Here is a 91,943-nt window from a genome sequence, read left to right on the forward strand (position 1 = left end):
GTCTCTGGCCGACCAGTCTCAGATAGTTTACTCGATCCAGCCGCCGAAGCCTCAATGGGCCACATCGAGCTGGCGAAGTGGGCCGACCTTATCTTACTTGCCCCTGCTACTGCGGATCTGATTGCGCGTATGGCCGCCGGCATGGGCAACGACCTACTGACTACCTTAGTGTTGGCCACTGACGCCCCAGTTGCGGTCTCTCCAGCGATGAATCAACAGATGTATCGCAACGTCGCGACCCAAGAGAACATTGCGACTCTGAGCCGACGCGGTATGGAAATCTGGGGCCCAGCGGCTGGCGAACAAGCGTGTGGTGATGTGGGCCCAGGCCGTATGTTAGAGCCGATGCAATTGGTTGCGCTGTGCGAACAATTCTTCCAGCCAAAACCGTTACAAGACAAATCGATTTTGATCACTGCGGGTCCAACTCGTGAAGCCATTGACCCTGTGCGCTACATTACAAACCACAGCTCAGGCAAAATGGGTTACGCGCTGGCTCAAGCAGCGATGCAGTTGGGTGCGAATGTAACACTTATCAGCGGCCCGGTTTCTCTGCCAACCCCCGTCAATGTCAATCGTATCAACGTCGACAGTGCTCAAGAAATGTATGACGCCGTGATGGCTCAGGCCTCTGATCACGATATCTTCATCAGTTGCGCGGCTGTGGCAGATTACCGCCCAGCCACGATTGCTGAGCAAAAACTGAAGAAAACTGACGACAGTGATGAGATGACCATCACTATGGTGAAGAATCCCGATATCGTCGCGTCGGTCTCCGCCATGACAGAAAATCGTCCTTTTACGGTCGGGTTTGCGGCAGAAACCAACGACGTTGAAGTGTACGCTCGCCGTAAACTGGAAAAGAAAAAGCTCGATCTGCTCTGCGCGAACGACGTTTCCGTGGAAGGGCAAGGCTTCAACAGCAGCGACAATGCGATTACGCTTTACTGGCCACAGGGAGAGAAAGCGCTGCCACTCAACAGCAAAGCGGCATTAAGTATGGAGATCTTGAAACAGATCCAAACCTTGATAGGTCAGTAATCGACATATCGCCCTCCGTTATTGACTAGGTTATTTGTACAGCTTTTTGCTTAACAGTATCACAAAACCTGATCGATACCTGATGTCTTGAACTGGGCATGCTGATATAATCGCTGACGAAAAAACGTCTATTCAAAAGGAAGTTAATCAATGGCAGGCAGTAAAAAATCAAACCGCCGTGAAGAGATCCTCCAAGCTCTTGCTCATATGTTGGAGTCTGCGGAAGGGGCATCGCGTATTACTACCGCGAAGTTGGCACAACAAGTAGGCGTGTCAGAAGCGGCACTTTATCGCCACTTTCCAAGCAAAGCGCGTATGTTTGAAGGTTTGATTGAGTTTATTGAAGAAGCCTTGATGTCGCGTATCAACCGTATCTTAGATGAAGAGAAAGACACGCTGGAACGTATTCGTTTGGTACTGCAACTGCTGCTCGCCTTTGCTGAGCGCAACCCAGGCTTGACGCGTATTATGTCTGGCCATGCGCTGATGTTTGAAAATGAACGACTACGCGATCGCATTAACCAACTGTTTGAACGCATCGAAACTCAACTGCGTCAGATTCTACGCGAGCGCAAATTGCGTGAGGGGAAATCCTTCCCTGTCGAAGAAAAGATCCTCGCTGCCCAGTTACTAGGCCAAGTAGAAGGCAGTTTGAATCGTTTCGTCCGTTCCGACTTTAAATACCAACCAACTGAAAATTTTGAGGAATACTGGGCATTGCTCAGTGCACAGATTAAATAATTTATGACAACTGCAACAAAACCTGCGTTTTCAATTTCGCTGCTTCACCCTAAATACTGGCCAGTTTGGCTAGGCTTTGGCTTACTTGCCATCCTTGTCACCATCCTGCCGTACAAATTGCAACTTTGGTTGGGTCGTAGCCTTGGCCACTTTGCAATGCGCTTCGCCAAAAGCCGCGTGCATGTCGCGCGTCGCAACTTGGAACTAGCCTTTCCAGAAATGGGCCAGCAAGAGCGCGAGGCCATTGTGCTTGAAAACTTCAAAAACACCGGCTTAGCATTGTTTGAAACAGGCATCGCGTGGTTTTGGCCAGATTGGCGCATCAAACGTCATGTTGTTTTTGGTGACACCCGAGAACTGATGGAACTGGATGCCAATAAAAAAGGGGTGTTAGTGGTGTGTACGCACTCACTTAACCTTGAGATAACCGCGCGTGCCTTTTCATTGTTTGCGCCCGGTTATGGCGTGTATCGCCCACATGACAACCCCGCTTACGACTTTATTCAAACTTGGGGCCGCACTCGTTGTGGCAACCAAATGGTGGATCGTAAAGACGTCAAAGGCATGTTGAAAATTCTACGCGGCGGTGATCGCTTGTGGTATTTGCCTGACCATGATTATGGCAACAACCACGCAGTATTTGTTCCCTTCTTTGCCGTACCCGATGCGTGTACAACGGCAGGAACAGGTGTATTAGTGGATGCGAGTAAGTGTGCGGTGATCACCGCGTCTAGTTTCCGCAAAGGCGAAACCTATACGCTGGAAATCGACCCGGATATCAGCGACCAATTCCCACGTAAAGACGCGGTTGGCGCGGCAACGGTGATGAACCAAGCGATTGAGAAAGTGATTTTGCGTGGATTAGATCAATGGATGTGGCTGCACAAACGCTTTAAGAGCATGGCTGACCCAAGCCAACCACGCGGCATTCGTTATAAATAGTTAGGTGTTAGGTTGCTAGGGACTAGGGACTAGGGACTAGGGACTAGGGACTAGAAGCCTAGATAACTAGATAACTAGATAACTAGATTCTAGGAGCTGCTTTTCCTAGAATCTAGCCCCTGCCTTTACTTAGATCCCGTATTGGGCGCGATACGCTTTCACCGCATCAAGATGCTCGGCTGCATCGCCTTTCTCTTCCAAGAACGTGATCAAATCCGACAGGCTAACGATAGAAATCACTGCACAAGCGAAATCACGTTCAACTTCCTGAATCGCCGACAGCTCACCCTTACCTTTTTCTTGGCGGTCAATCGCCACCAATACGCCAGCCAGATCGGCACCATTGGCTTGGATGATTTCCATCGATTCGCGAATCGCTGTGCCCGCGGTGATCACATCGTCCACCAGCATAATGCGCCCTTCTAGCGCAGAGCCAACCAAGTTACCGCCTTCGCCGTGATCTTTGGCTTCTTTGCGATTGAAGCAGTAAGGCGTGTCGATATCGTGGTGATCCGCCAGCGCAACGGCCGTCGTAGTCGCGATTGGGATACCTTTGTACGCAGGGCCAAAGAGTACGTCGAACTCAATGCCAGAATCCGCTAACGCCGCCGCATAAAAACGACCAAGGCGTGCCAAGTCACGACCTGTATTGAAAAGACCAGCGTTAAAGAAATATGGGCTTTTACGGCCAGATTTCAACGTAAACTCGCCAAACTTAAGGACTTGTTTCTCTAGTGCAAACTCAATAAATTCACGCTGGTATGCTTTCATGAATACTCTCTCGATGTTTAATGGGTTAATAGGTGCTAGGTCTAGGGTCTAGGGTCTAGGGTCTAGGGTCTAGGGTCTAGGGTCTAGGGTCTAGGGTCTAGCAACAAACAAAAAAATAGCCCCCAAATGGGAGCTATCTAAATCAATTGGCTAACGCCGCCTTCTGCGCGGCGACGATCTCGCTAATGCCCTTTTTGGCCGACTCTAGCAGAGCCAGCAATTGTTCATGGCTAAACGGTTCGCCTTCTGCAGTGCCTTGGATTTCGATCATCTTGCCTTCTTCCGTCATCACTACGTTCATGTCGGTATCAGCCGCCGAATCTTCCACGTATTCCAAATCGCACAGGACATCTTCACCCAAAATGCCGACCGAAACCGCAGCCACATGGCCTTTCATTGGGTTTGCTTTTAGCTTGCCACTGTCAACAAGGTGCTGAAATGCATCCGCCATCGCCACGCTAGCACCACTGATTGACGCGGTGCGCGTACCGCCATCGGCTTGGATCACATCACAGTCAACGGTGATCATAAACTCACCCATCGCTTCCAAATCCACGACTGCGCGCAGGCTACGTGCGATCAAACGTTGAATTTCCATGGTACGACCGCCTTGCTTACCATTGGCCGCTTCACGACGAGTACGTGAATGAGTTGCGCGTGGCAGCATGCCATATTCCGCCGTCACCCAGCCTTTACCTTGGCCTTTTAGCCAACGAGGCACCGATTCTTCCACGGTCGCATTACACAGCACCTTGGTATTACCAAACTCAACCAGCACGGAGCCTTCCGCATAAGCCGTGTAGTTACGAGTAATTTTAATTGGGCGCACTTGGTCTGCCGCGCGATCATTTGGACGCATGGATGAATACCTTTTCTGGGGATCGATTTGATTGGGGGTGAAGTATAGCGGAAACCACCGCAAGGCACTAGGGAAAGGCTCACGGTTTTTAGCTCACAGTTTTAGCAACAATGCTTCACGCCTAGCCGCAACGCCATTCTGTGCTACTATTGCCAAGCGTTATTTTCAAAGATGATAAAACAGGAAAATTCGATGATTTACAGCATGACCGCATACGCGCGCAAAGAGATCAAAGCCGATTGGGGCAGCGCGGTATGGGAAATCCGCAGTGTTAACCAACGCTACCTAGAAACCTACTTCCGCATGCCAGAGCAGTTCCGCGGTCTAGAACCCGTTCTGCGCGAGCGTTTTCGCCAACGCCTTGCTCGCGGCAAAGTCGAGTGCAGCCTAAGATTTGAAGCCAATCCAGCGGCGCGCAGCGAACTGACGATCAATGAGACCTTAGCGAGCCAAGTGATTGGTGCCGCAAAGCAAATCATGCAGCTCACCGGTGAAGATAGCCGCATCAACCCATTCCAAGTGATGCAGTGGCCTGGTGTGATGGAAACGCCAGAGCAAGATATGGACGCCATTAATCAGCAATTGTTGGCCGCTTTTGACCAAGCACTTAACGAATTTATCGAAGCGCGTGGCCGTGAAGGCGACAACATGAAAGCCTTGATTGAGCAGCGCCTAGCAGCCATCACCGCGGAAGTAGTGAAAGTACGCGCCCGCATGCCAGAGATCATTGAGTGGCAGCGTGAGCGTCTGTTCTCGAAATTTGAAGAAGCCAAGGTGGAACTGGACGCTTCTCGCGTAGAGCAAGAGCTGATCATTTTGGCACAGAAATCGGATGTGGCAGAAGAGCTGGATCGCCTCGATTCTCACGTTAAAGAGACCACCAATATTTTGAAAAAAGGCGGCGCCGTTGGCCGTCGTTTGGACTTCATGATGCAAGAGTTCAACCGTGAATCCAACACGCTCGCGTCCAAATCGATCGCCACTGACATCACCGCTTCAGGTGTAGAGCTTAAGGTGTTGATTGAACAAATGCGCGAGCAGATCCAAAATATCGAATAGATTCTCTAGGGTAGAAAGCTATACGTCCTAGAATGTCATAAAAGCCCTGTATTACTTTGTGAAGAGCCTGGTAAATACAGGGCTTTTTATTTTCTCCATCCAAATCGGTTTGAAGGAATATGTCTGCTAACCGACTACCATTTGCTTGATTACAATTCGTTGATCGTGAAACGGAATGTGTCCGTTTGTAGAGGTTGAATCTGCAAAGCCAATAAATAGGTTCAAAGTGTAACATGGCCGTTTAACTCTACCGAGGTCAGAGCGTCAAAACCTTCGAACTCTGCTCAGTCCAGTTTGCGCCATCTCTTGTTCTGAGAGAAGGATACAAAAATCCTCTGCGCATCTTTTCCCTGTTGCGATATAGTTGCCAACCCGCACCATCTATTGATCACTTGTATTTATTCAACCATGTTTATTCGCAATACGCTCACATCCTTCTTTTTCCTGTTCGTGGTGGCACTAAGCAGCAAATTTCTTGCACTCATGACTTTTGCACAATTGCCTACCGAATTACTTTCAGCACAAGGTACCGAAGCGCTGTTTTTTGGGCTCCGCTTTGACGCTACGATAGCAACCATGCTGACGGTGCCGATTTTTTTACTCACTATCCCGTTTCTTTTCATTCATCGCGATAGTCAGTTTCTAATAAAAGGGCTGATGAGCTTAGGCGTACTGTGGATCGTGACGACAACATTTTCCGATGCGATTTACGCTAAAGATGCCAGTAAACATGTCACGTTTGAGCTTTTTACCGCGCAAGGCGTAGAAGGGGCATTGCTAGTCACCGCCTTTAAAAGCTACTGGGGAACCATCGCGATAGGTTCTTTCTGGCTGGTGATTTGCCAATACCTACTATGGAAAAAAATCTCCCTTGACCATTCTGCGCGTCATCCTTGGTATCTCAATGGCATTTTTGGCCTTATTTGGCTGGTGGTGAGTATCACCATCATCCGCGGAGGCTGGGGCGATGCACCGCAAACCCCAATGCGTGCTTACAACATCGGTAACAGTGAGCAAGCCTTCGTCGCTTGGAGTGCGCCTTATAGCATCACCTATTACTTAGCCAACGGCGATCGTGCCGCCATTGCTAAAATCACCAAAGATCCATCCGCAGCGCAGTTGGCTCAGTGGCAAGCGGCCCTAGCACACAGCCGCCCAGCACAACTGACATCACTCAAGCCAGCCAACGTGGTGATGATATTACTGGAAAGCTGGCCCGCATACGATATGCAAAGCTACTCTGGCGTAGTCAATACGACGCCCTTCTTTGACGAACTTCGCCAGCGTACTCTAACCACCGACTCCAGCTACGCTGATGGTTATCGCACCGTGCAAGGGATGTTTGCCACTTTCTGTTCATACCCAAACCCGACTGATGGCATCATTTCCACCAGCCAGCTGCAAAATGCTAACTATGTTTGCTTACCGCACATTTTGCGCAAGCAGGGATGGCAAACCACCTTTATCCAAGGCAGTGCCAAGGGAAAAGTCGGTTCCTTTGCTCAAACGCTGGGCTTTGCCGAATCTTTCGGTAAGCACGACTACCCCTTTGAAGCCGTGCACAATGAATGGGGGTATATGGACGGCGACATCTATCGCTATTCAATGCAACAGATAGAGCGTTTGAGCCAGTCGTCTCAGCCCTTTTTTATCACCATCAATACGGGCACGACTCACGGCTCCTATCTCCCTGAAGAACAATATGCTTTTGGACGCGACACACCGATTAATGAACGACGCAGTGTCATGAAGCATGCCGACGATGCTTTGCGACAATTTATACCTCAACTTGATGCCAAGCTGGCTCAGTTGGACAAGCCGACGCTGGTGGTACTCGTGGCCGATCACACCGCCAAAACGGTTAAAGGTGGCTTTGTTAAAAATGCGATCCCACTAGCGATGTATGCGAGTGACCACTCACTGCCCATCAAAGTCCTGCCGATCAGCGCATCACAACGCGATGTGGGTGCAACCATTTTGGATTGGCTTGGTGGCTACGCGCCTTGGTTTACGGGTCACTCATTGCTCGATGAGCAATACTCTGGCCGTGCGAGTTTTGCCTTTGGTACTGGGTTCTTTTGGCTAGCCAAAGATCATGGTATTGCCATCAATGTCAAAACCGGGGAACTGGCTCAATGCTTCGAGATTGGCGATGACCGCGTGACCAAACAAGTGATCGCATGTGAAGCAACGGCTTGGGCTGAAACACTCTACCAAGAAGCCAGCTACTACAACGCCATTTCACAACATTTACTGTTTAAAGGACGCACTACCGACTATCGCCCGCTTCCTTAATGCCAATGACAATGAGCGAATACAAAAACAGCAGCGAATCGCTGCTGTTTTTGTTTATGTCAAGTTCAGACCTTAAGCGGCCCCTTGCTGATGTTCGGCTTTGCGCTTGTGTTTGCGATACTTTGGATGAGTAATCGGAATCGCTGAAAGCAGTGTTTTGGTGTAATCGTTTTGTGGGTTGGCGTACACCTCTTTGGCACTGCCCTCTTCGACCACTTTACCGAAGTACATCACTGCCACTTTGTCGGAGACGTGTTTCACCACCGACAGATCGTGCGAAATGAAAATGATCGCCAAATTCATCTCTTGCTGAAGCTGCAGCAATAAATTGAGGATCTGTGCTTGCACAGAGACATCCAACGCAGAAACGGACTCATCACAAATCAGTAACTTGGGTTTGAGTGCAATGGCGCGTGCAATACCAATACGCTGACGCTGGCCACCAGAAAATTCGTGTGGATAGCGATTGACGGCTTCTGCGGGCAAGCCCACTTTCACCAGTAGCTCTTTCACCCACGTTTTACGCTCTTCCGGTGTACCGACCTTATGGATGATGAAAGGCTCTTCCAAAATCATACCAATGGTATGACGCTGATTGAGCGACTCCATCGGATCTTGGAAAACAATCTGCATCTCTTTGCGCAGCGGGCGCATTTCTTTAGCGGAAAGTTTGGTGATATCACGCCCTTCAAAGAAAATGCTTCCTTCCGTTGGCTCATACAGTTTGAGCAGCGTACGCCCTAAGGTGCTTTTGCCACAACCCGACTCACCAACCAAACCTAAGGTTTCCCCTTGGTTCACTGACAAACTGACGCCATCCACCGCTTTCACAGTATAACCTTTACGAAACAGACCTTTGCCTGAGACAAAATGCTGCTTGAGGTTTTCAATCCTTAATACTTCTTTACTCATCCTGAATTCCTTAGCTCGCCCGACTCGGCTCAAACATGCTGCTATCAATCGGCTTAATGTCGATCAACTGCTTCGGTTCACTATCCAAACTCGGCATCAAACCCATTAGTCTTTCTGTGTAGGGGTGTTTGGGGTGATCAAACAGCTCAAAAATTTCGGCGTATTCAACAATTCGTCCACCGTACATCACCGCGACGTCATCACACACTTCCGCTACCACACCCAGATCGTGCGTAATAAAGATCATCGCCATCCCGGTTTCTTGCTGTAACTCGTTCATCAGTTCCAAAATGGATGCCTGAACGGTCACGTCCAACGCGGTGGTTGGCTCATCACAGATCAAAATATCCGGTTTACACGCGAGTGCCATCGCAATCATCACGCGTTGGCGCATGCCACCGGAAAGGTTGTGCGGGTACTCATTGAGACGCTTCTCTGGCAGTGGAATTTTCACTTTTTTTAGCATTTCAAGAGCGTATTCGTTACGCGCACGTTTATCCAGATCAGGACGATGCAGTTCCAAGACTTCATTGATCTGGCGACCCACGGTATGGACAGGGTTGAGGGCCGTCATCGGATCTTGGAAAATAATGGAGATACGATCCCCTCTCATCGCGTACATCTGTTCCGCAGGCAAGGTCACCAGATCTGTGCCACGATACAGCACCTGACCATTGACGATTTGGCCATACGGCTTTGGCAATAACCCCATGATCGACATGGAGGTGACACTCTTGCCACTGCCAGACTCACCCACCAATCCCAAAGTACGCCCTGCTCGCACGTCAAAATTGACGCCGTGCAAAACCTTAACCGGGCCATCATCGGTCATGAAAGAGACCTCAAGGTCTCTCACACTCAGAATCACATCATCCTGCATTGCTCTTCCTTCCTTGCCGCCAACTTATAATTTATAGGTGTCATCAATAATGGTGACAGGCGCAAAGGCTTTGTTGGATTTCACCGCTTTTTCGGTTTCTTTCTTGACGTCTTTATCAATCCAGAAGGTTCCCAAACCAATCGCACCACCGCTGGTAAACAGCACTTCTGACTTCTTGGTCATCGCTGCTTTTGGGTACTTCAACCAACGCCAGTAGCCCACTCGGGTATAAGGCACCATGTAGCCAGGGACAATCACGTTTGCATCGGTGACAATCTGCTGAATTTGATGCGAGTAGTTGTACTTCTTCTCTAAATCAAACTCGTTTTTGTATGCCATGATCAGCTCATCAAGTTCAGGCGTGCTAAAGTTGGTGTGGTTGTTGGTTTGTGGGCGATTCGCATTGGCAGAATGGAAGTATTCCCAGTAAGCCGGTACATCAGAGGTGCCCATGTCTAAGAAGGCCAATTCATGTTTCTTCTCAAGAATAAACTTAAATGCCGAAGACCCATCCACCAATTTGAGTTCAAACTCAAGGCCTGCCTTCTTCGCCTGCTCTTTCAAATAAGCAATACGCGGGGTGTGATGAGCAAAACCGTAAGTAATGGCGAAACTAAGGCGCTGCCCCTTGTCGTTGACACGCACACCATCTGATCCAATTTGACTAAAACCGGCCGCTTCAAAGTAACGAATGGCCAACTCAGGATCGAACTTCGGCGCAACCGGATTCGGTAAGTCATACTTACCATGCCCCGCACCCAGCGCATGAGGTTTACGTGAGTAGTCGCCACGAGTGATCTTCTCGATCATGCCGTCGTAGTCACTGGCATGCATGATCCCTTTACGCACATTGAGATCATCTAACAAAGGAGTGGAGACATTCATCCAAAGGCCACCCGCACCTTGTGGTGTTTGGTTATAACCCCAGAATTTCTCTATATAACCTTTCTGATAAGGTTCGGTGTTCGATTTGTCGTGCCATAGGTCAGGCAGGATCAATGCAAACGTATCCAAGTCACCTTTTTCAAAGTGCTTCATCGCAATATCGTTATCACGGATCACCGTAATGCGAATCTTATCCACGTTGTAACGATGCTGGTAATACTTGTTGCTGTAACCCCACCAATCTTGGCCAACATGGTTAAAGGTGACACTTTTACCTTTCTTGATGTCATCAAGGTAGTAAGCACTGGTGGTCGGTTCTGACTTGAAGTTGTATTTACGCACGAAATTATCGTCGATACCGTCACCATTCTCATCTTTGCTCGGGTTGGCATAGAAATGTGCAGGACGTGGGCGAAGCGCACCTAGGGTATAAAGCAGATCTTCTTGGTTTTTTTCAACTTTGCTTACCGCCGCGAAGGTGTGCTGATCAATTTTCTGCACATCCTCAATCACGTTGGTGTAGTACTCGTTGTACCAAGGTGCCACCAAGTCTTTTGAGCGGTAAAACTTGAGCATAAAAACAAAATCGTCCGCTGTGACTGGCTTACCGTCAGACCATTTAGCCTTCGGATTGAGTTTAAAATAGACCGTGCGTTTATCATCAGCGAATGCCCATTCGTTGGCTAACGCAGGGATCCACTCTAGCGTGTTTGGATGTTGATCAACCAGTGCTGGCGTTTCATCCAGAATGAACGAACGCAATCCCGAGTTAGAATCTGGCCCTACACTGCGCAAGGTTTGTGGGAAGCTTGAGATGTGAGTACGAAAAGTACCACCGAATTTTGCCTCAGAAGAAGCAAACAATGGCTCATCCCAATTCGTTTGCCACTGCACATCCGCAGGTAAACTCGCTGCGTAGAGGCTGGTACTCATCAGCGATAACGCTGTGGTTAATAATGTTTTTTTCATCTGTATGTCCCTATATTATCCGTTCCAACAGTATTGACTATTTAAACGTAGCGGGTGAATTTTTTCGGATCAAATGCGGCGCGAATCGCTTCACCAATGAAGGTCACCATAACAAGCACTGCGACGATAGAAGTCACCACTGACGCCACAATCCAAGGAGAATCAAGATTGGATTTCCCTTGTTGCAGCAACTCGCCCCAACTTGGCGTTGGTGGCATCAGCCCTAGACCAAGGTAATCCAATGCTGTTAAAGCCGTAATGTTTGCAGCAATAGTAAACGGCGCTAAGGTTACGATCATCACCATGGTATTTGGCAAGATGTGTTGAAAAAGAATGCGAGCGGTTGATGCACCCAGCGCTTTCGCTGCTAATACATATTCACGTGCGGACTCTTTGTACGTCATGGTGCGCATGTACCAAGTCATCCCCATCCAACCAAACAATACGTTGATCCCCACAAACAAAGCAAAAGTGGGTTGAACAATCGATACCAAGATCATAATGACGTACAAAAACGGCACCATTGACCAGATCTCAATCAGTCGCTGTACAAACAGGTCAAACTTGCCGCCCCAGTAGCCCATTGCACAGCCCACAGCGGTGCCAATGGTATAGGAAATGGCCATCGTCAGCAGAGCAAAGCCCATTGCCGTTCTAAATCCGTACACTAAGCGAGCTAAAATATCTCGCCCAATCACATCCGTGCCAAGATAGTGCTTGGACTCTGCATTCGGCGCGGTAGGCGGGAAATCACCAGAAAAATCCTGCTCGTAAGGGTTCCACGGCACAATTGGCATGATGACAAAGTTGCCATTGTCTTGCGCAGCAAACTGCTTTTGCAAATCGCGATAGTTGGCTTCACCCGCAGAATCCTGACCAAACTCCGTCCCACTGCGAACATCACTGATCACAGGGAAGAAATAACTTCCCTCATATTTCACCACCAGCGCTTTGCTGTTAATCAGCAGTTCCGCAAACAGCGACAGCACCAACATGATGGACAAAATAATAAATGACCAGTAGCCACGCTTAATCGCTTTAAAGCTACGAATTTTCTTTTGAGTTAAAGGGCTTACGTTAATCATATTAAGCTCCAAACTTCACGCGAGGGTCAACCAGTGCCACACAAATGTCGGAAATAATATTACCCAACAGAAGAAGTACCGCATTAATAGCAACAATGCCCATTACAACCGGATAATCGCGTTCGATGATCGACTCATAGCCTAATAAGCCAATACCATCGATATTGAAAATAACTTCAATCAAAAACGCTCCGGTCATAAAGAAGAGTAACGAGTTACCAAAATGGCTAGCGATAGGAATTAAACTATTGCGCAAAGCGTGTTTACGGACTGCGGTTTTAAATGGCAAACCTTTCGCAATGGCGGTACGAATATAATCGGATGACAAATTTTCCATTAAGTTATTTTTCATCGTCAGCGTCAGTGTGGCGAAGTCACCAATTAAATAACAGATAAGTGGTAGCACCGCATGCCACATGACGTCTTTGGCACGTTCAAAAAACGTTTCCAAATCATCGAAATCATCGCCGACAAAGCCCCCCATCGGGAACCACTCTAAATGGTAAGAAAAGAGTGTGATCAGCAGAACACCCACCACGTAACCAGGCAGCGCATAACCAATAAAAATCAAGATGGAGGAGGCAGAATCAAACACCGACCCATGTCGAAGCGCCTTGTAATAGCCCAGCGGAATAGAGATAAAATAGCTGATAAAAAAGGTCATTCCACCGTAGAAAAGCGAGACGGGAAGGCGCTCTGCGATCATGTCACCGACCGGTTCGTAGTAACGCGTGGATTCACCAAAATCCAGCATGACCAGCTTACTCAACCAATCAATATAAGCCTCTACGACAGGTTTATCCAAGCCATAGAAAGCGTTGAGCTCCGCCATTTGCTCTTCAGACAGAGCAGAATTGCCACCTGCGGTCGTCATCGCTGCAGCACCGTCGCCTTGTGCCTGCATTTTAGACAGCATGCGTTCAACTGGACCACCAGGAACAAAACGGGTAATGGCAAAAATAAGGATAGTAATTCCCAAAAAAGTCGGAATTACAAGCGCCAGTCGGCGCAGAAAATAGGACAGCATATACAACTACTCCATGTTCACTGTCTAGAAAAGCAAAGGATCTCTATCACTTCGTTTTACTAAGTGAATGTGCAAACCTCTCAGCAGACAATTTACGTTCACGAAACGCATGTTTCTCGACGTATTGTTCTTCCTGAACAATCTCAATAACGGTCTTATGACCAGTCAGCGAGATAATGAGCGACATATTTATCTCGAATGAATCAAAGCATCAAGTATTTCTGAAAAAAACGTAACAAATAACCGAGAACATCGAAAATAATTGATCTATTTCGTAAGAAATTCTTACTAAGTTAATTATTAATACCACAGCATGATAAGCGGTAAAATATAGAGATCAATGCGAACAACATTGAATACTCATTTTATTCGTATGGCATAACATATCCCTACCATAACCCCATTTCAGCAGCGTATTAAAGAAGCGCGTTCTGTTTTATTTCGCTTTCCTACTCTCTTGCGCAATCACTGGGCGATTCTGGCTAGCTCTCTGAACTTCAACTGGTAACCACCCGCGGTTCGTGATACTCTTCGCCTCCATTTTTTCTGGCCGAAAAGTCATCAACTGATGAGTTCATCACGGCCAGTGCTATCTTTTAGTAGTGGCAGATATTCCCTATCCGCTCTCAATCCAAACCAAACGTGGACTAAAACAGATGGGCAAAGGTACTCTTTATATCGTCTCTGCGCCAAGTGGTGCAGGCAAATCCAGTCTAATCTCCGCGATGCTGGAAAAAAATCCGACTTACGCAATGAAAGTATCGGTCTCTCACACTACTCGTGGTATGCGCCCTGGCGAACAAGACGGCGTGCACTACCATTTTGTGGAGAAAGAGCATTTTGAAGAGCTGATTGCAAAAGGTGAATTTCTGGAATACGCAGAAGTGTTTGGTAACTACTACGGCACCTCACGTGTTTGGATTGAAAACACCCTAGATAAAGGCATTGATGTTTTTCTCGATATCGACTGGCAAGGCGCTCGCCAAATTCGTGAGCAAATGCCACACGCCAAAAGCATCTTTATCTTACCACCATCCAATGGTGAGCTTGAGCGCCGCTTAAACACGCGCGGTCAAGACAGCGAAGCGGTGATTGCTAAACGCATGGCGGAAGCAAAGTCCGAAATTTCGCACTACAACGAATACGATTACGTGATCATCAATGATGATTTCGATACTGCTTTGATGGACTTTAAAGCCATTATCCGAGCAGAAAGATTGAAGCAAGACAAACAAGCTGCTAAATATAGCGGTATGCTTGACGCGCTTTTAGCAGAATAAGCCCCCAGAAAGCATTCTGTGGCACTAATAATACAACTCAAGGTAGCTCAAGCTAGACACTGAGAACTGAGAGCCTGTATACTTTCTCGTCATTCAAAAAATTTAGTTAACTAATTTGGAGTTCTCATGGCACGCGTAACTGTTCAAGACGCTGTTGAAAAAGTTGGCAACCGTTTCGACTTGGTTCTGATTGCGGCTCGCCGCGCTCGTCAAATGCAAACTGGCGGCAAAGATTCACTAGTGCCGGAAGAGAATGATAAGCCAACCGTTATCGCACTGCGCGAAATCGAAGAAGGCCTTATCACTAAAGATGTACTTGATGCACGTGAGCGTCAAGAACAGCAAGAACAAGAAGCAGCTGAATTAGCGGCCGTTAGCAGCATCGCTCGCAACCGTTAATTCGCCTTAAAACACAACATCCCGGGCCCATAATTTGTATCTATTCGATAGCCTCAAAGACGTTGCCCAAGAATACCTTACAGAGCCTCAACTAGAGGCTCTGCGTCAATCTTATGTGGTAGCGCGAGATGCCCATGAAGGGCAAACCCGCTCAAGCGGTGAACCGTATATCATCCACCCAGTCGCGGTGGCGCGCATTCTGGCCGACATGCGCCTGGATGTTGAAACTCTACAAGCAGCGTTACTCCATGATGTCATTGAAGATTGTGACGTCAGCAAAGAAGATCTCGAAGCACAATTTGGCCATACGGTGGCGGAATTGGTTGATGGGGTTTCCAAGCTGGATAAGCTGAAATTTCGCGATCGCAAAGAAGCACAGGCGGAAAACTTCCGCAAAATGGTGCTGGCGATGGTGCAAGATATTCGCGTTATCCTGATCAAACTGGCCGACCGCACTCACAACATGCGCACCTTGGGCGCACTTCGACCAGACAAAAAACGCCGTATCGCACGCGAAACTCTAGAGATTTATTCTCCACTGGCGCATCGCCTTGGTATCCACAATATTAAAACCGAATTGGAAGAGCTCGGCTTTGAAGCCCTCTATCCCAATCGCTACCGCGTGTTAAAAGAAGTCGTTCGATCTGCACGTGGTAACCGCAAAGAGATGATCCAACGTATCCACAGTGAAATTGAAGGCCGCTTGCAAGAAGTGGGTTTGAAAGCTCGCGTAGTCGGTCGTGAAAAGAATCTTTTTTCCATCTACAACAAGATGAAAACCAAAGAGCAACGTTTTCACACCATCATGGATATTTACGCGTTTCGTGTCGTGGTCGATACGGCCGACACTTGCTATCGCGTACTCGGTCAGGTGCACAGCTTGTACAAGCCTCGTCCTGGTCGTATGAAAGATTACATCGCAGTCCCCAAAGCCAATGGCTACCAATCGCTGCATACCTCGATGGTTGGCCCTCATGGCGTTCCAGTGGAAGTGCAAATCCGCACCGAAGACATGGACCAAATGGCGGACAAAGGGGTTGCGGCACATTGGTCTTATAAGGGTAATGGCGAACGCACTGGCACCACGGCGCAAGTGAAGGCGCAACGCTGGATGCAAAGCTTGCTGGAACTTCAACAAAGCGCAGGTAACTCCTTCGAATTCATCGAGAACGTTAAATCAGATCTCTTCCCAGATGAGATTTACGTCTTCACACCGAAAGGCCGCATTGTTGAACTGCCTGTCGGGGCAACGGCGGTGGATTTTGCCTATGCCGTGCATACCGATGTCGGTAATACCTGCGTTGGTGCACGTGTCGATCGCAATCCATACCCACTGAGCAAAGCGCTGAAAAATGGCCAAACCATTGAAATCATCAGTGCGCCAGGTGCTCGTCCTAACGCAGCTTGGCTCAACTATGTGGTGACTTCTCGTGCACGTACTAAGATTCGCCAAGTGCTGAAAACCATGCGTCGTGAAGAGTCGGTGACGCTGGGTCGCCGTTTGTTGAATCATGCGCTCGGTGAGCACTCACTTGCCGACATCAGCCCAGAAAATCTCAACCATGTCTTGAGCGATCTCAAAATCCAATCTTTGGATGATCTGCTTGCCGCCATCGGCTTGGGTGAGCGTATGAGTATCGTGATTGCGCGCCGTTTGTTAGGTGATGCAGACGAGCTCACCGAACTTCGTTCAAGCGACAGCAAGAACAAGAAGAAGCTACCAATTCGTGGTTCGGAAGGATTACTGCTGACGTTTGCCAACTGTTGTCATCCCATCCCAGATGATCACATCATTGCCCATGTGTCACCCGGCAGAGGCTTGGTGGTTCACCGTGAGACCTGTCCAAACGTACGTGGCTACCAACGCGAGCCCGACAAGTACATGGCGGTGGCATGGTCAGACGATTACGATCAAGAGTTCATCGCGGAACTTAAAGTCGACATGCTCAATCATCAAGGTGCCTTGGCAGAGCTGACTAACGTGATTTCCAAAACCGGTTCAAACATCCATGGCTTATCGACTGAAGAGCGTGATGGCCGCTTGTATACCGTGACGGTGCTGCTGACCACCAAAGATCGTGTGCATCTTGCAGGCATCATGAAGAAGATTCGCGTCATGCCATCTTGTTCACGCGTGCGTCGCCGCAAGAACTGATCACCGCATTCGATCGCTTTTCATCGCCCTTGAAATCAAGGTTTCAAGGGCTTTTTATTTTTATCAGAAAGCCAAATTCAAAATGTTATGAATGAAGAACGTTATCAGAGAATCCAACAAGTTTTAAAAGCGCGTCAAACCGATCTCACCCTGTGCCTTGAAGAAGTGCATAAACCCAATAATGTGTCAGCGATGATCCGCACTGCCGATGCCACGGGATTGCACAAAGTGCATGCTGTGTGGCCCACCGAACAGATGAAGACATTGAAAAACACCTCTGCCGGTGCAAGAAACTGGGTGGAAGTGGATACGCATGATTCCATCGCAGACGCCGTGAGCGCTTTAAAAGCACAAGGCATGCAAGTGTTGGTGACCAACCTCTCTGATAGCGCCGTCGATTTTCGCCAAATCGATTACACCCAACCGACCGCCATCATTTTGGGCAGCGAAAAGATTGGCGTTTCTGAGCAAGCCAAGGCGCTGGCGGATCAAGACATCATTATTCCTATGGTGGGCATGGTGCAATCCCTTAACGTTTCGGTGGCTTGCGCGGTGATTCTGTATGAAGCGCAGCGCCAACGTGAAGCCGCGGGTATGTACCAAAACGACGAAAGCTCGATTGATGCCGAAACCATCAACCGCATTTTGTTTGAGCGTGGCCACCCGGTGTTGGCTAAAGTCGCCAAACGCAAAGGACTCGCTTACCCACCCCTAGATGATGCCGGACAAATTGTTGCGGATCCTGCGTGGTGGGCAGACATGCAAAAGAAATAGTCGTTATCTAGTTTTCTAGTTATCTAGTTTTCTAGTTTTCTAGTTTTCTAGAGCCTATTTTTTCCTGTACAAAAACACAGCCTAATGGTTAACATAACGCTATGTTTATCATTGTCTTGAGGCCAATATGTCTGCCCAACTGTTATCTGCTATCCCCCTCACGTCCCTCAGTGGGGTCGGTGCTAAGGTGGCTGAAAAACTGGAGAAAATTGGCCTAAGCAGCGTGCAAGACCTGCTTTTTCACTTGCCACTTCGTTACGAAGACCGCACCCGCATCTACCCGATTGCCAAATTGCATGCCGGATTGTGGGCCGCTGTGCAGGGCCATGTGATGCAAGTGGATACCTTGTTTGGTAAACGCAAGATGTTGACGGTGAAGCTCAGTGACGGGAATGGCACCATCACGTTGCGTTTTTTCAACTTTACCGCGGCAATGAAAAACAATTTTGCTGAAGGTAAGTTAGTACACGCTTACGGCGAAATTAAGCGCGGTAATATGGGGCTGGAGATCGTTCACCCAGACTACAAGTTTTTCGCCCCAACGCAAAAGCCCGATGTGGAACAGAGCTTAACGCCTGTTTATCCTACCACCGATGGCTTAAGGCAAATCACGCTGCGTAACCTCACAGACCAAGCCCTCGCCCTGCTCGATAAAGCCGCGGTTCAAGAGTTACTTCCTGCCGGGTTGTATGACCAACAACTGACCATGGGGCAAGCGCTGCACATTATCCATCGTCCTTCGCCGGAGATTAATCTGGAACTGTTCGACGAAGGGAAGCACCCTGCCCAAGTTCGCTTAATTATGGAAGAGTTGCTGGCTCAGAACTTATCCATGCTCGCCGTGCGCAGCAAAGGTCAGCAAGATGTCGCGCTGCCACTTCCCCCCGTCCACCAGCTTAAACAGCAGCTGTTAGCCCAACTGCCTTTTTCACCGACCAATGCCCAAGCGCGAGTGGTGCAAGAGATTGAAGAAGATTTGCAAAAAGCGCATCCGATGATGCGTTTGGTGCAAGGGGATGTTGGCTCGGGCAAAACCTTAGTGGCAGCCTTGGCCGCGGTACGCGCTATCGAACATGGCTACCAAGTGGCGCTGATGGCGCCCACCGAACTGTTGGCCGAGCAGCACGCGATCAACTTCGCCAATTGGTTTGAAAAAATGGGCATTCCCGTTGGCTGGCTCGCAGGCAAGCTCAAAGGCAAAGCCAAAGAAGCCGAATTAGCCCGCATTGCCAGTGGCGAAGCCAAAATGGTGGTCGGGACACATGCGCTGTTCCAAGAACACGTGGTGTTTGACCATCTTGCTCTTGTGATCATTGATGAACAGCACCGCTTTGGCGTACATCAACGCTTGGAACTGCGCGAAAAAGGCGCCAAACAAGGCGCTTACCCACATCAACTGATCATGACTGCTACTCCGATCCCTCGCACATTGGCCATGACCGCCTATGCCGATTTGGAAACATCGGTGATCGACGAGTTACCGCCGGGACGAACCCCGATCCAAACCGTCGCGATTCCCGACACCAAACGCGAGGACATTGTCGAGCGTATTCGTCATGCCTGCCTCAATGAGGGTAAGCAGGCGTATTGGGTCTGTACCCTGATTGATGAATCGGAAGTATTGGAAGCCCAAGCGGCAGCAGACACTGCCGAAGAGCTGCAACGTAAATTGCCTGATGTTCGCATTGGTTTGGTGCATGGCCGAATGAAACCAGCTGAAAAACAAGCGGTGATGCAAGCGTTCAAAAACAATGAATTGCATCTTTTGGTGGCCACCACAGTGATCGAAGTCGGGGTCGATGTGCCCAACGCCAGCTTGATGATCATCGAAAACCCAGAGCGCTTGGGTCTAGCACAATTGCACCAGTTGCGCGGTCGCGTCGGTCGAGGCTCGGTAGCAAGCCACTGCGTATTGCTCTATCACGCTCCGCTGTCCAAAACAGCGCAAAAGCGCCTCTCGGTGCTGCGCGAAAGTAACGATGGTTTTGTCATTGCTCAGCGCGATCTTGAGATCCGCGGGCCAGGTGAGCTGCTCGGCACCAAACAAACTGGCCTGGCGGATTTCAAAATTGCCGATCTCGTCCGCGATCAGCGCCTTATCCCCGAAGTTCAGCGCGCCGCACGCTACATTCACCACAATTACCCACAAAATGCCGCCGCGATTATTGAACGCTGGTTGGGCGAGCGTGATATTTATTCTAAGGCGTGATCCACGCCTTTCATTGACCATCTTCTCTTCGCTCCCTGTCGAATCCATCATCCTGTTTCGTCAACAGAAAATAGCAAACGATTGCTTTTTAGAATAATCGCCCTATAATGCCGCACAAATTGTGAGGATGACTTTTCTCACCTTCCCAACCAGAGCGGATTTCTGAGTAACAGCAATCACAGATGATGACATCCGTTCACCTTGGCCTCCCATTCAGCGAGCGCTAAGTCTGCGTACAACAATTAGGAACATACCATGACAACGCCGAACCCGACGCGTAAAACGGATCTGATCTATCAACTCAACGATCGTCCACCTTTGCCTCAAACTTTGTTTGCTGCACTGCAGCACTTGCTGGCGATGTTTGTCGCTGTGATCACCCCATCCTTGATTATTTGCCAAGCGCTTGGCGTGTCTGCCGAACAAACCAACACCATCATCAGCATGTCGCTGTTTGCTTCGGGCATTTCTTCCTTTATTCAAATCCGCACTTTTGGTCCGATTGGTTCTGGGCTGCTGTCTGTACAAGGCACCAGTTTTAACTTCTTAGGTCCGATTATCGGAGCTGGTTTAGCGCTGAAGGCAGGCGGTGCCAGCGTTGAGAGCATGATGGCGGCGATTTTTGGCACCATTTTGGTTGCCTCGTTTGCAGAGATTCTCCTTTCGCGCGTGCTGGAATACGCGCGTCGCATCATTACGCCATTGGTTTCTGGTATCGTCGTAACTTTAATTGGTTTAACCCTGATTCAAGTCGGCTTGGTATCGATGGGCGGCGGCTACGCGGCCCTGGGCGATGGCACTTTTGGCAGCCTCGATAAGTTGGCGCTGGCGGGCACCGTACTGGGCCTGATTGTGTTACTCAATCGCGCCAAAAACCCTTACGTACGCGTGGCGTCGATTGTGATTGCCATGTTGGTGGGCTATGTCATGGCCTACTTCATGGGCATGGTAGACACTCGCCAAGCCAGCAGCAGTGCACTGATTGCCTTGCCAATCCCGATGCAGTTTGGTCTGAGTTTCGACTGGTCGCTGTTTATTCCACTGGTTCTGATTTTCCTCATCACCGCGCTGGAAGCCATTGGTGATATTACCGCCACCTCGGAAGTGTCTGGCGAACCAGTCAAAGGCCCGGTGTACATGAAACGCATTAAAGGCGGCGTATTGGCCGACGGTCTGAACTCGGCATTAGCGGCGGTATTCAATAGTTTTCCGAACTCCACTTTCAGCCAAAACAACGGTGTGATCTTGCTAACGGGTGTAGCAAGCCGCTACGTCGGTTACTTCATCGCAGGCATGTTGGTACTGCTTGGGCTGTTCCCTGGCGTGGCTGGTTTTGTTCAGTTGATTCCGGAACCAGTTTTAGGCGGTGCAACCATCGTGATGTTCGGCACCATCGCCGCTGCAGGTGTGCGCATCATTTCTCGTGTTGACCTCGATCGCCGTGCCATTCTCATCATGGCCCTGTCGTTCTCGATGGGTTTAGGTATTGCGCAAAAACCGGAGATTTTGCAGTTTATGCCTGAGTTCATTAAGAGCATTTTCTCTTCCGGCGTTGCGGCTGGCGGCATTACCGCGATTGTGCTTAACCTTCTTCTGCCTGAAAAGCTTCAGGACGAAGAAGAGGAAAAGGCGCACGAGCCCGCGATTACAAAGCGTTAATCTGCACAAAGAAAAAGGGTTGCCGACTGTGGCAACCCTTTTTAACCCAATTGACTCTGACCCGTCCTAAATAGGGTTACGACTAACGTTCGCTGGTCGGAAAGCTCAACTGTACTTTGAGCCCACCTTCGCTGCGGTTGTTCACCACCACCGAGCCGTGATGCTGGCTGACAATACGTTTGACAATGGCCAGCCCTAAGCCGGTTCCTTCGCTACCACGAGCCGTATCGCCACGGGTGAAAGGTTCAAACAACTTCGCCACTTGTGATTTTTCAATCCCTGGGCCGTTATCTTCCACACACACCCACACCAACTTGCTGTCTGCGGTCATCCCCGTGCTGATTTTCACCCATCCATTACCGTAACGCAGTGCATTGACCACTAAGTTGCTCACGGCACGCTTAATCGCAATCGGGCTGCCAAAAGCGGCGCGAATCGAAGGCTGGAAGGCGGTCTCAATCTGCACTTCGTAACCCCCTTCAGAGCTCGCCACATCCCCAGAAATACCATTGATGTCGACCTCGGTGAAACTTTGCGTATTCACCGGTTTGAGGTAGTCCATAAACTGGCTGATGATCTCATTACACTCTTCAGTATCACTGATGATCCCTTCCGCTAAATAGCTGTCTTCTGGTGACATCATTTCAGTCGCAAGGCGAATTCGTGTTAACGGCGTTCTTAAATCATGGCTAATACCCGCCATCAACAACGCACGGTCAGCTTCCAACTCTTGAATGCCGCGAGACATTTGATTGAACGCGCGCGTCACCGCACGGATCTCTGTGGCCCCTTTTTCTGGCAGCGGTGGCGGGATTTCCCCTCGACCGACTTCCTTGGCCGCCTTCTCCAGCGCGATGAGTGGCCGGTTTTGTAAACGGATAAACAGCCAACCACCAGCGATGATCAACAGCGCCACAATCAAACTGTTGCGAAACAGTGGAGCGAAATCTTCTTCTTGCAGTTCAGAGAGCGGAATGCGGATCAGTGAGCCTGGAAGCGCGTCAATTTTCATCCACAAAATGTAGCTTTCGCTGCCCAACAGCAGACGCACTTCGGTTGGCGAACCAAGCTCGTGAGTCATCTCTTCACTCATCAAATCGATGGTCATCGCATGGTCAAACTCTCGCGTTTGATCACTGTCCATGCTATGTACCGTCACTCCTAGCTGCTCCAACATCTGTCGACGTAAAGGACCATCTGCCTTCAAATCGCTGTCTTCATCCAGCACTAGGTTTAACTCATGGGCAAGGATCTTATTGAACTGTTGCAAACTGGGCATCAATGCGTAATTAAAGACGGCGTAATACGAGAACACCTGACTGGCGAGCAGTAACGTAATGAAAATGAAAATGGATTGGGTAAAAGAACTACGAAAACGCATCAAGGACCTCGGCAGCTAGGTAGAGTACGAAAGTAGAATAAACAACAATCCCTGGTCAAAGCCAGGGATTGGGGAGAAATCGTCAGATTAAGTTAAGCTTGCTTACCGTCGGGAACAAAGACATAACCTAAGCCCCATACGGTTTGAATGTAGCGAGGCTTGCTTGGGTCCTCTTCCAACATGCGACGCAGACGAGAGATCTGCACATCAATGGAACGTTCCATCGCGGAGTATTCACGCCCGCGTGCCATGTTCATCAACTTGTCACGCGACATCGGTTCACGCGCATTGGTCACCAATGATTTTAGCACCGCGAATTCACCCGAAGTGAGGGGCATCGGCTCATCACCACGGAACATCTCACGAGTGCCCAAGTTCAGACGAAACTCACCAAACTCAACCACTTTCTCTTCTGCGCTTGGTGCGCCTGGCAGCTCGATGGTTTGACGGCGCAGCACCGCTTTAATACGTGCTAACAGCTCGCGCGGGTTGAATGGTTTTGGCAGGTAATCGTCCGCACCCACTTCTAAACCCACGATGCGGTCAACCTCATCCCCTTTTGCTGTTAGCATCAGGATAGGCAACATGTTATTGGCATTACGCAAACGGCGGCAGATCGACAAACCGTCTTCGCCCGGCAGCATTAAATCCAGTACCATTAAGTGGAAGTTTTCGCGGGTCAGTAGGCGATCCATCTGTTCTCCATTGGCGACACTGCGCACTTGGAAACCTTGCTCTGACAAATAGCGTTCTAATAACGCACGCAAGCGAGCATCATCATCGACTACTAAAACTTTAAAATTCTCTTGCATGGGTTCGTCCACCTATTTCCTAAGCTTCCACCAAATTTGGTTCGGTAAAATGTAACACCAATCATTCTAATGTGGCGCAAAGAATTGTTAATCTTTATTACTTTTTAGCTTATGCACCACAAGGTTGCAACGTTACACATCACTAATCGTTGAGATAAAACAAACCCGCACAAGGCGGGTTTGATGTCTCAACTAAAATAGCGTTAGTTACATGGCGCAACGAACTGCCAAGGACCACCCTGATCGGGTCTATCATTATTGGTCCACCATTTCGCTTGGTAGATGTTTCCTTGATAAACCGCTTGATCGCCGCCAACATACACTTGTCCTGCAACCCAGTTGGCAGGACAAGCACTACCCGGTTCAAAACTCACCACCAGCGTTTGGTTTGCGGCTAAAGATGGGAATGTAAAGCTGCTCGCCACAGGTTGCGTCACACCGTTGACCACGATAGTGCTCACTTTATAGCCCGTGTCAGCAATGAAGTTCACCGTAAAGTCAGCGCCACCTTGTGCCGAGATCACGCCAGCGGCATCTGGTGTTGGCGAAATGACGCCACCCACCCCACTGACGGAAGCAGTAATTTGGTAGAACACCGGAATATCCGTAGTGACTTCATTGAAGCTTCCAGTGAAGCCTGCAAAATTACTCGCCGTCAATGCTGACAACTGAGTATTCTTGAGCACGAGGCTTTTCTTGTTGCCCTGCGCAAACGGATCTAACAGGGTTAATACTGTGTCACTTCCCGCTTGAGTCAGTTTAACTGCATTGAACGGGATCGCTTCGTTACTTGCTGTTGTGATCACCGTTTTCGCTGGATAGAAGTTATTCACCACCATCTGCACATTCCATCCCCAGCTTACGCTGTTGAGTGGAACAATATAACCAAGGCGATCGTATCCACCAGTCACGTTAACAAACATCTCTGGATTGATGTCCGCTAACGTTAAACCGACCAACTCATAAGATGCGTAGATACCACCATCTTCCGCTTGCGGTCCGATCACCACTGAAGTTGCGGTTTCGTACGCTTTCAAGTGTTTAAAGCCAATACCAGCCGATCCTTCAATCTTGTCGACCAGCGGGTCAAAACCAGTGACCACTTTCTTGCCTGAGTTCCATGCCAGTCTGTAGATATCCGATTTCGTAATCACCGCTGCTGGATTCGCTTGTACCTCAGCAGCACTCACGCCTGAAAGCAACACCGTTTGTCCTGAGAACTGCAGTTCAGTGCCCCCCGCGACCGAGGCGACAACCAAGCCAGCGAGAGGATCCGTTGCCTGCCACCCTCGTAGAATGATTTTGTCTTCACCGACAGTAAAATCAGAAATGGTCGTGTTGCTGCCCAGTTGCTCATTAAGTAGCACTTGGTCAACACCCCCACCGGTAATCACGATATCGTTGCCCAAGCCCGCAGACAGCACTTCATTGTATTGCGAACCTTCAATCACATCGTTCGCTGGGGTATCAAAAATGGTGTTAAAGCCGCCGAATTTGTGGATGTATGTGGTGATACAAGTGCCCAGTTCATCACAGGTAATTTGATCTTTGGTCAACAGTGTTGCGGTTCCCCAAGCCCCACGCAAATGCGCGGCAGCAAGGATGCCGGACATCGTGGCTTGGATTTGGATCGGGTTGCCATTGGCGTCAGTACCGGGCCAGCTTTTCGCTAACGCTTGCTCCCAAGTCACGTTGGCATCAGCAAGAAGTTTACTGATCACCTTAACGTTAAAGTGCATGGCGTCGCGCATCACCAACTCTTGCTTTTCTGGTAAACGTAAATCCGCCAGTGAGTTCACGCCATTTTTGCCAACGAACGTCCCTTCCCAGCGGTTGTTGTCAGTCACGTAAACCTTGTTACCACCAGAGCCCTCAATTTCCGCCAGAGCCTCGGTTTTACAACCAGCCCACGTCGAATCCGGCACAAACATGTAGAAACTGTCGTAATCTTTACCCGCAATCGAGACCGTTTTCGGGCTGTAGTAACCCGCATCAATCAAGACAGCCTCACCCAGTTGATAGCCAATGAATCCCCACGCGTTCATTGAGTTGTATTGCATTTGACGGAACATTTCAGCGTCCGTTGGGGTCAATGGATTGTAGAGGGTGTCCACGCCAAGCTTAGTAAAAAACTGACTGATTGTGGTTGGTTCCGAGAGCATTGAACCGGTAGAGCAATCACGAACCAATCGTCCTGGACTGGTTACCTGCGCATAGGTGTACACGGGATTATCAAGGTTTTGTAGGTAAAAATCCGCCAGAGCGGGATTGATACCCGATTCAAAGTTGCGCAATGCATCTAAGAAACCTTGGATACCACTTGAGTGGGCGGGTGTGGCCAACGCCACTGCGACAGAGGCTGTTAGCAGTGCTTTTTTCGTTGTGAACATGTTTTTCCTCGTTGAGTCATTGTTTAAGGCTCCTTGCCTTGTCCATCTCTCCCAACCACAAACCACTAGGAGTCCAACCACTGCTCGATGATGAGCAGTGGTGTATTCAGATTACCGGTGAATAAATTTCTGTTTAGGCGACGCGAATCACGGCGCAGCCTTGTGCTGGAGCTGCCTCGCCACTCAAGACACGAGCCGCAGCGGCGGCACTTTCGGGTCTTGGGGAATGCGCGCACAAATAATGCTTAACATGCGGATACTGCAATAAATCGTAGGGGCTTCGTAGCGCAAGGACGATCAGGTTAGGGAAATCCTGACTGAGCTGCTGCACCTTGGCTTGCGCTTCAACTTGCTCAAAGTCCTCCCCGGGCAATGGGTGATTTTCGGTCACCACAATCAAGTAACCATCGCGACATGCATCCAACTGTTCTTCTTTGATCAATTGCCAATTGGCGTTTTGCTCCGTTAACGCCTGACACAGGGCGCTGAAGGCGGGCAAGGCTTGGTTAGGGCCGATACCACGAGGATTCATTAAGTTGTGGTAACTTGCCGCTGGTGTCGCGTTAAGTACATAGAGTTTCTGATCACGGAGTGTCAGACCACCTCGAACCCAAGTCACCGCGCCCCGAGAAACGTCCGCTGCCACTTGTTGGTTCGCAGCAAGGGAAAGATCTTGGTACAACGCCATCGGTACCAGTTTCTCCAGTTTTAGGCGCACCACTTTCTCTAGCGCTTGATCGATCACGGATTCCGCTAAATCCCCCTGCTCAACGGCATCGATCACGCCATGAATCATCGCCAGTTGTTTGTCCAAATAAGCATCGGAGTGATCATAATGTTCTTCCGAGAGCATAATCATGGTGATCCCCGCTTGCATGGCCTTGACTGCGGCATCCACAGGCGCGTAGTGATTGACGATGGCCCCCATGTTCATGCTGTCGGAAATAATCACCCCTTCAAATCCCATGTCTTGACGTAACACTTGCTGCAATATCGTCGCAGAAAGAGTGGCTGGGGCATGAGCGTCCAGCTGTGGGTAGAGAATATGGCTGGTCATCACCAAGTCAACGCCTGCATCCACGGCCGCTTGGAATGGCGCTAAGTCGTTCAGCTTTAGATCAGCGTACGATTTATCAACGCGTGGAATATCGCGATGCGTATCACCATGGGTATCACCGTGGCCTGGGAAATGTTTGGCACACGCAGTGATGCCACCACTGTGTAAGCCTCGCACTGCGGCCGCAGAGTGGCGAGAGACTTTCTCTGGTTGATCGCCAAACGAACGGGTATCGATGATCGGTGAAGCGGGGTTGAGGTTCACATCACAACAAGGGCCAAGGATGCAGTTAAAACCGGCGCTGCGCATCTCTTGCGCAAACACTTGGTACATCTGCTCTGTGCCCATCGTTTGATCCGCCACACCCAATGCTAAGTTGCCCGGCCCGGTGGTCGACTCACCCACCAACACACCCCAAGCCCCTTCTTGATCGACGCCAAGCAGCAAAGGCAAACGCTGATGTGCCTCTAAGATGCTCTGCAACCCTTTATTGAGCGCTTGCGCCTCAGCAAAGGTTTCTGCGTTATCTTGGCTCAGGTAGCAACCACCGAGATTGTACTCCGCGATCATGTGTTGCGCCGCCTGGGCCGATTTACCCGGAAAGGCCAAAATAAACAGTTGTCCGACTTTCTCTTTCAGGCTCCACTTGGCGATCTGCTCAGTGATCTGTTGTTGGTTTACCATTGTTTGTTCTCCTTAAATTTTTATCGGCTATTTTTTGCGCAACTGTTTAATTTGCCCCATGGTGAACGTCACCGCGACAATCACGATAATCCCACGCAGGATGAGCTGCTGGTCAACGTTGAGGCCCATCAGAATCAATCCGTTATTCACCATTCCCATGATTAATGCGCCAATCACGGAGCCAATCACGGTGCCTTTGCCACCAAACAAACTGGTTCCACCGATGATCACCGCGGCAATCACCAGCATCAAATCGCTCTCACCTAAGGTATATCGTGCGCTGTACAAGCGTCCGGAGTAGAGAATGCCCGCCAAAGCGGCAAGAAAGCCATTGAGCATCAATACATAAAGTTTGATTCTATTGACGTTGATCCCTGAGTACATGGCTGACACTTTGTTGCCCCCCGTCGCCAACACATGTTTACCAAACGTAGTGTTACGCAGCACAAAGGCACCAATCACAGTGACGACCAAGGTCCAGATGAACAGCACCGAGAATGGGCCAATATCACCAGAGCCAAAAATAAAGGCGTAGGTATCGTTATCAATGGGAATGGATTGCAAAGACGTTGACCAACGCGCCACCCCGGTAATGATGCCCGTTGTCCCCAAGGTAACAAGAAATGACGGTATGCCGACCTGAGTAACAAAAATGCCATTGATAAAGCCGATCATGGTACCGACCAGCAACGCCGCCGAAACCGCCATCAAAATGCTGTCCGTCTCTTGCAGCGTTAACGCTGAGACGATCGCCGATAAGGCCACCGTCGCACCAAAGGAAAGATCGATCTCTGCCGCACTGAGCACAAAGGTCATGCCCACCGCCATAATGGCGATGGTGGCGGTTTGACGCGCGATATTCATCAAGTTCATCGAGGTCAAGAAGCCCTTATCGTGCAACATCACGGAAAAGAAGATGAAGATGCCGACAAACACAAAATAGATAATGTAGTCACGCCACTGGATGGAACGTTCTTTTGGCGCTGGGATGGTTTTTTCATTCATAATTCATTTCCTTATTACTGGACCGCGGCCAGCAACTCCTCTTCTGACATTCGTTGTCCCTGGATCTGTTTGACGATTCGACCTTTGTTGACCACGTAGATCACATCGCAAAAGCTGCCCACTTCGGCATATTCACTGGAGACAAAAATTACCCCGTTGCCTTGTTCCACATACTGATTAACGATTTTCATGATTTCATATTTGGCATTGATATCGATGCCAAAGGTCGGATCATCGAGCAGCAGCACTTTGGCTTGGGTCGAGAGACACTTACCAATCACCACTTTTTGCTGATTCCCGCCAGAGAGGTAACGGACCGCTTGGGACGCCCCAGCGGTTTTGACGCCAAGACGACGAATCGCTGCATCGACAATGTCTTGCCCTTCATTCTTATCAATAACCAAAGAGTGAGAAATGCGATCGAATGAAGCCATCAGGAGATTGTCAAAGACTGAAAAATCCAACACTAGCCCTTGTGAACGGCGCTCTTCGGGCACCATATTGATGCCATTTTCAATCGCATCCCGTGGTGAACGGATGTGTACCGGTTTGCCCTCAACCAAGACTTCCCCTTTGGTTAGTGGCGTTAAACCATAAATGGCTTGCAAAATTTCGGTGCGACCACTGCCCAGCAAACCGGCCAAGCCCACCACTTGCCCTGGCATCACTTTGAGCGAAATCGCATCCAGTTGATCGGTTGTCACCTCTCTGAGTTCAAGCAACGGCACTTTCTGCGTGTCAACCACAGGGCGAAGCCAATCCATTTGGGTATCACTTTTATTGCCCAACATCGCTTCCACCAGTGCATCCACTGAGGTTTGTGACGTTGGGGTTTCCAGTACACTGTAGCCATCGCGTAGGACTGTTACCGCATCGCAAATTCGTAGGATGTCCGCCAAATAGTGGGTGATATAGATGATGCTGATGCCACTCGTTTTGAGCTTTTCGATCACACGAAACAGTTCGTTGATTTCATTGTTCGAGAGCGACGCCGTCGGTTCATCAAGCACCAGTATTTTGGCATCGAGCGCCAGTGCCTTGGCGATTTCCACCAGCTGCTGCTCACCCAAGCTCAATGTTTCAACAAGCTGGCTAGGGTCAATCTCCACGCCCAGCAGCTCTAATAGCGGCTTCGCTTGACGCTCACGGGCCCGATTGGAAATCAAGCTGCGCCTTGCGGTCGGATGGTTAAGAAAAATATTGTCAGCGATACTTAATGTCGGAACGAGGCTGAGATCCTGATAAACCATGGCAATTCCAGCGGCTTGCGCCGCCTTTGGTGACGAGAAGGTGACCGCTTTGCCAAACAAGCGAATTTCACCACCATCACGAGTGTGGAAACCATTGATCAGTTTCACCAACGTGGATTTCCCGGCGCCGTTTTGCCCCACTAACGCATGGACCTCCCCTTGCTTTAAGGTGAAATCGACTCCTTTCAACACTGGAGTACCATCAAACCCTTTTTTTAAACCACGGGCTTCAATTGCATTACTCACACGCTGTCTCCCTATCTGAATCAGGTTCAGCCTGCCAGCATGCTGACAGGCCAGTGACTATCTCTTTATTTCAGGGCTTTTTGCACCGCTTCAGGCGCTGGGCGACGCAGCGCTTGCTGCCATGCTTCCAACAAGTTATCGCGGGTCACCGCGCTGGCACCAACGGTAACAAAAGGAGGAGTTGGCTGATCCAGTTTCGCCAATGCACCCATGCGTGCGAGGGTCTGGCCCAAGTCATATGGCAAATCCGTGACAATGCCCGCCACGTTGCGTTGTTTGGCCATGTCTAGCGCATTGGCCGCGCCCAAATCCATGGTAATCACTTTAATGTCTTTACGCCCTGCAGCACGAGTGGCGGCAACCACCCCTTCCGCAATGCTGTCCCATGGTGCGTAAATCGCTTTAATGTCAGGATATTGGGTAATCATCGCCGAGGCGATCACTTCACCATCATTCGCATTGGCAATGCCGCGTTTTGCGACCACTTCGATGTTAGGGTAACGCTGTTGCAAATTGGCCAATGCGGCTTGGTCACGCTGATTGGTGACGTAGTAATTCGCTTCGTGATAGATAAAGCCGACTTTGCCTTTCTCATCCACGGCATCGGCGATGAGATCAGCCGCAATTTTACCCATCTGAGATAAATCATCCGTCACAATACCGGCGTAGTCTTTACCATGCTCAAAACCACTTGGTAGGTTACTGATCAGCACAAGCTTACTGCCCTGCTCAACCGCAGGACGAAACGCAGCCGCACCTGAGACCGGATCAACGACCAATGAAATAAGAATGTCAGGCTTCATCGCCATGGTGGTTTCAACGTCGGTCTTCTGCTTATTGGCATTGAACTCGGCATCCGTGACCGCAACCACCTTGATATTCAAATCGGCGAATTTGTCCTTTGCCCCTTCAATTAACGCATTCGACCAATCTGATGTGCTGTGCATCAAAATGGCGGCGGTGTAACCGGCGGCGCGCACTTGATTTTTCTCCACCTCAGACAACGTCACTTGTGAATAAGGCGTGGCACTTTCGCCATTAGGACCTTTGGTTTCCGTGACCGCGAATGCCAAACTGCTCACGGCAAGCACAGCACTCATACTTACCGCACGACATAAACTGATTATTGCTTGTTTTTCCATTTCTCATCCAACCATGTGGGTATTAGGTAGGTATTAATTTAGGTATTTTATAGGCATTCATATGAGATCGAGATCTCATCAATCACTTTTTACATTGTGATAACAATCGCAAAGATGGCTAATAATTAAACAAAACGATACATATTGCGCGGAATCATCGCACTGAGAGAACAAAAGCGTAGAATGGCGTGGGTTAAATTTGAGATGCCTAATAGGTAAAAGATAGGTATATTGTCAGTTCCAGTTCAATCAGCAGAGATATGTCACGGTTTATGCCTTCCTCAGACACAATGAATAGTCCAATGACCAGCAATATGTATCAACAATTGCTCGCCCTGCATGACATTTATTTTGTGGCCTTTGATCACGAGGAAAAGGTCGTGGCCAGCAATTATCCTGTCGCCACATTGTCACTGCAGACCTTAGACGATTTGGTTTTTCTTGTTGGGCCGCAGTTCATAGGTCAAATCCGCGCCTTGTTGAAAGGGCAAACCGCCCAACTCAGTTTTGATATCGCTAACTTACACTTTTCTATGTGCCAGCTGCAGGATACCAACAAGAGTCAGCCACTCTACTGCCTGCAAATTGAATCAAAAGAAAAAGTGGCGATGGAACCGAAACTCAGCGCCATTGAACAAGACTATCAAATCATTCATGAGCTGACGGAGTCCTTGAGCCTATTGAGTCAATCCGGAACAACACAGCTCCCTGATGAACTGCAGCAAGAGATCCGCAGCAAACACTTGCCAGAAGTTGAACATCGCTTATCGCAACTGCAAGATCCCAGCTTGAAACTGTGCTTAGAAATCGTCAAAACCAATATGGAGAACCTGCTGCAAGAAGACGGTGCGCTCAACAGCCGTTTGCTCGAAGTGCTGACACCATCGGAGCTACAGGTGGCGGAGTTCATTCGCAGTGGCATGTCGAGCCAGGAGATTGCCAGCACACTCAATGTGGCGCGGAAAACGGTGGAAAACCACCGCAACAGCCTGCGCAACAAATTGGGCATCACCAATCGCGGCGTCAATCTGCGCAATTACTTATTAAGTTTAGAGAAACGCTGACCACGCTCCTTTATGAGCGATCCTCCCATTTGGGGAGGATCTGCTGCCCAACACCCGCTTTTTGAGTGGTGCTAGAGAGTGAAACATCACGCCCCTTTGTCGTATTCAATCGAGTTGATGAACCACTCTTTGATACCGCTTGGGGTTGGCACTTGCACTTCGTCATCGACTTCTTTTTTCAGCAGCGCGCGCGCCATCGGCGAATCAATCGAAATGTAGCCTTTGGCGTCACCGTAAATCTCTTCTGGACCGACGATGCGAAATTTCATCACTTCGCCCGCTTCATTTTCAATTTCCACCCACGCACCAAAAAAGACTTTGCCCTCTTGCTGCGGTGCGTAATCAACGATTTTGACTTCCGGTAAAAACTTACTCAAAAAGCGCACACGGCGATCGATTTGACGCAGCAAACGCTTGTTGTAGGTGTAGTCGGCGTTTTCTGAACGATCGCCGAGACTCGCGGCCCACGACACTTTTTGCGTGATCTCAGGGCGGTGCTCTTTCCACAGATAATCGAGCTCTTGCTTGAGCTTGTTGTACCCTTCACGGGTAATCATTTTGGTTTTCACGAACTTTCCCTTAATGGCTCGAACGGAATCAGATGGAGCGAAAAGTAACGAGTTTTGCCGCGCTTTGCCAGTCACCTGCGAAGATTTGACGCAATACTCTCAAAAGCGGCGGTAAAACGTGTTATTGATCACCAACATGAACGCAGGTCGCTCAGCCACTCTCCCACAAGGGTAGAAACTGACGCGAACTGTCCCCATATTAGACCCACCAACGAAGAACAAAGAGATCCCACGGATGAGCCAAGCTATCTGTCGTCTGATTGCTCAAGAGCTGAATGTTCGCCCTGAGCAAGTCACTGCTGCCGTTGCCCTAATTGATGATGGCAACACCGTTCCTTTTATCGCCCGTTACCGTAAAGAGGTAACCGGTGGGTTAGATGATACTCAATTGCGCAACCTTGATAGCCGTTTGTCCTATCTGCGCGAGTTGGATGACCGTCGCCAAACCATTCTTAAATCGATTCAAGAACAAGGCAAACTTACCGCTGAACTGGAAAGTGAGATCCTCACTGCCGACAGCAAAACGCGCCTTGAAGATCTGTATCTGCCTTATAAGCCAAAGCGCCGTACCAAAGGGCAAATCGCGATTGAAGCAGGCCTAGAGCCACTGGCCGATACACTTTGGAACCACCCGCAAACCGAGCCAGAAAGCGAAGCGATCCGCTACATTAATGCCGACAAAGGGGTGGAAGACAGCAAAGCCGCGCTCGATGGCGCACGTGCCATCCTCATGGAGCGCATTGCCGAAGACGCCAACTTGCTGGAGAAAATTCGCCAGTACCTCAATCGTCATGCCGAAATTGTGTCACGCGTGGTGGCGGGCAAAGAGCACGAAGGCGAGAAGTTCAAAGATTACTTTGAGCACAACGAAGCGATCAGCAAAGTGCCTTCTCACCGCGCTTTGGCGATGCTGCGCGGCCGAAACGAAGGCTTCCTCAGCCTGACGCTCAATGCCGACCCACAGCAAGAAGAAAGTGTGCGCCAATCCTATTGCGAAACCCTGATTGCCGATCACTATGGCGTGACGCTGAGCAGCGCCCCTGCTGACAACTGGCGCAAGCAGGTCATCAGTTGGGCGTGGCGCATCAAGGTGTCAATGCACATGGAAACCGAGTTGATGGCGGCAATGAAAGAGCGCTCGGAAATCGAAGCGATTGAAGTGTTCGCCACCAACCTCAAAGATCTGTTGATGGCAGCGCCTGCGGGCCCGCGTGCAACGCTCGGTCTTGACCCTGGCTTGCGCACCGGCTGTAAAGTCGCGGTGGTGGACGCCACCGGTAAAGTACTGGCCACCGACACCATTTACCCACACGTACCACAGAATCAGTACGATCGCGCCATGCAAACGGTGGCAGCGTTGATCAAGCAACACAATGTCGATTTGATTGCGATTGGTAACGGCACCGCTTCACGCGAAACCGATGCCTTTGCTGCAGATTTGATTAAGCGTGGCAATCTCAAAGTACAGAAAATCATGGTCAGCGAAGCAGGCGCTTCGGTCTACTCCGCCTCAGAACTGGCGGCCAAAGAGTTCCCAAATATGGACGTGTCACTGCGTGGCGCGGTGTCGATTGCTCGGCGCCTGCAAGACCCACTGGCCGAGCTGGTGAAAATCGATCCGAAATCAATCGGTGTGGGCCAATATCAGCACGACGTGAGCCAATCCATGCTGGCCAAACGCCTTGATGCGGTGGTGGAAGATTGTGTAAACGCGGTCGGTGTGGATGTGAATACCGCTTCCGCCGCGCTGCTGACCCGCGTGGCTGGTCTCTCGACCACGTTGGCGCAGAACATTGTCGATTTTCGTGATGAGAATGGCCGTTTCGACAGCCGTACCACATTGAAAAAAGTGCCACGTTTGGGGCCAAAAGCGTTTGAACAGTGTGCGGGCTTCCTACGTATTATGGATGGCAAAAACCCGCTCGATGCCTCTTCAGTTCACCCTGAAGCCTACCCAGTGGTCAAAGCGATTGCCGAGAAGAACCAAAAAGCGGTCAAAGCGCTGATTGGCGATTCGGGCTTCCTTAAAGGATTGCGCGCGGTGGATTACACCGATGAACACTTTGGTGTGCCAACGGTGACCGACATCATCAAAGAGTTGGATAAACCGGGCCGTGACCCTCGTCCTGAATTCAAAACCGCCACCTTCGCCGAAGGCATTCATAATGTGTCCGATCTCGAAGTGGGGATGATTCTTGAAGGGGTAGTATCAAACGTGGCCAACTTTGGCGCCTTTGTTGACATCGGCGTTCACCAAGATGGCTTGGTGCACATTTCAGCGCTGACCGATCGCTTTGTTTCTGATCCGCGTGAAGTGGTTAAAGCGGGCGACATCGTTAAAGTCAAAGTGATGGAAGTGGATGTGCAGCGCAAGCGTATCGCACTGTCAATGCGCCTCAGTGATGAGCCAGGGCAAGACAATCGCAGCCAACGCGCTGCCACACCACGTGGCCAGCAAGAGCGCCGCGCTCCATCGCCACGTAGCCATGACAACGACAATACACTTGGCGGTGCCATGGGTGGTGCGTTTGCCGCCGCGTTTGCCAAAGCGAAAAAGTAACCGCAGCCCGCTGAGCAAAATAAAACCCACTATGCTTCCATAGTGGGTTTTTATTGTCAGTCACTGCGGTGGTGTTTGCTTGCTATAACACCGCAATCACTTCTGAAGGGGTATGAGGCGCGACAGAGTGACCGTAATGGTACTTGATGATCGCTCGACGCTTCTCCATGATCCCTTCTCTTATCGCCGCATCCAAGATACGTTTGGGCAGACGATAGCGCATTGCGTAGCCTTTACCCTGTTCTTCACTGTAACTTCGCAGTGCCAGAAGTCCAAAAAGCCGCTCAAGCGTGTCTTTGGGGTCTTCATGATAGACCGAGATCTCTTGCGTATTGGTTTCCATCTCATAGCCAGGGTGCTCTGAAGGATCCCACGAAGATTGACGTCGGCGTTTATCATCACTTTTGACTTTACGTTCCGCGTTAGATTTGGCCAACGCAACGGTTGGCGCCACAGGTTCACGCACTCTGTTGTCGCGCGCGGCCTGCTCTGTCTGCACATTTACCGATGGGGCGATCAGTGGCACACTCACAGTGGTCGGTGACACTATCATCGCGATACCTCCTCAAAGAATCGCCCTACCATGCACATCACTGCACAGCCCCAAAACCGCTTCACTAACCCTAGTAAGTTGCCTTGGTTACTTCTTGTATCGACCAATATTTGAACAGGTTTAATTTTATTTTTCGCTTACTTGCCGGCAAAGCTCAGCAACTGGTGGCAAAAACTCTCTGGTTCAGTGATAAAAGGCGCGTGTGACGACTGGGTGAAAATGAACTGCTCACTGGCGGGTAACGCTTTCTCCAGATCCTGCGCCACCTTGATCGGCACCAACCCGTCCAAACGGCCGTACAGACGCAACATCGGCATCGTTAAGTGCGGCAGATGGTCGCGCAAGTCCACCTCCGCCAGCATTTGCAGCCCAGCCAAAAGCGATTGAGGGTTGGGTTGCGGGCGCGAGAACACCGCTTGTTTGAGGTTTTTCACATCTTGTCGCGCAGAAGGGCTGCCCATGGCTTGCAGCGCCATAAAACGCTCTACCGTGGTGTGAAAATCTTCACTCAACTGCTCGGTAAAGGCGCTCAGAACTTGTGGCTGAATGCCGCGCCAACGCGCTTCTGCAGCGAACTTCGGTGAGCTCGCCACCGTCACTAACTTGCTGACGTAATCGGCGTGATGCAGCGCCATGTGCGTCGCCACCAGACCACCTAATGACCAGCCAACCCAAATGGCTTGTTTTGGTGCATGCTCGAGAAGCTGCTGGGCAATCTCTTCTAAACTTGCCGCATGAAGATGGGCACTGTGGCCATAGCCAGGCAGATCCACCACATGCAAACGAAAGTGCAGCTCCAGCCTTTCAACCACCTGCTGCCACACCGCGCCATTCATGCCCCAGCCATGCAGCAACACCAAATCGGGCCCCTGACCTTGTGTTTGCCAGTGTAAATCTGTGCTCATCTTCCCTCTTACTCCTACTTTTTCCAGCCTCAAGCGCCACGTGTGGTCGAGTACGCTAGCGACACGATTCATTCGCCCCACTGCCCGTATGTTAACCGATTGGCTTAGTGAAAAAATACTCCGATCTCTTCCTCGCCTCTGTCATCTGTGCGGCTTGCCGATGAATCACGACCATCACCCGCTTTGGTGCAAGCACTGCCTAACCCTGTTCGATGCCGAACCGCGTTGCCAACGTTGCGGGCTGCCGACGTTAACGGTTGTCCCCCAGTGCGGCCAATGTCTGAAATCTCCGCCCCCTTGGCAAAGGCTCTACTGCCTCACGCCGTATCGCTTTCCAACCTCACACTACGTCAATCAGATCAAACATCAGCGCAAATTCTGGTACTGCGCCAACTTGGCACCTTTGCTCATCCAACGCATTGACCGCCCCGCGCCACTGCTGCTCTCTGTGCCGATGCATTGGCGTCGGCAATGGCAGCGAGGCTTCAATCAAAGCGATGTGTTGGCGGCGCAACTGGCCCGTAGATTAAATCGCCCCTTCCTTGCCCACGCTTTTACTCGTTTGTTGCACACTCCGCCACAGCAAGGGCTCAATAAACAGCAGCGTCAGCGCAACTTAGCGGGTGCTTTTCGCCTCAATCGCTCGGCTCTGCCCCATGCGATTCCCAAGCATGTCGCGATTGTCGATGATGTGGTCACGACGGGCAGTACGGTACGACAATTATGTCAATTACTGCTTGCAGTCGGCGTGGAAAGCATTGATATTTATTGCCTCTGCCGAACTCCCGAGAAGGATTAAGTTGGATGTCACTGTCGCTTGACAGTGCGGCGTGCGCTCTAAAGCATGTTTTCTCATCAAAACACTAGATCCTTTCGTTATCAGGAGTAAAATGGCGTCAATAACCTACAAATTTACTCGGGTATTCGTCGTGTCAAATATTACTATCACTGAAGCAGCACAAACTCATTTTGCCAATCTATTGGGCCAGCAGCCTGATGGAACCAACATTCGTGTTTTCGTCGTCAATCCAGGCACACAAAACGCAGAATGTGGCGTTTCTTACTGCCCACCTGAAGCGGTAGAAGCTACCGATACCGAAATCCCATACCAAAGCTTTTCTGCCTACGTTGACGAGCTCAGCTTGCCGTTCCTTGAAGATGCGGAAATTGACTACGTGACCGACAAAATGGGCTCACAGTTAACACTGAAAGCACCCAACGCCAAAATGCGTAAAGTCGCGGACGACGCGCCACTGCTTGAGCGTGTTGAATACGCGATTCAAACTCAAGTGAACCCACAACTTGCTGGTCACGGCGGCCACGTGAAACTGATGGAAATCACTGACGCTGGCGTTGCGATTGTTGCCTTTGGTGGCGGCTGTAACGGTTGTTCAATGGTCGACGTGACGCTAAAAGAAGGCATCGAGAAAGAGTTACTACAGCAATTCTCAGGTGAGCTAACGGCGGTTCGCGATGCCACTGAGCACGATCGCGGCGATCACTCATACTACTAAGTTATTCTCATTTTGGTTATAACTGAGACGAAATTTAAAGGTTGGCACACTTGGGCCAACCTTTTCTTTTAGTATATATTCCAGTCATCAATGTTTTGCAGGAGGAATCAACGTCATGAGCAGAAGGAAAGAACCCGATATTCTTAATCGTAATGTCGTTGCTCAATCACGACTCTTTTCTATCGAAAGCCTTGAACTGCGTTTCTCCAACGGCGAAGAGCGAATTTACGAGCGCCTCAAACCAAGCGGTAAAAATGCCGTGATGATGGTTCCCGTTACTGAGCAAGGTGACCTATTATTAGTGAGAGAGTACGCTGCAGGTACAGAGCGCTATGAGCTTGGCTTCCCTAAAGGGCTTATTGATCAGGGAGAAAGCGCCGAACAAGCAGCGGATCGGGAATTGAAAGAAGAAATCGGCTTTGGCGCGAAACAATTAACGCCATTAAAGCAAGTGGTGCTGGCTCCTTCCTATTTCTCAAGCAAAATGACGCTGTTTTTGGCACAAGATCTGTATCCAGAAACATTGGAAGGCGATGAGCCAGAGCCGCTTGAAGTGGTTCGTTGGCCACTCGCGCAGGCAGAAGAACTTCTTCATCACTTAGATTTTTGTGAATCCCGCAGTATCACAGCGCTACTATTGGCACTGAGAGCACTTCGATCGGCCAAGTAGTAAGGAAGAGAGCTATGCCTACCTCACAGGATTTATCGGCACTGTTGCCGCAAGTTATCGATATTGCTCGCACCGCGGGGCAATTGATTCTGGATATCTACCAAAGTAAGCAGTACCAAGAGTACACCAAAAGCGATGAGACGCCGGTCACCAGCGCCGATCTCGCCGCGCACAAATTGATCAACCAACGACTGAGTGAGTTAACCCCAGACATTCCAGTGCTGTCTGAAGAAGCGGCGGATATCAGCTTGGAACAACGCGCGCAATGGAACCGTTACTGGTTGGTAGACCCTCTTGATGGAACGCAGGAGTTTATCGCCCGCAGCGGCGATTTTGCCACCATCATCGCCTTAGTGGAGAACAACAAGCCGGTAATGGGCGTGGTGTATGGTCCGGTTTCAGGTGTGACTTACTATGCGTATCAAGGTAAAGGCGCATGGAAGATCCCTGAGATGAACGAAAGCTTGAAAATTCAAACCCACAAACATGAACTGCCCGGACAAAACATTGCGATTGCCATCAGCCGTCGTCAGGACATCAATCGCATCACCAACCGTATGAGCAGCAGTTGGAATTACGATTTGGTGCCGTTAGGCTCAGCGGCGTTGAAAGCGTGCTTGGTCGCGGAAGGAGCCGTGGATTGCTATTTGCGCCTTGGTCCGACCGGGGAATGGGATACCGCGGCGACACAATGCATCGTGGAAGAAGCTGGCGGACGCATCCTCAGCACCTACTTGGAACCGCTTTCTTATAACGAACGAGACACCTTGGAAAATCCGAACTTCATCGTATTAGGCGATGCCGATTTGCCGTGGAACGACATTTTGCAGGTCAAAGGCTAGGGACTGTTGACCTAGCTGCCGGCGGAAAGTCCCAGTGAAACGTGCCAACGGAAACGTAAAAAGCGAGCTCAGCTCGCTTTTTTGTGTCATTAATCTTTCTTTGCGTTCAACGCCAAGGCAATCTCGCTAAAAGCGCCCTTGGTAGTCAAACTCATACTGCCCTTGACCATTCGGGTTCCCTAGCCAGCTCAGCTGTGATTTCATCGCCGCTGGGAATTCTGCACCCGGTTTAAACCAAGCCGAGGTCGTGTATTGACGATTTGGCGTCACTTGAGCACTGAATTGCGCGCTGACTTGGGCGCTTTGTTGCTCGCCCTTCACCGACAATTGGCTACTTTTACAGGTGAAATCGGAAATCACCGGCCCCAAGTCCAATGCGCCGATCGGGGTACCGACTTTACTGGCACTCCACACTAACGTGCCCGTGCCGCTGGCACACCAAGGTGCTTGGTAAACCGCGTGACGCACGTTCACTTCCACTTGCCCTTCCACTTGCAGCGGCAAAGGCATGGGCAAACGTGAGGCCACTTTTTCCGCGGGTAACGAAGCGACAAGATTTTCCACATACGCCCCTTGGCCAAGACCATAGCCGACCAAACCTTTACCACGCAGATTCAAATCGCTGCCGCGACCAAAGCGCAATGCGTATTGCACGTTACCGGTGAACAATTTGCTGGTTTGAAAATCCCAATGCACCTCACCAAAACTCTGACCTTGCCAACGAATGGTGCTTGCACTGCCCTGCCACACCGTACCGGAGGTGCCCTCAATCGTCAGGCCACGCACGGGTGGCAAATAATTGAGCGCAAAGCTAACCGGAATGCTCGACAGTAAACTGATGCTAAAAAAGAGAACAAAAATCAGGCTGTAAATAATCGCGCGCTTCACCCTAGCCTCGCTTAAACTGTAATCGGTTAACTTCCACTAGACCGGACTCTTTACCTCGGTCGATGTCCATGAATTCCACTTCAATGCCTTGCTTCTCTTTCAAAAAGGTAAGCCAATCCACTAAACGGTTAAATGGCATCGGAGCCACCCACACTTGCAACATCTCATTGCGGGGCTGAACACGTTGTAGCTCCACCTTAAATTGGCGCGCGGACGACGCAATGACTTGGTTTAGCGGCTGATTGGAAAACGACACGCCGCCACTGGCACGTAAACCGGTGAGCTCATCGGCTTTCTCACTCACCCAACTGAGTAGCTGTTTCTCACTTTGGATACGTAACTGAGCTTGCTCAGCACGCGCATTGATGGGCTGTAAAACGCCCCAGTAAATCAGCCCGATAAGACCGAAGACACCACACACCACCACTAAACGTTGCTCACGCTGGCTAATGCTGCTCCACCAAGCTTGGAACATATTGAGTAAATTTGTCATCTGCTCCTCACTTACGCTTTAACACAAAGCTGCCAATCACAGCGTCGCCAGTGCGGTTAAGCTGCCCTTGCTCCACTTGGAATTGCTCGCTCAACTTCACGCGTGCCTGTTCAAAAATTTGGAAATCGTTACTTTTCGCCTGAATGCGGACTTCGCCTCGATTCCCATCGTATTTGATGCTCAGCACTTCAAAGTTCTTCACTTGGCCAATGGTACCCGGCAATTGTGCCATCCACTGCAACATCGAATCACCCGCGCCACCCCCAGACAAACGGCGAATTTCGTCTTCCATTTGGCGTTTGAGGTAACTGACGGTTGGGATCTTGTTTCGGCCCGGCATCACTTGACGGAAAATGCGCTCGCTCTCTTCTCGATACGCCTGTGCTTGCGACTCATAGCGCTGAATCGTGAGCACTTGTTGCGCGACCAACGCGGCGATCAATAAGCTGCCACTGATCGCCACCTTCTGCCACACTTTCCAGTGCTTAAAGAACGAGCTTTTCGGCTTAAACTCACCAGTTAGCAGTGAGAATTTACCATCGGCAACGCCTTGGCTGAGTAACGCCATGGTCATTTCCACTGGGCGACTCAGCCAATGCGCTTGACCTTGCTGTTCAGGCAACGAGCTAAAGCAGGCGACAGAAAGGGGTTGCTCGCCGGCAAGGGCATTCAAATAGACGGGCATCCAGCTGTCGTCGACTGCGCTGCCTTGGCAGGCAGAATGACGGAACAACCACTGCTCCCCCAATTGCGCGGCGCTGATGCCTTCGTCGTCGAGTGGCAGCGCCAGTGAGTCTGGCAGCACACGTTTGACATCCAAACCTTGAGCGCGAAATGCATCAAGCATATGTTGCAACCAACGGCGATCCACACCACACACTTGCGCTTTGCCATTCTCTTTGGCCAACACAGAGAAATGCAAATCATCCACATCTTGGGCGATTTCATCTTCCAGCAAGTAAGGCAGCATCGACTCAAACTGACGTGAGGCACCCGGTGGGATGTCCACTTCGGTTAACACCACATCGCTGGCCGCGACCAGCACTACGATCGGCCTCTGCTCGGCATAATTTTTGAGATCGTCCAGTTGTTGCCAATCCGACAACTCCCCACTGGCGATCACTTCTTGTTGGCTTGATGACCAAACCAACCAAGGAATGGGGCTATATTGTTCGCTACTCAGCCGAACGGTCAGAAACTCGCTCACTGATTCCTCCAAAACGGCGACGCACAACGGTCACGGTTTCTCTGTTTTTACTGTACATAAGGCTGCGAACTCTCACCCGAGAGTCCTCGACTAACACCTGTGCATCCAATTCAAAGTATCGGCTATCAACGCCAAGATACGCTTTTGCTAGTTTTTTGATTTCTTCGCTGATGCCCGCCATTTCAGATTCTGAAAGAAAAGCATCAATGCTCGCCCAGCCATCAAAGGGGCGTTTTTCTATCAGTTGCTTGGCATCAGATTCACTCAACGCAGGCGAAAACAGCGCCACCAGCAAAGCGGCTTGCTCAGCGCTGATGGTATTGACGTTCAAGCGCCACTCATCGGTCGGTAAAGCACAGACCAAAGGCTGCAGCGTTGCCATCATTTCACCCGACACTTGGTAAACCGCGCGCAGTTCACTGCTGTCAGCAATGTACCCATTCGCCGCCAAATAGGCGGGTTTCATCCCTTCATAAGTCGAGTCTTCGACCCCAGAAGAAGAGCGCACCGCATCATTGGGATCGACAAACTCCCACATGGAGTCGGCAATCACTTCGGATTCATAACTTTCTACGCCTGACTCTTCGAGCAAAGCCCGAAAGACTTTCACCAAATAAGGACGCTCTACCGCAGCGTCTTGCATCACCACGGGAGAGAGGGCATTGAGATTAAAGCACGCTTGCTTATCAAAAATGCGTCCTTTCGCTTGGCCATAGTCCAAGGGATAGGTTTTCTCTTCCAAGGCCCAAGGCTGGTTTAAGTTAATGGTGTCACTATCTTTGTAACTTTGCTCAATACCGACCTTCGCCAACGCTTCCACGCCAATGCTGTACCAGTACGCTTGCTGATAGCTGATCTGGTTAGTGCCACGCTTAAACTGTGCAAACAAACGCTCAGACATACTGCCTGCGATGGTGGCCATAATGGCCAGCAACAGCAAAATGATGATCAGGGCCACTCCAGATTGGCGCGAGCGGTTCGATTTAGCCATTGTTGCCTGCTCCACCACTATTGTTTTGCCCGGAGTCTTCGCTACCTGACGCTTGTTTTTGCAAATTCCCCTCTGGAGTGAGGTAAGTTCGCGCGATCTTTCCGTAATCTTTCAACGTCAGCTCTACCGAGATCGCCGCCGGCAAGGTCAACTCGTTGCTCCACTCATTGATCCACTGTTTGCCGTCATAAAAACGCACATTAAGCTCTTCCACATCACTGAGTAACGGAGTCACGACCCCTTCTTGCCCTGCTGGGGTATCTGGGTAACGCCACCATACTCGCTCTAAGCGCTCATCTTTGATGCGATAACCCACTTTGGTGACCTCCCCGCGAGGAAATTGCTGCTGCGGATTGTGCCAACCTAAACGCGCGAACATGATGCCTTTGCTGTCTGAATCTAAGAGGTAATCCGCCCAATGCAGCAGTTTTTTGCTCGGCTCTTCGCCGTTGGTGCGTGTTTGACGCAGCGCTATCTGACGAAAATCGCTGTCCATCATCACCAAGGCGCGTTGCAATTCATTCAAGCGTGCGGTGCGCTCTTGTGATAATTCATTGCTGCGCTGCACCTGATTGACCACCTGATACGCGGCCACACTTAAGGTGGCAAAAATGGCAATCGACACCAACACTTCGATGAGGGTAAAACCACGTTGGCGCGTGTTTTTCTTTCGCCACGTTTTATTTCGCCACATAGCTTCTCACCGTAATCATTGGGCTGGCCTGCTTTTCGGCTGCCACACTCACATCAAACGCTTTCAGCAGCGGCTGGGTCGTGGCTACGGGTGCGACTTTCCAATACCAAGTTTGCCCCGCTAACTCTTCTTCGCCATTGCTGGCTTTTAGGTTTTTGGGGTTGAGCATCACCATCGCCATTTGATTGTCTGCCACCATGGCAGCGAACATCTTCTGCTCCAAATAACCAACGGTGTTGATGTGCTGGCTAACGGCACGGATCACGCTCATCGCCGCAGTGGCAAATATCGCCAACGCCACCAGCACCTCAAGCAAGGTCATGCCTGCGTATTTGCGTCGTTTAACCATCGTCTTGCTCTTCTTCACCGGGAGCCAGCAGAATAATCTGTCCTGTGTCTTTGGCTCGTACTCGCCAACCATTTTCGGTCGCGTCCTGATCGTCGGGATAAAAAGACAATGAAAACGGCGTCAATTCTCCGCTGGATAAAATGAAAATCTGCGGCGGTCGCTGTTTTTTCTCTTTTTCTTCTTCGGCAAACATCTCTTCATCAAACAGAGAGCCCGGCTCGAACAGGCGATCGTCTTGCTGCCATGCCCCTCCCCCTAAGGTCAATTGCATCGCGACCTCATCTTCAAGCTCGGTGGTGGCGGGGATTTTATTCAACTCCAACGTCTGCCAGCCATCGGCTTCCAATTTGAGTAATGTGTAGCGTGATTTTTCTTCCTCGATCCGAACACCAAAATCTTTACCACTGAGCACCGCCTCTTCGTTGAGGAGCTGTAATCGTTGGTAAAAACTCTGCGCGTATTTCTTGCCCCGCTCGTCACTGCGAGTGGGAAGGGTGGCGATAACCGCCACCGCAGTCAGAGACAACAACACCAGCACCAACAGAATTTCGATCAGTGTAAAACCCGCTAAGCGAGATGAAAAACGTGGTTTCAAGTGGTTGCCTCTTCGACTCGACGTCCCATTATTGGAAGTCTTGCATGTTCCAGTTGCCAATATCTGCCGCTGCGCCTTCACCGCCTTCTTGACCATCTGCACCTAAGGTGAAGATATCAATCGTGCCTTTGTCGCCAGGGCTCATGTATTGGTATTCGTTACCCCAAGGGTCTTTTGGCAGACGCTTGATGTAACCGCCATTACGGTAGTTGCGTGGCTCTGGGCTGCTTGGCTTGGTCACCAACGCTTCCAAACCTTGATCGGTGGTTGGATACACGCTGTTGTCTAACTTGTACATGTCCAGCGCATTTTCCAACGCGACGATGTCGGTAATGGCTTTTTGCTGGTCAGCCTTTTCTTTGTTACCTAGCAGGTTAGGGACAACGAAACTGGCCAGAATGCCCAGAATCACCACCACAACCATGACTTCAAGCAGGGTGAAACCCGCCTGTTTTTTTGCTTTATTTTGCATTGTTTTCTCCAGAATAATGAGGCCGAATGACCAAGCCACTCAGCACCCCAAAATCAGCCACTCATTAAATTATTCATTTCCAGCATCGGCATCAGTGTCGCCATCACAATGAACAACACCAATCCCGCCATTAGCGCAATCAACGCTGGGGTAAAAATACCCAACGCGATATTGACCGTCGATTCAAAACTTTGGTCTTGGTTGTCCGCGGCACGCGTCAGCATGCTTTCCAACTCACCACTTTGTTCTCCACTGGCAATCATGTGCAACATCATTGGTGGAAAAAGGCGAGTTTGATCCAAAGCTTTACGCAGACTGGCCCCTTCACGCACGCTGTCTGCCGCCAATAAGACCTGTTGTTTGACAAATTGGTTCGACATCACATCGACCGCCACGCGCATTCCTTCCAAAATAGGAATCGCACTGGAGGTACAAATGGATAAGGTGCGAGCAAATCGAGCGGTATTCAACCCTTTCGAGATTTTGCCCAGTAGCGGCAGGCTCAGGATGCGGCGATCCCACGCCATGCGAACATTCGGCTTTTTTAAGGCCGTTTTGAGTAGGTAAATGGCAAACACGATGCTTCCCAACAGCAATAATCCCCACTCTTGAACAAACTCACTCGCCGCCAACAAAAACTGCGTCGACTGTGGCAATTCTTGACCCATTTGAATAATCGGCTCAACGATTTTGGGTACCACTGTGGCGAGCAAAAACGCCACAATCGTGACAGCAAACACCACCAATACCACAGGGTAAATCATCGCTTGCAGTAACTTAGAACGCATCTTCTGGCGATTTTCACAGTAATCGGCCAAGCGCTCTAACACTGCATCCAAATGACCCGATTTTTCACCCGCAGCCACCATTGAACGATACAGTTCATCAAAAATATGCGGGTAGTCTGACAGGCTGTCTGCCAAGGTGTAACCTTCGGTGACTTTGGCCCGCACCGCTGCCAACATACCTCGAATACGAGGCTTCTCTGCTTGATCCGATACCGCTTTGAGACACTCTTCCAGCGGCATACCCGATTGCACTAGGGTCGAGATCTGACGAGTAATCAACGACAGTTCGGGAGTGGAAATGCCCCGCTTAAAGCCACCTGACGATTTGCTTTTGGCCAACTTGGCTTTGGTTTCCATCACCTCGATGGGCACCATGCCTTGCTCTTTCAAGCGTTGGCGTACTTGGCGGGCATTGTCGCCTTCCAATGTGCCTTTTTTGGTGCGCCCTTTCGCGTCGAGCGCTTTGTATTCAAACGCCGCCATTAAGATTCCTTGGTCACGCGCATCACTTCTTCCAGTGACGTCACGCCTTGCAACACTTTGTCTAAACCGTCGCTGCGAATGCTCGGAGTATGTTCACGAATGTATTTGTCCATCGCCTGCTCTCCCGCCTCAGCATGGATCAGCTCTTGGACTTTATCGTCCACCATCAACAGCTCATGGATACCGGTACGGCCACGATAACCTTTGTGGTTACATTTTTCACATCCCTTGGCACGATATAAAGTCAGCGCATCTTTCTTCTTCACGCCAAACAGTTTGCGCTGCTCTTTGTCCGCCTCGTACGGTTCTTTACAGTCTTGGCATAAGGTCCGTACCAGGCGCTGAGCCAACACGCCCAGCAGTGAAGAAGAGATCAAAAAGGGCTCAATACCCATGTCACGCAGACGGGTAATGGCACCTACGGCGGTGTTGGTGTGCAAGGTTGACATCACCAAGTGACCGGTCAATGACGCTTGTACGGCAATTTGCGCGGTTTCCAAGTCACGAATTTCCCCGACCATCACCACGTCTGGGTCTTGACGCAAAATGGCTCGCAGACCACGAGCAAAGGTCATGTCGACTTTTGGATTCACTTGGGTTTGACCGATACCATCGATATCAAATTCGATCGGGTCTTCCACCGTTAAGATGTTGCGCTCGTTGCTGTTTAGCTCTTGTAGGCCAGCGTACAAGGTGGTGGATTTACCCGAACCGGTTGGACCTGTGACCAAGATAATCCCGTGAGGACGCGAGATAAGATGACGGAAATTGTTATGGTTCACCGGCGTCATGCCCAAGCTATGCAGGTCAAGACGAGTGGCGTTTTTATCCAGCAAACGCATCACCACACGCTCGCCGTGTGATGAAGGCATGGTCGATACACGCACATCGACCGCACGACCACCGATACGCAGTGAAATACGGCCATCTTGTGGCACCCGTTTTTCTGCAATATCCAGTTTGGCCATGACTTTAACACGTGACACCAACAGCGGCGCCAGTTTGCGGCTCGGAGACAACACATCGCGCAAAACGCCATCGACGCGGAAACGAATCGACAGAATTTTCTCGAACGTTTCGATATGAATATCAGACGCACCTTCTTTGATCGCTTCGCCCAACATGGCGTTGATCAATTTGATGATCGGTGCATCGTCTTCTGTTTCGAGCAAGTCTTCATCTTGCGGCAACTCTTCGGCCAAAGAGAAGAAGTCATCATCCGAGCCAATGTCTTCCATCAACTGGCGCGCTTCTGACGAGTCACGTTGGTACGCTTCGGTCAGTTTTTTTTCAAACGCTTCAGCGGCAATCGCTCGCGGCACAAAAGTTTGCTTTAGCACGCGGCGTACTTCCAGCAACGCGTGGGCATTCAAAGGCTCTACGTAATAAAGCACTGGCGGCCTTTCTGGATGCTCAATCTCCAGCACCATTTTAAAACGGTTAGCAAAACTAAACGGTAAACGGCGATACGCTAGCGCCGTATCCAGCATATCTACCATTACTGCTGTTCCATTTGATCAATAAACGCTTGAATTTCTGTAGGATGACGTCTGTCTTCGCCAAATTTTGGCAACACAGGAATGTGCTCATCATCCATGAGTTTTAACCCTTGCTCTGCTTTGTAGAGCTGCTCAGCACGGATGTAGTTGTACTTGCGCTGAGTGATGCCGTCGGCTGTCATGCCATCACGAATGATGGTTGGTTTGATGAACACCATCAGGTTTTTCTTTTCAACTTGCGTATTGGTTGATTTAAACAAATGCCCCAAAATCGGGATATCACCCAGTAGCGGCACTTTTGATTCGCTCTCTAACGCGCGTTCATCAATCAAGCCACCGAGCACCAACATTTGACCATCTTGCACAATCACCGAGGTATTGAGCTGTCGCTTGGCAAAACGCACATCCACCGCACCGTTCGCACCCAAGACGTTAGACACTTCTTGTTCAATATTCAGCTGAACCGAATCACCTTCGTTGATTTGCGGCACCACTTTAAGCTTGATGCCCACTTCTTTACGGTCAACGGTTTGGAATGGGTTGTCGTTGTTGGATCCCGCGGTCGCGCCAGTGATGACCGGCACTTCTTCACCAACAATGAAAGACGCTTCACCATTGTCCATCACGGTGATGCTTGGCGAAGAAAGAATATTAGAGTTGGAATCACTTGAGACCGCACTGATCAACGCCGTCCAGTCCCCCATCACTAAGCTCAATGCGGCACCATTCACGCCAGAAAGCGCAGCAGCAAGGGTGGAATAGTCTCCTGATTCCGTTACCTGATAAGGAACGCGATTGCCATTGCCGTCATTATAATATTCGGTTTTAGTTTGATCTTTTGCTTCTTCAAGACCCACCATCACACCGCCAATGGGCGCACCGGTATTACCATATTGAATCACCGCACCCGTTTCCAATGAGCCCCACTGAACGCCAAGATTGATACCATCACCCTCTGCCATTTCGACAATCAAGGCTTCAATCAGAACTTGCGCACGACGGATGTCTAATTGGTTGATCACCTCTTGCAACGCAACCATGATATCGGGTGGCGCAGTCAGCACCAGTGAGTTAGTCCCTTTATGCGCCGCAATCACCACATCATTACGCTGTGCAGAACCGCCTTTTTGCCCAGAGTTTTTCTCCGCTTGTAAGTTGTCTGAGACCCCTTTCAATACGTCGACTAAATCTTCCGCTTTGGCATACTTGAGATAAACAACACGGTTGTTGCCTTTGCTCGCCATTTCCACATCGAGTTGGCGAATCAGACGCTTCAAGCGATCACGCACTTTGGGATCGCCCGAAATCAAAATGGAGTTGGTGCGCTCATCGGCCACCAATTTGGGCTGCAAGAACTCGGGGGTGTTTTTGGCGTCCGTAGTACGGCTCAAAGCGTCGACAATACGCACCATTTCTGCCGCTGACGCACTCGCGAGCTCAATCACTTCAATTTCGGTGTCACCCGCCTGGTCAACGCGTTTGATGATTTCGGCTAAGCGGTTGACCACCGCAGCACGGCCTGTGATCAAAATGATATTGGCCGGGTCATAATGCACCACGTTGCCCGCCCCTGCGTTATCAATCAGTTGGCGTAGCAAAGGAGAAAGCTCACGTACCGATACATTACGCACCGCGACCACGCGTGTAATGACATTGTCGCCCTTCACGGTGTCATCACTGACGACAGGAATGGCCGAGGTTTTGGAATCTTTGGATTTGACGACTTTCAGTACGCCATTTTCCATTTCAACCACCGCGTAACCATACACTTCAAGCACATTGAGGAAAAAACTGTAGTACTGTTCTTCGTTTAATACATCGTAACTACGCACATCGATTTTGCCACGAACCGACGGGTCAACAATGATGGTCTTTTCCAAGTTGCGGCCAACAATGTTAATGAATTCCTGAATGTCAGTGCCTTTGAAACTCGCACTAAAATCGTTTGCCAGCACGCCACTTGAACAGGCTAAAGTTCCCGCTAGTAGCCAAGCACTTTTGCTAAACCAATATTTCACGTCTATCTCCCTGAACTTACGCTGTTAGCCTAAGTGTTAAAACTGGATGTAAATATCATGCTGCTGTCCATCTCGCTCCACTGTGAGATTGAGCTCGGTGAGCTCAGAGACAGCATTAAAAATTTTGCCCATTGCCGCTGGGTCAGTAAGATCATTGCCATTCAACTGCACAGCGATGTCACCATCTTGTAAGCCAACGGCTTCAAACAGTTGCGGACTTTTACCCGGGCTCACGCGATAACCCACCACCTTGTCTTCTTGCTTCACTTGAGACAAGCGCACGTATTGGAAGATTTTCTGTGGATCGGCCGTGATTTCTTCACGAATCTGCGCCAACTGTTCGTCCGTATCGGGTGGGTTATTTTTGGTAATGGTCGATGAAGGGATAACTTGTGAACCTGACTGGGAGAGTTTTTTGTATTCCACCCCTTCAAGCATCAAGGTTTCATCTCGACCTTCATTGTCAATGATGACGCGATCAACCAGCACCGCTTTCAGTTTGGCACGAGTGCCTTCAATCTCTTCGCCAACGCCATAAGTGGCTTGTTGACCACGATTGGCGATGACCGCCAAACTGGTTTGCGGGTTGCTGCTCGCCACCGCACCCACTAACACCAGATTTAAACGAGTTTTTGGTGCATCTTGTACGACGGGCTGACTAACCACAGGTTTGGGTTTACTTTCGTTGTAAACCCCAAATAAGTTGATGGCTTGAAGATCGTTGAGGTTGAGTTGTTCACCTTGTTGATGTTGTACTGCCCGTTTTGACGTAGGTTGCCAAGCAACGATCTGACTATTGCTTTCTTGTGTTAGCCAAACGACCTGCCCAAGCGTCCAACCACTCAAAGCAACCAACATGCCTGTAACAACCATGCTAACTCGCTGTTGAATCACGCCTTGGTTAGCCACAAACTTTGCTAGCCACGCACCGTCAACGAATCTAGCATTCAGCTCTGATGGTTTCACTCAATTCGTCCCTTTTGCCATTGAAGATTTCGCTTTTTAATCATTGAGCTCATAATTTGTTTTTCAACGCTACTGCTCTCAAAGCTATCCATTTTTTCATGTATTTTGAGAAAACTCGTCAAATAAACAGCAGGTTATGCTGATTAACATGGTCAATTTTCCTATCAATACATCGACCCCAAACTATATCACAGCTTGTTTGTTCGATGCTTCTCCAATGACGATTTTGCCAACTGTCTTGAAAAATTTGCGCCAAGTCACCATTGTACAGAGCAAGATTCAATCAGTCACAGCAGTGTTTAGAGAGCAATACTAACGATGAGTTCCCCAGTTGAAGCCGTGAGGCTGGATAAATGGCTTTGGGCAGCGCGATTTTATAAGACGCGCTCAATCGCTCGCGATATGGTCGATGGTGGTAAAGTCCACTATAATGGTCAACGCGCCAAGCCAAGTAAGATTGTTGAAGTGGGTGCGGTATTGAAACTACGCCAAGGTAATGAAGAAAAAACCGTGGTGATAGAAAAGCTCTCCACTCAGCGTCGTGGCGCACCAGAAGCGCAAGCTCTTTATAGTGAAACACAAGAGAGCCAAACCAAGCGCGAAGCACAAGCGATGCAACGTAAGTTAAACGCGCATAACCCAAGTCCAGACCGCCGCCCAGACAAAAAGCAGCGCCGCGACATTATCAAATTTAAACACCAGTAAAAGCCGGAAAAACCGACGAGGAATCGCTAAATGGCAAGCAATATTTTGAATCGCTACTTATTTGAAGATCTTTCAGTACGTGGTGAGTTGGTACAACTGGATGAAGCGTATCAGCGAATTATTTCTAGCAAGGAGTATCCGGCAGCACTGCAAAAACTGCTTGGTGAGCTATTGGTTTCTACCACTCTTCTGACTGCAACTTTAAAGTTTGAAGGCTCAATCACGATTCAGCTACAAGGCGACGGCCCTGTCTCACTGGCCGTGATCAATGGTGACAACGAACAGAAAATTCGTGGCGTGGCTCGCTGGGAAGGCGAGATTGCCGACGACGCGACTCTACACGAGATGATGGGCAAAGGTTATATGGTCATCACCATTGAGCCGAAAAAAGGCGAGCGCTACCAAGGTATTGTTGGCCTAGAAGGCGATAACCTAGAACAAGTGCTTGAAGGTTACTTTGAACGTTCAGAGCAGCTAAAAACGCGCCTATGGATCCGTACAGGCGAGCTCGAAGGCAAAGCACACGCCGCGGGTATGCTGATTCAAGTGGTGCCTGACGGCACTGGCTCTGAAAATGATTTTGAGCATTTGGAGCAGTTGACCAACACGGTGAAAAACGAAGAGCTGTTCACGCTACCAGCAAACGAGCTGCTTTACCGCCTCTACAATCAAGAGCAAGTGCGCCTGTTTGAACCGCAAAATGTCGAGTTCCATTGTGGTTGTTCACGTGAGCGCAGTGGCGCGGCGATCGTGACTGTCGACAAAAATGAAATTTATGACATTTTAGCCTCTGATGGATCCGTTTCTTTACATTGTGATTACTGCGGCACGACTTATTCGTTTGATGAATCTGACATCAGTAAGCTTTACGAAGACGCCACTTCTGAACCAAAAACGCTGCATTAATTTGCCCGCTTTACCAAGCACGTAATTTACCCATCAAAAGGCCAGCTCATGCTGGCCTTTTTGTGATCTAAGCATGATAAAACATAGGTTTACTTGTAATTTAATAACCCATTAATTTTTGCCAATTAATAATCCTTTTAAGCTGGCGCAAAGGTTTGCGCACACGATAAACTATCTCGGCCAATATGTGACGGGACACCTAAAACCACGGGAATCTTAAGGTTATTTTTTGAACTATATCCCTGTTTTCTACCCCACCCGTTGTTAGCATGGTGAGCAGAAATATTAATAAATTCTTACAAAATCCCTACAAAAATCCTAAAAGGAGCACCTATGACCGTTATGGAACATACAAAGGCTGCATCAATTGATCTAACCAAACATGGTCTTCGCAACGTAAAAGAGGTTGTGCGCAACCCAAGTTACGAAACATTGTTCGCAGAAGAGACTCGTGCTGATCTCGAAGGCTACGAAAAAGGCGTAGTGACCGAGCTTGGCGCAGTCGCTGTAGACACAGGTATCTTCACTGGCCGCTCACCAAAAGATAAATACATTGTGAAAGATGCCACCACCGAAGAGCACATGTGGTGGACCACTGATGCTGTTAAAAACGACAACAAGCCCATCACTCAAGCCGTATGGAACGATCTAAAGCAGCTCGTCACCAACCAGCTTTCTGGTAAGCGCGTTTTTGTGATTGATGGCTATTGTGGTGCCAACCCTGATACCCGTCTTAGCATCCGTGTGATCACCGAAGTGGCATGGCAAGCGCATTTCGTTAAGAACATGTTCATTCGTCCAACCGAAGAAGAGTTGGCCAGCTTTGAACCTGATTTCGTGGTGATGAATGGCGCGAAGTGTACCAACCAGAAGTGGCAAGAGCACGGTCTGAACTCTGAAAACTTCACGGTATTTAACTTAACAGAACGCATGCAGTTGATCGGCGGTACTTGGTACGGCGGTGAGATGAAGAAAGGCATGTTCGCGATGATGAACTACTTCCTTCCTCTCAAAGGTATCGCGTCGATGCACTGTTCAGCCAACATGGGCAAAGAAGGCGATGTGGCGATCTTCTTCGGTCTTTCTGGTACGGGTAAAACGACGCTGTCGACCGATCCAAAACGCGCACTGATCGGCGATGATGAGCACGGCTGGGATGACGATGGTGTGTTTAACTTCGAAGGTGGTTGTTACGCAAAAACCATCAAACTGTCGAAAGAAGCTGAGCCTGACATCTACAATGCGATTCGTCGTGACGCGCTACTTGAAAACGTGACCGTTCGTAACGACGGTTCAATCAACTTCGACGATGGTTCAAAAACCGAAAATACTCGCGTTTCTTATCCAATTCATCATATTGAAAACATCGTTAAGCCAGTATCAAAAGGCGGTCATGCCAACAAAGTGATCTTCCTTTCTGCGGATGCGTTTGGCGTGCTACCTCCAGTGTCTAAGTTGACGCCAGAGCAAACCAAATACCACTTCCTATCTGGCTTTACCGCGAAACTAGCGGGTACTGAACGTGGCATCACCGAACCAACACCAACCTTCTCTGCGTGTTTTGGTGCTGCGTTCCTGACGCTTCACCCAACCAAGTACGCTGAAGTACTGGTAAAACGTATGGAAGAAGCAGGCGCGGAAGCCTACCTCGTCAATACCGGTTGGAACGGCAGCGGCAAACGTATCTCAATCCAAGATACGCGCGGTATTATCGATGCCATCCTAGATGGCTCAATTGAACAAGCACCAACTAAACACGTGCCTATCTTCAATCTAGAAGTACCTACATCACTTCCTGGTGTGGATCCAACCATTCTTGATCCACGCGACACCTATGTAGACCCACTTCAATGGGAAAGCAAAGCACAAGATCTTGCTCAGCGCTTTATCAATAACTTTGCCAAGTACACCGATAACGCAGAAGGCCAGGCATTGGTTGCAGCAGGCCCACAGCTCGATTAGTGACCTAGCTACGAAAAGCAAACTTAAGCCCCTCTCCTGAGGGGCTTTTTTATTGAATCACCATAGAAATTAAGCCAAGCTTATCTGCACTTATTTGCAAACCATAGTGATCAGTAGGCAGGGATGAAAAAAGCACTAGTCAGTGTCGCGCTTTTGTTGGTTGTCGTCGCATTAATACCCATCAGCATTCTTATCAGCTTGCAAACCCGTTATGCCAGTCAAGTGTTTAACCACCTAAGCCAGCTTTCTTCGTTGGGCATGCAGGTCGAATCTGTTCACTACCAATATCCCCATCACTTTTCTTTTAAGAATGTCTCTTTTGACGACAGCGAGATTAATTACGTTGAACAGCTCGATGTTTGGATTGCGCCAGAATGGTATGCCGATGGTCGATGGCAAATAGCCAGTGTGCTGCTCGATGGTTTAAGCCTGCAAAACGGCTTAACTTCATCGTTGTCAGCACGGCTACCAAATGCAATTCATATCCATCAAATAGCGATCTCCAATCTCGATTATGCCGACAGCGCCTTCAGCGCGAGGGGGATGAAACTGCAGGTCAAACAGCCAATTTGGCAAAATGACGAGCAACGTATCCCTTTTGGTGAAATCCAATTTTCCGCACAACAGCTCTATTGGCAAGGTGAAGCCTTTAACCAACTGCTGGTTGATATTGACTATAAACCCCAGGACAGCACCGTTTATGGCCTCTCATTGGTTTGGCGCGGCGCCAAAGTCTCTGGCCAAGCGGAGCAATACCCGCAAGGTTGGTCATTGGTCAATGTTACCCTAGAAGGATTGACACTCACCGAGCAACAAGTCACCTCTATTTTGGCCAAGCCATGGCAAAGCCTTGGCATGAAGGTGAACCATATCAATAGCCTAGATATCTTACGCAGTTCACTTGCGATTGAGGGGTATCAATTGGTCAATTTTGAGTTGAGCAGTGAAAACCTCACTCTGCCTTTTGAACCTTGGCAACAGCAGCAAGGTCTGCTGTCCTTTTCGGCAGAAAGTGTTCAAGCGCCCAACAATATTTGGGTGGAACCGCGAGTAAAACTACAGCTCGATCCAAACGCGATTCAAGTAAAAGAGGCTTCTGCCCAATGGCAGCAAGGCAACGTGCTCTTTGCTGGCTTGCTTACACCAGACAGCATTCAACTGGAACAACTGCTGGTGAACAATGTGAAGTGGGCAGCCGAGCAACCGGGAGAAGGGGCATGGATACGACAACTGTTCGCTCAAACACCGCATGTTCGTATTGATAAACTCAGCATTGAACGCAGTCAGTTTATTCAGTTAATCAGCCAGCCCTATTGGCAGCTTTCTGGACTCAATATCGATGGCGAACAATTACTCTTAAAGCAAAATCATCAGGCAGGATTGTGGCAAGGTAAGTTGCGAGCAACGGCTGTGAATGCCAGCTACAAAGACATTCTAACCAGCCACCCATTGATTGAAATGCACAGCGAAAATGGCCTGTGGCAGCTTGAACGTCTGTTTGCGCCGCTCAAGCAAGGTTATGTCGAAGCATATGGGCAACTGCAGTTGGACAGCTTGAGCAAACCCTGGCAAGCCAACTTAAATGCGGATGGCCTGCCTATTGGATTGTTACTCTCTCAACTCCCTTTGCCTTTTGAACTCAACGCCATCAGCAGCCTTGATGTCAGCGCGAAAGGGCTAGGTGGTGATTGGGCAATGTTTTCCCATTCGCTCACCGGTGGCATTCATGCTCGCCTCCACGAAGTCTACACGCCATTTGATGAAGGGAGCATCCTGCCGCTGCAAGTTTCGGAAATCAGTCTGAGTATGGAGAGAGGCAAACTCACCCTCGACCCTGTCAAACTGCAAGGCCCCGATATCGAGGGCACATTTGGTGGTGCGAGCGATCTTACAGCGCCGGAACAAGGCGGCATTCACTATCAGATGAAAATGGGTTGCCAACAATGGAGTGGCGATATGATGTCAGACGAACATCAACGCGTAAATCAATGTCCAGAGCAAAGCCAAGCGACACAGGAGACTCCACCAGCCAAAACAGAAGAGGCCGCAAACGCGGCCTCTTAATGCACTCAAATAGCCATTACGCCTATTGCTGTCGCATCTGCTTTTTGTAGTTTGGCAGCAGCATGTAGGTACCGGTAAACTCCACCGCAGCCACATCACCGCTGTAAATGGTCACCAAGATAACAATGCGTGCTTTTCGTCCATTGGCAAGGCGATCTAAATCGCCACTGATCCCATCGAGCGAAGTGCTCGCAATCGGGGCTTTATCCACGGGATGACGATAACGAATGTTGCTGTCCGCCAGCACGATATCGCCTTTCAAACCACGCTCTTTGAGTAACAGCCACGCCATCCCCCAACCCGTAAGCGTCGCCAAGGTAAAGGCTGAACCCGCAAACAAGGTGTTGTGGGGATTGAGATTGGGATTGAGCTGCGCACAGCACTCAAATTGATAACCGGTGTATTGGTTAATTTTGATGCCCATTTTGTCAGCGATCGGGATTTGCTTTTCCCAACGGTCTTGCAGCTCGGTGCACCATTCTGGTTTGCGCAGCACATTCGCCATCGGATCAAGCGGTTTGACCATTTGTTGGTGACGCACTGGCCCACGCTCATCGGTCAGTTCACCGCGGCGTTCAAAACCATTTTTCTCATAAAATGAAATCGCATCTTCGCGCGCATTACACACCAAGCGTTTTGCCCCTTCTTGGCGCGCTAGCGACTCTAACGCCACCAGCACTAACGAACCCATGCCTTTGCTGCGGCGATTGCCTTTAACCGCCATATAACGAATTTGCCCTTCATTATCCGGCGTGATGTACAAACGGCCAATCGCAATCGGACGACCTCGGCCATCCACAATCATGCGATGGTGACTCATCGGATCATACTCATCACGCTCAGAGCCTATCGGCATGCGCCAAGGTTCGCGCAGCATTTGCCAACGGAAGTGGAAATACTTGTTCAGTTGATTGTCCGTTTCTGGGGTGATCAGTTTAAACATACAATTCCTTTTCCATGCATTATTCGCCCGTTCTTTGGGTCACTATACCTGTAACCAAAACGTCACTGGGCCATCGTTAATTAACGAGACTTTCATATCCGCAGCAAATCGTCCACGCTCCGTCGGTAGCACTTGCTGACACAAATCGGAGAAATAGTCGTATAAACGCTCAGCATCAGCGGGATGTGCACCACGAGAAAAACCAGCACGCGTGCCTTTTTTGGTATCGGCAGGCAAAGTAAATTGCGAAACCACCAACACCTTACCGTCTACTTGCTGCACGTTGAGGTTCATTTTTCCTTCGCTGTCCTCAAACACGCGGTAGGTCGTGACTCTCTCCATCAAACGCTTGGCTTTGGCCTCATCGTCGTCTTTTTCTACGCCGAGCAACACCAAAAGGCCTTGGTCGATCTGACCAACCACTTCACCATCGACGCGTACAGCCGCTTCACTAACTCTCTGAATCAAAGCGATCACGTTGAGTATCCTTTTCTAATTCTGTGTCATTATCTGGCAGCGATTGTATCACGTCCTCAGCTGGCCTCCAGTGCTCCCGCTCACCGAGTGCAGCGGTGACTTCAGCACCGATTAAAACGATCAACCAACAGAGATACACCCAAACAAAAAGAATCGGAATGGCGGCTAAAGCGCCATAAATCAATTGATACGACGGAAACTGTGTGATGTACGCGGCAAAGCCTTTTTTACTAAGCTCAAACAACACCGCCGCAATCATGGCACCAACGACGGCATGAGAAAACTGCACCTTCTTATTCGGCACCAACAAATAAAGACCAACGAAGGCAGAAGAAGAGAGGATAAATGGCAGCCAACGCAGCAACTGATCGTAGACTGTCGAGATCGCTTCACTATCGAGTAAACGCAGTGAGGTGATGTAAGAGGTGGCCGCAATACTGGCTCCGACCAAAATCGGCCCAAGCGTCAACACCATCCAATACATCGAAAACGAGAACACCGCACGACGCTTCTTCTTCACTCTCCAAATATAGTTGAGATTCTTGTCGATGTTGGAAATCAGCATCAACGCCGCCACAAACAGAAACGCCGCACCCACCGCCGTCATTTTGCCTGTATTGGCGATAAACTCTTGCAATGCCGCATGAACAGCGTCTCCCGATGCGGGTACAAAGTTCTGGATGATAAAGCTCTGCAATACCCCGCCCACATCCTCGAACACAGAAAACTTTGACAAGATCGACAGCAACACCGTCAGCATCGGCACTATGGAAAGCAAGGTAATGTAAGCCAAATAGCCAGCATTCACATTGACGCGGTCATGATTCATGCGTGTTATCAAATAACGGACGAAAGCCACACACGTTTGGGCTCTCTGCGGCAATCTCAACTTGTCTCTGCCAAATAACTGGTTCATAGTCCTAACCATACGTAACTTAAATAGATCATTGAGAAATAAGCATGCCTTATTTAATCACCATACTACTAACGATTTTTGCACTGACTGGTTGCCAGTCCGCATACTACTCTGCAATGGAAAAAGTGGGTTACCACAAACGTGAGATCATGGTCGACCGAGTCGAAGACGCCAAAGAATCTCAGCAAGAGGCCCAACAAGAGTTTACCAGCGCCTTGCAGGCTTTATCCAGCCTAACCCAATTTAATGGCGGTGAGTTGGAAGAGGTGTATAACCAAATCAACGACCAATACCAAGAGAGTGAAAAAGCGGCGCAAGAAGTACGAGACCGCATTGCGGCGATTGAAGATGTCTCGGATGCCTTGTTCGATGAATGGCAACAAGAGCTCGCACTTTACACCAATGCCAAGCTGCGCCGTTCCAGTGAACAGAAGCTCAAGGAGACCAAAGCCTCTTACCAACAGATGCTCAAAGCGATGAAACGAGCGGAGCAAAAAATGACACCAGTGCTCAATACGCTGCGCGACAATACTTTGTATTTGAAACACAATCTCAACGCCAGCGCCGTTGGGTCATTGCAAGGCGAGTTCATGAGCTTGGAAAAAGAGATCGCCAACGCCATCTCACAAATGAATGCTGCAATAGCCGAATCCGACAAGTTCTTGCAAAAACTCAACCAGCAGTAAACCTCTCAAACCTCTCGCTTGCGGGAGGTTTTTTATTGTGCCTCGCTAGGGTCTTTTCACCTTACATGCTGCAGAATAAACGCCACCCGCTCAGCCACACTTCCCCACGGCACTTCCACCACTTGATAACCTAGCTCACGGTAGCATTCCACCAACATTTGATGAATCTGCAACGCTTCGGCAAACGTGTGTGGCCGCACTTCGTCTTGGACATAAATGGACGACTCTGGTTTGCAGACGAACACTTTGGCGTAATAGCCTTGACTGGCCTGATGCAACGCGGTGGGCACCTCACAGTGCCCCATTTTGAGATAGCCAATGATATCGGGAATGGCGCGGTCGAAAAACGCGACGGTGGCACCACTGGCTTGGCGCTTTTGCTCACTCATCAACGCCAAACACAACTCAGCGAACGCGGGAAGATTGGTCCAGGGCAGAATGCCGTCAGCGCGTACACTTTGCTCCTCGATCAATGTGCGAGAGCCTTCCGCAAAAGTCATGTAACCCTGCGCCGACAGCGCATTAATTAACGTGGTTTTACCCGCTCCGGGGCCACCACTGATGATCACCAAATCCATGTTTTGCTCCTAAATAAACAAAAACCCTGAGTCGTTGCCAACTCAGGGTTTCCCATTTAATTAACCGAAAGCGTAATTACTTCGCTTCGCGAGAAGCACGTTTACGATCACTTTCCGTTAGGAATTTCTTACGGATACGGATGTTTTCCGGTGTAACTTCTACTAGCTCGTCGTCATCGATGAACTCTAGTGCTTGCTCTAGGGTCATCACGATTGGTGGAGTCAGAACCTGTGCGTCATCCGTCCCCGAAGCACGAACGTTGGTTAGCTGCTTACCTTTCAGTGCGTTTACGGTTAGGTCGTTGTCACGGCTGTGAATACCGATAACCATACCTTCGTACACTTCCACACCGTGACCGATGAAGAGACGACCACGTTCTTGCAGGTTAAATAGCGCGTTAGTCAGCGCTTTACCCGCAGCGTTCGCAATCAATACACCGTTGATACGTTGACCGATGTTACCGCCTTTGTGTGGGCCGTAGTGATCAAACGTATGGTAAAGAAGACCTGAACCCGACGTCAGTGTCATGAACTCAGTTTGGAAACCGATCAGACCACGAGATGGCATCATAAAGTCCAAACGAACACGGCCTTTACCATCTGGAGACATGTCTTTCAGTTCGCCTTTACGCATACCGATCTTCTCCATAATGCCACCTTGGTGTTCTTCTTGAACGTCGATGGTTACGGTTTCGAACGGTTCCATTAGCTGACCGTTTTCTTCTTTCAGGATTACTTCTGGACGCGATACTGCAAGCTCAAAGCCTTCACGACGCATGTTCTCGATCAGGATAGATAGGTGAAGCTCACCACGGCCTGAAACGCGGAATTTGTCTGGATCTTCAGTTTGCTCAACACGTAGTGCTACGTTGTGAACCAATTCCTTCTCAAGACGCTCAAGAATGTTACGTGAAGTCACGTACTTACCTTCAAGACCCGCAAACGGAGAGGTGTTTACTTGGAACGTCATGGTGACGGTAGGCTCATCCACAGACAACGGCTTAAGCGCTTCCACTTTGTTCACATCACAGATAGTGTCTGAAATTTTTAGCTCGCCAAGGCCAGTAATCGCAATGATGTCGCCCGCGGTTGCTTGATCAACTTCGTGGCGCTCAAGACCCATGTAACCCAGTACCGTGCCCACTTTGCCGTTACGCGTTTTACCATCTGCACCAATAATGGTTACTTGCTGGTTCGCTTTCACTTTACCACGAGTCACACGGCCAACACCGATAACACCCACGTATGAGCTGTAATCAAGCTGAGAAATTTGCATTTGTAGTGGACCATCAAGGTCAACATTTGGCGCATCAACCACATCAACGATCGTTTGGAACAGTGGTTCCATATTCTCGCCAGTTTCGCCTTCTTCAAGCGTTGCCCAGCCGTTTAGTGCCGAAGCATAAACCACTTTGAAATCGAGCTGTTCGTCAGTTGCACCTAGGTTGTCGAAGAGGTCGAACACTTGGTCCATAACCCAATCAGGACGCGCGCCTGGACGGTCGATCTTGTTGATTACAACGATAGGCTTAAGGCCGTGAGCAAACGCTTTTTGCGTTACAAAGCGCGTTTGTGGCATTGGGCCATCCACTGCATCAACGATAAGCAGTACGCAGTCTACCATCGACATAATACGTTCAACTTCGCCACCGAAGTCCGCGTGTCCAGGGGTATCTACGATATTGATACGGTAGTCATTCCAACGAATAGCGGTGTTTTTCGCCAAAATGGTAATGCCACGCTCTTTTTCGATGTCGTTCGAGTCCATGACTCGCTCTTCTACATCGCCGCGAGATTGTATAGTGCCCGATTGCTGCAGCAATTTATCAACCAGTGTGGTTTTACCGTGGTCAACGTGTGCGATGATCGCGATATTTCTTAATTTATCAATCTGTGGAGTCGTCATGGATTCTGATTCACTTGTTTAGACAATATTATTCAAGCCGTTCACTTTTTGAACAAGTCAGGCTTGATTAAAAAAACGGCCATAATGTACCAGATTTTGATAAAAAACCCAGAAATATGTGATCTATTCGTAAGTATTTTTGCTTGATTAACGCTATTTGGCCTTTTTAAAGAGTGGCAATTTTTCGACCAAGCTCACTCCACAGCCCATTTATGCATAGATGAGCACACATTGGTTGACAAAAGCGTCAAACAGGGGCGAAATGGATCGCGATTCTGATTCACAATGGTGCAACCGACAAAGGATTGCACCAAACTGATGCAATAAAGGATCATTTTGGTGCAAACATGGATACCCCGCACCAACAATGCGATGCAAGTGATTGATTAACATAGGTTAAAAAAACTGGCACACTTTTAGCTTTGTATGAATCAGCATCGATTAATAAGAATGAAATGAAATTAATCAATGCTGGATTCCAAATCGAATCTGACTATTACCGCTTTAATAACACTGGAGGTTATCCAAGATGTCAGTAGAAAACGTTCTATCGCTTATCCAAGAAAACGAAGTTAAGTTTGTTGACCTGCGTTTTACCGATACTAAAGGTAAAGAGCAGCACATCTCTATTCCTTCTCACCAAATCGATGCTGACTTCTTCGAAGACGGTAAAATGTTCGATGGTTCATCAGTTGCTGGCTGGAAAGGCATTAACGAATCAGACATGGTGATGATGCCTGACGCATCTTCAGCTGTTCTAGACCCATTTACTGAAGAAGCAACGCTAAACATCCGTTGTGACATCCTAGAACCAGGCACAATGCAAGGTTACGATCGTGACCCACGCTCTATCGCAAAACGTGCTGAAGAGTACATGCGTTCTACTGGCCTAGCAGACACCGTTCTTGTTGGTCCAGAGCCAGAGTTCTTCTTGTTTGACGATGTGAAATTCGCAACTGACATGTCGGGTTCATTCTTCAAGATCGACGACGTAGAAGCGGCATGGAACACAGGTTCTGACTACGAAAACGGTAACAAAGGTCACCGTCCAGGTGTGAAGGGTGGTTACTTCCCTGTAGCTCCAGTGGATTCTTCACAAGACCTACGTTCTGCAATGTGTCTTGTAATGGAAGAGATGGGCCTTGTTGTTGAAGCGCACCACCACGAAGTGGCAACAGCGGGTCAGAACGAAATCGCAACTCGCTTTAACACTCTAACGACTAAAGCGGACGAGATCCAAATCTACAAGTACGTGGTACACAACGTTGCACACGCATTTGGCAAAACAGCAACCTTTATGCCTAAACCACTTGTCGGCGACAACGGTTCTGGTATGCACGTTCACCAATCGCTAGCCAAAGATGGCGTGAACCTGTTTGCTGGTGACAAGTACGGCGGTCTATCTGAAATGGCGCTTTACTACATCGGCGGTATCATCAAGCACGCACGTGCACTGAACGCGATCACTAACCCAGCGACCAACTCGTACAAGCGTCTGGTTCCTCATTACGAAGCACCTGTAATGCTGGCTTACTCTGCGCGTAACCGTTCTGCGTCTATCCGTATCCCAGTGGTACCAAGCCCGAAAGCGCGTCGTATCGAAGTTCGCTTCCCAGATCCAGCAGCAAACCCATACCTAGCGTTTGCAGCTATGCTGATGGCTGGTCTTGACGGTATCAAGAACAAGATTCACCCAGGCGAAGCAATGGACAAAGATCTGTACGATCTACCAGCAGAAGAAGCGGCTGAGATTCCAAAAGTAGCGGAATCACTAAAACAAGCGCTAGAGTGCCTAGACAATGACCGTGAGTTCCTAACTGCAGGTGGCGTATTCTCTGATGATTTCATCGATTCTTACATCGAGCTGAAAACAAAAGAAGTTGAGCGCGTAAACGTGGCGGTTCACCCACTAGAGTTCGAACTGTACTACTCAGTATAATTTGTCCACTATGTAGACAGTGCAACTTTAGTTGCATCCATTTTAAGGCTCGCCTCACAGGCGAGCCTTTCTTTTATTTGCTAAATACTCACTGAGTAATAACATAACCTTGCTATAACAAAAACGATATCGAAGCCCTGTTTTTCATAGAGGTTTCGTCTTAATTAACGTGAACTTGCATCTCTTAGGAGGTGAAACATGAAACTACTTTTTGCTCTATGCCTCTCACTCTTAACGTCGTTTGTTGCCGCTCAAACGGTATACACATGGGTCGATGAGAATGGCATGCTCCACATGAGTGACACGCCCAACAACGGTGCAAAGTCCGTAGTACTACCGGATCTTGATGGCACCGCCCCCCCTCCTCAAGTGGAATCGACCCAATCGTTGGCCAAACCAAACCAAGCAGTCAAAGAACAAGAGCAACCAATCAAGAAAGAGGAGGCTCAAGCCCTTTCTCTCTCACTTCGCTCACCAACCCACGATGCAACCATTCGCAGCAATCAAGGGTTAATCACGATTCAAGTGCAGACCAACCGTAAGCTGGATATTGGTGAGCAGCTGCAACTGATGTTTGACGGAAATCGCTATGGTGCCCCTCAGACCTCGACGTTGTGGCAGCTGAAAAACATCGATCGCGGTACTCACGTCATTGCCGTACAAGCCTTTCGAAGCGGCAAGCTTATTGCATCTACTAGCCCTATATCAGTGCATCTTCATCGCACTAAGATAAAATAGCGGTTTACAAGCAATATTAAGTAGCTGATAGACGGAAATTCTCCTTTCTCTTGTCTTTGTAATCCGCCATACTGAATTCATTTGCACCAAGTTAGTGCAATGCACCAGAAGATAACAAAAACAAGGATGTGAAGGTGAATTCCGCTCTCTCAAATACCATTCTCAACAATATGGTGACGGCAACGCTTATCTTAGATGATGAGCTGCAAATACATCATGCCAATCCCGCGGCCGAACAGCTGTTTTCACAGAGCGCCAAACGGATTGTGCATCATCCTTTATCGCAGTTGATTCAGCATGCATCGCTCGATCTCGCCCTGCTTTCACAGCCATTACAAAGCGGACAAAGCATTACCGACAGTGACGTCACTTTCGTGGTGGATGGCAAACCTTTGTTGCTGGAGGTGACGGTCAGTCCGATTTCTATCGAAAGAGAGCTGATGCTCTTGATGGAAATGCGCAAAGTTGACCAACAACGTCGCATCACTCAAGAAATGAACCAGCACGCACAACAGCAAGCGGCAAAGCTGTTGGTTCGTGGATTGGCGCATGAAATAAAAAACCCGTTGGGTGGGTTACGAGGTGCAGCACAGCTATTGGAAAAAATGCTGCCGGATCCCTCATTGACGGAATACACCCAGATCATTATTGAGCAGGCTGATCGCCTACGCGCGCTCGTCGACCGTTTACTCGGTCCACAAAAACCCGGTAAAAAACAACAAACCAATCTCCACCAAGTGCTCGAAAAAGTACGCCAATTGGTTGAGCTCGAATCGCAGAAAACACTGGTGATTGAACGAGACTACGACCCAAGCTTGCCCGACATCTACATCGATACCGATCAAATTGAACAAGCGATGCTCAATATCGTCAGCAACGCTTCACAAATTTTGGCTCACCAAGAGGATGGCAAAATCTCCATTCGCACCAGAACGGTGCACCAAGCCAATATTCACGGTCAGCGCTGCAAAGTCGCTGCAAGAATAGAAATCATCGATAACGGTCCCGGCATCCCCGTTGAACTACAAGATACTTTATTTTATCCCATGGTCAGTGGCCGCGATGGAGGAACAGGGTTGGGACTCTCCATTTCGCAAAACCTGATCGATCAGCACAACGGAAAAATTGATGTTGAAAGCTGGCCGGGGCACACCAACTTTACGATTTATTTGCCAATTTAACGCTGCAAGGAATAGAACATGAGTAGAGGCTATGCTTGGGTTGTCGACGACGACAGTTCGATTCGCTGGGTAATGGAAAAGACATTATCTTCTGCCAACATCAAATGTGAAACCTACGCCAATGGAGAAAGTGTGTTGATGGCATTAGAACGTGAAGTGCCTGACGTCTTGGTTTCTGATATTCGCATGCCTGGCATTGATGGGATCGAACTATTAAAACAAGTGCATGAGAAGTGTCCGAACTTGCCCGTCATCATCATGACGGCACATTCGGATCTGGATGCGGCGGTTAACGCTTACCAAAAAGGGGCATTTGAGTACCTGCCCAAACCCTTTGATATCGATGAAACGCTCATGCTGGTTGAGCGTGCGATTGCTCACGGACAAGAGCAAAAACGTGAACAAATGGCCTCTAGTCAAACACACGCAGCGCACACTCCGGAAATCATCGGCGAAGCGCCAGCGATGCAAGAGGTTTTCCGCGCCATTGGCCGCCTTTCACGCTCTTCCATTTCGGTATTGATTAATGGCGAATCTGGGACCGGCAAAGAGCTGGTTGCCCACGCTTTGCACCGCCACAGTCCTCGTTCAAGCAAACCCTTTATTGCATTGAACATGGCAGCAATACCGAAAGATCTGATTGAATCTGAACTGTTTGGCCATGAAAAAGGCGCGTTTACTGGCGCAAACTCGGTACGCCAAGGTCGTTTCGAACAAGCCAATGGCGGTACCCTTTTCCTTGACGAGATTGGTGACATGCCACTCGACATCCAGACGCGACTTCTTCGTGTTCTGGCAGACGGCCAGTTTTATCGTGTTGGTGGCCACTCTCCGATAAAGGTCGATGTGAGAATCGTCGCGGCGACCCATCAAAACCTCGAACGTTTGGTGCAACAAGGCAAATTTCGTGAAGACCTTTTTCACCGCCTCAACGTCATTCGCGTGCAGATCCCAGCCCTTCGCGAACGTAAGCAAGATATCGAAAAACTGACCCAGCACTTCTTGCTGCGAGCCGCAGAAGAGCTCGGTGTAGAAGCCAAAACGTTACACAGCAGCACGGTAGAGATACTCAACCGCCTCAGTTGGCCAGGCAACGTTCGCCAACTCGAAAACATTTGCCGTTGGTTGACCGTGATGGCTAGTGGTAGCGAAGTTTTGCCCAACGATTTGCCGAGCGAGTTGGTAAACGAGAAACGCATGGTGGAGGAATCCAATCCCAGCGGAACTTGGCAAGAAACGCTGTCGGTTTGGGCAGAAAACGCCCTTGAGTCGGGAGAAAAAGAACTTCTGGCTTATGCACTTCCTCAATTCGAACGTATACTATTAGAAGCAGCACTGAGGCACACCAATGGACATAAACAAGATGCCGCCAAAGTGCTAGGTTGGGGACGCAATACGCTCACACGCAAGCTCAAAGAACTGTACTGATTCTTTACAGCACGTCACTTAAATATCAGAGCGCGTCTCTCCTTATTGGCTCAAAAGAACTCAAGGATTGACGCATTCTCTATGTACGAGCTCGAAGAAAAACGCAGCATCTCATTAAAAACCGCGGTTATCGCTCCATTTGTGGTGATATTCCTGCTTTCCATAAGCTTAGTGATTCTGGTTCAGCGCAACAGTTATGAACATGCCGTGCTCGACCTCAGCGAAAAACAGCTTTCCTCATTAACGGAAAATGTACGCAACAATCTTACTGAGTATTTAGGCGCTCCCTTTGATGCTGGGTTGGCAATGGCCCATACCATCAGCTATAACCACCTTTACCAAGCGGATGACACCTCAAAGCTGCAAGGCTATTTTCTCAATGCTTTTCAAACCCTGTACGCCGATATTCCACAACTTGATGTGATTGGCTTTGGTTCGGAAGCCGCCGACTATATCGGTTTTCGCAAAGAGAACGATGGCTCTCATACCTTGATGATTCAAGATGATCGCACCGATAGCAAGCTGGTGATTTATCGCGGCGAACATATCAGCAATGATATTGTTTCGGTTATTCCCAATTACGATCCTCGCATTCGCCCTTGGTATGCACCTGTCGCCAAAGAACGAAAAGTGATGTGGTCTTCAATCTACGCCAATGCAGATGAACGCCAAGAGATCACCCTATCCGCTCTATCTCCTGTTTATGATACTGAACAGTTTGTCGGCGTGATGGTGACGGATATTCGCATCAATACCTTTAACGCTTTTCTTAGTCAGTTACGTGAAAAAACCAAAGCGAAGGTTTACATCATGGACAGTGAACAACGCTTGGTTGCCCACTCGGGACAAGGTAGCGTCGTCTCTTGGGGGACAGAATGGTCTAAGAAAGGCGAACGCCTACTGGCAGTAGAAAGCGCAGACCCAATCATCAAGTTGCATGCTGAGCGCGTAAAACAAGATAGCCTGATGGCGCATCCAACATCGCGTCCCTTCGAGTTGAAAACCAAGAATGAGCGATACTTTAGTTTGCTCTCACCTTACACCGATGCCTATGGCCTCACTTGGTTCATTGGTATCGCCATTTCTGAATCAGAGCTTCTTGGCTCTCTACCCAAGTCGCAACAGCAAAGCTGGCTAATTGGCCTTCTGGTCAGCGCAATTGGCATGTCGTTTTGCTTAGTTATCTTTAGCCGTATTACCCGCCCCATTACTGCGACAGCAACAGCAGCGAAAAATCTCGCCAACGGCAATTGGGATAGCCATATGCCAAAACCTGGGCGTATTCATGAGACCAGTTTACTGGTGAACGCCTTTAACGATATGACCAACAATCTCAAAGCGTCGTTTAAAGCGCTGCAAAACCAATTGGTTTTCGATTCGTTAACCAAACTCTACAGTCGAGAAGGACTGATAGACATCAGCAAACGCCAAACCAGTGAATCCGGCTGCTTGTTCATACTAGGTGTAGATCGATTCCGCGACATCAATGACAGCATGGGGCACTACAATGGTGATCAGCTGCTCATTAAGATCGCTGAACGCCTACAAACCATATTTGACGACAAATACTTATTGGCGCGAACCGGTGGTGATGAGTTCGCCATTTACGCCCCACACATCAAACAGTCAGAGGAAATGTCACTAGCCGTCAATCGCTTACAACAGCTTTTCGTTGCACCTTTTTACATGAATGAAGAAAGCGTGGTGATGAAGGTTTCCATCGGTATTGTCATCACAGATAACGACAACAACATGGCTCGTTGGTTACGCAACGGCAGCATAGCATTAAGCAATGCCAAACAAGATGTAGCGGGAATCAGCTACTATAGACCAGAGATGGCTGATGCATCAAAATTTCGCACCCAGATGCTGGCCAAGATTCAGGACGGCCTCGATAGCAATGAATTTGTTCCCTACTACCAGCCGATTATTGAGCTAAAAAGCGGCGAAGTGATCGGTGCAGAGGCCTTGGCACGTTGGCTTAGCAAGCAAGGCATAGTCTCCCCACTCGATTTTATTCCCATCGCGGAAGATAGCGGCATGATTCAAGAAATCGGCAAACGAATCTTACTGCAATCGTGCCGTGATTGTGCTCAAGCGATAGCTCAAGGCCGTTGGCGGAAAGAGTTCCAATTGCATGTAAACATTTCCGTCAATCAGTTATCGCGAGAGGATTTTGTTAGTGAAGTTTCTCAAGTCTTAGCCGAAACGGGCTTGTCCGCCTCCAACTTAACACTGGAGATCACCGAGTCTCGCTTGGTCGAAAGCGCCCATTCCACCATGGATAACATGAACAAACTGCGGAAACTAGGTATAGCGATAGCCATTGATGATTTCGGTACTGGCTATTCTTCTTTGGCGTACTTACATTCATTGCCGTTTGACTGCCTCAAAATCGATCGCACCTTTGTTGAAAAACTTAACCGAGAAGGATTAAACAGCTCGGTAGTGGCCGCCGTGGTAAACATCACTCGCGGCTTTAACGTTAACGTTGTTGCAGAGGGAGTGGAAACGAGTGTGCAAGCAGAACTGTTGATGGAGCTAGGGTGCACACTCGCACAAGGTTATCTCTATAGCCGCCCGGTGCCATTTGATGAGTGGCCATCACTATAAGCACAAACCGTTAAGACACATTAAAAATGCCAGCGTTTTCGCCGGCATTTGTATTTAAAGAGACATCGATACTGTGTTTAGATCACGCGAGAAAACTGCTGTTGACGCGCTTTGGCTCGCAAGTACTTATCAAAGCACATACAGATATTGCGAATGAGCAAACGGCCACGAAGTGTCACGCGGATCGCTTGTTCATCCACTTCCACCAGCGCATCGTCAATAAAGGTCTGTAGTAATTGTAAGTCTTCTTTAAAGTAATGATTGAACGTCACCGCGAACTGCTTCTCAATCGCCACTTTGTCGAGCTTGAAGTTACAGATAAGCTGCTTGATAACTTCTCGTCGTAGTAAGTCATCACTATCGAGTGCGACCCCTTTCCACAAAGCGTGGCGCAGTTCATTTACCTGTGCGTAATATTTCTTCAACTCTTTTTGGTTTTGCGCATAGGCATCACCAATCATGGAAATCGCCGATACACCGAAGCCAACCAAATCACATTCACCTTGTGTGGTATAGCCTTGGAAGTTGCGGTGCAAAATACCGTTGCGCTGCGCCACCGCCAACTCATCTTCAGGCAGAGCAAAGTGATCCATCCCAATGAACTGGTAGCCTGCATCGGTCAATGTCGCGATAGTGTTTTGCAGAATCGCCATTTTCTCTTCCGCTTTCGGCAAATCTTCATCTTTGATTTTGCGCTGCGCAGCAAAAAGCTGAGGCATGTGAGCGTAGTTAAACACCGACAATCGGCCTGGCTTCATGGTGAGGACTTGTTCCAGCGTTTTAGCGAAAGAGTCTCGATCTTGCTTAGGCAAACCGTAAATCAAGTCAAGGTTAGTCGAGCGGAAGCCGAGCTGCTTCGCACGCTCAACCATAGCGAAAATAAACGCTTCATCTTGCTCACGGTTAACCAGTTTCTGCACTTCTTTATTAAAGTCTTGCACACCGATACTCAGGCGGTTAAAGCCTTCTGCACGTAGGTGATCCAGCATTTCCAACGCGATTTCTCGTGGGTCTACTTCAATACTGATTTCCGCATCCGCAACAAAAGTAAACTCTTCACGCAGTAGCGTCATCAAACGCGTGATCTGTTTTGCGCTAAGAAACGTTGGCGTACCACCACCAAAATGCAGTTGCGTCACGTGACGTCCTTGCAGTAAAGACGCACGTTGGCGAATTTCATGCTCCAGCACATCCAAATACTCATCCGCTTTGTGCGAATGACGCGTGATCACTTTGTTGCAACCACAGTAGTAGCAAAGCTTGTGACAAAACGGGATATGAACGTAGAGAGAAAGCGGTCGCTCTGGGTATTGCGAGCAAGCCATATCGTAATCAGAAATGGTAAAAGCTTCATGAAACTCTAGAGCCGTTGGGTAAGACGTATAACGTGGACCTGAGTAGTTATATTTGTCCAATACCGCTTGGTCCCAAACAATTTGTTGGTTCGATTCAAGATTCTGATTCGACATGGTGGTACTTCCATAAAATGCTGTGGGGCGCTATTTTGCCACATCAACAAGACACTCATGCGCTGTGATATGGCTTTTTTATCGCCAATTTTTAGAAGTGCTAGCCTGATCACGATAGCCCTGCTCAAAAGCAGGGCTAGAGATTAGATCATCTGAACATGGATTTGATTGTTCAGCGGCTTCACTCTTTTTTGCAGTGTTTTGAGATCTTCGATCACCGCTTCGCTGAGGCGACCTTCAGCCTTGTGACGTTCAAGGTTTTGCTTCATGCGTTGCTGTTTCTCCAGCTTTTGACGTTCTTCACCACGCGCCATGTCTTTAACGACATGATAAAGCTCTGAAATCGCAGGATACTCTTTGTCGAAATCGACACGATCCTCACCTTGAACGTAGTCCATGATGCAATATACCCGAATCGCAATTTCGGATAGGTCACATTGGCCTTGAATGCCCGCGAGACAAAGGGTGTTCACATTATCAAAAATGTTGGCGTTGCGTTTTTCAAGCGCCAACTTCTGATGCTGGAGCTGCAACTCCTTTTGCTTTTTAAGCTGGAGTAGAAGGTAACCAGCATACGACGCCAAACCAAGGATGATAGCGCCACCAAGAATGGCCAGTAGGGTTACACTCATTGTTCCACTTATCCTTTGTAATCATCCATGTCAAAGTCTTCAAAATCTGCTAGCAGATCATCATCCGAGCGTGATTTGCGCACTGGCGCTTCTTGGTACTCTTCTTCTGCTTCTGGCTCTAGTAAGCCAAGCTGACTCATCAACTGCTCGATGCGATCGAGTTTTTCATCCACGTATTGCTGTAGACCACGACCAAGGTTTTCACCTGACTCGAGGCGGTCAAGCAACACATTCAGTTTCGCATCATTTTCGAGCATCTCGAGCTCTTGTGCGGCAGAAAGGCGACGCTCTTGTTTATTGAGTTTCTTCGCCGGTTCCACAATTAGTGGAATCTTCTTCTTGCTGCCCAAGCGCGGATCAAGTTGCTGTGATGAACCTTGTTTTTGCTTTGACACTTCTTCTGAATTACGGGCACCCGCTTTTAGTCCTTTACGCTTTTTGTCTTTTTTGCGTAAACGACCAGCAACGTCCGACTCAGAACGGTTGCGGGTAACGATGAATTCAGGTGCACCTGCGGCACCCGGCTTTCTTGATTTTTTCTTACGACTCATTACTGGGTCTTCCTCAGTAAAATTACATCTTTGCCAATAAATTCTAGTTCGAGCTGATCACGCTCGGCTAGATACTGGAACGTTGCTTGGCTAAAAAAGATCACATGGGTGGGATCATTTTTATAGTGCCAATGTGTAAACGCTTCTCGATCGATCACCATTTTGGTCATCAGACCGATCCAGCCTCCAGGTTTAACTAAATTTAACCATTGTTGCCACACCGCATTGGGTTCATAAAGGTGCTCTATTACCTCTGTGGCGGTCATGAAGTCATACTTTGTCGCCAATGACAATGCATTGGGATGATAGTAAATATCGTATAACGCCATGATATGACCATGCTCTTCTAGCATCAACGAGAGCGTTGGCCCCGGCCCACAACCAAAATCTAATCCTTTCGATTGCGGTGCAATTCTTTCCAATAGAGGCTCAGCAATACGCGATAAAAAGCGACGATAGCCGAGGTCCAACGGATTGTTCTCATGCAGATCATAGTGAGCTTTTTCTGTTTTTGCATCCAGCCGTAGCGCCGGATTCACAAACACTAACTCACACTGCTCGCATTGCAGATACTCACGGTGTTTGTCGGTGAAAAAGTGCTGAATCTGATCATGCTGACATAAAGGACAAGTATGCATTGGGACTTCCTCAAACAAGGATGCGAAACATACCAGAAAGTCAGGCCATATTGGAGGGTTGGCGGGCAAAATATCACCAATTTCGTAAAAAAACCGCCAAAATAAAAAAAGCGACAGCTATGCTGTCGCTTTCTGAACCGCCACATAAGTGGCTAAAACTGTGTTGCACTCATTTAGTGCACCAATATTCCATTTGTTTTTCAAGCTTTCCTTGCCAAAAGTGTTGTTTGCCATCTTCCTGATGATTTTTGGCTTTCCTTCGACTTCCTGTATCACGGCGATTCCTTGCGCCTGATCCTTTACCCTGTCTTAACCTTTAGACGAGATGACCATCCTTATCCGATCAACATCCCGCTGACCTGACGTCCTTTCTCCGGCTTTCAAACACTCCCTGTGTCTGCATCCTTGGAGACCATCTTGGTCTGTCATCCTTTCCTACTCCCTGTAGATGCGCTTTACTTTACCCTGTCATCACAATGAGACAACTAAGCGAAAACGATTTCCTCAAGATTTTTTTGAGCTTTTTTTTAAACTCTTTAATTTCAAACACCTAAATGTTCATATTGGGAAAACACCACACTACAGAATGGTGAATCTCTTACAAACGAAAGAGCGAAATGTCTTTATTGACAGAGGAGGAAATAAAACGCTCACTCGCATTTTCTCCAAAAAGAAAATGCCCTGGTCATCAACCAGGGCATTTTCATACAACCTTTGCTCGAGCGGGACAACGAATTAGTGAAGACCACCAACGTATTTAGACAAAATTTCGATGTCGTCATCAGTCAGTTTCTTCGCAATATCACGCATCATCGCATTCATGTCGTTGTTGCGTGAAGAGTCGCGGAATTTAACAAGTTGAGCTTTGATGTAGTCAGCATGCTGACCTGAAATTTTCGGGAAACCTGAAAGCTCAGTGCCGTTACCACGAGGGCCATGACAAGCAATACATGCAGCAACACCACGACTGGCATCACCCGCGGTATAAAGCACTTTACCTTGCTCAACCACGTTTTCCGGTGTGGTATTGTGAGAAATTGGCAGTGACGCATAGTAAGCCGCTAAGTCTGCCATATCCTGTTCACTCAGAGGCATAGCCATGCCACTCATCACAGGATCATAACGACCTTGCTTACCGGCACTTTCCATACCTAATTTGAGATCTTTCAACTGCTTCTCAAGGTATTTGGCATGTTGGCCTGCCAGTTTTGGGTAAGTAGTGATTGCACTGTTGCCGTCAGCACCGTGACACGCAACACACGTTTGGGATTTTTCTTTACCAGCTTCAATACTACCTTGGGCCCATACTGAGCAGCTGGCTAAAAGACTCAAAATTAGCGCTAATTTCTTCATGACATTCCATTATAATTATCAAGCTTCCAGTACCACGGAATTTGAACATACCGAGTACACTCATGGTACAATAGGCGACCTTATGCCGAGCACGGTTATTTTACACAATTTCACAAAAAAGTAATCAATCGACTACACAAAGTCGAGATGGAGTTAACAGTGAGCGTAAAAATTCATTACCAAAACACGCATTTCATCACTAGTGCACCCGATATTCGCCATTTACCTGCCGATGAGGGCATCGAAATTGCGTTTGCAGGACGCTCAAACGCTGGTAAATCCAGTGCACTTAACCGTTTAACCAATCAAAAGAGCTTGGCCAAGACATCAAAAACCCCTGGCCGTACTCAGTTGATCAACTTGTTCAAAGTCACTGAAGGGTGCCACATTGTGGACTTGCCTGGATATGGCTTTGCACAAGTGCCACTTGAAATGAAAAATAAGTGGCAAAAATCACTTGGTGAGTATTTGCAAAAACGCGAATGCTTGAAGGGCTTAGTGGTACTGATGGACATTCGTCATCCAATGAAAGATCTCGACCAACAGATGATCTTTTGGGCAATTGAAAGTCGTATCCCAGTGCAAGTACTGCTGACAAAAGCAGACAAACTGAAGAGCGGTGCGCGTAAAGCGGAATTGCTCAAAGTGCGCAAGTTAGCGGAAACCTTCGGTGGGGACGTGCAAGTGGATGTCTATTCTTCCCTCAAAGGGCTTGGGGTGGATCAGCTACGAGCTAAATTAGACTCATGGTTTGCCCCCGCTTTCGCTCATTTACTCGAAGAAGAGCAAGGGAATGAGCAACCATCAGCAGAGTAATCTTGACGATCCAAATTCATTCTAACGCGAGCCCTACTGTTATGCAGTGGGGTTTTTTCTTGTCTTTGGTTTTACTTAACGGCAACTCACTGAGCACCCATTTGCTAAACTCCAGATACAAAAATCCCCGCCATCCTGGCAGGGAAACGGGAGAGAAAAATTGGTAGTTATTGTTATAGTTCGAAGCATTACCGATGTTTCTTTCTATTTCAATAGCCCAATGACTATCAAAAATCGCGCACCAGACCAATCCTGCCCCTCACCACGAAATATAACCAATTGATAAAAATAAGAAAAACATCACAACCATTCGACTGCAATATGCACTTAGTTTTTCAAGAGAAATAATCAGAGTGTGAGTGGTGTAAACTTACATGTTGATATAACGCTCTGTTGCGTTCGTTTTTCAATCTGAAACCGTATAAAAAGAAACAAACAAGAGGCGTTAAGAATGGAGATGCGATATAGATATGATTTAATTGGAATTTTATTTAGCCCAATAAAAAACGCCCCAGTCAAATAACCTGACTGGGGCGGCTGAATCAGCCTAATCCAATAACGTGAAACAAAAGGTCTGAAAGATAGAACATCTTACCTCTGTACCCTACGCGTATTAATGTACAACATTTGGTCAGAATTGCAAAGTTTTTCTGTAGTTTTTTTTCATTAAATTTTTATTTAGCTACAACTCAACAATATTTCGCTAAACTTTTTTTGATGTTAAAAAAAGCCAGAGTTTGTGCTCTGGCTCATGTAATTTAGTCCGTTTTGTACAAAAAATGCTTAATGCGCTTGATCCCAGTTATCACCATGGCCCGCTTCTGCCACTAAAGGCACATTTAGCTGTGCTGCAGATTCCATCAATTGTTGTACTTTACTTTCAATTTCGGTCAAACAAGACTCTTCCACTTCAAACACCAGTTCATCGTGTACTTGCATCAGTAATTTGACTCGACCATTGCCTTCCTCTTGAATCCACTGATCCACCAACAACATCGCTTTCTTGATGATGTCTGCTGCCGTCCCCTGCATTGGCGCGTTGATCGCAGCACGTTCTGCAGCTTTACGACGCATCACATTGCGAGAGGTAATTTCCGGTAGATGCAAACGACGACCAAAAATGGTTTCAACATAACCATGTTGAGCGGCATTAGAGCGTGTGTCTTCCATGTACTGCATGACACCAGGATAGCGCTCGAAATATTTATCCATATAAGCTTGTGCTTCACTACGTGGAATTCCAAGCTGTTTCGCTAAACCAAACGCACTCATGCCATAAATAAGACCAAAGTTGACGGCTTTGGCTCGACGACGCTGCTCACTGGAGACTTGTTCAATCGACACGCCCATGATCTCTGCCGCGGTTGCCGCGTGGATATCTTTACCTTGTTGGAAGGCGTCAAGCAGTGCTTGGTCACCAGACAAGTGCGCCATAATACGCAATTCAATCTGTGAATAGTCGACCGCAAGAATTTTATAGCCATGTGGCGCAACAAACGCTTGGCGAATGCGGCGTCCTTCTTCATTACGAATGGGAATATTTTGCAAGTTTGGATCGGTTGACGATAAACGACCAGTGGCCGTCACGGCTTGATGGTAAGAGGTATGCACGCGCCCTGTGTGTGGGTTAATCATTTTCGGCAGCTTATCGGTGTAAGTGGATTTCAACTTCGCTAAGCCACGGTACTCCATAATGACGCTCGGCAGTGGGTAATCCAACGCGAGTTCTTGCAGCACTTCTTCTGCTGTCGATGGTGTGCCCGAAGGCGTTTTCTTGATAACAGGTAAGCCCATTTGCTCAAACAAGATGGTTTGCAGCTGCTTTGGCGAGTTCATATTGAATGGCTGGCCTGCGATTTCATACGCTTTTTGCTCTAACTCTTCCAGGCGCACGGCGATCTCTTGAGATTGCGCAGACAGTTTCATGTCATCAATCAACACACCTGTACGTTCCATACGTGATAACACCGGCACTAATGGCACTTCAATCTCTTGATAAATGGCGTTGAGTTTCTCATCTTGTTCAATATTGGCAAACAAGCGGTTGTGCAAGCGCAAGGTAACATCCGCATCTTCGGCGGCATAAACCGCAGCCTCATTTAAATCAATTTGATTGAAAGTCAGTTGATTCTTGCCTTTACCAGCCAATTGCTCAAACGAAATACAACTGTGCTGTAGGAAGCGCAGTGCCAAGCTATCCATGTCGTGCTTACCGCCCACGCTATTGTAAACGTAGGAAGCGAGCATGGTGTCGTGCTTGATGCCCTTCATCTCAATACCATAGCGAGCCAGCACTGAGGCATCGTACTTCAGGTTTTGGCCAACTTTTGCCTTCGTATCATCTTCCAGCAGTGGCTTAAGTTGAGCCAGCACCCACTCGCGATCAAGTTGCTCCGGAGCATCCAGATAATCGTGTGCGACAGGCACATAGGCAGCTTCACCTTCTGCCACAGCAAATGACAGGCCCACTAAGTTGGCGACCATGTAATCTAAGCTATCGGTTTCCGTATCAAAGGCAAACAACTTCGAAGCTTTCAGTTTTTCTAACCAAGCTTCAAATGTTGTTTGATCAAGAATGGTCTGATATTGGCTACGGTCAATCTTAACCGCCGCATTACTCACTTCATGTGGAACGGAAGCTGGTCCAGAGATTGTTGAAGCTTGATTCCTTTCAACCGCTTCCACTACGCCAGTGCCACCTTCAAGCAGCTCGTTTAGCCAAGATTTAAAGGCTAACTGGCCATAAAGTTTGATCAGTTCATCTTTGTTTGGCTCAGTTTTTAACAAAGATTCAGGGCTTTCTTGTAATTCCACATCAAGCTTGATCGTCGCTAACTGATAGGAAAGCAAAGCGTTGTCTTTGTTATCTATCAGCTTCTGTGCCATGGTTTTCGAACCACGAAAACCGAGCGAGGCAATATCATCAAGGTGGTCGTACAGTTTACTCAAGCCACCTATACCTTGAAGCAATGCGGTGGCAGTTTTATCACCTACGCCAGGCACACCTGGGATGTTATCCACTTTATCACCCATTAACGCGAGATAATCGATGATCAATTCAGGTGGGATACCGAATTTCTCTATGACCCCTTCTCTGTCCATCACAACATTGGTCATGGTGTTGATTAGGGTAATGTTGTCGTCCACCAGCTGCGCCATATCTTTGTCGCCCGTACTGATCAAAACGGGCATGCCTTGTAAGGAAGCTTGGTAGGCTAATGTGCCAATCACATCATCCGCTTCTACCCCTTCAATCACAATTAGAGGCAGGCCCATCGCTTGGATGACTTGGTGAAGAGGTTCAATTTGACAACGTAAATCATCTGGCATTGGTGGACGATTGGCTTTGTATTCCGAATACATATCGTCGCGGAACGTCTTTCCTTTCGCATCAAACACGACAGCAATTCGATCCGATGCAAACTGACGCATCATGCTACGTAGCATGTTCACCACACCATACACCGCATTCGTTGGGATCTCCCCATTACTCATAGTCCCAGGGTAAGCATGGAAAGCGCGATAGAGGTAAGAAGAACCATCGATAAGAATCAATGGATTTTCAGGAATAGTGGCCATAGTTGTAGTTATCCAACAGAGAGTAAATTGATCTGCTAAGAATGCCACGTATGCACGAGTGAATCCACGCTGTAAAAACAAATCCACCCAACAGGAATTCAAAGTGAACTCGCATTTTCACCAAAATTTGTGGATAACTCTGTTTATATAAATTATCCACTGGATATCCATAAGCAAAATCGACCCAACAAAATAACAATAAGCCATTGAAATAAAACAACTTAAAACAAGATCCACCAAAATAAACACGATCAATTTTTGATCCTGCATTGTGGACAAAGATAATCACCGATAGAAATTAAGTTCGAATACCTAGATAAAGAGATATAAAAAAAGCGACATCTTTCGATGTCGCCTAGCAAAATTGAGGTGAAACGATTTCGTAGAAAACTGCCGCTCCACCAAGAAGCTATAAATTACACTGGAAGCAATGTGAGCAATGTCGTGTCAAAAAGAATTCGTGCAAGTTCTTAGTCATCTGTTTCATCACCTTCTCAACACTGTGTATTGGGTAAATCAACATCCTTGTGAACTTTTCCTCATTCCCTTAGACGCCTTTAATAATAATGATTCTCATTTATATGTCAACGCTAAATGAGAAAAAATCTCATTTAATTATTTTGGGGCGTCAATCTGCCGAACACTACACTGCCTATTCCATAGTGGCTTTGGTCATTACCAGACATTGGAGCATTCTATCCATCATAAAAAAGACCAGCTTTGCTGGCCTCTGTTATAATAATGCGCTTAGTCTTTACGCTTTAGATACTGCGCTACTTGGGCATTTTCCTCAGCTAGCCATTGCGCAACGTCTTTGGCAAAGTAAGTCAAAATGCCATCAGCACCCGCACGCTTAAAACAAAGCAAGGATTCCAAAACAGTCTCACGCTCTTTCAACCAACCATTCTGGATTGCCGCTTTGTGCATCGCGTACTCACCAGAAACTTGGTAAGCGAACGTGGGTACTTGAAGCTCTGTTTTCACTCGGCGCACAACATCAAGATATGGCATGCCCGGCTTCACCATCACCATATCGGCACCTTCATTGATATCCAACGCAACTTCATGCAAAGCTTCGTCACTATTTGCCGGATCCATTTGGTAATTCTTTTTGTTTCCACCTTTTAGGTTGGATGCAGAGCCCACCGCATCACGGAATGGCCCGTAGTAGTTGGAAGCGTATTTGGCGGAGTAAGCCATGATTTGAGTATGAATGTAACCCGCTTCCTCTAGAGCGTCACGGATACGGCCAATTCGACCATCCATCATATCTGAGGGAGCCACCACATCCGCACCCGCTTCCGCATGCGACAACGCTTGTTTGATCAGAACTTCCGTTGTCTCATCATTCATCACATAGCCTTCTTCATCAATGATGCCGTCTTGACCATGGGTGGTAAAAGGATCAAGTGCGACGTCTGTAATGACGCCCATTGCTGGCACGTGCTCTTTTAATGCACGTACTGCTCTCTGAACCAAGCCTTCAGGGTTATAAGCTTCCGCGGCACAAAGGCTTTTCGCGTCTTGATTCACCACAGGGAAAAGAGCAATCGCTGGCACACCAAGCTGAGCAAGGTACTGTGCTTCTTCAAGCATCAAGTCAATGGAAAGGCGCTCTACGCCAGGCATAGACTCCACACTTTCACGGCGATCTTTACCCATTAAGATAAACATCGGGTAGATCAAGTCGCTAACCGATAGCTGATTCTCCGCCATCAAACGACGACTGAACTCATGCTTGCGCATACGGCGCATACGGCGCGCTGGGAATGGGCCTTGAATAGATACAGACACTCTCGTCTCCTTGTCTGGTGTACAGAATTGGCAAAATCATATCACTACGAAGGCTGCGCGCCAGCAACAATAAAGAAAAATCGCAAAAATGACCAAATGCTCACACTGGCGTATACTCTGCACACCTTTTGAACGCTGAGATAACCTAATGATTGACACTCATGCCCATATTTACGCCAAAGAATTTGACCAAGACCGCGACCAGGTTGTGCAACGCGCGCTTGAGCAGGGCATTGAAAAAATCTTGCTACCAAATATCGACCTCGATTCCATCGAGCCGATGCTACACACCGAAGCCACTTACCCAGACATATGCCATTCAATGATGGGTCTGCATCCATGTTATGTGGACAATAATGTGAAGCAGACGCTCGAAACGGTTCATGCTTGGTTTGCAAAACATTCGTTCATTGCTGTCGGTGAGATTGGTATCGACTTGTATTGGGATAAAACGTATCAAAAGGAGCAAGAATGGGCCTTTGTCACTCAGCTTAATTGGGCAAAAGAACTCGACCTTCCAGTGGTAATCCATACTCGTGATTCGATTAAAGAGACACTGGCACTGCTCGCCAAAGAACAAGATGGTTCGCTGTCTGGTGTCTTTCATTGTTTTGGTGGTTCAATTGAAGACGCAAAAGCGATCAACGATTTAGGTTTTCACCTAGGGCTGGGTGGGGTAACAACATTTAAAAATGGCGGTATGGATCTCGTGATACCTAGCTTAAATCTTGACTATGTGATTTTGGAAACAGATTGTCCCTACCTAGCACCAGTGCCTCATCGCGGCAAAAGAAACGAACCTTCATACACTCAACTCGTCGCCAATCGAGTAGCGGAACTAAGAAACTGCAGCGCCGCAGAAATCGCATCCATTACAACCCAAAATGCAAAACAACTGTTTAAATTGGCACCATAAATAACACAAACACAGTCGTTTAATATGTGTAAAACCTTGTTTTTAATATGTAAATTATAAATAGAAATGTAACTCCTAACGCTCAATTATGCGACACTTATCACATCAAAAAATGGCATCGTTCACGATTTCCATATATGATCTGTGCCGCAAATATTACAAGAAAAGTGAGAAGTTACATGTGTAATCACAGTATTCACTTACAACGTCATCATCGCTCGTTCTGGCACAAGATCATCGGTATCAAAGAGATCTATGTGTGTCAAAATTGTGGTCATACGATCAAAGTGAGATAAAAAAAGCGGCTTAATTAGGCCGCTTTTTTGTTTCTGCTATTCTTGCTCATGCTCTGATTCATCTCGCTCTTTACGTGTGTAAAAACGCGCAAAGAACAGACCGACTTCAAACAACAAACACATTGGAATAGCCAATAATGTTTGAGAAATCATGTCTGGTGGGGTCAATAGCATCCCTACAATAAACGCACCGACAATAATATAGGGACGTTTTTCGCTTAAACTCTTTGGATCCGTTGCCCCTGTCCAACATAACAAAATGATGGCAACTGGTACCTCAAAAGCAATACCAAACGCCAAAAACAGCGCTAAAACAAAATCCAAATAACTGGCGATGTCGGTGGCAAACTCCACGCCTCCTAAAGAGATGGCGGTGAAAAAGCCAAACACCAGAGGAAAGACAACGTAGTACGCAAATGCCACACCACAATAAAAAAGCAATGAGCTCGAAACGAGGAGTGGCATGATTAAGCGACGTTCGTGCTTATACAACCCCGGCGCCACAAACGCCCAAACTTGGTAGAGAATAAACGGAACGGCCAAAAACACTGCGACAATGAGTGTCAGCTTCAATGGTGTAAAGAAGGGAGACGCAACATCCGTTGCAATCATTGTCGCCCCTTCTGGCAATCGCTCTACCAATGGTGCGGAAATAAATTCGTAAATCTCACCAGAGAAATAAATTAGGCCAACAAAGACGATCAGCACCGCCAGTATCGCTTTCAATAAGCGATTACGTAGCTCTAACAAATGGCTGATCAAAGGTTGAGTCTGCTCAACGGTAGACATATCAAACCTCAAGTATCAAAACGGATCAAAAAAAGAGCTACCCAATGAGCAGCTCCCCTATGAGAGACTATTCGGTCTTGGTATTTGCCGCGGATGCTTTTGCCACCTCAGGAACGTCTTTATTCACTGGAACATCAGTTTCAACAACGTTTTGTGGTTTTGCGGAATTATCTGCATAAGGCCGATTAACGGATTGAGCAGCTTGTTTCAGTTGCTCGACGGAGGCTTTTAGCTCAGGAGACAGCTCTTCCATCCCCATTTGCTCAGCTTTACGCAAGTTTTCCTGTAGCTCTTGAACTTTGAGTTCATGAGCTAACTCATCTTTGACGCTGTTGGCCATATTTTTCGCTGCACCAACAAACCGCGCCACACTACGAATCGCATGCGGCAAACGTTCTGGTCCTAAAACAACCAGACCCACGACAAATATCAATACCAGTTCCCAAAAACCGATATCAAACACTTATTACGCCTGCTCTTTGTCTTTTTTAGTTTCGGTTGCAGCTTGCTTACTCTGCTGCTCTAGGCTTTTTGGCTCAAAGTCTGCGTCTTTCTTCTCAGACTCTTCTTCATTCATTGCCTTCTTAAAGCCTTTAATTGCACCGCCTAAATCACTACCAATACCACGCAGTTTTTTAGTTCCGAATAGCAATACAACAATGACAGCAATAATCAACAGTTGCCAGATACTGATACCACCCATTCTTTTTACCTCGGGTCTTTTGTAACAAAAATTAGATCAAGAGTTTAACGTCTAACGACGATAAGCTCGCCAACTGAACAGCCAAAATGTGACACCTGCAATAGCAGTTGCCAACGAAAGCTGCTCATAGGCGTTGTCCACCAATATTGCCGAGCATACGACTAATGTGGCCCCAACGCCAAATAAAAACTTTCCTGTTGCCTGCTGACGCTTGCTATCACGATAACCTTGGTAAAGCTGATCCATTCTCTGGTTCATCGCTTTGCCCTGTTTGAGACTGTCATAAAGAAGCTCAGGCAGTTCAGGTAATTTTTCTGCCCAATAGGGTGCACGATCTTTTACCGCATTGAACAGTGCTTTGGGCCCAACTTGGTTCATCATCCACTCTTCAAGGAAGGGCTTTGCCGTTTCCCAGAGATCAAGTTGTGGATATAGCTGACGCCCTAACCCTTCCACATACAGCAAGGTTTTTTGCAATAACACCAGTTGTGGCTGAACTTCCATATTGAATCGCCTTGCGGTATTGAATAGGTTCAATAGCACATGACCAAAGGAGATTTCACACAACGGTTTGGCAAAAATCGGCTCACAGACAATACGAATCGCAAATTCAAATTCATCAATATTGGTGTCTGCCGGTACCCAGCCAGAGTCCACATGCAGCTCAGCCACACGTCGATAATCACGATTAAAAAACGCCAAAAAGTTTTCCGCTAAATAGCGTTTATCTTCGCTATTTAATGTGCCAACAATGCCACAATCCAAACCAATCCATTGTGGGTTCTCGGGATGTTCAGGGTTAACAAACACGTTCCCTGGATGCATGTCTGCATGGAAGAAGCTGTCGCGAAAAACCTGGGTAAAGAATACACTCACCCCTCTTTCTGCCAACAACTTCATGTTGGTGCCATTCGCTTTCAAGCCTGCAATATCCGAGACTTGGATACCATATATTCGCTCAGAAACCATGACAGTTTCATTACTAAAGTCCGGATAAACTTCAGGAACATATAACTCTTCACTGTCGGTAAAATTACGTCTTAGCTGTATCGCATTGGCCGCTTCGCGACGCAAATCAAGCTCGTCCAGTAAGGTTTTCTCATACTCTCGAACCACTTCGATCGGTTTAAGACGACGTGCTTCAGGCATTGCTTTGGCGACTATACGCGCCATACGTCGCATCAGTTTTAGATCTGCATCAATGATGGGACGAATATCTGGGCGAATGACCTTTAATACCACTTCTTGGTTAGTCGTTTTCAACTTGGCGGTATGCACCTGCGCAATGGAGGCCGACGCTAAAGGAACTAGGTCAAAATCACTAAACCAAGTTTCTAGAGGCCGACCCAACGCTTGCTCCATTTGCTGCTTAGCCAATGCTCCATCAAATGGCGAGACTTGATCTTGCAGCAGTGCAAGCGGGTCTGCAATGTGAGGAGGAAACAGATCGCGACGAGTAGACAACATCTGGCCAAATTTAATCCAAACAGGCCCTAACTCTTGCAGTGCAAGACGCAGACGATCCCCTAACGGTTTTTCTGGATGCTGATTTTTAAGCCAAAACAAGCTTTTGCGCATCCAACGTGGTGCTTTGGCAAGTTGATGGTCTGGCAGTAGGTCATCCAAACCATATTCAAGCTGAACTTTAATGATGCGATAAAGGCGCTTTAGCTCTGTCGGGGTCATGCTTTCTCCAACAGTTTTTGCAGACGAGCTTCTAGTCTGGCGAGTTCACTTTTGACCTCGTCTACTTGGTCACAGAAGTAAGCCACTTCCAATGGTACAGGTGCCAGACGCCATTCTTCGGTAATCACCTGAGCAAGATGATACTGCTGCTTTTTCGCTTGACGCCCGACGAAGCCACCGACATTCTTTACCCCCTGAGCCAAAGAGTGAGCGACCACATCCCCAGTGACACGCGATACCCATTCCTCCACATCCGGTTTTGCATCCGTGATGAGCTGAGCAAACTTCTGCGCTAATTGAATGTCCCCTTCAAGGATCAGCTTGTCTTGCTTAATCAGCTTCGTGATATTGGCTTGCTCTCTCAGCTCAGGCAACACCGCCAATTTAAGCGACAAATAACAATCCGGTTGGCCTTCATAATTGGCTAATACATCGATCTGTTGGCTAAAAATAAACGTCAACGTTTTGTTCAGCTCCTGGAGATGAACTTGGATCACTTGCCCCTTTAAACGTAATAAACGTTTTTCGAGATCCGGATTGTCTTTCACCAGCACATTGAGGCTAGTTTCAATCACTGCGGTAATGAGTGGTTCAAATGGCATGGAGGCTCCTAAAATTTGTAGCCACGATGCAGGGCAACAATGCCACCCGTCAAATTGTAGTAAGACGCGCTCTCGAAACCAGCTTCTTCCATCATGCTTTTTAAAGTCTCTTGATCTGGATGCATGCGAATAGACTCAGCCAGATAACGATAACTATCGGCATCGTTGGCGACTAATTCACCCATTTTCGGTAATAGATGGAAAGAGTACGCATCATACACCTTGGATAACGGGTCAAAGACAGGCTTGGAGAATTCCAATACCAACAAACGACCACCCGGCTTGAGCACTCGGAACATCGAGCGAAGCGCTTTATCTTTGTCAGTCACGTTACGTAGACAGAAACTGATGGTAATGATGTCAAAGTAATCATCCGGAAATGGCAATTCCTCGGCATTCGCTTGGACGTAATGAACGTTACCGACAATGCCGCTGTCTCGTAGCTTGTCACGACCGACGTTGAGCATAGAATTATTGATGTCGGCAAGAATGACATGGCCCTTTTCACCCACGATACGGGAAAACTTGGCAGTCAAATCGCCTGTGCCACCACCTAAATCTAATACTCTCTGACCAGGACGTGCTCCGCTGCAATCAATAGTAAAGCGCTTCCATAGGCGATGGATACCACCAGACATTAAGTCATTCATGATGTCGTATTTGGCGGCCACAGAGTGAAAGACTTGGGCAACTTTAGCGACTTTTTCTTCTTTCGCCACGGTAGTGAAACCAAAATGGGTGGTTTCTTGTGTTTCTAAAGCTGTATTCGATTGCACGCTGATATCCGTCATTGTTTTTCCTCTTGGGCAGTGCTGTTCGACTTGGGCCAATTCATATGTGACAGGCCACGACTGCGGGCGATTAGTTTACTTTATCCTCAACGGGATGTCTTTCTACTAAAGAGTCATTTTGTGCTAATTGGGTCAAATCGGCGGAGATAGGACGCTTCACTTCCACACCAAGCTCTTTGAAGCTCTCTGCCTGACGGATCACATTGCCTCGTCCTGTCACCAGCTTATTCATCGCCCCTTGATAACTTTGGTTGGCTTTATCAAGTGCACCTCCGAGACCTTGCATGTCATCGACAAACAAACGCAGCTTGTCGTAAAGCTTGCTTGCGCGTTCAGCGATAATTTTGGCATTTTGACTTTGCCTCTCATTGCGCCATAGGTTATCGATGGTGCGTAAAGCAACCAACAGAGTTGTTGGACTCACCAAAATAATGTTCTGTTCAAGGGCATCTTTGACCAAGCTTGGATCAGCTTGTATCGCGATTTGAAATGCAGGCTCTACAGGGATAAACATCAGTACATAGTCTAAACTTTGAATACCTTTGAGTTGGTGGTAGTCCTTCAGACTTAACCCTTTAATATGAGCTCTAATCGCAGTGAGATGGCTAGTCAATGCCGATTCTCGCTCTTGGTCTGATTCTGCATGGAAATAGCGCTCATAGGCAATCAACGCCATTTTTGCATCGATCACCACCTGCTTATCGTGAGGCAAGTAAACAATGACATCTGGCTGATAACGCTTGCCTGCTTCATTTTGCAAACTCACCTGCGTTTGATATTCATGCCCTTCACGCAATCCGGACTCCGCTAGCACCCTCGCCAGCACCACTTCCCCCCAGTTTCCTTGTTGCTTGTTGTCTCCTTTGAGAGCTTGGGTTAAGTTGATCGCTTCACGAGCCATCTGCTCATTCAAACGTTGCAAGTTTTTCAGTTCGTGCACTAGAGTGTGACGTTCTTTAGCCTCTTGGCTAAAGCTGTCGTTGACCTGCTTTTTGAACCCTTCCAACTGCTCTTTCAGCGGCAGTAACAAGCCTTCTAGGCTCAGGCGATTTTGCTGATCGACCTTGGCGGTTTTTTCTTCGAACAACTGATTAGCAAGATGTTCGAATTGTTGCTTTAGCCTCTGCTCTGCCTGTTCCAGAATCTGAAGTTTTTCCTGATTAGCAACATTAAGCTGTTCATGGCGCGCCTGCTGTTCACGCAACTGTGTTTCCAGTCGTGCATTTTGCTCTCTTTGGAGTGCTAGCTCGTCAAAGTACAGCTGCCGCTCTTGCTTTACGGCATCGAAGTAGCGCAGTTTTTCAATCGCTGCCATCAGTTTTCCGTGCGTTTGCTTCACCTCATAAGCGGCTTGGTCGCGTTCGAGATCGTAGTCATCCAGCTCACCTTGCAGTTGTTGCAATCCCTGTTGCAATTGTTCAATTTTGTTTTGTGCTAACTGACGTTCAGTCTCAATCTGTTGCTGCAATAACTGGGCTTTTACAAGCAGTTTCTGTCTCTGCCACCAACTGGCAATACACGCCGCGACAAAAGCGGTGCCGGTTGCAGTCAAAATGAGAGTCTGATTATCGATAATCCATTGCATAGTAAGGAGTTCTAGAAGATGACAAGCGTGTTTTAATGGTATTTTGATACTGGATAAATGTCCAGTTTGTTGCACAGAAAATCCTCGCTTACACTAGGACTTTGCTTTGCTGACAACCTTTTGAGGACTTATGAACGAGCGTCGCGCCCTGGGATTTGGGCTTTCTGCTGTTTTGCTTTGGTCAACCGTTGCTACGGCATTTAAACTCACTCTCGCCGAGTTTACACCAATACAAATGCTTACGGTGGCCAGTATTGTCTCAGCTGTTGCGCTGATGGCGATCTGCGCTGCGCAAGGCAAACTCTCACAGATAAGTAGCACTTTTTTCTCTAATCCTTGGTATTACTTGTTACTTGGGCTCATAAACCCACTCGCCTACTATCTGATTTTGTTTAAAGCCTACGATCTACTACCCGCCTCACAGGCTCAAGCGATCAACTACAGTTGGGCAATCACACTCACCCTGATGGCTGCACTTTTTCTTGGACAAAAAATTCGAACACAAGATTGGGCTGCCTGTGTATTCAGCTATTTAGGCGTTGTTGTGATTGCAACAAAAGGAGATGTTCTCGGACTTTCCTTCGACAGCCCAATGGGTGTGGCGCTGGCGTTAATTTCGACTTTACTTTGGGCTGGATATTGGATACTCAATACCAAAAACAAAGCGGATCCTATTGTCGGGGTGCTGCTTGGATTTATAGTCGCCATTCCTTTTGCTATTGCTCTCACTGTCTACGAAGGTGAAAGTTGGGCGCGAATATCTCGACAAGGTTGGCTGGCAGTGACCTATGTCGGACTCTTTGAAATGGGCATTACATTTGTTCTTTGGCTTTCTGCGCTAAAACAAACCAATAACACCGCTCGTATCAGTAACCTAATCTTTGCATCACCTTTTATTTCACTGATGCTTCTTTCAACAATCATTGGTGAAGAAATTCATCCAACGACACTATTCGGTCTCATTCTGATTATCGCTGGTCTAGTGATTCAGCAACTAAAATGGGACAAACCCAAGCTTACCTCAACACGCTCATCTTGAACGCGGTTATGGCTTACTAACTGAACATGTTGTAAGCCATTTCACTTCCCTGCCCACGAATTTGATCGATAACAAACGCACGCCCAGGCGAAATACCCAATGCGCTTGCAGCGGGATGCTGTGCCAAATAGTGCTGCTTTTCTTCCTCTTCCAACATCGAGTCCCAACGTTTATTGATATCTCGAGCGAGATAGAGCAGGCACGCAAGTCGTTTGGCCAATTTAGCCTTACCTGGATGATTTATATTTTCAATGGCATCTTTCATTTCAGGGGGAAACTTCCACGCTTCCGCTAACTTTGCTCCTAACTCAGTCGCATCGGTACCCAGTACCTCGCGTTGCGCGCTCAGAGATGACTGTCCTTGAGCAATTTTGCTATTTATCTCTATCGCTTGCTCTGGAACTAATGAGTGGATCATCAACTCACCAATGTTATGCAGAACACCTGTCGTGAAAACTTCATTGGCATCGAGCTTTGCCTGATCAGCTAACTTACTGGCAATCATCGCAACTTCAAATGTGTTTGCCCAGTAGTCCTTAATGTTCATCGTTTCGATTTTTGGAAATGCACTATAGAGAATAGAAGAAGATACAAGGGTACGAACAGCCCCACTCCCAACACGAATAACCGCTTCATTGAGGTTGGAAAGAGGTTTGTTACCGGCAAAATGTGCCGAGTTAGCCATTCTGAGTAATCGGGCACTGAGCACCTGATCCATCGCCAATTTTTTTGATAGCTCAGAAAAATCAAAATTATCTCGATTGACCATCTCGAGTAATTCTTGCAGCACACTCTCAATCCGAGGTAATTCGTTGAGACGCGAAATCAGAGCTTCTTGGGACATGTCTATCTCCTTAAACCCAAACCATACCTAATTAATATAGGACACATTAATCAGGGTAGACTTATGACAAACTGATTTTATTACGATGATAAATGTGAGAAGCGGGGGGTGAGTAGGATATTTGCAATGACGTTAAAACAGAAGTGTTCCCTGTTCGAAAATGTCTTATTATCAAAAATGACAAAACCCAATCCGAAGACTGGGTTTCTAAATGTGTTGCTGACGGCTGGGGCTGCAGTCAACGGGCAAACCTTTTGCGAGACTCGTTGGTCGCAGACCAAAATAATACAACCGATACAAAAAAACCTCAGCATTTCTGCTGAGGTCTGGAATAAGTGGCGGAGCGGACGGGACTCGAACCCGCGACCCCCGGCGTGACAGGCCGGTATTCTAACCAACTGAACTACCGCTCCGCACTGGTTAGACATTTAAGTCTAAATTAAAAGCCTGGCGATGTTCTACTCTCACATGGGGAAACCCCACACTACCATCGACGCTATTTCGTTTCACTTCTGAGTTCGGAATGGATTCAGGTGGGTCCAAAACGCTATGGTCGCCAAGCAAATTCTTAAAATTCGGAAAGCTGTTTTCGTTCTCTACACATTCAATTCGTTCTTGCTTTGAGTCCATCAAAACCCTTTGGGTGTTGTATGGTTAAGCCTCACGGGCAATTAGTACAGGTTAGCTCAACGCCTCACAGCGCTTACACACCCTGCCTATCAACGTTCTAGTCTCGAACAACCCTTTAGGATACTTAAAGTATCAGGGAAGACTCATCTCAGGGCTCGC

The 91,943-nt window shown here is 48.4% G+C and carries 80 protein-coding genes, 1 tRNA gene and 2 rRNA genes (1 of these 83 only partly in view); 30 read left to right on the forward strand and 53 right to left on the reverse strand.

The window, feature by feature from the left end:
* The 3 genes from coaBC to FC652_RS15935 all read left to right on the forward strand — a co-directional run.
* On the forward strand, nucleotides 1–1,041 hold the 3' portion of the coding sequence (gene coaBC / locus FC652_RS15925) for a bifunctional phosphopantothenoylcysteine decarboxylase/phosphopantothenate--cysteine ligase CoaBC (protein WP_176299371.1). Its footprint begins 165 nt before the window's first position; only the last 1,041 of its 1,206 coding nucleotides appear in the window; its start codon lies off the left edge, out of view; the stop codon is at nucleotides 1,039–1,041.
* Between the two features lie 150 nt (nucleotides 1,042–1,191).
* Complete coding sequence (slmA, locus tag FC652_RS15930) at nucleotides 1,192–1,782, forward strand: nucleoid occlusion factor SlmA (protein WP_011078898.1); 591 nt, start codon at nucleotides 1,192–1,194, stop codon at nucleotides 1,780–1,782.
* Between the two features lie 3 nt (nucleotides 1,783–1,785).
* Nucleotides 1,786–2,724: a Kdo(2)-lipid IV(A) acyltransferase gene (locus FC652_RS15935; RefSeq protein WP_176299372.1), complete on the forward strand. Its 939-nt coding sequence runs from the start codon at nucleotides 1,786–1,788 to the stop codon at nucleotides 2,722–2,724.
* Nucleotides 2,725–2,853: 129 nt separating this feature from the next.
* Here the strand turns inward: FC652_RS15935 and pyrE are convergent, their stop codons facing one another.
* Entirely contained in the window at nucleotides 2,854–3,495 is a 642-nt protein-coding gene (gene pyrE, locus FC652_RS15940; protein ID WP_011078900.1) for an orotate phosphoribosyltransferase, read from the reverse strand.
* Nucleotides 3,496–3,637: 142 nt separating this feature from the next.
* Entirely contained in the window at nucleotides 3,638–4,354 is a 717-nt protein-coding gene (rph, locus tag FC652_RS15945) for a ribonuclease PH (protein WP_011078901.1), read from the reverse strand.
* Between the two features lie 192 nt (nucleotides 4,355–4,546).
* Here rph and FC652_RS15950 point away from each other — a divergent pair, with 192 nt between their 5' ends.
* Entirely contained in the window at nucleotides 4,547–5,413 is an 867-nt protein-coding gene (locus FC652_RS15950) for a YicC/YloC family endoribonuclease (protein ID WP_017420469.1), read from the forward strand.
* Between the two features lie 408 nt (nucleotides 5,414–5,821).
* Nucleotides 5,822–7,708 carry an LTA synthase family protein gene (locus FC652_RS15955; RefSeq protein ID WP_176299373.1) on the forward strand — a complete coding sequence of 629 codons (1,887 nt, stop codon included), beginning with the start codon at nucleotides 5,822–5,824 and terminating at the stop codon, nucleotides 7,706–7,708.
* Nucleotides 7,709–7,780: 72 nt separating this feature from the next.
* Here the strand turns inward: FC652_RS15955 and FC652_RS15960 are convergent, their stop codons facing one another.
* Genes FC652_RS15960 through FC652_RS15980 form a run of 5 tightly spaced genes read right to left on the reverse strand, consistent with a single transcriptional unit; the run spans nucleotide 7,781 to nucleotide 13,466 of the window.
* Nucleotides 7,781–8,620, reverse strand: coding sequence for an ABC transporter ATP-binding protein (locus FC652_RS15960; protein ID WP_176299374.1), 840 nt, complete (start codon nucleotides 8,618–8,620; stop codon nucleotides 7,781–7,783).
* Nucleotides 8,621–8,630: 10 nt separating this feature from the next.
* Nucleotides 8,631–9,500 (reverse strand): ABC transporter ATP-binding protein, encoded by an 870-nt coding sequence (locus FC652_RS15965; RefSeq protein ID WP_176299375.1) that lies wholly within the window; start codon nucleotides 9,498–9,500, stop codon nucleotides 8,631–8,633.
* Nucleotides 9,501–9,524: 24 nt separating this feature from the next.
* Complete coding sequence (locus FC652_RS15970) at nucleotides 9,525–11,354, reverse strand: extracellular solute-binding protein (RefSeq protein ID WP_176299376.1); 1,830 nt, start codon at nucleotides 11,352–11,354, stop codon at nucleotides 9,525–9,527.
* 41 nt (nucleotides 11,355–11,395) lie between these two features.
* Complete coding sequence (locus tag FC652_RS15975) at nucleotides 11,396–12,439, reverse strand: ABC transporter permease (protein WP_176299377.1); 1,044 nt, start codon at nucleotides 12,437–12,439, stop codon at nucleotides 11,396–11,398.
* A gap of 1 nt (nucleotide 12,440) precedes the next feature.
* Entirely contained in the window at nucleotides 12,441–13,466 is a 1,026-nt protein-coding gene (locus FC652_RS15980; protein WP_176299378.1) for an ABC transporter permease subunit, read from the reverse strand.
* A 656-nt stretch (nucleotides 13,467–14,122) separates the two neighbouring features.
* Here FC652_RS15980 and gmk point away from each other — a divergent pair.
* The 6 genes from gmk to FC652_RS16010 all read left to right on the forward strand — a co-directional run bounded on the left by gmk (nucleotide 14,123) and on the right by FC652_RS16010 (nucleotide 21,942).
* The gene (gene gmk / locus FC652_RS15985) at nucleotides 14,123–14,746 is read left to right on the forward strand and encodes a guanylate kinase (protein ID WP_176299379.1); all 624 of its coding nucleotides are present in this window, start codon (nucleotides 14,123–14,125) and stop codon (nucleotides 14,744–14,746) included.
* A 126-nt stretch (nucleotides 14,747–14,872) separates the two neighbouring features.
* A complete protein-coding gene (gene rpoZ / locus FC652_RS15990; RefSeq protein ID WP_017420484.1) occupies nucleotides 14,873–15,145 on the forward strand; it encodes a DNA-directed RNA polymerase subunit omega in 273 nt (90 codons plus the stop codon).
* Nucleotides 15,146–15,179: 34 nt separating this feature from the next.
* A complete protein-coding gene (gene spoT / locus FC652_RS15995; RefSeq protein ID WP_176299380.1) occupies nucleotides 15,180–17,300 on the forward strand; it encodes a bifunctional GTP diphosphokinase/guanosine-3',5'-bis pyrophosphate 3'-pyrophosphohydrolase in 2,121 nt (706 codons plus the stop codon).
* Between the two features lie 87 nt (nucleotides 17,301–17,387).
* Complete coding sequence (gene trmH, locus FC652_RS16000) at nucleotides 17,388–18,074, forward strand: tRNA (guanosine(18)-2'-O)-methyltransferase TrmH (RefSeq protein ID WP_176299381.1); 687 nt, start codon at nucleotides 17,388–17,390, stop codon at nucleotides 18,072–18,074.
* Between the two features lie 127 nt (nucleotides 18,075–18,201).
* The gene (gene recG, locus FC652_RS16005; RefSeq protein WP_045596127.1) at nucleotides 18,202–20,283 is read left to right on the forward strand and encodes an ATP-dependent DNA helicase RecG; all 2,082 of its coding nucleotides are present in this window, start codon (nucleotides 18,202–18,204) and stop codon (nucleotides 20,281–20,283) included.
* Nucleotides 20,284–20,538: 255 nt separating this feature from the next.
* Nucleotides 20,539–21,942 (forward strand): uracil-xanthine permease family protein, encoded by a 1,404-nt coding sequence (locus FC652_RS16010; protein WP_176299382.1) that lies wholly within the window; start codon nucleotides 20,539–20,541, stop codon nucleotides 21,940–21,942.
* An 82-nt stretch (nucleotides 21,943–22,024) separates the two neighbouring features.
* Here the strand turns inward: FC652_RS16010 and envZ are convergent, their stop codons facing one another.
* The 7 genes from envZ to FC652_RS16045 all read right to left on the reverse strand — a co-directional run bounded on the left by envZ (nucleotide 22,025) and on the right by FC652_RS16045 (nucleotide 31,909).
* The gene (envZ, locus tag FC652_RS16015) at nucleotides 22,025–23,323 is read right to left on the reverse strand and encodes a two-component system sensor histidine kinase EnvZ (RefSeq protein ID WP_176299383.1); all 1,299 of its coding nucleotides are present in this window, start codon (nucleotides 23,321–23,323) and stop codon (nucleotides 22,025–22,027) included.
* A gap of 92 nt (nucleotides 23,324–23,415) precedes the next feature.
* Complete coding sequence (gene ompR / locus FC652_RS16020; RefSeq protein WP_176299384.1) at nucleotides 23,416–24,135, reverse strand: two-component system response regulator OmpR; 720 nt, start codon at nucleotides 24,133–24,135, stop codon at nucleotides 23,416–23,418.
* A 203-nt stretch (nucleotides 24,136–24,338) separates the two neighbouring features.
* Entirely contained in the window at nucleotides 24,339–26,525 is a 2,187-nt protein-coding gene (locus tag FC652_RS16025) for a carbohydrate-binding protein (RefSeq protein WP_176299385.1), read from the reverse strand.
* Between the two features lie 133 nt (nucleotides 26,526–26,658).
* The gene (locus tag FC652_RS16030; RefSeq protein WP_176299386.1) at nucleotides 26,659–28,266 is read right to left on the reverse strand and encodes a glycoside hydrolase family 3 N-terminal domain-containing protein; all 1,608 of its coding nucleotides are present in this window, start codon (nucleotides 28,264–28,266) and stop codon (nucleotides 26,659–26,661) included.
* Nucleotides 28,267–28,293: 27 nt separating this feature from the next.
* Complete coding sequence (locus tag FC652_RS16035; protein ID WP_080537857.1) at nucleotides 28,294–29,271, reverse strand: ABC transporter permease; 978 nt, start codon at nucleotides 29,269–29,271, stop codon at nucleotides 28,294–28,296.
* 14 nt (nucleotides 29,272–29,285) lie between these two features.
* Nucleotides 29,286–30,767 (reverse strand): sugar ABC transporter ATP-binding protein, encoded by a 1,482-nt coding sequence (locus tag FC652_RS16040; protein WP_176299387.1) that lies wholly within the window; start codon nucleotides 30,765–30,767, stop codon nucleotides 29,286–29,288.
* Nucleotides 30,768–30,832: 65 nt separating this feature from the next.
* A complete protein-coding gene (locus FC652_RS16045; RefSeq protein ID WP_080535534.1) occupies nucleotides 30,833–31,909 on the reverse strand; it encodes a substrate-binding domain-containing protein in 1,077 nt (358 codons plus the stop codon).
* 314 nt (nucleotides 31,910–32,223) lie between these two features.
* Here FC652_RS16045 and FC652_RS16050 point away from each other — a divergent pair, with 314 nt between their 5' ends.
* Complete coding sequence (locus FC652_RS16050) at nucleotides 32,224–32,973, forward strand: helix-turn-helix transcriptional regulator (RefSeq protein WP_176299431.1); 750 nt, start codon at nucleotides 32,224–32,226, stop codon at nucleotides 32,971–32,973.
* Between the two features lie 86 nt (nucleotides 32,974–33,059).
* Here the strand turns inward: FC652_RS16050 and greB are convergent, their stop codons facing one another.
* Nucleotides 33,060–33,542: a transcription elongation factor GreB gene (greB, locus tag FC652_RS16055; RefSeq protein ID WP_013572566.1), complete on the reverse strand. Its 483-nt coding sequence runs from the start codon at nucleotides 33,540–33,542 to the stop codon at nucleotides 33,060–33,062.
* A gap of 235 nt (nucleotides 33,543–33,777) precedes the next feature.
* Here greB and FC652_RS16060 point away from each other — a divergent pair, with 235 nt between their 5' ends.
* Nucleotides 33,778–36,102, forward strand: a complete 2,325-nt coding sequence (locus tag FC652_RS16060; protein ID WP_176299388.1) for a Tex family protein — start codon at nucleotides 33,778–33,780, stop codon at nucleotides 36,100–36,102.
* An 82-nt stretch (nucleotides 36,103–36,184) separates the two neighbouring features.
* Here FC652_RS16060 and FC652_RS16065 read toward each other — a convergent pair whose 3' ends face one another.
* Together FC652_RS16065 and bioH are read right to left on the reverse strand one after the other, a co-directional pair.
* Nucleotides 36,185–36,655: a hypothetical protein gene (locus tag FC652_RS16065; protein ID WP_011078928.1), complete on the reverse strand. Its 471-nt coding sequence runs from the start codon at nucleotides 36,653–36,655 to the stop codon at nucleotides 36,185–36,187.
* Nucleotides 36,656–36,792: 137 nt separating this feature from the next.
* Nucleotides 36,793–37,560 carry a pimeloyl-ACP methyl ester esterase BioH gene (gene bioH / locus FC652_RS16070; RefSeq protein ID WP_176299389.1) on the reverse strand — a complete coding sequence of 256 codons (768 nt, stop codon included), beginning with the start codon at nucleotides 37,558–37,560 and terminating at the stop codon, nucleotides 36,793–36,795.
* A gap of 88 nt (nucleotides 37,561–37,648) precedes the next feature.
* Here bioH and FC652_RS16075 point away from each other — a divergent pair, with 88 nt between their 5' ends.
* From FC652_RS16075 to cysQ, 4 genes are all read left to right on the forward strand, one after another.
* Nucleotides 37,649–38,359, forward strand: a complete 711-nt coding sequence (locus FC652_RS16075; RefSeq protein ID WP_176299390.1) for a ComF family protein — start codon at nucleotides 37,649–37,651, stop codon at nucleotides 38,357–38,359.
* Nucleotides 38,360–38,489: 130 nt separating this feature from the next.
* Complete coding sequence (gene nfuA, locus FC652_RS16080) at nucleotides 38,490–39,074, forward strand: Fe-S biogenesis protein NfuA (protein WP_026050270.1); 585 nt, start codon at nucleotides 38,490–38,492, stop codon at nucleotides 39,072–39,074.
* 115 nt (nucleotides 39,075–39,189) lie between these two features.
* A complete protein-coding gene (nudE, locus tag FC652_RS16085) occupies nucleotides 39,190–39,744 on the forward strand; it encodes an ADP compounds hydrolase NudE (protein WP_176299391.1) in 555 nt (184 codons plus the stop codon).
* Nucleotides 39,745–39,758: 14 nt separating this feature from the next.
* The gene (cysQ, locus tag FC652_RS16090) at nucleotides 39,759–40,586 is read left to right on the forward strand and encodes a 3'(2'),5'-bisphosphate nucleotidase CysQ (RefSeq protein WP_011078933.1); all 828 of its coding nucleotides are present in this window, start codon (nucleotides 39,759–39,761) and stop codon (nucleotides 40,584–40,586) included.
* A gap of 126 nt (nucleotides 40,587–40,712) precedes the next feature.
* On the opposite strand, the gene FC652_RS16095 is transcribed toward cysQ, so the two are convergent.
* The 12 genes from FC652_RS16095 to gspC are packed head-to-tail and all read right to left on the reverse strand — an operon-like array spanning nucleotide 40,713 to nucleotide 52,029.
* Nucleotides 40,713–41,474, reverse strand: coding sequence for a type II secretion system protein N (locus tag FC652_RS16095; protein ID WP_176299392.1), 762 nt, complete (start codon nucleotides 41,472–41,474; stop codon nucleotides 40,713–40,715).
* A gap of 1 nt (nucleotide 41,475) precedes the next feature.
* Nucleotides 41,476–41,967, reverse strand: a complete 492-nt coding sequence (locus FC652_RS16100) for a type II secretion system protein M (RefSeq protein WP_011078935.1) — start codon at nucleotides 41,965–41,967, stop codon at nucleotides 41,476–41,478.
* Between the two features lie 7 nt (nucleotides 41,968–41,974).
* Nucleotides 41,975–43,174, reverse strand: coding sequence for a type II secretion system protein GspL (gene gspL, locus FC652_RS16105; RefSeq protein ID WP_043920924.1), 1,200 nt, complete (start codon nucleotides 43,172–43,174; stop codon nucleotides 41,975–41,977).
* Entirely contained in the window at nucleotides 43,143–44,165 is a 1,023-nt protein-coding gene (gspK, locus tag FC652_RS16110) for a type II secretion system minor pseudopilin GspK (protein ID WP_176299393.1), read from the reverse strand. Before gspK ends, gspL begins: the two co-directional genes overlap by 32 nt.
* Nucleotides 44,158–44,859 (reverse strand): type II secretion system minor pseudopilin GspJ, encoded by a 702-nt coding sequence (gene gspJ / locus FC652_RS16115; RefSeq protein WP_130349475.1) that lies wholly within the window; start codon nucleotides 44,857–44,859, stop codon nucleotides 44,158–44,160. The genes gspK and gspJ overlap by 8 nt, the downstream gene beginning before the upstream one ends.
* Complete coding sequence (gene gspI, locus FC652_RS16120; RefSeq protein WP_038941656.1) at nucleotides 44,846–45,208, reverse strand: type II secretion system minor pseudopilin GspI; 363 nt, start codon at nucleotides 45,206–45,208, stop codon at nucleotides 44,846–44,848. Before gspI ends, gspJ begins: the two co-directional genes overlap by 14 nt.
* Nucleotides 45,201–45,905: a type II secretion system minor pseudopilin GspH gene (gspH, locus tag FC652_RS16125; RefSeq protein WP_369597886.1), complete on the reverse strand. Its 705-nt coding sequence runs from the start codon at nucleotides 45,903–45,905 to the stop codon at nucleotides 45,201–45,203. Before gspH ends, gspI begins: the two co-directional genes overlap by 8 nt.
* On the reverse strand, nucleotides 45,832–46,275 hold the full coding sequence (gspG, locus tag FC652_RS16130; protein WP_011078941.1) for a type II secretion system major pseudopilin GspG: 444 nt from the start codon (nucleotides 46,273–46,275) through the stop codon (nucleotides 45,832–45,834). Before gspG ends, gspH begins: the two co-directional genes overlap by 74 nt.
* A gap of 53 nt (nucleotides 46,276–46,328) precedes the next feature.
* A complete protein-coding gene (gene gspF, locus FC652_RS16135) occupies nucleotides 46,329–47,546 on the reverse strand; it encodes a type II secretion system inner membrane protein GspF (protein WP_011078942.1) in 1,218 nt (405 codons plus the stop codon).
* Nucleotides 47,546–49,045: a type II secretion system ATPase GspE gene (gspE, locus tag FC652_RS16140; RefSeq protein ID WP_176299395.1), complete on the reverse strand. Its 1,500-nt coding sequence runs from the start codon at nucleotides 49,043–49,045 to the stop codon at nucleotides 47,546–47,548. Before gspE ends, gspF begins: the two co-directional genes overlap by 1 nt.
* Nucleotides 49,045–51,063 (reverse strand): type II secretion system secretin GspD, encoded by a 2,019-nt coding sequence (gene gspD / locus FC652_RS16145; protein ID WP_176299396.1) that lies wholly within the window; start codon nucleotides 51,061–51,063, stop codon nucleotides 49,045–49,047. Before gspD ends, gspE begins: the two co-directional genes overlap by 1 nt.
* Nucleotides 51,064–51,099: 36 nt before the next feature.
* Nucleotides 51,100–52,029 carry a type II secretion system protein GspC gene (gspC, locus tag FC652_RS16150; RefSeq protein WP_237287644.1) on the reverse strand — a complete coding sequence of 310 codons (930 nt, stop codon included), beginning with the start codon at nucleotides 52,027–52,029 and terminating at the stop codon, nucleotides 51,100–51,102.
* A 318-nt stretch (nucleotides 52,030–52,347) separates the two neighbouring features.
* Between gspC and hslR the strand changes: the two genes are divergently transcribed.
* The 4 genes from hslR to FC652_RS16170 all read left to right on the forward strand — a co-directional run bounded on the left by hslR (nucleotide 52,348) and on the right by FC652_RS16170 (nucleotide 57,666).
* A complete protein-coding gene (gene hslR / locus FC652_RS16155; protein ID WP_176299397.1) occupies nucleotides 52,348–52,734 on the forward strand; it encodes a ribosome-associated heat shock protein Hsp15 in 387 nt (128 codons plus the stop codon).
* A 30-nt stretch (nucleotides 52,735–52,764) separates the two neighbouring features.
* On the forward strand, nucleotides 52,765–53,640 hold the full coding sequence (gene hslO, locus FC652_RS16160) for an Hsp33 family molecular chaperone HslO (protein WP_176299398.1): 876 nt from the start codon (nucleotides 52,765–52,767) through the stop codon (nucleotides 53,638–53,640).
* Between the two features lie 333 nt (nucleotides 53,641–53,973).
* A complete protein-coding gene (gene pckA / locus FC652_RS16165; protein ID WP_176299399.1) occupies nucleotides 53,974–55,602 on the forward strand; it encodes a phosphoenolpyruvate carboxykinase (ATP) in 1,629 nt (542 codons plus the stop codon).
* 123 nt (nucleotides 55,603–55,725) lie between these two features.
* Nucleotides 55,726–57,666 carry an AsmA family protein gene (locus tag FC652_RS16170; protein WP_176299400.1) on the forward strand — a complete coding sequence of 647 codons (1,941 nt, stop codon included), beginning with the start codon at nucleotides 55,726–55,728 and terminating at the stop codon, nucleotides 57,664–57,666.
* A gap of 22 nt (nucleotides 57,667–57,688) precedes the next feature.
* On the opposite strand, the gene FC652_RS16175 is transcribed toward FC652_RS16170, so the two are convergent.
* Genes FC652_RS16175 through FC652_RS16185 form a run of 3 tightly spaced genes read right to left on the reverse strand, consistent with a single transcriptional unit; the run spans nucleotide 57,689 to nucleotide 60,002 of the window.
* Nucleotides 57,689–58,609: a bifunctional GNAT family N-acetyltransferase/hotdog fold thioesterase gene (locus FC652_RS16175; protein WP_176299401.1), complete on the reverse strand. Its 921-nt coding sequence runs from the start codon at nucleotides 58,607–58,609 to the stop codon at nucleotides 57,689–57,691.
* A 42-nt stretch (nucleotides 58,610–58,651) separates the two neighbouring features.
* Nucleotides 58,652–59,086: a D-aminoacyl-tRNA deacylase gene (gene dtd, locus FC652_RS16180; RefSeq protein WP_060532775.1), complete on the reverse strand. Its 435-nt coding sequence runs from the start codon at nucleotides 59,084–59,086 to the stop codon at nucleotides 58,652–58,654.
* Nucleotides 59,061–60,002 (reverse strand): virulence factor BrkB family protein, encoded by a 942-nt coding sequence (locus FC652_RS16185; RefSeq protein ID WP_176299402.1) that lies wholly within the window; start codon nucleotides 60,000–60,002, stop codon nucleotides 59,061–59,063. The genes dtd and FC652_RS16185 overlap by 26 nt, the downstream gene beginning before the upstream one ends.
* Nucleotides 60,003–60,046: 44 nt before the next feature.
* On the opposite strand from FC652_RS16185, the gene FC652_RS16190 reads away from it, so the two are divergent.
* Nucleotides 60,047–60,688 carry a DUF2959 domain-containing protein gene (locus FC652_RS16190; RefSeq protein WP_011078953.1) on the forward strand — a complete coding sequence of 214 codons (642 nt, stop codon included), beginning with the start codon at nucleotides 60,047–60,049 and terminating at the stop codon, nucleotides 60,686–60,688.
* Between the two features lie 56 nt (nucleotides 60,689–60,744).
* Here FC652_RS16190 and FC652_RS16195 read toward each other — a convergent pair whose 3' ends face one another.
* The gene (locus FC652_RS16195; RefSeq protein WP_176299403.1) at nucleotides 60,745–61,266 is read right to left on the reverse strand and encodes an AAA family ATPase; all 522 of its coding nucleotides are present in this window, start codon (nucleotides 61,264–61,266) and stop codon (nucleotides 60,745–60,747) included.
* Nucleotides 61,267–61,342: 76 nt separating this feature from the next.
* Entirely contained in the window at nucleotides 61,343–63,172 is a 1,830-nt protein-coding gene (typA, locus tag FC652_RS16200) for a translational GTPase TypA (RefSeq protein ID WP_176299404.1), read from the reverse strand.
* A 529-nt stretch (nucleotides 63,173–63,701) separates the two neighbouring features.
* Between typA and glnA the strand changes: the two genes are divergently transcribed.
* From glnA to FC652_RS16225, 5 genes are all read left to right on the forward strand, one after another.
* Nucleotides 63,702–65,111, forward strand: a complete 1,410-nt coding sequence (gene glnA, locus FC652_RS16205; RefSeq protein WP_176299405.1) for a glutamate--ammonia ligase — start codon at nucleotides 63,702–63,704, stop codon at nucleotides 65,109–65,111.
* A 198-nt stretch (nucleotides 65,112–65,309) separates the two neighbouring features.
* Nucleotides 65,310–65,849: a DUF4124 domain-containing protein gene (locus FC652_RS16210; protein ID WP_176299406.1), complete on the forward strand. Its 540-nt coding sequence runs from the start codon at nucleotides 65,310–65,312 to the stop codon at nucleotides 65,847–65,849.
* A gap of 134 nt (nucleotides 65,850–65,983) precedes the next feature.
* Nucleotides 65,984–67,030, forward strand: a complete 1,047-nt coding sequence (gene glnL / locus FC652_RS16215) for a nitrogen regulation protein NR(II) (protein WP_176299407.1) — start codon at nucleotides 65,984–65,986, stop codon at nucleotides 67,028–67,030.
* A gap of 18 nt (nucleotides 67,031–67,048) precedes the next feature.
* Nucleotides 67,049–68,458 carry a nitrogen regulation protein NR(I) gene (gene glnG / locus FC652_RS16220; RefSeq protein ID WP_176299408.1) on the forward strand — a complete coding sequence of 470 codons (1,410 nt, stop codon included), beginning with the start codon at nucleotides 67,049–67,051 and terminating at the stop codon, nucleotides 68,456–68,458.
* Between the two features lie 81 nt (nucleotides 68,459–68,539).
* A complete protein-coding gene (locus FC652_RS16225; RefSeq protein ID WP_176299409.1) occupies nucleotides 68,540–71,071 on the forward strand; it encodes an EAL domain-containing protein in 2,532 nt (843 codons plus the stop codon).
* Nucleotides 71,072–71,148: 77 nt separating this feature from the next.
* Here FC652_RS16225 and hemN read toward each other — a convergent pair whose 3' ends face one another.
* The 6 genes from hemN to FC652_RS16255 form a co-directional block, all read right to left on the reverse strand.
* Nucleotides 71,149–72,540 carry an oxygen-independent coproporphyrinogen III oxidase gene (hemN, locus tag FC652_RS16230; protein ID WP_176299410.1) on the reverse strand — a complete coding sequence of 464 codons (1,392 nt, stop codon included), beginning with the start codon at nucleotides 72,538–72,540 and terminating at the stop codon, nucleotides 71,149–71,151.
* 143 nt (nucleotides 72,541–72,683) lie between these two features.
* A complete protein-coding gene (locus FC652_RS16235; RefSeq protein WP_176299411.1) occupies nucleotides 72,684–73,172 on the reverse strand; it encodes a DUF2489 domain-containing protein in 489 nt (162 codons plus the stop codon).
* Nucleotides 73,173–73,180: 8 nt separating this feature from the next.
* Nucleotides 73,181–73,723, reverse strand: coding sequence for a Der GTPase-activating protein YihI (yihI, locus tag FC652_RS16240; RefSeq protein WP_176299412.1), 543 nt, complete (start codon nucleotides 73,721–73,723; stop codon nucleotides 73,181–73,183).
* Complete coding sequence (locus tag FC652_RS16245; RefSeq protein ID WP_176299413.1) at nucleotides 73,723–74,361, reverse strand: class I SAM-dependent methyltransferase; 639 nt, start codon at nucleotides 74,359–74,361, stop codon at nucleotides 73,723–73,725. Before FC652_RS16245 ends, yihI begins: the two co-directional genes overlap by 1 nt.
* Before the next feature lie 117 nt (nucleotides 74,362–74,478).
* On the reverse strand, nucleotides 74,479–74,637 hold the full coding sequence (locus FC652_RS16250) for a hypothetical protein (protein WP_176299414.1): 159 nt from the start codon (nucleotides 74,635–74,637) through the stop codon (nucleotides 74,479–74,481).
* Nucleotides 74,638–75,096: 459 nt separating this feature from the next.
* Nucleotides 75,097–75,714 (reverse strand): cytochrome c, encoded by a 618-nt coding sequence (locus FC652_RS16255; RefSeq protein WP_176299415.1) that lies wholly within the window; start codon nucleotides 75,712–75,714, stop codon nucleotides 75,097–75,099.
* Between the two features lie 159 nt (nucleotides 75,715–75,873).
* Between FC652_RS16255 and yihA the strand changes: the two genes are divergently transcribed.
* Nucleotides 75,874–76,530: a ribosome biogenesis GTP-binding protein YihA/YsxC gene (yihA, locus tag FC652_RS16260; RefSeq protein WP_176299416.1), complete on the forward strand. Its 657-nt coding sequence runs from the start codon at nucleotides 75,874–75,876 to the stop codon at nucleotides 76,528–76,530.
* Between the two features lie 783 nt (nucleotides 76,531–77,313).
* On the opposite strand, the gene polA is transcribed toward yihA, so the two are convergent.
* A complete protein-coding gene (gene polA / locus FC652_RS16265) occupies nucleotides 77,314–80,109 on the reverse strand; it encodes a DNA polymerase I (RefSeq protein WP_176299417.1) in 2,796 nt (931 codons plus the stop codon).
* Between the two features lie 747 nt (nucleotides 80,110–80,856).
* Nucleotides 80,857–81,903, reverse strand: coding sequence for a porphobilinogen synthase (gene hemB, locus FC652_RS16270; RefSeq protein ID WP_176299418.1), 1,047 nt, complete (start codon nucleotides 81,901–81,903; stop codon nucleotides 80,857–80,859).
* 148 nt (nucleotides 81,904–82,051) lie between these two features.
* Here hemB and FC652_RS16275 point away from each other — a divergent pair, with 148 nt between their 5' ends.
* Nucleotides 82,052–82,819 (forward strand): TatD family hydrolase, encoded by a 768-nt coding sequence (locus tag FC652_RS16275; protein ID WP_176299419.1) that lies wholly within the window; start codon nucleotides 82,052–82,054, stop codon nucleotides 82,817–82,819.
* Nucleotides 82,820–83,151: 332 nt separating this feature from the next.
* Here the strand turns inward: FC652_RS16275 and tatC are convergent, their stop codons facing one another.
* From tatC to rmuC, 7 genes are all read right to left on the reverse strand, one after another.
* Complete coding sequence (gene tatC, locus FC652_RS16280) at nucleotides 83,152–83,904, reverse strand: twin-arginine translocase subunit TatC (protein ID WP_176299420.1); 753 nt, start codon at nucleotides 83,902–83,904, stop codon at nucleotides 83,152–83,154.
* 67 nt (nucleotides 83,905–83,971) lie between these two features.
* Nucleotides 83,972–84,367 (reverse strand): Sec-independent protein translocase protein TatB, encoded by a 396-nt coding sequence (gene tatB, locus FC652_RS16285; RefSeq protein WP_176299421.1) that lies wholly within the window; start codon nucleotides 84,365–84,367, stop codon nucleotides 83,972–83,974.
* 3 nt (nucleotides 84,368–84,370) lie between these two features.
* Nucleotides 84,371–84,607: a Sec-independent protein translocase subunit TatA gene (gene tatA, locus FC652_RS16290; protein ID WP_176299422.1), complete on the reverse strand. Its 237-nt coding sequence runs from the start codon at nucleotides 84,605–84,607 to the stop codon at nucleotides 84,371–84,373.
* Between the two features lie 51 nt (nucleotides 84,608–84,658).
* Nucleotides 84,659–86,293, reverse strand: a complete 1,635-nt coding sequence (gene ubiB, locus FC652_RS16295; RefSeq protein WP_176299423.1) for a ubiquinone biosynthesis regulatory protein kinase UbiB — start codon at nucleotides 86,291–86,293, stop codon at nucleotides 84,659–84,661.
* Entirely contained in the window at nucleotides 86,290–86,895 is a 606-nt protein-coding gene (locus FC652_RS16300; protein ID WP_176299424.1) for an SCP2 domain-containing protein, read from the reverse strand. The genes ubiB and FC652_RS16300 overlap by 4 nt, the downstream gene beginning before the upstream one ends.
* Nucleotides 86,896–86,903: 8 nt before the next feature.
* Nucleotides 86,904–87,686 (reverse strand): bifunctional demethylmenaquinone methyltransferase/2-methoxy-6-polyprenyl-1,4-benzoquinol methylase UbiE, encoded by a 783-nt coding sequence (ubiE, locus tag FC652_RS16305; protein ID WP_176299425.1) that lies wholly within the window; start codon nucleotides 87,684–87,686, stop codon nucleotides 86,904–86,906.
* 70 nt (nucleotides 87,687–87,756) lie between these two features.
* A complete protein-coding gene (gene rmuC / locus FC652_RS16310; protein ID WP_176299426.1) occupies nucleotides 87,757–89,271 on the reverse strand; it encodes a DNA recombination protein RmuC in 1,515 nt (504 codons plus the stop codon).
* A gap of 130 nt (nucleotides 89,272–89,401) precedes the next feature.
* Here rmuC and FC652_RS16315 point away from each other — a divergent pair, with 130 nt between their 5' ends.
* Nucleotides 89,402–90,310 (forward strand): DMT family transporter, encoded by a 909-nt coding sequence (locus tag FC652_RS16315; RefSeq protein WP_176299427.1) that lies wholly within the window; start codon nucleotides 89,402–89,404, stop codon nucleotides 90,308–90,310.
* 16 nt (nucleotides 90,311–90,326) lie between these two features.
* On the opposite strand, the gene FC652_RS16320 is transcribed toward FC652_RS16315, so the two are convergent.
* From FC652_RS16320 to FC652_RS16335, 4 genes are all read right to left on the reverse strand, one after another.
* Nucleotides 90,327–91,154, reverse strand: a complete 828-nt coding sequence (locus tag FC652_RS16320; RefSeq protein ID WP_176299428.1) for an HDOD domain-containing protein — start codon at nucleotides 91,152–91,154, stop codon at nucleotides 90,327–90,329.
* A gap of 336 nt (nucleotides 91,155–91,490) precedes the next feature.
* Nucleotides 91,491–91,567, reverse strand: a tRNA-Asp gene (locus FC652_RS16325).
* Nucleotides 91,568–91,599: 32 nt separating this feature from the next.
* Nucleotides 91,600–91,715, reverse strand: a 5S ribosomal RNA gene (rrf, locus tag FC652_RS16330).
* A gap of 89 nt (nucleotides 91,716–91,804) precedes the next feature.
* A 23S ribosomal RNA gene (locus tag FC652_RS16335) occupies nucleotides 91,805–91,943 on the reverse strand; the annotation flags it as partial.

It is taken from the genome of Vibrio sp. 05-20-BW147, from assembly GCF_013369385.1.
Lineage (GTDB): Bacteria > Pseudomonadota > Gammaproteobacteria > Enterobacterales > Vibrionaceae > Vibrio > Vibrio floridensis.

Coding starts and splice junctions, on each gene's coding strand:
- FC652_RS15980 (WP_176299378.1), bottom strand. CDS start 13,466: ATGCTGTCCTATTTTCTGCGCCGACTGGCGCTTGTAATTCCGACTTTT.
- gspI (WP_038941656.1), bottom strand. CDS start 45,208: ATGGTTAAACGACGCAAATACGCAGGCATGACCTTGCTTGAGGTGCTG.
- FC652_RS16190 (WP_011078953.1), top strand. CDS start 60,047: ATGCCTTATTTAATCACCATACTACTAACGATTTTTGCACTGACTGGT.
- FC652_RS16050 (WP_176299431.1), top strand. CDS start 32,224: ATGTATCAACAATTGCTCGCCCTGCATGACATTTATTTTGTGGCCTTT.
- nudE (WP_176299391.1), top strand. CDS start 39,190: ATGAGCAGAAGGAAAGAACCCGATATTCTTAATCGTAATGTCGTTGCT.
- hslR (WP_176299397.1), top strand. CDS start 52,348: ATGAGTTCCCCAGTTGAAGCCGTGAGGCTGGATAAATGGCTTTGGGCA.
- FC652_RS16170 (WP_176299400.1), top strand. CDS start 55,726: ATGAAAAAAGCACTAGTCAGTGTCGCGCTTTTGTTGGTTGTCGTCGCA.
- recG (WP_045596127.1), top strand. CDS start 18,202: ATGTCTGCCCAACTGTTATCTGCTATCCCCCTCACGTCCCTCAGTGGG.
- glnG (WP_176299408.1), top strand. CDS start 67,049: ATGAGTAGAGGCTATGCTTGGGTTGTCGACGACGACAGTTCGATTCGC.
- gmk (WP_176299379.1), top strand. CDS start 14,123: ATGGGCAAAGGTACTCTTTATATCGTCTCTGCGCCAAGTGGTGCAGGC.
- FC652_RS16245 (WP_176299413.1), bottom strand. CDS start 74,361: ATGCATACTTGTCCTTTATGTCAGCATGATCAGATTCAGCACTTTTTC.
- FC652_RS15965 (WP_176299375.1), bottom strand. CDS start 9,500: ATGCAGGATGATGTGATTCTGAGTGTGAGAGACCTTGAGGTCTCTTTC.
- FC652_RS16185 (WP_176299402.1), bottom strand. CDS start 60,002: ATGAACCAGTTATTTGGCAGAGACAAGTTGAGATTGCCGCAGAGAGCC.
- rmuC (WP_176299426.1), bottom strand. CDS start 89,271: ATGCAATGGATTATCGATAATCAGACTCTCATTTTGACTGCAACCGGC.
- FC652_RS16210 (WP_176299406.1), top strand. CDS start 65,310: ATGAAACTACTTTTTGCTCTATGCCTCTCACTCTTAACGTCGTTTGTT.
- hslO (WP_176299398.1), top strand. CDS start 52,765: ATGGCAAGCAATATTTTGAATCGCTACTTATTTGAAGATCTTTCAGTA.
- ubiB (WP_176299423.1), bottom strand. CDS start 86,293: ATGACCCCGACAGAGCTAAAGCGCCTTTATCGCATCATTAAAGTTCAG.
- FC652_RS16060 (WP_176299388.1), top strand. CDS start 33,778: ATGAGCCAAGCTATCTGTCGTCTGATTGCTCAAGAGCTGAATGTTCGC.
- ubiE (WP_176299425.1), bottom strand. CDS start 87,686: ATGACGGATATCAGCGTGCAATCGAATACAGCTTTAGAAACACAAGAA.
- slmA (WP_011078898.1), top strand. CDS start 1,192: ATGGCAGGCAGTAAAAAATCAAACCGCCGTGAAGAGATCCTCCAAGCT.
- tatC (WP_176299420.1), bottom strand. CDS start 83,904: ATGTCTACCGTTGAGCAGACTCAACCTTTGATCAGCCATTTGTTAGAG.
- FC652_RS15975 (WP_176299377.1), bottom strand. CDS start 12,439: ATGATTAACGTAAGCCCTTTAACTCAAAAGAAAATTCGTAGCTTTAAA.
- yihI (WP_176299412.1), bottom strand. CDS start 73,723: ATGAGTCGTAAGAAAAAATCAAGAAAGCCGGGTGCCGCAGGTGCACCT.
- FC652_RS16320 (WP_176299428.1), bottom strand. CDS start 91,154: ATGTCCCAAGAAGCTCTGATTTCGCGTCTCAACGAATTACCTCGGATT.
- gspJ (WP_130349475.1), bottom strand. CDS start 44,859: ATGTGGCGAAATAAAACGTGGCGAAAGAAAAACACGCGCCAACGTGGT.
- FC652_RS16275 (WP_176299419.1), top strand. CDS start 82,052: ATGATTGACACTCATGCCCATATTTACGCCAAAGAATTTGACCAAGAC.
- FC652_RS16030 (WP_176299386.1), bottom strand. CDS start 28,266: ATGGTAAACCAACAACAGATCACTGAGCAGATCGCCAAGTGGAGCCTG.
- FC652_RS16225 (WP_176299409.1), top strand. CDS start 68,540: ATGTACGAGCTCGAAGAAAAACGCAGCATCTCATTAAAAACCGCGGTT.
- FC652_RS16300 (WP_176299424.1), bottom strand. CDS start 86,895: ATGCCATTTGAACCACTCATTACCGCAGTGATTGAAACTAGCCTCAAT.
- FC652_RS15955 (WP_176299373.1), top strand. CDS start 5,822: ATGTTTATTCGCAATACGCTCACATCCTTCTTTTTCCTGTTCGTGGTG.
- FC652_RS16235 (WP_176299411.1), bottom strand. CDS start 73,172: ATGAGTGTAACCCTACTGGCCATTCTTGGTGGCGCTATCATCCTTGGT.
- bioH (WP_176299389.1), bottom strand. CDS start 37,560: ATGAGCACAGATTTACACTGGCAAACACAAGGTCAGGGGCCCGATTTG.
- FC652_RS16035 (WP_080537857.1), bottom strand. CDS start 29,271: ATGAATGAAAAAACCATCCCAGCGCCAAAAGAACGTTCCATCCAGTGG.
- polA (WP_176299417.1), bottom strand. CDS start 80,109: ATGGCCACTATTCCTGAAAATCCATTGATTCTTATCGATGGTTCTTCT.
- FC652_RS15970 (WP_176299376.1), bottom strand. CDS start 11,354: ATGAAAAAAACATTATTAACCACAGCGTTATCGCTGATGAGTACCAGC.
- hemN (WP_176299410.1), bottom strand. CDS start 72,540: ATGTCGAATCAGAATCTTGAATCGAACCAACAAATTGTTTGGGACCAA.
- FC652_RS15960 (WP_176299374.1), bottom strand. CDS start 8,620: ATGAGTAAAGAAGTATTAAGGATTGAAAACCTCAAGCAGCATTTTGTC.
- FC652_RS15935 (WP_176299372.1), top strand. CDS start 1,786: ATGACAACTGCAACAAAACCTGCGTTTTCAATTTCGCTGCTTCACCCT.
- gspF (WP_011078942.1), bottom strand. CDS start 47,546: ATGGCGGCGTTTGAATACAAAGCGCTCGACGCGAAAGGGCGCACCAAA.
- FC652_RS16065 (WP_011078928.1), bottom strand. CDS start 36,655: ATGATAGTGTCACCGACCACTGTGAGTGTGCCACTGATCGCCCCATCG.
- gspE (WP_176299395.1), bottom strand. CDS start 49,045: ATGGTAGATATGCTGGATACGGCGCTAGCGTATCGCCGTTTACCGTTT.
- FC652_RS16195 (WP_176299403.1), bottom strand. CDS start 61,266: ATGGATTTGGTGATCATCAGTGGTGGCCCCGGAGCGGGTAAAACCACG.
- gspG (WP_011078941.1), bottom strand. CDS start 46,275: ATGCAAAATAAAGCAAAAAAACAGGCGGGTTTCACCCTGCTTGAAGTC.
- FC652_RS16315 (WP_176299427.1), top strand. CDS start 89,402: ATGAACGAGCGTCGCGCCCTGGGATTTGGGCTTTCTGCTGTTTTGCTT.
- cysQ (WP_011078933.1), top strand. CDS start 39,759: ATGCCTACCTCACAGGATTTATCGGCACTGTTGCCGCAAGTTATCGAT.
- rpoZ (WP_017420484.1), top strand. CDS start 14,873: ATGGCACGCGTAACTGTTCAAGACGCTGTTGAAAAAGTTGGCAACCGT.
- envZ (WP_176299383.1), bottom strand. CDS start 23,323: ATGCGTTTTCGTAGTTCTTTTACCCAATCCATTTTCATTTTCATTACG.
- FC652_RS16100 (WP_011078935.1), bottom strand. CDS start 41,967: ATGACAAATTTACTCAATATGTTCCAAGCTTGGTGGAGCAGCATTAGC.
- FC652_RS16025 (WP_176299385.1), bottom strand. CDS start 26,525: ATGTTCACAACGAAAAAAGCACTGCTAACAGCCTCTGTCGCAGTGGCG.
- FC652_RS16255 (WP_176299415.1), bottom strand. CDS start 75,714: ATGAAGAAATTAGCGCTAATTTTGAGTCTTTTAGCCAGCTGCTCAGTA.
- pckA (WP_176299399.1), top strand. CDS start 53,974: ATGACCGTTATGGAACATACAAAGGCTGCATCAATTGATCTAACCAAA.
- rph (WP_011078901.1), bottom strand. CDS start 4,354: ATGCGTCCAAATGATCGCGCGGCAGACCAAGTGCGCCCAATTAAAATT.
- pyrE (WP_011078900.1), bottom strand. CDS start 3,495: ATGAAAGCATACCAGCGTGAATTTATTGAGTTTGCACTAGAGAAACAA.
- FC652_RS15950 (WP_017420469.1), top strand. CDS start 4,547: ATGATTTACAGCATGACCGCATACGCGCGCAAAGAGATCAAAGCCGAT.
- gspK (WP_176299393.1), bottom strand. CDS start 44,165: ATGGCTAAATCGAACCGCTCGCGCCAATCTGGAGTGGCCCTGATCATC.
- glnA (WP_176299405.1), top strand. CDS start 63,702: ATGTCAGTAGAAAACGTTCTATCGCTTATCCAAGAAAACGAAGTTAAG.
- tatA (WP_176299422.1), bottom strand. CDS start 84,607: ATGGGTGGTATCAGTATCTGGCAACTGTTGATTATTGCTGTCATTGTT.
- FC652_RS16175 (WP_176299401.1), bottom strand. CDS start 58,609: ATGTTTAAACTGATCACCCCAGAAACGGACAATCAACTGAACAAGTAT.
- FC652_RS16075 (WP_176299390.1), top strand. CDS start 37,649: ATGTTAACCGATTGGCTTAGTGAAAAAATACTCCGATCTCTTCCTCGC.
- typA (WP_176299404.1), bottom strand. CDS start 63,172: ATGACGACTCCACAGATTGATAAATTAAGAAATATCGCGATCATCGCA.
- ompR (WP_176299384.1), bottom strand. CDS start 24,135: ATGCAAGAGAATTTTAAAGTTTTAGTAGTCGATGATGATGCTCGCTTG.
- trmH (WP_176299381.1), top strand. CDS start 17,388: ATGAATGAAGAACGTTATCAGAGAATCCAACAAGTTTTAAAAGCGCGT.
- FC652_RS16045 (WP_080535534.1), bottom strand. CDS start 31,909: ATGGAAAAACAAGCAATAATCAGTTTATGTCGTGCGGTAAGTATGAGT.
- FC652_RS16010 (WP_176299382.1), top strand. CDS start 20,539: ATGACAACGCCGAACCCGACGCGTAAAACGGATCTGATCTATCAACTC.